This is a genomic window from Streptomyces graminofaciens (assembly GCF_030294945.1).
Classification (GTDB): Bacteria; Actinomycetota; Actinomycetes; order Streptomycetales; family Streptomycetaceae; genus Streptomyces; species Streptomyces graminofaciens.
Genome location: NZ_AP018448.1, coordinates 7,722,501 through 7,837,843, shown reverse-complemented (window position 1 = coordinate 7,837,843; position 115,343 = coordinate 7,722,501). Strand labels below are relative to the sequence as shown.

Below are 115,343 nucleotides of genomic sequence, written 5' to 3'. Positions count from 1 at the left end.
TTCGTTGTACCGAGCGGCGGACCGATCGACCCGGCCAACTTGACCAGGCGCTTCGGCCGACTCCTCGACCGAGCAAGCCTCCGCCGGGTCCGCTTCCACGACCTACGCCACTCCACCGCCACCCTGCTCCTGGAACAAGGCGTCGATCTCGTCGTCATCAAGGAACTCCTCGGCCACGCCCACATCGGCGTCACCGCCGGCGTCTACGCGCACGTTCGGCTCCGTCTCCAACGCCAGGCCATTGACACCCTGGGCAACGTCCTCAGCCCGATCGACGACGACCCCGACGTCCCACCCGCCGCAGCCGTCGTCCGCTGACGTTGCCGTCACCGTTGCCGTCAAACGGCACGAGAGCCCCGCCGGGACGTGCCGGCGGGGCTCCTCATGGACGGCTCTGGCCTGAGCGTCGCAGCGTCTTATTGACGGACGATGGAGGAAACCCAGATCGTCACATCGATTGCGATCCCTGACACGTCGCCGCCGGCAACAACTCGATGCTCACGCGTTTCCGGATTTCGATACTCGACTTCGAGCCGACTATCTGAATCCAGAGTCACAACGACGTACCATCGGTTTTCACCCCCCTGCGGCTCGATCGTAAGAAACGAGTTGTCGGGGTAATTCAGCTCGCCAACCAACTCGAAGAGCAGGTCTTCCGAAATTCCATCAAACGACTCACCGCTCTCTGTTTCCACAGTGTATGGAATTGTCGACATGCCGCCTCCAGCGTTCTCCCAGGCCAAGCACCTAACCGCCATCTCGATCCCTAAAGAACCCGCCGCCAGTAACGTGTCGCAGATCCTGCTCCCAAGACTGCGTGGGCGCTACAGACCCTCTATGCGGCTCAAAGTTCAGCGGCCCGGGGTGCCTCTCCGTCATATAGCGCTCCACATCAAGAGCATCTCGCCTGGAGTCGTAGTTCCTGAGAATCACCATCCGAGTCCCGCCCTCGTAATCCGAGTTCTTGTAGCGACCGACAGGATTCTTCGATATTCCCCATTTGAGCAATTCGCCATTCTTCGGGTTCACTAGCGCGTACAAGGACGTTTGCCCAGCGTCGGGAAGTGGACCACTGATTGGCTTTCCAGTGGCGAAGGACGGACATGATGAGTTGTGAACGAGTACCGGCGTCTCACCCGCCAGCACATAGTACGTGTGCATGCCACTGACGGTGAGGTTGTACGTGATCGCCCGGTCCGCGTACGCCCGGTTTCCTGTGACTATGACCGTGTCGCCGCCATCCGTGCGCAGGGTCATGCCCCGAGAGAGGTCGCCAGCCTCGATCCAGTCGCTCTCTGACGGTGACCAGAACGGGTGCTCGTGCGTCGCCGTCAGTTTTTCGATGCCGTCGTCGGTGGCGATGGACAGTTCGTTGAAGTGCTTGTCGTCCTTGGTGACGATGAGGCGGGTGACCTCGCGGGCGCCGGTTTCGCCGGTTTCCGGGTTGGTGGCCTGGACCGTGTCGCCGAGTTCGATGTCCTCGATGTCCTTGGTCGTGCCGTCGGCCATGAGGACGTCGGTGCCGGCCAGGAAGCACTTACAGCTGCCCCCTGCGCCCCTTGCGCCTCGCGCCCCCTTTCCAGCAGCAGTTCCACGGCCGCCGGTCGCACCGGCCGCCATAACAACCGACGCGAATCCCGAGGCCTCGTCCCTGAATCTGGTCTCCAAATCCTTCGGGCAGGTTTTCATGGCCAGGCAAACGTTATATCCATAATTCGCCAGCCATGCCATACCTCCCTCATTTTCTGGGTCGGCGAAACCACTGAGTATGAGGGAATGGGGGTCACCGTCCGACAAACCGTCCATGAGCGAGTAGAAGCGCTTCGTGAACTCTTCTCGCCCCTTCCAGCCCGTCGGGACCTCGACCCCCGTGAAGACGATCGTCCGGTCCTTGTTCATGTAGAAGCCGGTGTCGCGCCACGCCCCTCCCCCATGCGACTTCTGCGTCGTGAATCGGACCGGGTTGGACTTGGTCGTGCCCGTTCCGCCGATGGGGTAGCCGATGCCGCATACGTCCGGTCGGCACAGGCCGGTCGGGTCGGTGAAGGTCAGGGGGTTGTTGCCCGCGTAGGTGTAGCCGTTGAAGGACTGCGGGTCGGTGGGGGTCATGATCGGGTCGACGCTGATGAAGCGGCCCAGCGACGGGTCGTATTCGCGGGCGCCCAGGTGGATCAGGCCGGTGGACTTGGTGTCGTCGGTGCCGCCCACGAAGGCCTTCGTGCCCGCCCAGTCCGTCGGTGCGCCTCCCCGGAAGCCTCCGAAGGGCAAAGCTCGGCGCTGGTTGAGCTTCTGGGTGGCGCCGTCGATGGAGAGTTGGGCCGTGCCGTGATGGTCGGCGAGGGTGATCGACACGCTGCCGTCGTCCTTCTGGACGGCCTGGTGTCCGCCGCCGAGGTCGATGTAGCGCGTGGCCTTCGGCGTCGTGCCCCCCTTCGCCAGAGTGATCTCGGTGGTTCCGAGGTAAAGCGTGGTCTCCGTGGAGGTCCGGCCGATCAAGCGGCTGCCGTCCGTGTCGTACAGGTATTCCGTGACCTTGTCGCTGCTGCCGGCTATCGGCTTTGTCACCTTGGCGAGGTGGCCCTCGGCGTCCCAGAGGAGAGACTCGGTGTCACCGCCCAGCGTGCGGGTGGTGGTGTTGCCGATCGTGTCGTAGCCGAAGGAGTCCTTGGCAGTGCCGGTGGAGTCGGTCGTGGTGACGGAGGACAGGGTGTGCGGCTGGGTCTTGCCCGCACCCGGGTACTCGTACGTCCGCTTTGTGTCGTTGGCCGTGTTGCCGGTGACGTCGTGGAGCGTTTCTGTCTTGCGGTTGCCCACCACGTCGTACGTGTAGGACTGCCAGTACTTGGCCGGACCGCCCAGCACACTGCCGCTGGGCTCCGTGGCGCAGCTCGTCGTGCCCTGGGTCCAGGCCTCGGTCAGGCGGCGCAGGTAGTCGTAGGTGAAGCACTGGTTGTCTGTGCCGGAACGGGAGACGTCCGACACGGACAGCACGTTGCCCGCCTCGTCGTACCGGTATGTACTGCTCTGGTCGACACCCGCGACGTCCTGGCGATGTACGGAGACGTTGGCCAGGCGTCGGGTGCCCTTCTCGTAGGAATTGTTGACCATGATGTTTTTGCCGCCGGCGGCGGACAACCGGTAGTCCAGGGGCTTGCCGGTCAGGCTGTAACTGGTGGTGGCGTTCAGCCCCTGGCTGCCTGCGATCGCGATCGGACGCAGAGTGGCGTCCTCGTAGGTGTAGTTGACCGTCGCGGCCGGCAGAGATCCGGCCTTCGGGTAGCCGACGCCCTTGATCACGCCCGAGAGATCGTACGAGGTCGTCGACACGTATGTGCCTTGCAGCGCGCCTTCGGAGGACGGGATCGCGACCGACGTGCGCGTCGGCCGGTACAGGCTGTCGTAGGCGACGACCTTGGAGGTGTAGGCGTTGCCGCCGCTGTAGCGGGTGGATTCGGCGAGTTGCCCCTGGGCACCGGTGACCGTGTCGTAAACCCACTTGCTGCGCAGAGTGCCGCTGGACGAGCCCTCCCGTACCTCCGTCCTGCGGCCGAGGTTGTCGTAGCCGTGCCAGAGTGCCGGGCTCGCAGAGTTCGCGCGGGAGTCATCGACCAGGGTCAACTGGTCGCGGTCGTCGTACTCGCTGACCGTGGTGCCCCTGTCCGGGTCGGTGGCCTCGATCTGTCGGCCGAGCAAGTCGTACTTGTATGTCCAGCTGCTCTTGCCCGGGTCCGTCACCGTCTTGAGCTCACCGCTCGGCGTGTAGCCGTATGTGGTCGTGTCATAAGCGGCCGTGGCACTGCGCTCGTGGTGCTGGCGCAATTCGGTGGTCTGGCCGCGGGCATCGATGAGGGTGGTGGTGGCCATGTCGCCGAACGGCGGGATGACAGTCGTGCGGTCGCCGCCGTAGATGGTCTTGGTCGTGGCCAGGACCGCTTCACTGTCGCCGTCGCCGGCACCACGAATCTGTTTGGCCTCGGTCTGACGTCCCAGCCCGTCGTAGGCGTAGTGATTCTGGGTCTCGACGGCCAGTGCCTTGGCGGGTGGGAACAGAACCGTGGACGGAGCATCTGACGCGTAGTAGGTGGCGTACTCCTTGCTGACGAGCCCACGTTCGTCGTAGAAGGCATCGGTCAGGAGGGTCCCGCCGCTCGGTCCGGGGTCCTGGCTCTGGCGTAGCCGGAGGAAGCCGTCGTAGAGAGCGTAGGAAATGCGCTGGGCTCCGCCGTTGCCGATCGTCTTGGTGGCGACCGCGACGATCTTGTCCTCAGCGATGGTGTAACTGAACTCGTAGCTCGGAGTCTGTCCCGTCGCGCGGTCGGGGAGCCACACCTTGGACGTGCGCCCCAGCGCGTCGTAGGCGAAGTTGGTGACCTTGCTGTTGGTGTCGGTCTGGGTCAGTGGCAGACCTCGGCGGATGTCGTGTCTGGTGGACGAGCTCTGTGCCGTGGCGGCCTGACCCGCGGTGGCCGGAGGAGTGGTCACCTTGGTCGTGGTGGGGAAGCCTGTTGCGGGAGTGTGTTCGGTCGTCGTGGTGCGGCCGTCGGTGCGCGCGGTGCGCGTGAGTGTCCCGCCACTGGTGACCTTCACGTCGGCGGTCAGGTCCGTGCTCGTCAGCTGACGGCCGTATGAGTCAAAGGTCACCCCGGACTCGAGGTAGACAGCGGTCGTGCCGTCGTGCTTCTTCAGCCGCGCGATCGCCGTCACATCGCCCTTGCTGGGCGGTTCGCCATAGGGGCCGCCGTCATAGGCGGTGCGGATGTCGGAGATCACGTCCGCGGGGTAGCTGACGGACTTGTCGCACGACTTGGCCACGGTCGCCACGTGGGACGGAAGGGTGACGATGTCCGACGGTGTGGTGCTGAGCTGGTAGTTGATACGAGTGCATTGGTTGTCGTCGGAGGTGGAGTTGTCTCCGAAGTCGTCGATGTGGGTCACTCGACCCGCCACGTCGTCGAACGAGGTGGCGGAGGAGGTGATCCGCCAGGCCGTACCGGCACCGTCGTCGAGGGACGTGAAGGTCTTCGCGTGACCCGTGCCGGTGAAGTTGGCCGTCACCGTGCCCCAGGTGCGTTCCTTCTTGGCAGTCTGCTTGTGCCAGGGTCGGCTGACGCTCTTGGAGAGCACCTTGCCGCCCGGACCCGAGTAGTTGACCGTCTTGTAGGCGAACCCGACCGCCGACTCGTGGTCGCTGATCGGGTCCCCCTCTCCCTCCCCGAGGGTGACGGTCACGGATTTGGTGCCGCCGCCGGCTTCTTGGCGGTCGCCGTCCATGCCGCGCAGGAAGTACGTGTCCTGCTGTGACTGCTTCTCCGAGGAGCTGCCCAGACCACCGGTCTGCACACGGACGTGTCCGTAGCCGCGCCACTGGGACCAGGTCTTGAACTTCTCCTTGGTCAGCCCGTCGTCATCGTCGTAGTGCCAGGCCGCGCCGCCCAGGTAGTCGTACGCCGTGAACTGGTCGGGTGAACCGCCTGTGCGGTCTTTCGCGGTGACCGAGGCAACCACGTATTTGTTGAACCACTGCAACTCGGGGTCGTCCGAGGAACTGCCGCCGATGTACTGGGGAAAGCACCGGGTCGTATTGGTCTTCGGAGTCGGCAGCGAGTCCCAGTCGCAGGATGGCTCCGAGTAGTTGACGACGACCTGTCCGCCGGACTCGTCGGCGACGCCCGAGAGGCGGTCCTTGACGAAGGGGGCGTAGCCGTCGCCGATCTTATCGAGCCTGTTGGCGTGCTGGGAGTAGGTGAAGGTGGTCTTCGGCAGGGTGATCGCCGGGTCGGCGGAGTGCCCTGTCCGCTGGACCGAGTCGAGCAGCAGCTGGTAGTCGATGTCCGACTGACCCCAGCGGTGGCCCAGCTTCCAGGAGTCGACGTTCTTGTAGGCGCTGCCGTCGTAGACCTGGGTCGTGACCTCGGTCAGCCTCTTGCGGGTGAAGAACGACGGAGAGAAACGGCCCTCGTCGCAGTCCGTGCCGCTGTCGCAGTTCAGGTCCCACGGGGTGTCGTACCAGTAGGACGCGTCTGTACCGATGGACGAGCAAGTGGTCGAGGAGTTGGGCAGGCAGCGCTCGCTGTTGGTGAAGTCGACCAGGCCCAGTGCCTTGGTGCTGTATACGGATGTCTTTTTCAGACCGAATTCGGCGCGGTCGAGCGTGCCCCCGCGGGCGTAGCGCGTGTCGTCGCTCGCCTTGAGATTGCGGCCGTAGGAGTTGGTCTCCTTGTCGTAGTAGTAGGCGATGGCGTTGCCGTGAGTGTCGACGACGTAGTCGAGATTCCACCGCCAGCCCTGCTGGCACCACGAGTCGGCGAACGTCGAGGCGTGACACTCGTCCTTTTCGTCATCGCCGAAGACGGGGACGGTCCAGGTGGAGTCGGTCGTCTCCTTGCCGTTCTCCCAACCGGGAAGACGGTTGTAGCCGAAGAAGTACTGCGTGCCGTCAGGTGTGGTGATCTGCCAGTACTCGTCCTTGCGGGCACCGTTGTCGCGCACATCACTGCTGGATCCGTAGATGCGCGTGATCTTGGTGCCGTCGTCGCTCTTCAGCTTCCAGGAGTTCTCGCCGTCGGGGACCAGTTCACCACCCTTGCCGTTGAACGAGATGAACGCGTTGTCGTATGCCCAGCACAGATCGGCCGGCTTGTTGCCGTCCGCGTGTTCCACGCCGTCGTCGGCGCACGGCTTGTAGCGTCGCTCGATATAGCCGGGCCACAGGTCGAAGCCGTCGCCCACCCAGGAAGCCTGATTGTTGGTGTTGCTCGTACGTCCGTCGATACCGCCCGAGGAGTACGACAGCCCGACCTTCGGGGTCAGCCCACCGGGCACATCGGGAACCGGCATGTCGTACGACCAGGCGAAGTCGCCGGTGTTGAGGTTGGTCTTCCACGTCGCCGACGGCGAGAGGGATGTCGCCTTGTAGTCGCCACTTCCGCTGTCCGCCGCCGCCACGGCGGCGAGCACGGTGGGAGCAGCGGCTTTCAACGCAAGGTTCGAGGCAGTGAGCGTCTGCTTCTCAGTGTCGTTGGCCGTCACCACCGGCTCGGTGGTACGGCACTTCCGCTTGGCAGGAGTCGTCAGCGCGCAGGCGGGCAGTTCGACCAGGGTCAGCCTGGAGGCGTAGCCGCCGCCGAAGACTTCGGCGAAGTCGGAGTAGTCGAGGTGGGCTCGTACCCGGCCCGGCTGCCCGTTCTTCGCCGTGTTCTTGGAGCGCAGCGTGAAAAGAAGGCCGTCGGTTCTTGTCTTCTTCGCTGCCGCACGGCTGAGAACGCGCGCCTCGACGGCACCGGTGGCGGGCTTCTTCGCGGCCTTGCCGCGGGTGTCCAGTGTCAGGGGCAGGCCTTTGAGCCGTACGGATGCGGGCGCGCCGCTCTTCGCGGTGGCCGTGGGCAGCTGAACCAGTGCGGTCGCAGCCTTCGGCCATGTCGCTTCGGGCGGTGTCTTCGGTGTACGGGGCTCCTTCATCCGGAGCCTCGGTTTGACCTTGACCTTGGTCTTGGACCGGGGCACCGGCGTCTCGGTCCAGGAACGGTCAGCACTGCCCGTTCTGTCCTTGCGGTCGTCCACAGCCGCAGCCGGTTGTGTCACCGCTTGCAGGAGTGTGCCGACCATGACCGCGGCCGAGGCCAGTGCGATGCGCCGCCGCAATTTCCGGAACCGCTTGCTGGATCTGCCGTTCATCCTGTCCTTCGTCCTTGGCTTGGCGCACCAGCAGCGCGGTCGGCGCCGGCGTGGGGCGGAAGTGGGGGTGCGAAAGGCGGCTGCCTCGGGTGCGCCGGACAGCCGACGCACCCGAAGTCGCTTCCGTCAGAAATCGTTCGGGACCTCGGTGGCCATGCCGGGCTGGCCGATGGCGAGCAGTCCGATCTGCTCCTCGCTCAGCGCGCCTTGGAAGGCCCAGACATCGGATACGGCGCCCGGCCAGTAGCCGCCCCAGGTGGTCGCTCCGGTCTTGGCCCGGCCTAGTTGCAGGGGCCGGGTGGACTTGAAGGACTGCACGTTCTCCGCCCAGGAGAACGTGTCCGCGCAGGTGGGCACGTCCTGCTCACCGTCGCCGTCCGCGTCTTCGCAGGCCACCTCTTCAGGTCTGCCGTTGACGTACAGCGTCAGCTGCTTGGTGAGCCCGTCGTACACGAGTGCCAGGTGCGTCCAGGAGGCGACTGTGGAGAACTGAGCGTTGTCGACCGTTGTGATCCTTGCGTCGGCGGTGTCCGTGGCGGCTGTCGTGATCCGCCAGCGCCCCGGATCGGTTGCCGGGTCGGCCCCCGGCTCGTAGCGCACCGCGAACGCGTCCTTCGTCGCACCGGGCACGCTCAGCAATGCCACGCCCTTCTCCGGAACGGCTGCCGCCTCCGCGAACGCCGTGATGGTGAAGCTGCCGGTGGTGTCGACCGGTGTGGTCGACGTCACCCCGTAGTCGTCGACACCGTCGAGCACGACGCCGCCGTCTACCCATCCAGAGCCGAACTGCGTCACGCCGTGCAGTGTCATGGCGTTGCCCGCCTCCGACGAGTCCGGAGTCACCAGCGGCGACCCCGAGGCCTGCTCGAACGTCCAGCGCCCCTTGACAAGCGGCCGTTGCTTGAGTGCCTGCCGCACTTCCTCGGCGGAGAGCGGGCGGTCGTACAGCCGAACGTCGTCGATCGTGCCCGGGAAGTGGCCCTTCATCTCGCCGTTGTAGGAGCCCGCCCCGATGTACATGGACTGGTCCGCATAGAAGGCGCTGGTCAGCTGCGTCGATCCGGCTTTGACACCGTTGACGTACAGCGTCAGTGTGTTCGCCACGGTGTCGTGCACACCGACCAGATGCACCCACTCGCCCGTGCGCGCTGTGGTGCCGTCGGGCTGCATGGCTCGGATCGGTGTCGCGTCCACCGCGTCGGAGGAGTACTGGTTGAATGCCCAGCGGTCGTAGGTCTTGGAGTAGTACAGCTCGAAGCCCGGGGCGTATTGGCCGGCTTGAGCGGTGATGATCGCCGCTCCGTCCGGCTTCCTGTCGAGCCTGGTCCACGCAGAGACCGTGAAGCTGCGGGAGGAGTTGATGTGTGGTGCCCGCTGCTGGCCGATCCTCGCGTAGCCGTCGGTGCCGTTGAACTTGGCTGCCTTGCCCGCCACTCCGGGAACACCGGTCGTGACACCGCCCGTGTACTTGGCCGGGATGACTCCGCCGTGGGCTTCGATGGTGTCAGCGTCCGCCTTTTCGTCGAGAGAGAAGATGGCGACGGCGGGTCGGCCGGGGTCTCCGACGGTCTGCTTGGCATACAGCTTGTCGACTTCGTCCTGGGCGACCGCCTTGTCGAAGAGCTGCACCTCGTCGACCGTGCCGGGGAAGAAGTCCTTCAGGGCACCGCTGTTCTTTCCTGCCCCGATTTGCAGGCCGCGCCGCGCGTTCCAGGTCATCTCGTGGGTGACCTCGCCCGTGAGTTTGCCATTGACGTACAGCCGCAGTTTCGTGGCCGCCGGGTCGTAGGTGCCCACCAAGTGGGTCCATGCCCCGGCCTCGGCTCCGCCCGCAGTGTTCGCCATGGCGCGCTTGGCCGTGGCTCCCTGCGTATCGGTTGCCAGGGTGCCGAACACCCAGCGGTCGTAGGCGGACGAGTAGAGCAGCTCGAAGCCGGCAGCTTCGTTGCCGATCTGGGTGGCCACCATCGCCCCGTGGTCTGGCTTGGTGTCCAGCTTGGCCCAGGCCGAGACAGAGAAGCCTGTGGTGGTGTCGACGGCCGACAGGTCGGTGGACCCGTAGCCGGTCGTACCGTCGAGGGCCAAGGCGGTACCGAGTGTGCCACTCGCTCCGGGGGTCGCCCCGCCCTCGAGGGCGAGTGTGCGTGCCGGAGTCGAGCCCACGGCCTGAGTCGCGCCCCGATCTTCGTCCAACTGCCAGGTCGCGCGCTCCGGTTGGCCGTTCTTGACCCGAAAACTGTAGCTGGACTCGGCGGAATTGCCAGCGGTGTCGAAGGCCCTGACGAACAACGTGTTGATACCGGCCCGGGGTGGCAGCAGTTTGATCGTCCTGGCGGCACCGCCCGTGGTCGCTACCTCGTTCTTGGACGTGGGGTCGGCGTTGAGGCCGTACCAGTACCTGGTGACGTCGGCCTCGCCGGCCTTCATGTCGAACGTCCCATACCTGCCGATCCCGTCGTACCAGGGATCGTTGGGGTCCTCTGCCTCAAAGGCAGGGTAATCGCCGGACGTGACGGTCGGTGGCTTTGGAGCCGAAGTGTCGTAGACGAAGTAGCAACCCGTGGCGTCACCGGCGTAGGACCACGGTGAGAAGACGCCGTCGTGGCCGTCCAGCCCCTTGTCCTTGACTCGCACGTACCAGTGGATCTGCTTGTTCGTCGGGATGGATTTGGGCAACGAGACAGTGAATCTGGTTCCGGAGTCGTCGAAGGCGCTCAGCCCCGGTTTCCATCGGGCGATCAGCCCCTTGCCGTCCCCGGCGTCCCACTTCGCCTGGATCTCAACGGCCACCTTGTCGCCGTCCGGATCCGTGACGTCGTCGACTGAGATCGTCCCCAGCGAGCGCATCCGCACCACGTTCTCGGGCTTTTTGCACGTACCGCCGTACTGCATCGTCAGTTGCGACATCTTCAGCTGTGGAGGCGGCCGGTTGTAGTACACCCGCAGATACGCGTCGTCCGAGAACCGCTTCCAGCCATACGGGTCATCCTCGTTGGACGCCTGCAGGCCGAATGTGATGCTCGACCACTTTTTGTCCGCGGCCTGCTGAATGACCGACTTCACGTTGAACTCCGCGTCCTTGGCGGAACAACCCTCGAACCCGTGCGCGAACGACTCGGTGGTCAGATGGTCGATCCAGAAGCCGGAACGGTTCTGTGAGTTCCAGGTCGTCGACTTCGAGATGTCGCCGGTCCGCCACAATTGGACGCCTCGCGCATCGCAGGACGCGGACCACGTGTTGCGGACGGTGAACTCGGCGGAGAGGATCTTCTTGCCCACGAACTTCGCGACGGGAACGCGGTAGAAGAGCCGCTTGGTGTCAAACGGCTGGCAGTACCACCAGGCGCAGTAGCCCATCCCCGCGTCGGACTCGCCGTTGAACTTCCACTGGGGCGACGAAGCCCAATACTTCGACGCCATGGTCCACGCTGTCGCCTTGGGCGCGCGCATCTGCGGGTCGATGAACACCGGGTACACGGTGTCCTTGCCCTTGAGGACCTCGGTGTCCGGTTTAAGCACGAGCGCGTCCTGAGTAGCGGGCACGTCCACGCCGACAGGGGCCAGTTTGCCCGACTCGGCGGCGCCGGGCTCGCCAACGGTCGGGCTGGCTTTCACAGCCGTGACCCGCGCCTCAGCGGTTTTCTGGGCGGTGGCCTTCTGGCCAGCCGTACCGGACACGGTGCCGCCCGGGCTGGAGTCCCACATCACCGGTTCCGGCGCTTCGAACACCGCGGTGCCGGCGCCCTTGTCCACAGCTTCCAGGCCACCGCCATTGGTCTCATGGACGTCCAGGCCTCGCGTGTCCATCTGCAGACGCAGCTCGGCCAGTTCCTCACTGGCCGCGGCCTCCGCCGACTTCACGACGAGCAGCTGCGTGTAGCCGTCCCCCTGTGCCCCGAGTCTGAGGTCGACGCCGGGCAGGACATTCGCATAGGTCGCGGTGTCACCGTCCAACTGTGGGGATGGGAGATCGCCCGGCCACGACAGCTCCAGCGTCCGCCCGGCCTTCGTCATCCGCACCATCGGGGCGTCACCGCCGCCGGAGAACTCCAGGCCGATCGTGGCGGCCTTCGGAGCCACCATCCCGTCATCGGCCTTCGCCAGATCGGTGTCGACGGCCTTCCAAACGCCGTCTACGCGCGTCCACACCGGCCGCAGATATTCGCGTGCCTCCAGCTTGCCGTCCGGAGTGGCGAACACCTCGCTGCTCTCACCGCGCTGGGAGACGACCTCCACGGAGCTGTCCGTTCGTTTGGCCTGCGCGAAGGCCTCGGATTCGCTGAGCGCGGGTTGCTCGGCGGTCCGCGTTTCCTGCTTCGTTTGCGCCGGCGTACCTCTGGACGTCGCCGCCAAGACGTCCACTGGCGCCAACGCGCTCAACGTCACCGCGGCGGATAACACCAATCCAGCAGCGCACAACCGTCTACCTGCAGGCATGAAGCACCCTTCCCCCCAGGGACTCCCCAGACCCTGCCTATCCGTGACTGGTCATCCACAAATCGTGAAGGGAGGGTAAAGCCCGCATCAATAACAGATCCAGAGCGTCACAAGCGGACATCGCACCCTCATGCGAACCAAACGCCACATGACAACGAGTGATGTGTGCCACAGGAGGGGCTCATGCGGCCCACAGTATTCCCGATTGCGATGCCCCAGAGGCTCAGCCTCGGCGATATCGCCCGTGCACCAACCATCGGGACAAAAGCCCACCATGTCCGCCGGTGCGAGTACTGAGGACTTCGCTGTGCAACCAAAGTGCAGTCAGCGAGATCTGTAAGGACTACCACCCACACTGCTCGCACCGAACCGACAGGACAGCGACGATGACGAAGAAGTGGTTCTTCCTGCTGTGCGGCGGGCTGTTCCTCGTCGCCGGGGTCGCCGTGGCCGTGTGGTGGATCTGGTTCCGGGCTCCCTACGCCCTCGCCGACTCGCCCGGGATCGATGTGACCGTGCGGGCGGAGAAGTCCAGGTATCCCGATGTCCAGGAGACCGCCGAGGACGTCGACACCCTCGTGCGCGTCTACATCCAGCGGCTCGAGGCCGGGGACTCGGAGGGCCTCGTCGAGCTTGCCGCGCCCGCTTACGACGGCGATCTCAGGGCAGCCGCCGACGAGTTCGTGCGCGAGTACGGCGAGGCGGCCGGTGGGCATGTCGACGTCACCGTGTTGGAGGGGTCCGTCGACTACTTCAATCCGATACGGGTGACATACGACAAGACCGGGCAGCAGCAGGAGCTGCTGCTCCTCAAGGATGAGGGTCACTGGTGGCTCGGCCTGGGGGAGGGCGACCCTGCGGCGGGCAAAGCCGACGAGTAGGCCTGCGGCAGGCGACAGATGGGCTCGGCTTCAGGACCGTTGCGCCTTCCGTAGTCGCTCGATCTGCTCCTCGATGACCTGACGCGGGAAGTTCCCCTTCCTCTCGGATTGCACCTGGCTGAATACGGCGATGGATGTGCCCGTTCTCACGAAGATTTCTTCCCTGCCCCCGAGCGCTTCTTCCGCCTCGCCCGACAGCTTCAACGGAATGACCGTACGGAAGGCGATGGCCTCGTCCCCGATGTCCGGCGCCTTCCCCACCTCGACCTCGGCGTCGTATTCACCCCCATTACTCACACCGGAGTAGGACTTGCACTTCTTGAGCGCTTTCCGCAGCCGCTGGAATGCCCGCTCGGCGCCGTCGTCGGCGTAGGAAGCGAGCGTCGCGGTGCCGGGCCAGATGTTGTCCTTCCAGTTGAAGATGCTGCTCACCGAGGCGGTCGTATCGTCGGCCTCCACGGTGTCGAGCACTGTCCGGCATGACGTGTCGGACACCGGTGGGAACGTGTTCTCGCTCTCGGGAGCGGAATCCTCGATGTTGACGCTCATGGCCTGCGGAACGTCTTCGGTGGTAAGAGCCGAAGATCTGAGTTCTTTGAGAGTGAGCACGCGTTGAGCGGATCTGCCGGGAGAACTCCCCGCTTCCGAGACCCCGCTTCCCTTCGGCTCCTGCTCCCCCGCGCAGCCGGGAACGGCGAGAATCACGACACCGGCCAGAGCTGATATCGACAGCTTTCGGGCGCTCAGCAATTGAACCCACCCCCGTGATGATCAATGTCCAGAGAGTCGGCCAGTAAAGCACAGAAGGTGAACCAGTACACGAGGATTTACGGGGCCGTGACCCCCTGGTCGTCCACTCGGTGAGATCGGGATCTAGCTCCCGTACAACCCTTCGATCTCCTCGGCGAACGCCTCCTCCACCACCTCCCTGCGCAGTTTCATCGAGGGCGTCAGGTGGCCCGCCTCCTCCGTGAAGCCCCCGGGCACCACCGTGAAGCGGCGGATGGACTCCGGGCGGGAGACCAGGCGGTTCGCCTCGTCCACGGCTCGCTGGAGGACCGTCAGGAGCTCCGGGTCGTCCGCGATGAGTTCCGGTGGCACCCCGTGTTTGCCGTTCATCTGGCGCCAGTGCGTGATGCCTTCGGGGTCCAGGGTCAGCAGGGCGGTGACATAGGGGCGGCGGTCGCCGATGACCATCGCGTGGGCGATCAGGGGGTGGGAGCGGAGCCAGTTCTCCAGGGGAGCCGGGGCCACGTTCTTGCCGCTCGCCGTGACCAGGATCTCCTTCTTACGGCCGGTGATGGTCAGGTAGCCGTCCTCGTCCAGCTCGCCTATGTCGCCCGTCGCGAACCAGCCGTCGGGGCCCGCCGGGACCACCCCGCCCCCGTGCGGATCCCAGTAGCCCCGGAAGATCTGGCCGCCGTGCAGCAGCACCTCGCCGTCCGTCGCTATGCGGACCCGCGTGCCGGGGAGCGGCCAGCCGACCGTGCCCAGGCGGGGGCGGATCGGTGGGGTGACCGTCACGGCCGCCGTCGTCTCCGTCATGCCGTAGCCCTCGAAGACCTCGATGCCGGCGCCCGCGTAGAAGGCCGCGAGTCTGCGGCCCAGGGGTGAGCCGCCGCAGATCAGGTAACGGACCCGGCCGCCCAGCGCATTGCGGATGCGCCGGTAGACGAGGGGGTCGTAGAAGGTGCGGGCCGCCTTCAGGAAGCCGGACGGGCCGGGTCCCGTGCCGTGCTGGTCGGCCTCCAGCGCCTCGCCGTAGCGGCGGGCGACCGTCGCCGCGCGGTCGAAGGACGAGGCGCGGCCCATGCGTTCGGCGGAGGCCCGGGCCGTGTTGAAGACCTTCTCCAGGACATAGGGGATGACCAGGAGGAAGGTCGGGCGGAAGGACTTCAGGTCCGCCAGCAGGTCCTCGGTGCGGAAGCTCGGCGAGTGGCCCAGGCGGACCCTCGCCCGCATACAGCCGATCGCCACCATGCGGCCGAAGACATGGGCGAGGGGGAGGAAGAGGAGGGTCGACGCCTCCTCGTCCGTCCTGGCCCGGAAGATCGGGTACAGGAGGTCGATCGCGTTGTCGACCTCCGCGAAGAAGTTGCCGTGGGTCAGCGCGCAGCCCTTCGGGCGGCCCGTCGTGCCCGAGGTGTAGATGAGGGTCGCCAGCGTGTCGGGGCCCAGCACCCCACGCCGTACGGCCACTTCCTGGTCCGGCACGTCACGGCCGCGCTCCGCGAGGCGTTCCACGTGGCCCTTCTCGAAGACCCACATGTGGCGCAGGTCGGGGATGCGATCGCGTTCGGGGCCGAGGGCCGCCGCCTGGCTCGTCGACTCCACCGCCAGCGCGACCGCGCCCGAGTCCTGGAGGATCCAGCGGGTCTGGAAGACGGACGAGGTGGGGTAGACGGGGACCGTCACCAGGCCCGCCGCCCACGCCGCGAAGTCCAGGAGCGTCCACTCGTACGTCGTGCGCGCCATGATCGCGAGACGGTCGCCCGGCATCAGGCCCTCCGCGATCAGGCCCTTCGCCACCGCGAGCACCTCGGCGGCGAAGCCGGCCGCCGTCACGTCCCGCCAACGGCCGTCCCCTTCGCCCTCGTCCGCGTACTTGCGGCTGAGGACCACGGCGTCCGGTTCCTGGGCCGCGTTGTCGAACGGGATCTCGGCGAGCGAGCCGTAGGTGACGGGCGTGGCGAGCGGCGGTACGTATGCCTCCCGCACGACGCCGTCCAGCCGCTTCAGCTCGGGGTCCACGAGCACGGGTTCGGTGCGGTCGAGGCTGGACACGGGCGGCTCCTGGGCCGGAAGAGCTACGGCTGAATAACGACGACGGAAGGACGACGGCGGAAGGACTACGGCGGAAGGACTACGGCGGAACGAGGGCTGAGAACCGGGATCGTACGGGGCGCCTGTGTGAGGTTGGTGTGAGTGTCGAGATGGTCCGGCGGTGGTCCGGGGCCGGGGATGTGCAGTCTCGTGGACCCTCCATGCGCTGCTCACGCGCAGGTCAAGGGCGCGCCAAGTTACCTGAGGGTCGTTCATCTCCCCCCTCCGACCATCACGCCGATCATCACTTACCTCGGGTAACCTGACTCCGGAGTAAGAAGCCGCGCGCACGAGCAAGTCCCGCGAGGAAGGGCGGACCGTTCGATGCACACCCTCACTCTCACCGGCGCCCCCTCACTCGGCCCCCTGCTCGCCCGGGGCGCCCTGCTCTCACCATGCAAGAGCCTCAGGCCGCCCCGCCTCACCGCGCCCTCGGGCCCCCGGCTCGTACTCCCCGGCGTGCGGATCGACCTCGCGCGCCTCGCCGCGTACGAGCGGGTCTGCGGCTTCCCCACCGGGGAGGACGCCGTCCCCGTCACTTACCCACACGTCCTCGGCTTCCCCCTCGCCATGCGGATCATGGCGGCCCGGGACTTCCCGCTGCCCCTCCTCGGGCTCGTCCACACCTCGATCGAGATCACCCGGCGACGACAGTTGGCCGCGACCGGTGAGTACGAACTCACCGTGTACGTCGACGAGTTGGCGCCCCATCGGCGGGGCACCGAGGCCACCGTCGTGACCGAGGTACGGGACGGGGGCGGGGTCGCCTGGGAGTCGCGGAGCACCTATCTCGCCCGGCACCGGACCGACGGCACCCAGGCTGTCGACGCCCGTTCCGACGGCGCCCGTTCCGACGGCGCCCGTTCCGACGGCGCCCGTTCCGACGGCGCCCGTTCCGACGGCGCCCGTTCCGACGGCGCCCGTTCCGGAGGCACCCGGGGCGGCGGCACCCGGGGCGGCGGCGGTGAGCGGTCGCGGGCGGAGCGCAAGCCGCTGCCGCCGGTCGCCGAATGGCGGCTGGGCGAGGATGTCGGGCGGCGGTACGGCACGGTGTCCGGCGACCGCAACCCGATCCATCTGCACCCGCTCGCCGCCCGCCTCTTCGGCTTCCCCCGGGCCATCGCGCACGGCATGTGGACGGTGGCCCGCTGCCTCGCCGAGCACGGCACACCGGCGGCGGTCCTCGTCCGTGCCGAGTTCAGGGCACCGGTACCGCTGCCGAGCACGGTGACGTACGGCGAGGACGGGACGGTCGGCGGCGGCTTCGAACTTCGCGGGGGCCCTCCAGGCGGGCAACGCGTCCATGTGACGGGCCACGTCCACCCGCTGGCCCTCTGAGGGTGGCGCCGGCGCTGCCCAAGCGGGGCGCCGCGTGACCACTCCCCGTTGAACTCAGTCGGCCGGTGTCCAGGGGCGGCCCTCCATGAGGTTGCCCAGGCCCGCCCAGGCGAAGTTCATGAGGGTGGCCGCGGCCTGGCGGGCGGAGACGCCGGGGGTGGTGTTGGCCCAGGCGGCGAGGGACTCGGCGGCGCCGACCAGGGCCTCGGCCAGGCCGGCGACCTCGCGTTCGGGAAGGTGCGGGTCCTGGCGGGCCTCACGGGCGCCGGCCAGGATCAGCTCGGTGACGAAGACCACCATCTCCGCGCGCATCGCGTCGGTCTCGGCGGCGAAGGGCTCGCCGTGCGTACGGGCCTGGAGGTGCAGCACGGACCAGGCGTCCGGGTTCCGCGCGGTGTGCGTGAAGAACGCCTGGAGCCCCTCCCAGAGCTGGCGGTCGGCGGGCAGACTCCGGTCCACACCGGCGTAGACGGCGCTGGTGAGCGCCTTGGCCTCGCGGCGGATGCAGGCGGTGAAGAGGTCTTCCTTGGAGTTCAGGTACAGGTAGACCAACGGCTTGGACACGCCCGCCAGTTCGGCGATCTCGTCCATCGACGCGGCGCGGTAGCCCCGCTGCCCGAAGGTCCGTACGGCCGCGTCCAGCATCTGCTGTTCCCGCACGGCGCGGGGCATCCGTTTGTTCTTCACAGCACCCATGCGGGCAAGCGTACGGTTCGATCGCCGGGGTTCGGTTCGGCGTGCGGGCGGTCGTGGGCGCGGGCTACGGGGTCTTGCCGTCGTGTGCCAGCGCCGCCGCGTCCACCGCGTCGTCCTCCTGGGTGCGGTTGGCCTCCAGGTTGGCCTTGGCGCGGTCGACGCGCTGGACGATCTGGACGGAGGCCTTGTCGCGCTCCTTGCGCAGCGCGACGAAGCTGATCGGCGCGGAGATCACGAGGGCGAGGAAGACCATCCACATGCCGTTGGAGGCACCGAGGCCGCGGGGGGCGAGGCCCGCGTAGACGAGGCCCCAGACGACCCCGAGGCAGCCCACGAAGATACCGAGGCGCATCAGTGTGTAGCGGAGCATCTCAATCCACTCTTCCGTTCCGGACCGGTCCCATAAAACGTTCCCAAAGGGGCACCGTCCAGTGAAGCACGGTCGGGGTGCGATCTTGCACCGGGGTACGGGCCGTCGCGGGACCCTCAGGTGAGCTGCAGCAGCATGACGATGTCGTCGCGGTCGTCGCCGGGCGCGACGCGGATGGCGCCCGGGACGCGGCCGACCTCCTTGTAGCCGCTGGAGGTGTAGAAGTGCTCAAGGCCGAGGCCGCCGCGGCAGGTGAGGCGGATGGCGTCGATGCCGTCGAAGCGGCGGGCGGCCTGTTCGGCCGCGTGCAGGAGGGCGCGGCCGTAGCCCTTGCCCTGGTGGGCGGGGTGGACCATCACCGTGTAGAGCCAGACCCAGTGGGTCATCAGGCGGTGGGTGTTGAAGGAGAAGAAGGCGGTGGCGGCGACCGTGCCGGTTTCGTCGAGGCCGACGAGGAGGCGGATACGGCCGTCCGCCATCGCGGTGACGTGCTTCAGCAGTTCCGGCCGGATCACCTCCGGCGTGACCGGCGGCACGAAGCCGACGGCTCCGCCGGCGTTGGAGACGTCTGCCCAGAGCTCGAGTATGCCGTCGTGGAGGGTGGGGGTGAGGGGCGGGTCGAGCTGGAAGGTAAGGGGCATGGGGGGAGGGTAATTATTACGGGGTGGGGCTTCAAGTGCGGGCGGATTTCCTCGCCCACGCCGCGTTCCCCGCGCCCCTTGAGAGGCGCGGGGAACTGCGCGAGAAACCACGATGAACCCGCGCCCACCGGCCGAACAACCCGCCGGCGGTCAGACGCGCATCGGCTGGGGCGACTCCCGGCGCGCCGGGTCCGGGCCCTCGTACTCGCGGATGATCTCGTAGCGCGTGTTCCGTTCCACCGGGCGGAAGCCGGCGTCGCGGATGAGGTCCAGCAGGTCCTCGCGGGTCAGCTTGTTCGGCGTGCCGTAGTTGTCGGCGTCGTGGGTGATCTTGTACTCCACCACCGAGCCGTCCATGTCGTCCGCCCCGTGCTGCAGCGCCAGCTGCGCGGTCTGGACGCCGTGCATGACCCAGAAGACCTTCACATGCGGGACGTTGTCGAAGAGGAGGCGGGAGACCGCGAAGGTCTTCAGCGCCTCCGCCCCCGTCGCCATCTGCGTACGCGCCTGGAGCCGGTTGCGTACCTTCCCGTCCTTCACGTCCACGAAGTCGTGCTGGTAGCGCAGGGGGATGAAGACCTGGAAGCCGTTCGTCTCGTCCTGGAGCTCACGGAGACGGAGGACGTGGTCGACCCGGTGCCGCGGCTCCTCGATGTGGCCGTAGAGCATCGTGCACGGGGTCTTCAGCCCCTTCTCGTGCGCGAGCCGGTGAATCCGCGACCAGTCCTCCCAGTGCGTCCGGTGGTCGACGATGTGCTGCCGGACCTCCCAGTCGAAGATCTCCGCGCCACCACCCGTCAGCGACTCCAGACCCGCGTCGATCAGCTCGTCCAGGATCTCCGACGCCGACAGACCGCTGATCGTCTCGAAGTGGTGGATCTCCGTCGCCGTGAAGGCCTTCAACGACACGTTCGGAAGGGCGGCCTTCAGCTCGCGCAGCGACCGCGGGTAGTAGCGCCACGGCAGGTTCGGGTGCAGGCCGTTGACGATGTGCAGCTCGGTGAGGTTCTCGCCCTCCATCGCCTTGGCGAGCTTCACCGCCTCCTCGATGCGCATCGTGTACGCGTCCTTCTCGCCCGGCTTGCGCTGGAACGAGCAGTAGGCGCAGGACGCGGTGCACACGTTCGTCATGTTGAGGTGGCGGTTGACGTTGAAGTGCACGACATCGCCGTTCTTGCGCGTGCGCACCTCGTGGGCCAGCCCGCCCAGCCACGCCAAGTCGTCCGACTCGTACAGCGCGATGCCGTCCTCACGGGTCAGCCGCTCACCGGCCCGGACCTTGTCCTCCAGCTCGCGCTTGAGCCCGACGTCCATGCTCACTCCCACCATCTCCGACAGATCCGACCCACCGTACTCCCCCACCCTTCGGGCGGGAGGTGCCCCCATGGGGCGCCGAGCGCCTAACGCTCCTCAGGCAGCTCACCCACCCGGTTCTCCCACTTGGTGGAGAGCACGATCGTCGTACGGGTCCTCGACACGCCCTTCGTGCCCGACAGACGACGGATCGTCTTCTCCAGGCCGTCCACGTCGGACGCGCGGACCTTGAGCATGAACGAGTCGTCGCCGGCGATGAACCAGCAGTCCTCGATCTCGTTCAGATCGCGCAGCCGGTTGGCCACGTCCTCGTGGTCGGCGGCGTCGGAGAGGGAGATGCCGATGAGGGCGGTGACGCCGAGGCCGAGCGAGGCGGCGTTCACCGTGGCGCGGTAGCCGGTGATGACCCCGGCCGCCTCCAGCCGGTTGATGCGGTCGGTGACACTGGGTCCCGACAGACCGACGAGGCGTCCCAGCTCCGCGTAGGAGGCCCGGCCGTTCTCCCTCAGGGCCTGGATGAGCTGCCTGTCCACCGCGTCCATGCGATCGGTTGCCTTCCGGTGAAGAGTTGCGTTGTCGACTGAAGAGATGTCAGAAGAGATGTCTGAAGAGATAGAGGGGGCAGAGGTGTTGGAGGTGCCCGAGGTCGGCGTGATCGGGGCCGCTCAGGCTCCGGTTCCGGCTCCGGTTCCGGTTCCGTTGGTACTGGGCGTGCGCGCGCCGCCGATGTCGCCCTCCCAGCGGCGGTACAGGGTGTGCGGGACGCCCGCCGCGTCCAGCACCCGGCCGGCCACGAAGTCCACCAGGTCCTGGATGTGGCCGGCGCCCGCGTAGAAGGCCGGGGAGGCGGGCAGTACGGTCGCGCCCGCGTCGTCCAGGGCGACGAGGTGGCGCAGGGTCTGCCCGTTCAGCGGGGTCTCGCGTACGGCGACGACCAGGGTGCGGCCCTCCTTCAGGGTCACGCTCGCCGCCCGCTGCAACAGGTCCTTCGACAGACCGAGCGCGACGCCGGCGACGCAGGCCGTGGAGGCGGGGACGATCAGCATGCCCCTGCTCGGGTACGAGCCCGAGGAGGGTCCGGCGGCCAGGTCGCCGGTGGCCCAGTACCGTACGCGGTCGCCGTCGACGTCCACGGCAAAGGTGCCGGGCTTGCCGTCGGCGCCCCTGGCCAGCCATTCCCGCAGGTCGTCGCGCCAGTGGGCGTCGCGGAAGGAGATGCCGGTCTCGTCCAGCAGGGTCAGCCGGGAGGCCCGGGACACCACGAGGTCGACGCTCTCACCGGCGGCGAGGAGGGCGCGCAGGACAGCCGCGGCATATGGGGTGCCGGATGCGCCGGACACCCCTACGATCCAAGGCGTACGCGGCGTCTCTCCTGGCTTGACTGGGTTCACGAGACCGAGCCTATCCGGCGTCGCGGGGCGGGAACCGGCCAAGGGGGCTTGGCCGTTTCCCGGAGGGACGAGTTGACACGGGGGTTGTCATGACGGCGGGTGGCGTAGCGGGCTCGGAGCAGAGATGGACGGGCGGGGACCGAGCGAGGGCCGCGGCCAAGGTGATGGTCGGCTGGGTGGCGTTGCTGTGGGTGCTGGAGGTCGTGGACGTGGTGAGCGGCCACGCCCTGGACGACCTCGGGATCGCTCCGCGTGAGCCGTCCGAGTTGGTGGACATCGTCCCGGCGGCCTTCCTGCACTTCGGCTTTGGCCATGTCGCGGCGAACAGCGTGCCGTTGCTGGTGCTCGGGTTCCTGTCGGCGCTCGGGGGGCTGCGTCGCTTCTTCGCGGTCTGTGCGCTGATCATCGTGGCCGACGGGCTCGGGGTCTGGCTGATATCCCCGTCGAACACGAACACGGCGGGGGCGTCCGGGGTGGTCTTCGGCCTCTTCGGTTTCCTGCTGGTCAGCGGTTTCGTCGAGCGGCGTTTCCTCGGGGTGCTCGTCGGGTTCGGCATCGCGGCGGCCTGGGGTGGCTCGATCCTCGCGGGGCTCGCGCCCACGCAGACGGGGATCAGCTGGCAGGGGCATCTGATCGGGCTGGTGACGGGGGTGGTGGCGGCGTTCGTGTTCCGTCGGAGGGCGGCTGTCGGGTGGGGCTGATTCCTGCCCCGTCGGCCGCCCCGTTGGGCGGACGAGCTCGGGTGGATGAGGTTGTCATCCGGCGGGTGCAGGTGGGTGGGGGCTGATCGCGCGGTTCCCCACGCCCCTGAGGACAACGGCCCGGCCCTCCGGGCCGCCGCGTTGCGCGCCTTGGCTTGCCGGGTTCGCTTGTCGCCTTGGCTTGTCGCCTTTGCTTGTCGGCTTCGCTTGTCGCCTTGGCTTGTCGGCTTCGCTTGCCGGCTTCGCGCTCCTGGGTGAAGACCAGGGCGCAGCCTGGTCTTCTCAAGGGCGCGGAGAACTGCGCGAGCGACCACGACGGACCCGGACCCGCCGATGAGCGACCACCCCCGAGCTCTCAGGCGCGGCGGGGTCGAAGGGGCGGCAGCCCCTGTGGGATGGGACGGGTAGGGGCGGCGGGGGCGAAAAGCGCTGGTCGGCTAGACGGTCAGGCCCCGCACCAGCAGGTCCAGCAGCGCACACACGAACAAGGCGATCCCGATGAACCCGTTGACACTGAAGAACGCCCGGCTCAAGCGGGACAAGTCATGCGGCCGCACGATCGTGTGCTCGTACACGAACGCACCGGCGACGATCAGCAACCCGAGCCACAGGAACGCGCCCGCGTCCGTCGCCACCGCGTACCAGACGAACAGCGCCGTCGTGAGGACGTGACACACCCGCGCCGCCCAGATCGCCGCCGGGATCCCGAAGCGGGCCGGCACCGACAGGACACCCGTCTCCCGGTCGGACTCGACGTCCTGGCAGGCGTAGATCAGATCGAATCCGCCGATCCATATACCGACCGCCAGCCCGAGGATCACCGCGTCCCACGACCACTCCCCCGTGATCGCCAGCCAGCCCCCCACCGGCCCCATCGCCTGCGCCAGCCCCAGGATCGCCTGGGGGTAGTTCGTGAAGCGCTTGCCGTACGGATAGACCACCATCGGGATCACCGCGACGGGAGCCAGGGCCAGGCAGAGGGGGTTCAGGAGGGCCGCCGAGCCGAGGAAGATCACGACCGCGACGAGGGCGCCCGTCCAGGCGTGCTTCACCGACATCGCGCCCGTCACCAGCTCGCGGTGCGCCGTACGCGGGTTACGGGCGTCGATCTCGCGGTCGATGATCCGGTTCACCGCCATGGCGAACGTACGCAGGCCCACCATGCAGACGGTGACGAGGAGGAGACGGCTCCAGTGGATGTTGCCGTCCAGCTGGAACATCGCCGTCAGCGCGGCGATGTAGGCGAAGGGCAGCGCGAAGATCGAGTGTTCGATCATCACCAGGCGGAGGAACGCCTTGGTGCGGCCCGGCTGGGGGATGGCGGCGGAGGCGCTGCTCACAGCCCGTACTCCTTCCAGCGGCGGTCCACGAGGGCCGCCGTGGCCGGGTCCGACTCGACCATGTCCGGCCAGCCACCGTCCCGTGTGTACCCCTCCTCGGGCCACTTCCGCGTCGCGTCGATACCCGCCTTGCCGCCCCAGAACTGCTGGTAGGAGGAGTGGTCCAGATGGTCGACCGGGCCCTCCACCACCGTCAGGTCACGGGCGTAGTCCGTGTTGCCGAGGGCCCGCCACGACACCTCGTGCAGGTCGTGGACGTCGCAGTCGGCGTCGACGACCACGATCAGTTTCGTCAGGGACATCATGTGGGCGCCCCAGATCGCGTGCATGACCTTCTGCGCGTGCTTGGGGTACTTCTTCTCGATCGAGACGATCGCGCAGTTGTGGAAGCCGCCCGACTCGGGGAGGTGGTAGTCCACGATGTCCGGCACGATGATCTTCAGGAGCGGGAGGAAGAAGCGCTCCGTCGCCCGGCCCAGCGGCCCGTCCTCCGTCGGCGGGCGGCCCACCACGATCGACTGGAGCAACGGCCGCTTCCGCATCGTCACGCAGTCGATCTTCAGGGCGGGGAACGGTTCCTGCGGGGTGTAGAACCCGGTGTGGTCGCCGAACGGGCCCTCGGGGAGCATCTCGCCGGGCTCCAGCCAGCCCTCGATCACGACCTCGGCCTGCGCCGGCACCTGCAACGGCACCGTCTTGCAGTCCACCATCTCGATCCGCTTGCCGGAGAGGAACCCGGCGAACAGGTACTCGTCGATGTCACCGGGGAGCGGGGCGGTCGAGGCGTACGTCACGGCGGGCGGGCAGCCGAAGGCGATGGCGACCGGCAGTCGCTCGCCCCGCTTCGCGGCCACCTGGTAGTGGTTGCGGCTGTCCTTGTGGATCTGCCAGTGCATGCCGATGGTGCGCTTGTCGTGGCGCTGGAGGCGGTAGAGGCCGAGGTTGCGGACGCCGGTCTCGGGGTGCTTGGTGTGGGTGAGCCCCAGGTTGAAGAAGGAGCCGCCGTCCTTGGGCCAGGTGAAGAGGGCGGGAAGGTCGTCCAGGTCGACGTCGTCGCCGTACAGCACGACCTCCTGTACGGGGGCGCTGTCGGACTTCACCTTCTTCGGCGGTACGTGCGTCATCGCGCCGAGCTTCCCGAAGGCCTCGCGCACGCCGATGAAACCCTGCGGCAGCTCCGGCTTGAGCAGCCCGCCGATCTTGCCGCTGATCTCCTCGTACGACTTCAGGCCGAGCGCCTTCAGCAGGCGGCGGTCGGTGCCGAAGACGTTCATCGCGAGGGGCATGCTCGACCCCTTCACGTTCTCGAAGAGAAGCGCGGGGCCGCCGGCCTTGTTGACCCGGTCGACGATCTCCCCGACCTCCAGATACGGGTCGACCTCGGCCTTGATCCGCTTGAGATCGCCCTCGCGGTCCAGCGCGCGGAGCAGGGAGCGAAGATCGTCGTAAGCCATGGGGTCAAGTATCCCCGAGGGGCTACCCTGACCCCGTCACGGGGGCCCGGCACGCGGCCCCGGCGTCATTTCCGTCCGGGCCGGCGCGTACGGCCCACCGTCACTTCCGGGGCCGGTACGCGGCCCGCACCACCGTTTCCAGGGGGCTGTTCCATGCTCAGGCTGCTGATGTACCTCGTGCCGCTCGCGCTCACGATCTACGCCTTCATCGACTGCCTGAACACCCCCGAGGACGAGGCGAAGCACCTGCCGAAGATCGCCTGGGTCTTCATCATCCTGCTCTTCTGGATCGTCGGCCCGATCGCCTGGCTGGCGGCGGGCAAGCTGCGCCACGCCCCGGCCGACGGCCGCACCCCCTCCGAGTGGCACCGCAACCGCCGTACGGAGTACGTGGCGCCCGACGACAACCCCGAGTTCCTGAAGTCCCTCACCGAGGGCAACAAGAAGGACGAGTCCCTCCTGAAGAGCTGGGAGGCCGACCTGCGCCGCCGTGAGGAGGAGCTGAAGCGGCGGGAGGAAGGGAAGGGGGAGAAGGGCGAGGGGAACGGGAAGAAGGACGGGGAGGAGTAGGCGGCCGGGGGGCCGTTGCCGGGGGAGGGCGAGTTGGCCGAGGACGACAGGGCGGTCGTACGCAACACCGTGCACGGGGGCGTACACAACAGCACGGTCTTCCAGGCGCAGCAGGTCGACAACCACTGGTACACGTACCTGCTGCCCCGGCGGTGGACGGAGTGGACCGAACTGCTCGCCCAGCAGGTGCTGGATGTCGAACAGGCCGCGTGGCGACGGCTGCTGGGCGACGACAGCAAACGGATCAACCTGCGGTACCGGCAGGTGGCGGAGGACGGCCGGGCGGCGGCGAACACCGCCCACGCGGGCAGGCTGCTCGCCGTCGGCTCCGATCAGCCGGACATCCACACGTACTTCACGTCCCTCGTCCCCCGGCGTCTGGTCATCACCGGACCGGCGGGTTCCGGGAAGACCATGCTGGCCCTGGAGCTACTGCTGGCGCTGATCGAGAAGCGGGCGCCGGGCGATCCGGTTCCGGTACGCGTCCCGCTGGCGGGCTGGGACACCCGGCGACCTCTCGACGAGGTGCTCGAAGACGAGTTGCGCCAGGTGTACCGCTGGTCCCGGCGCCGCGCGCGTGGTCTGGTCGCCCGGCGTCTCGTCCTTCCGGTGCTGGACGGCCTCGACGAGATGGACGAGCCGTCGGGGAGCGGCAGACCCGACCCGGTCGCGCCCCGGGCCAGGGCCCTGCTCGACGCGCTCAACGCGTACCAGGACGGGCGCCTGCCCGGAGCCGTCGTACTGACCGCGCGGGACGAGGCCTACGCCGTTCTCGCGCACGGCCCGGGCCCGGACCGGCGGCACCGGCTGCTGGACGCGGCCCGGGTCGCCGTCGAACCCGTGATCGCCGCCGACGCGCTGGACTACCTCACCGAACGCGCCACGAGCCGCACCCGTTGGAAGCCCCTGCTCGACCATCTCGCCGACCGCCCCGCCGGCCCGCTCGCCCGTCTGCTCTCGACGCCCTGGCGACTGTGCATGGTCGCCACGGTCTACGGCGCCGACGGCGACCCCGGTGAGCTGCTGCCCCGCCGCTCCGCCAAACGCCTGGACCACCTGCTGCTGTCCCGCTATATCCCGGCGGTGACGGCGCTCCACCCCGGCCACGACCCGGACGACGTACACCGGTGGCTGCACCCACTGGCCCGGCACGCGCGCGGTGACGGTGCAGGTGACAGCAACGGTGACGGTGACGGGGCCGAACCGGGTGCCGGTGTGCCCCAGCCGGTGCTCGCCCTGCACCAACTGTGGTTGATGGCGGGGGCGAAGAGGGTCCGGTCGTTCCGGCGGCAGATCCTGCATCTCGGCTTCGCGACGATGCTCGCGCTGTCGTTTGTACTGTCGACGGCCACCGGTGACGGCACCATCCTGGTCTCGACGGGCATGCTCACGTGGGCGATGGGCCTGACGGTCCTGACCGCCGAGCCGACGACCGAAGCCAAGGCCGCCGGACGCTCGGGCTTCATGCAGCTCGTGGACACGACGGACACCGAGCCCCGTACGCTCCGCCACCTCGCTCCCTGGCTGCATCCCTTCCGGTTCACCGCTCTGGCCACCTTGATCACGACTGCGGGATGGGGCCTCAGCACCCTGACCCGTTGGCAGGCCGGGCTCGCCATGTCCGTCGGGGTCGCGCTGCCCGTCCTGCTCGCCTTCCAACTGCACTCGCCCTCGGACGTCGTGCCGCCCCGGCGGATCATGCGTCAGGAGTTCATGTCGACCGGCCTGGGGAGCCTGTGCCTGACCCTCGGCCTGCTCGGCCGGATCGACGGCGACCACGGCCTGTGGGAGTCGGTGGTGCTGGCGGTCCCCTCGGGCCTGTACTGCTACTGCGCAATCGTGGGCGGCGCCACCATGCGCTACCTCGCCTTCCGCCACCTCACCCGCGGCACCCTGCCCCTCCGGCTCGGCGCCTTCCTCGACTGGGCGGCGGAGGCGGGTCTGCTGCGCCGCAGCGGCCTCGGCCACGAGTTCCGTCACCGTGAACTGCTCGACTGGCTCGCGAAGCATCCGGACCCGCCGAAGCCCGACTGAGTTCGACACGATGGGCGTCTCCCCGAGCCTGCAGAAAGCGTCCTGGCAGAACATCGCCGCCATGCGTGACTGGATGGCCGGGGAGCCGCCCCGGTGAAGGCACCGGGGCGGCGGGTCCGTCCGGGCGGTCAGCGGCCGGCCAGCGCCCCGATCCGTCCCCCGCCCGTCCCCGCCGTGTTCAGCGGGCTCGTGCGGGTCGGCCGCAGGAACGCCCCGTGGCGTGGGGTGCCGTCGCGGTGGCGGGCGAAGGACTCCGGCGGGGTGAGTGAGCGGAAGTCGGCGGTCGTCGCGGTGGTCGTGCCGTCGGAGTTCACGGCGTGATCGCCGTCGAAGAGGACGTTCGTGTCGTTCACGTCTCCGGAGAGGAAGTCCCGCACCGGATGGGCGCCCCCGGGGCCGTCCGCCGTGCGGAACGAGAGGTTGTCGCGGTAGACGCCCTGCTGCTCCGCCGTGAAGTACGGGTTGAAGCGGGCGATGTAGTTGAACCGCTTGTTGTCGAAGGACGTGTTGCGGGTCAGCGTCATCCGGCCCGGGTTGAAGTTGTCCGTGAAACCGTCGAGGTTGTTGTCGAAGGCGATGTTCCGACGGACCACGTGGTCGACGGGCAGGCCCTCGCCGCCGAGCTTGAAGCCGCTGCCCCGGTTGCTGTCCTCGTCGTAGCCGTTGCTGAGGCGGCCGTTGGCGTAGGCGATGTTGTCCACGAGGGTGATCGGCAGGTTGGCGCCCTCGTTGGTGCGGTTGTAGAGGTCCCAGCCGTCGTCGATGTTGTGGTGGGCGATGTTGCCCCGGAAGACGTTGCCCGCGCCCACGCCGAGCTTGGCGGCGAAGCCGTCGGCGTTCTCGTCGTCGATGTCCCGGTTGTCGTGGGACTCGTTGCCCTGGACGAGGTTGTACGACGGCCACATCGCCGGGTCCGTGCCGCTGCCGGTGATCTGGAAGCCGGTGTTGCCGTTGTAGTTGAACAGCATCCGCTGGACCTTGTTGTGGCTGCCGCTGACGCGCATGGCGTTGGCCGCCGCGTGCGTGATGTGGAAGCCCTTCACCCGCCAGTGGTCGGCGTCCAGGCGCAGCACCACTTCGAGCGCGTCGCGTCCGTCGACGACGACCTGCTCGTTCCGGTACGGCTTCAGCGTCTTGGGCTTCCCGGGCAGACCGCTGTACGCGGCGCTCACGTTGAGCGTGCCGGTCGGCTGGTACGTCCCGCCGTGCATCAGCACCTTGCCGCCGGGGGCCACGTACTTGAGGGCCGTGGCGAGGTCCACGGGGTCGGCGGCCGTACCGGTGGCGGCGGCCGTGCCGCTGGGCGAGGTGTGGATGACGGAACCGTCGCCGCGCGGGCCGTACGGCTTCCTGGTGACCTTAAGCGACTTGCTCACCGGGGCGCCGCTGCCGGTGCCGTCGTCCGGCGTGAAGGTGAGCTTGAACTCCGCCTCGTCGGAGGCGAGTTGGACGAGGTGGCTGAACACCTTGTTCGCCTTGACCCGCCCCTCGGCGACCCGCTCACCGGCGGCGTCGGCGACAGTGATGACGCCGTCGTGGTTGGGGCGCGCCCGCAGCGTGTAGTCGCGGGTGCTGGTCTCGGCCGGGGAGAGCAGGGCCAGGGCGGGCGCCACGGGGGTCGTCTGGACCGGCGTACGCGGCTGGGTGTGCGCCTCGCTCAGCTCCAGGCGGGCGTTGGCGAAGCTGACCTTGGCGTTGCGGGCGGCGTAGAACCCGACGTACATGTGGTCGGGGTCGATGTCCTGGACCCAGTCGGCGCCGGCCACGCGCTGCTCGAAGGTCGCGGGCTCACCGGCGTGTGTGAAGGTCGCCGACATCACGAACTCGGTGTCGGTGCGCTCCAGCCGCAGGCTGACCGGGGTGCCGGTGGGCAGCGCGTACTTCGAGTCCTTGGTGAAGGGGGTGGCTTTGAGGGCGCCGCCCGGATTGCCGTACGGCTTGACGACACCCGTGCGGCTGAAGCCGCTCACACCCTGCTTCATCATGCCCGCGCCGAAGATGTCGGAGGCGGCGGGCACCTCCTCGAAGCCGAGGACCATCGGGTCCTGGCGGGGTGCGCCGTTCACGTCCCGCACCATGATCCCCGCGCTGTCGGCGGAGTTGACGGCGGCGCCGGTCTCCGGCCCGAACTGCTCGACGGTCATGTCGGCGGTGAGGACGAAGTTGTCCGTCTTCGGGTTGAGGGCGGTCTGGTAGAAGGTGATTCCGTCGTGGCCGGGGGCGAGCTTGCCACCACGGCTCTCCAGCACGATGCGGCCGTCGAGGGTGCCGGGGTGGTCGGGCCTCGCGTAGTTGGTGCCGACCTTCTCGGGCAGCACGTTGGAGGCGAAGTTGAGGTCGGTGGACTGTCCGAAGGTGATGGCCGACCAGGTGAGGTCGGATGCGGCCGTGTTCTCGGCCACGGCCGACGGGGCGGCCACCAGGGTCGCCGTCACGGTCACCGCCGCGGTGGTCAGCGCGACGAGCCGAGCCGTTAACGGCATAGCGATGCGTCTCATGGTCAACTTTCGTTCGGGGGCCGCCGTTCGGCCCTGGATCCCCCCTCCCGAGTCGGCGGTTTTCCCCCTCCCCGCCGATACGAAGATCAGACTAGAGGGTGTGAATGTGGATCGGACAACAGCACGGGCATGGCTGGCCACCGCCCTGGCCGAGGCCCGCGCCGGCCTCGCCGAGGGCGGCATCCCCATCGGCGCCGCCCTCTACGGCCCGGACGGCACACTCCTCGGGCGCGGTCACAACCGCCGCGTCCAGGACGGCGACCCGTCGACGCACGCCGAGACGGCCGCGTTCCGCGCGGCGGGCCGGCAGCGTACGTATCGGGGTACGACGATGGTGACGACGCTGTCTCCCTGCTGGTACTGCTCCGGGCTGGTCCGGCAGTTCGGCATCTCCCGGGTGGTCGTCGGCGAGGCGACCACGTTCCACGGGGGCCACGACTGGCTGGCGGAGCACGGCGTGGAGATCGTGCTGCTGGACGACGTGGAGTGCGTGGCCCTGATGCGCGACTTCATCGAAAAGCACCCGGCCCTATGGAACGAGGACATCGGTGACTGACCCCGTGACGACGCCCGAGACCCCCGCCCCCCGTATCCCGACCATCGACCTGCGCCCCTGGCGCGACGGCGACCCGGGCGCCAGGGCCGCCATCGCCCGCACTGTCGACGACGCCCTCCAGACCGCCGGTTTCCTTCTCGTCACCGGCCACGGCGTCGACCCCACGCTCCGCACCCGCATCCGCGAGGCGGCCCGCGCCTTCTTCCTGCTCTCCGTCCCGGCCAAGCAGGCGTACGAGGTGAAGGTCGGCGGGCGCGGCTGGCTCGGCCCGGGCGCCGAGGCGAACGGCTACTCGGAGGGTACGGAGACCCCGCCCGACCTCAAGGAGTCCCTGACCTTCGCGACGCACGAGCCGTTCGACGATCCGGCGGTGAACGCGGAGTGGTACGCCCCGAACGTCTGGCCGTCCGAGGTCCCCGAACTGCGCACGCTCTGCGAGGAGTACCTGGCGCGCATGGGCGAGCTGGAGAACGAACTCCTCTCCCTCCTCGGCGAGGCGCTCGGCCTGGAACCGGACTTCTTCTCCCGCCACATGAGCCACCCCACCTACGGCTTCAACATCAACTGGTACCCGGGTACCGAGGTCATCGGCGACCCGGTCCCCGGCCAGTTCCGTATCGGCCCGCACACCGACTTCGGCACGGTCACGATCCTCGACCGCCAGGCCGGCAAGGGCGGACTCCAGGTGTTCACGGACGAGGGTGGCTGGGAGGACGCCCCGTACGACCCCGAGGCCTTCACCATCAACATCGGCGACCTGATGTCCCGCTGGACCGGCGCCCGCTGGCGCTCCGGCCGCCACCGCGTCCTCCCGCCCCCGGCCGACGAACCCACCGAGGAGCTGATGTCGCTGGTCTACTTCGGCGAGTGCACCCCGGGCACGGTCGTGGAGTCGGTGCCCGCGCCGGTGGGGCGGGTGGCGTACCCGGCGGTGGACTCGCATGTGTATCTGCGGGAGAAGCTGGACTCGATCACGGTGGGGTGACCGTCCCCGTCGAGCCCGGTTCTTGTCGCATCACGCGGTGCCCGCTCGGACGGGAGGGCCGGACACGCCCGGCCCTCCCGTCCGTCAACAGGCCCTGAACTCAGCAGCCCCCGTCACACCCCGTCAACAGGCCTGGACGGAGGTGACCTTCTCGCCGATGCTCGCGCTGATGGGCCCGGTGTACGAGTCCTGGATGCGGGTCAGCAGGCCCTCGTAGCCCATGTAGTCGTACAGGCACCAGGCGTCGCCGGAGATGTTCTTCACCGAGTGGACGTTGTTGTCGAGCACACCGCCGCCCACGCCTCCGAGGTCGTACACCCCGTCCCGCATCTCGAGGCGGGAGCCGGTCCCGCCCGCGCCCGAGTAGATGCAGAAGGACCACTCGCCGCATTCCCAGGCGGCCGGAGCCCCGGCCTGGGCCGCCACGGTGGAGGAGGCGCTGAAGAGCGAGCAGGCGGTGATCGCCACTGCCGCCAGTGTCCGGGAGAGCTTGGATCGCTTCGACGTCATCACGACTGTTCCTTTCATCCCGTTCCATGCGGTGTTGTTTCCCGCACCAGCAGATTCGCCGGGGACCGGCCTCGATGGGCGGACATGGCGTCAACTCGCCACCGCTTGAACGGACAACAGGACGGCGGCCCGGTCACACCCAGCCCCGCTCCGCCGCGCGCGCTCCCGCCTGGAACCGGTTCACCGCACCGAGCATCCCCAGCAGGTCGGCCACCCTGCGGGTGTACGTGCGGCCCGACAGCCCGAGCCGGGCGGCGGCGACGTCGTCGGTCACACCGGACAGCAGGCACTCCAGAACTCCCGCCAGATACTCCGGCGGCCCGCCCGGTGCCTGCGCGGCCGCACCCTCCCCGACGCTCCACCAGGACCGATGGGCCCGCACCAGGGCCCGTACGACGACGGGGTCCCTGATGATCAGCATCCCGTTTCGATAGACCTCCAGGTCGAGCGGAATGACGGCGACCGTACGGTCCATGACCCCGAGCCGGAACGGGATGCGATCCGAGAGCCTCGTGCTCCCGGCGAACCGGATCACCCCCGGCCTCTCGTCGTACGTCGCCCCCTTCCGCGTCGACAACTGCCGCACCTCGGGCGCCCGGCGGTACGCGCTCTCGGCACACTCGGCCACCTGCACGAGCCTCCGCTCGGACACCCCCTGCACGACACAGCCGGACGGGTCGTCGAACGTGAGTAACTCCCGCCGCACCGACGCCACCAGCCGCGCGACGACCGCGCCCACTCGCTCCGGTCGAACGCACTGCGCGGGCGGCCGGACCCCCTGCCGCGCCAGCCGCGCCGAGCGGTCCAGCACCTCCTTCACCCTGTCCCGCTGCCGCCGAGCATCGCATCTGCCTCGTTCCGCACTCATCGCAACTCCCAGTCGCCCGCCAGAAATCCATACGCAAAGTACGCGATCACATACGGAACGTGACAGTTGCGAAAGTGGCAAAAGGGAGTGAGCGGCGACACCCGTACGGCCGCCGTGCCCCGCGCGACAACCGCGCGCCGACCGAAGCGAGCCTGCTCGGAGGCAGGTTTGGCTTGTATCGAGCGTTTGACACAAGATCCCGCCCAGGGCATCTTGTACCCACACTTGTACCCACTGCTTGATACAAAACTGCTGATGCAAGATCTGGGGGGATCTCCGCATGCTCGACACCGTCCCGCTCCAGGCCCGGTTCCTCGACCACGCCGACCACTACGCCCGTTGGACCGGTCTGGCCGTGGGCGTGATGGCCGCGCAGCATCTGATCGCCATGGACAGCGACGACATCACGATGCCGCTGGTGTTCGCCATCACCGCGTTCGGTCTGTGCGCGGTGGGGGGTGTGCTGCTCGGGGACGCCCTGACCCTGCGTCCCCAGGAAGCGGTACGGACCGCCAGCCTCGCCCCGCGTCTGGTCCGGGACCATGTGCCGCCCCGTATGGCGCCCCTGGTCCTCCTACAGGCGGTGGCCCTCGTCACCCTGCTGCTGATCAGCGCCGTCACAGCCTCCTACGGCACCGACGGCAACGGCATACGCCAGGCAGGGCGGGTCGTCACCATCACCTGTGAGGGCATGCGCACCTCCCTCGGCCCCTGGCCCGGCCCGCACTACAGCGGGCCGATGTTCCTGGCCCTCGCGATCGGCGCCCCCGCCTGCGCCTGGGCCCTGCGCCGCATCGCCCACGGCCCGGGCGAGGACCAGCAGCGCCGCGACCGCGCCTGGGCGATCACCGGCGCATGGGGCCTGCTGGTGTCGAGCCAGGTGATGCTGGTCGTGCTGATGATGTCCGTCGCCCTCACCGAGAACGCGTGCGCCGGCCGACTGGGCGCCCTCGCCCTCCTGGTGGCCTACCCCCTGGGCCTGCTGAGCCTGTTCACCTTCGGCTGGTCCCTGGTCACCGTCGTGGCACCCCGGGCCGTCGACGATGAGTGAACCCGCCGTCCGCGTCGACACCACCAGCCAAGTACCGCCGTACGAGCAGATCCGCGCCCAGCTCGCCGCGCTGATCCTCTCCGGCCGGCTGACCGAGGGCGAACGGCTGCCGACCGTACGCCAGCTCGCCGCCGATCTCGGCCTCGCCCCCGGCACCGTGGCCCGCGCCTACCGCGAGCTGGAGGCCGCCGAGCTGATCCGCACCCGCCGGGGCGCGGGCACCCGGGTCGCGGCGCTCCCCTCCGATCCGAAGGGCCACGACCCGGTCCAACTCGCCACCCTCGCTCGTGACTTCACCTCGGCCGCCCGCGCCCTCGGCGTCGGCACGGAAGCGATCCTGGCCGCCGTCCACGAGGCCCTGGCCCCGGAGGCCCGTCAGCGGGCGACCTCCTCCGGTGGCTCCAGCACCGCGTAGTCCCCGAAGCTCCGGCGGTGACGCACGCGCCCTGTCTCCCGCGTGTGTCTGCGCTGCCACTCCTCCAAGAACCCTGACGGCCCGGTACTGCTCATCAACCGCTCCACCTGGGCCTCTTTCATCACGGGTATCCGATCACTCCCGTAACCAAACAGCCAATCCCCACCCCACTCCGAAGCAACTCCCCCTCCCTCACCGGCTGCTGATAATCACAGCAGCTATGACAACGGCACCCCCACAGACCGAAACCACGCTCGCGGCACTGCTGATACCCACGCACCCCGACGAACTCCCCTTCGTCATGCTGGCGAAGGCGCTGGACGGGGGCGAGGGCGAGGTGCTACGGGAGCTGCGGGCAACGGCGCGACAGGGCCATACCCCGGTGGCGTTGCTCGACGGGTCGGGGCCGGGGTTCCACGAGGCACTGCTGAGCGTCGCCGAGCAGTTCGCGGCACCGGCGCCCGGCGGCACCGGCCGGCTCACCTTCCCGCGCCTGACCTGCGGCCTCCTCGCCGTGGCGTCCGGCGGCTGGAACGGCCGCGATCCGGGGCGCATCCGGTCGGAGACGCAACGCATCCTGCGGCTGAGCGACGCGCGTGCCCGGCCTCCCGGTTCGGCGGGCCGGTGGTGCGGCAGGCTCGCGGCCCGGCTGATGTCGTCGCTGCCGGACTCGGGCCCGGTGGTGGTCGAAGTGCTCGTGGAGGCGTCGCTGGAGGCGTACAGCGAGGGCATGTCGTCGCCGTACCGTCGCCTCCGCAGGGGTGCCGTCTGGTACCGCGACCACCCGAACGCCGACGGCAACCCGAAGCTCGGCCTGATCCATCTCTCCCGGCACTACGGAACACCCGTGTCCGCAGCGGCACGGGCGCACGCCGAGCACCACCTCGTACGGGCACTGCTGGCGGACGTGGCGGACGCGTACTCGGCGTCCTCGGGGGTCGTGCCACGCGCCCACAGGGCCGACCGCCCACTGCTCCTGATCGACAACGCGCGGGCACCGGCCGCCCGACGCCTCCTGCAGTCGGTCCTCCACGACCGCGCCGATCAAACGGACTGAACGGTCACTCGCGCCGGTGGCCGGCGGTTCGGCCCGATGGGGCAGGACCGGTTGCCCCGGGTACTGCCCCGCTCGGTCTGGCGGGGCCGGTCGCGGCGGCGTAGTCATGGTGCGCCGTTGTCGTAGAAGCGTGAGGGCGGGGCTGGACCAGTGCGTGATCACGGGCAGAAGTCGAAGGACGCCACCGAGCCGGGCCTCGGCGCCCTGAGCCACAGATCTCCTGGGGACGACTCCGGCGCGCGTGCCGTGGCGCAGTCGGGTGTACAGGCCGCGCGCGAGGGTCTGACGATGTCCCCCGGAATGGTTCTGGCTCTGCAGCGCAGCATCGGCAACGCCGCCGTCGTCCAGCTGCTGCGTGGGGCCGGGCACCAGGGAACTGGGGAACAACGGCCTGAGCACGCCGCCGGCTGCGGCCATGACCACTCCGAGCCGGCCCCTGTCCAGCGTTCGCCCGTGCTGGACGTCCTGCGCTCCCCCGGCCGCAGACTCGCCCCCGAGCTCCGGGCCACCGTCGAAACCGGCATGAACGCTCCCCGGGGTTCCCTGGATCACGCCGAGGTCATCGACGGCCCCAAGGGCATAGCCGCCGCACGAGCGGTCGGTGCCATCGCGTTCACGTCGCGAAACAAGATCGTCGGCGATATCTCCAACCGTGAAACCGCCATCCACGAAGCCATCCACGTCCTCCAGCAGAGCCACGGGCCCGTCTCCGGCACGGACCGGGGCGACGGGATGGCCGTCAGCGACCCCGGCGACCGCTTCGAACGCGAAGCCGCGACCGAAGCCCGCCGCATCAACAACATGCCGAACCGCCCCACCGCCCCCGAACCCGCCCACGAGCCCGCCGCTCCGACGGCACCACACGCGCACGACCATCACGCGGACGCGATGCCGGTCCAGCGCCAATTCACCCAGAAAGTCGCGCCAGAGGTCGCGACCCCGGCCGAGGCGATCAAAGCCGCTACCGGGGTGCCGAAGAACCAACAGGGACTTCCGGGGCAAAAAAAACACCCGATGGGCAATATTGCCCGCCCGGAACAGGTGAGCGCGCTGATCGAACAGAAAACGATCCGTCAGGACGGGCGGGATAAAAGTGGAATATTGGGCGCAGTCACCGAGATGGCGCGTGCCGAGGAGTGGATTCTCCAGGGCACCGACCTGAAGAAATTCTATGACGGCGGGCACCTGATCGGCGACCAGTTGATCGGGAACGTCAGCGAGGGTTCTTTCCACTACTTCAATGTGGCACCGCAGATCTCACCGTACAACACACCGGAATACAACCAAATCGAAGCCGGGGTGAGGGCCCAGGTCGAGGACAAGGCCAACCCGAAGAAAATGCATATGCAGGTCACGCTCGGCTATCAGCCCGACTACACGGTGACGATCCAGGACCTGCTTGACCGCAGAGTCCTTCCGCCGGACCGGCTATACCCGGACAAGAGTAAAACAATTACCATTCCCCGGCGCGTACCGAATACCTGGGATGTGAAAATCGAGCCTGCCGCATCGGACTCCACATCCAAGCCTTCACCTATATTCGGAGGATGGATCGAGAAGGGCCCTACGCCCAGTACGGAATCTCCCACCCTGGGAAAGCCCTTCACTTTGCAGGTCAACGAGGCTCCGAACAGGGCAATGAAGGAGATCAAAGCCAAGCAGTGGACCCCGTCTCGGGAAATCAAACGAGAGGATCTGCACTCGATCATCACCCAGAATTTCGGCACCCTCAAAAGCGAAGTACAGATCGACGTTTTTCTCCACCAGCAGAATGCGAGGACACGGGTGATCATGGAGGCGGCTATGAATTTGATCCAGAAGCTTGCCGCCGTGACCAACGAAATGACCGGACTCCTGGATCCCACAGTGACACGGAATGAGGTGGGGGCGATGAATGTCGCAGTAACGGAGCACATTGCGAAGGCGGGACAAACAACAACGCCACCCCATGAAGCGATATTTCATTTGATGAACGCCGACGGCTGGATCAGAGAAATAAGCGAACTTATTGAATACACGAAGGGAGAGCAGGGCCGCAAATACCTCTGGCCGCTGAGCACCCGGGCCATATTGGACAACCAGCCCAACGCGCAAAGCGAGTATTCCGAAAAGTACGAAGAGGCTGCGATGAAAGGCTTCGACAGCGACGCAGGGTACAGCAATTTCGTCGACTTCTTCGATTGGGAGACGCACGACCCTGCACATCAGATGCTCGTCATCTCCGCGACGGTCCCACCCGCCCACGTAATGCCCGGACGGTTGTTGCGGATTCTCCCCGACCAGCCCTACATCGTGGTGGTCGACCACGTCACCGAAGACCGCACGCCGGACGGCTCGTCTAGTGGCATCTGGCGGGTTCGGTACAGGGATATCGGTACCAACGGTCTGGGAGGAGCGAGGATGGACCTGCCATATGTCAGAGAGGAGGAGATGGGAGGCGACGCAAGCTCATCCTCTTCTTCTTCCTCTTCGTCGTCCTCTTCGTCGTCCTCGTCGAGCTGGCCCTTCGCTTTCCTCCGGAATGACGTAGGTCGTCACTGACAGCACGCCCCTGGCGCGGGCCAGGGGCGTCCGTCGGCGGGGGAAACCCGCCCCGTTGATCACACGGCTTGTCCGGACCTCAGACCCCGGCGTACGAGTGCTTGCCGCTGACGAAGATGTTGACGCCGTAGTAGTTGAACAGCCAGCAGGCGAAGGCGACGAGTGCGATGTACGCGGCCTTGCGGCCCTTCCAGCCGGCGGTGGCGCGGGCGTGGAGGTAGCAGGCGTAGGCGACCCAGGTGATGAAGGCCCAGGTCTCCTTGGGGTCCCAGCCCCAGTAGCGGCCCCACGCGTCGCCCGCCCAGATCGCGCCCGCGATGATCGTGAACGTCCACAGCGGGAAGACGGCGGCGTTGACGCGGTACGAGAACTTGTCGAGGGAGGCGGACGCGGGCAGCCGCTCCATCACCGAGGTCGCGAACCGGCCGGGCTTGCCGCCGCTCGCCAGCTTGCTCTCGTAGGAGTCCTTGAAGAGGTACAGGATCGTGCCGACCGCGCCCACGTAGAAGACCGCGCCGCAGAGGATCGCCGTCGAGACGTGGATGTACAGCCAGTACGAGTGGAGGGCGGGGACCAACTGGTCGCTGGCGGTGTACAGGACGGTCACGGCGATGCCGAGATCGAGCAGGACCGTCGTGATCAGGAACAGCCCGAGCCAGCGCACGTTCTTCTTCAGCGCGAGCAGCGCGAGGTACACGCCGACGGCGACCGTGGAGAAGGTGATGTTGAACTCGTACATGTTGCCCCACGGCGCCCGCTCCACCGACAGAGCGCGCGTGAGCACACCACCGAACTCGATGGCGAAGGCGAGCACGGTCAGGGACACGGCGATACGGCCGTAGAGGTCGCCCTGCTCGTCGCCACCGTGGGCGCCGGGCCCGTCCGGCACGTCCCGCGCGCCGGCGGCGGCCCGCACGACGACCTCGGGCCGCTCCGGCCGCTCCAGCACGGCGGTGGCACCGCCGGCCTTCTGCACGGTCACGGCGGGCGCCGCCTTCTTGGCCTGGTCGGCGGTGAGCGCGGCGGCCGTCCGGCCCACCTTGCTGCGGCTGCCGAAGAGCCATTCGGCGATGTACGCGAAGAAGGCCAGCGTGTAGACGGCCATCGCGGAGTAGATCAGCGTGTTGCTGAGGTTCGCGAGGTTCTCGTTGGTCGCGGCAGCGAGATTCACGGCGGCGAGAGTCACTTCTTCTCGGCCCCTTCGGTCTGGGAGTCTGCGTCGGCTGCGGCGGGCTCGGACTCGGGCTCGTCGGCGGGTTTCGGATCGGCGGCGGTAGGGGCCTCGTCGTGGATCACCGCGGCCAGGTCGCCCAGCTCCTCCGGCACCTTCGCCGACTCGCTGCGGCCCAGCCCCGCCATCTCCACGACCGTGATGCCGTCGGGCCCGGTGGTCGCGCGGACCCACACGCGGCGGCGCTGGATGAACAGGGAGGCCGCGAGGCCCCCGATCGCGCCGATCGCCCCGCCGAGCGCCCAGCCGCTGCCGGGCTGTTGGGTGACCTGGAAACCGGCCCACTCCTTGACGCCGTCGAAGGTGATCGTGCCTGCGCCGTTCGGCAGCTTCATGGACTCGCCCGGGTTCAGGTTCTCCCGCACCTGCGCGCCCTTGGAGTCCTTGAACGCCTTCAGCTTCGACTTGTCGAGCTGGTACACGCTCTGCGGGAGGCCCGCGTTGACCCGGAGGTCACCGTGGTACGGCGTCAGGTTCAGCACCGGGTTCACCAGCGCCGGGAACTGCGAGACGACGGCCGTGCCCTCACCGCCGTACGTCGGCAGGAAGAAGGCCTGGATGCCGAGCTGGTCCCACTTGCCCTTGGCGTCGCGGTAGCCGTCCATGACCTTGATCGCGCCGGTGGAGGTGACGTTGGAGTCCAGCGGCAGCAGGGGCACGGCGTCCTCGAAGACGACCTTGCCCCGGCCGTCCCTGACGGTGATCACGGGGGCGTAGCCGTGGCTGACGAGATAGACCTTGGAGTCGTCGATCTCCAGCGGCTCGTTCACCTTGACGGTGGTCGACCGCTCCTTGCCGTCGGCGCCGACGGCGTAGGTGAGGGCGGCCTCGAAGGTGCGCGGGGTGCCCTTGTTCGGGCCGCTCGCCTCGTACGTCCCCGTGAAGCTCTTCAGATCGAAGCTGAACGGGTTGAGGTCCTCGGCGGTGAAGAGGCTGCCCGACTTGAAGTCGTCGTACTGGGGCAGGACGTTGGCGAAGCCGTCGCCCTCGACGATCAGCTTGTTGCCCTCGGACCTGAACAACTGGCCCCAGGCGAAGGCGACCAGCATCACGATCAGGGCGATGTGGAAGACGAGGTTGCCGGCCTCCCGTACGTACCCCTTCTCGGCGGCGACCGCGTCCCCGACGACATGGGCGCGGAAGCGGCGTTTCTTCAGCGCCTTCAGGGCGAGTTCGCGGACCTGCTCGGGGTCGGCCTCGGTGCGCCAGGTCGCATACGCGGGCAGCCGGGTCAGACGGCGGGGCGCGCCCGGCGGACGGCCGCGCAACTGCCCGACGAACTGCCAGGTGCGGGGCACGATGCAGCCGATGAGCGAGACGAACAGCAGGATGTAGATCGCCGAGAACCACACCGAGCTGTAGACGTGGAACAGCCCGAGCTTGTCGTAGATCGGCCCCAGCGTGTCGTGCCGCTGCATGAAGTCGACGACCTGGCTCGCGTCCTGGCCGGACTGCGGGATGAGCGAGCCGGGGATCGCCGCGAGCGACAGCATGAAGAGCAGGAGCAGCGCCACGCGCATGGAGGTCAGCTGCCGCCAGAACCAGCGGGCCCAGCCGATCGCGCCCAGCGCGGGCAGATTGGGGGCCTCCTCCTGCGGCGCGGTGGACAACTGCGCCCCGGCGGCCCCGAGGTCACTCTCCTCGGCCGGGCCGGACTTGGTCTCGGTGTCGCTCATGAATCAGATCCCCGGGGAGAAGCTGCTGGACCAGACCTGCATCTCCTGAACGATGCGGGCCCAGGCGCCGGTCAGCATGAGCAGACCGATCGTGATCATCATGCCGCCGCCGATGCGCATCACCCACGCGTAGTGCCGCTTGACCCAGGCGAAGGCGCCGAGCGCCTTGCGGAAGGCCACCGCGGCGAGCACGAAGGGCACGCCCAGTCCCAGACAGTACGCCACCATCAGCAGGGCCCCGCGACCGGCGCTCGCCTCCGACAGGGCCAGGCCGTTGACCGTGGCGAGGGTCGGGCCGATGCAGGGCACCCAGCCGATCCCGAAGAGCGCGCCCAGTATGGGGGCGCCCACGAGACCGGTGGCCGGCTTGGTGTGGAAGCGGAACTCGCGCTGGGTGAGCCAGGGCATCAGCCCCATGAAGAAGAGGCCCATCAGGATCATGAGTACGCCGAGCACCTTGGACAGCGTGTCCTGATGCTCCAGCAGGTTCCGGCCGAAGTACCCGAAGAGCGCCCCGCCGGAGACGAACACGGCGGTGAACCCGAGCACGAAGAGACTGGCCCCGGCGACCATCCGACCCCGCCGGGCGTCGGCCAGGTCCGTGCCGCTCACCCCGGTGACGTACGACAGATAGCCGGGCACGAGCGGCAGTACGCACGGTGAGAAGAAGGAGACGAGTCCGCCGAGGACGGCGATCGGCACCGCGAGCAGCAGGGCCCCGCCGGCGACGGTGTCGGTGAGGTCGGCGGCGGTGGTCAGCACGGCGGTCGTGGCCGGCGCGGTCGTTCCCGGCACGTCACTTCTCCGCGAGGATCGGCTTGATCATCTTGCGCAGCTGTTCCTCGGTGAGCGGCTTCATCATCCGCGCCGCGAGCTTGCCCTCCCGGTCGATGACAAGGGTGGTGGGGACGGCCTGCGGGTTGAGCGTGCCCGCCTCGAAGCGGAGCAGCAGCTTGCCGGTCGGGTCGTAGAGACTCGGGTACGGGATCTTGTACTCGTTCTCGAACTCCTGCGGCAGGCGTGTGCTGCCGTCGCGGGTGTTGATGCCGACGAACTGCACCCCGTCGTCGGCCAGGTCCTCGGAGACCTTCTTGAAGTTGACCGCCTCGGCGCGACACGGCGGGCACCAGGAGCCCCACACGTTGAGGACGACGATCTTGCCCTTGTAGGCGGCGGACACGTCCAGCTGCTTGCCGTCGATGGTCTCGCCGGCGAGCTTCGGGGCGGCGTCACGCTCGCCCTTCTTCACCCTCGCCACACCGTCCGAGCCGCTGACGAAGCCCGTACCGCCTCCGCCTCCTTGGATGCCCCCACCCGCACACGCGGACAGGGAGAGGGCCAGGGCGCCTGCCCCGGCGGCGAGCAAAACGGCACGACTACGGCTCGTACGGACACTCATGTGAAAAGTTTCGCATGCCTGTTCCGGCACTCTCGGGCACCCCCCTCAAAGGGGCAAAACCCCATTTCAGGCGGCGAGGAACTCCTTCCAGCCACCTGTCGGCTGCTGCCCGACGCCCAGGGTGCGGAGCTTCTCCAGCACCTCCGGCTTCTGCACGTCCAGCCAGTCCACGAACTGCCGGAAGGAGACGATCCGTATGTCGGCGTTCTTGTCCTTCTCCTTCTCCGCCGCGATGTGCTTGATGGCGTTCTCGACGGCGTCCATGTAGATCCCGCCGTTCCACTCCTCGAAGTGGTTGCCGATGAACAGGGGCGCCCGGTTCGTCTCGTACGCGCGCTTGAACCCCGCGATGTAGGCCCCCGAGGCCTGCTCGCGCCAGGCCGGGTAGTTGGCGGGCGGCGCCTGGGTGGAGTTCTGCGACTGGTTGAACATGATGTTGTAGTCCATGGAGAGGACCTCGAAGCCGCGGCCCGGGAAGGGTATGGACTGCAGCGGCAGGTCCCACACCTTCTCCTTCTTCTGCGGCCAGACCTGGTTGCCGCCGGGCGAGGAGGCGTCGTAGCGCCAGCCGAGCTCGCGGGCGGTGGGCAGCAGGTTGTCCTGGCCGAGCAGACAGGGCGTACGCCCGCCGATCAGCTCCTTGTCGTAGTCGAACGGCAGCGGCTTCACATCCGTCCAGCCGCTGTTCGTCCTCCACTCCTTCACGAAGGCCTTGGCCTGGTCGATCTCGCTGCGCCACTGCTTGGGCGTCCAGTTGGCGCCCGAGCCGAAGCCCTCGCCGCAGAAGTGCCCGTTGAAGTGGGTGCCTATCTCGTGGCCGTCGAGCCAGGCGGTGCGCACATGGCCGAGGGTCGACTTGATGTGCTCGTCCGTCAGATAACCGATGTCGGAGGCGCCGGGCGCGTTGTTCGGCGGGAGGTAGGTGCGCTTCTTCGACTCGGGGAGGAGGTATATCCCGGAGAGGAAGAAGGTCATGGCGGCGTCGTGGTCGCGGCCGAGCTTCAGGAACCTCTCGAAGAGGCCGTTGCCCACGTCTCCGGCCCCGTCCCAGGAGAACACCACGAACTGCGGCGGGGTCTCGCCGGGCTCCAACGGCTTCGGCTTGTCGGGCTGGTTGGGCTGCTTGCCGGTGTCGGACGTCGACCCGTCGCCGATCAGCTTCGCCTTCGGCTTCGGGGGCTTCTTGTCCCCGCCGGACCCCGAGCCGCCGGAACCTCCGGAGCCGCCGGAGCCGCCCGATCCGCCGAGCGTGCCGCAGCCGGTCAGCCCGAGCGCGGCGGTCGCGCCAGCGCCGACACCGAGCCCGATCATTCCCCTTCGTGACAGTTCGCGCATTACAGCCCCCTACGTCAGATCTCGCATCTCTTGCTGTGAAGACACCGTTTTAGAGGCGCGGAGAAACGCAGGGGTTCCGCCGATCTTGCACATATTCAAGAGACTTTGACTGAATACGCTCGACTGCTCCTACTCCTACGCCTTGTGACGGGGCGTGCGCCCACGGAGCGGGCGTAGGTAATGAGCATGACGAGCGAGCGTACGGCTGTGGAGAGGGGCGTACGGAGGAGACGGTTCCTGTTGATCTAGCGGTGGGTCAAGAAGGGCGCGGGGAACTGCGCGACCAGCCACGGCCGAACACGCAGTTTCCCGACAACCTCAGTGACCCGGCACCAAGCGCAGCGCTCAGGCGCCGAAGGCCTTGTCCTGGCCCTTGACCGGCCTGGCTCCGGCCCGAAGGTGGGCCGGTACGAGATCGATCGCCGGCTCGGCGTACCCGACGGACACGATCTTGTCGCCCTGGTACGTGAACGTCGTCAGCGAGGCGAGCGTGCACTGCCGCCGCCGCGGGTCGTGCCAGAGCCGACGCCGCTCGACGTACGACCGCACGATCCAGATCGGCAGCTGGTGGGAGACGAGCACGGCCTCGTGACCGCGCGCCGCGTCCTTGGCGGCGTCGAGCGCCCCCATCATCCGGACGACCTGGTCGACGTACGGCTCGCCCCAGGACGGCTTGAACGGGTTGACCAGGTGCTTCCAGTTCTCGGGCCGCTTCAGCGCGCCGTCGCCGACGCCGAAGGTCTTGCCCTGGAAGACGTTGTCGGCCTCGATGAGGCGGGCGTCGGTGGCGAGGTCCAGCCCGTGCGCCTTGGCGATCGGGGTCGCCGTCTCCTGCGCCCGCTCCAGCGGGGAGGCCACGACGTGGGTGACGTCGCGGGGGGCGAGGTGATCGGCAACGCGGTCGGCCATGCGCCGCCCGAGCTCGGAGAGGTGGTAGCCGGCGAGGCGGCCGTAGAGGACGCCCGTCGGGTTGGCGACCTCACCGTGCCGCATCAGGTGGACGACCGTGATGTCACTCATGCTGCCGTAGCCTCCGCTGCTGCCCGGGCCGCCGCCGGAAGGGCGTCGGCGATGCGCTGAACCGCCTGCTCGTCGTGTGCCGTCGACACGAACCACGACTCGAAGGACGACGGCGGCAGATAGACGCCCTGCGACAGCATCGAGTGGAAGAAGGCGTTGAAGCGGAACGATTCCTGCTTCTTGGCGTCCTCGTAGTTCCGCACGGGGGTGTCCGTGAAGAACACCGAGAACATGTTGGAGGCGTTCTGCAGCGTGTGCGCGACGCCTTCCTTGGTGAGCGCGTCGGTGACGAGCCCCTGGATCCGGAGGGACACGGCATCGACGACGTCGTACGCCGCGTCGTCGAGCAGCCGCAGCTGCGCGAGCCCGGCGGCCGTGGCGACCGGGTTCCCGGAGAGGGTGCCGGCCTGGTAGACGGGCCCGGCGGGCGCGAGGTGCGCCATGACGTCGGCGCGACCGCCGAACGCGGCGGCGGGGAAGCCACCGCCCATGACCTTGCCGAAGGTGAAGAGATCGGGGACGACGCCGTCGATCCCGAACCAGCCGGCCTTGCTGGTCCTGAAGCCCGTCATGACCTCGTCGGAGATGAACAGCGCGCCGTTGTCGGCGGCGAGGTCCTTCAGCCCCTGGTTGAAGCCGGGCAGCGGCGGGACGACGCCCATGTTGCCGGGCGAGGCCTCGGTGATCACACAGGCGATCTCGCCGGGGTGGGCGGCGAAGGCGGCGCGTACGGCGTCGAGGTCGTTGTAGGGCAGGACGACGGTGTCGCCGGCCTGTGCGCCGGTGACGCCCGGGGTGTCGGGCAGCGCGAAGGTGGCGAGGCCCGACCCGGCGGCGGCGAGCAGCGAGTCGACGTGCCCGTGGTAGCACCCGGCGAACTTGATCACCTTGCTGCGGCCGGTGAAGCCGCGGGCGAGCCGGATGGCCGACATGGTCGCCTCGGTCCCGCTGGACACGAGCCGCACCTGCTCCAGCGGCCCGACCCGGTCGACCATCTCCTCGGCGAGCGCGACCTCGCCCTCACCGGGCGTACCGAAGGAGGTGCCGCGCGAGACGGCGTCCTGAACGGCGGCGATGACCTCGGGACGGGAGTGCCCGAGGATCATGGGCCCCCACGAACACACGAGATCGACGTACTCACGACCGTCGGCGTCGGTGAGATAAGGACCGGTACCGGACACCATGAACCGGGGCGTACCGCCCACGGCGCGGAAGGCGCGCACCGGAGAGTTCACGCCGCCGGGCGTGACGGCCGCCGCGCGCTCGAAAAGAGTCTGCGAAACTGGGGCTTCGTACGGATAGCTCACACAGGCCATGGTGTCAGAGGCTCCGAAGATCCTGCCGACTGGTGTTTCAACGCACGTTTCGGCGGGCGTCCGCAGGGGAGGTCACTGACACGATGATCGGGTTGCGCGGCCGGTGCCACGCGTCCCAGAAATGCGTTCGGGTGGAGATATGCATCGCGGTGGCGGACTGGGCGAGGGGACCGGTGACCTCGGTCCTCGCCGTGCCCGGCGGGGAAGGCACCGACGCGACGCGGAGGAGACGGCGGAGACGACTCGGCAGGAACGGGCAGGTGGGTCCGGGGGGTCGTCGAGCGGATCTGGGTCTGGTGGGTCTGGTTCTGGCGGCTCCGGTGGGTCCGGTGGCCCTGGTGGGTCTGGCGGCCCCGGTGGTGTGAGTGCGGCGGTGTCGGTCGTGCCCGGGGTGAGTGGGCCCGGGCAGAGTGGTCCCGCAGGTCCCGGTGGAGACGCCGACCCCAGTGGTACCGCGGGTCCCGTGGGGCCCGCGGGACCCGTGCGCGGTCTGGGGCCGCTGGGTTCTCTGGGGTCGCTCGGATCGCGGGGCGCGCAGGGACCGCAGTCGCCGGCGGGCTCGGGGTCGGGGGCGGAGCCGCCCGCGGGCGCGCAAGGGTCGTCGGGGTCACAGCCCCCGTACGCTCCGCACGGCCAGCAGGGCGTGTACGGTCCGCAGGGTGCACACGGCACATACGAGACTGAGACCCATGACGGGCAGAGCGCGCCCGGTGGCTCCCGCGGGCGGAACGGTTCGAACGATCCGCAGCAGGAGAGACCGCTGGGTTCGCGCTTCTCGCGTCTCCGACGCGGTTCGCAGAGCGGCGCCGACCGCCTCGAGAGCGGTTCTGGCCGCGCCGAGAGCGGTGCTGACCGTGTCGACGGCGGGCCCGGTCGTGTCGACAGCGGTTCTGGTCGTGTCGACGGCGGGCCCGGTCGTATCGAAGGCGGTCCTGGTCGTATCGATGGCGGTCCCGGTCGCGTCGACAGCGGTTCCGGTCGTATCGATGGCGGTTCCGATCGGCCTGCGAGCGGTTCGGACCGGCCGGGGAACGGTTCCGACCGACCCGGGAACGGCGGTGGTGACCGGATCCAGGGCGACGGCCCTGAGCGGATCGGGCGGCGCAGCCGTATGGAGGGTATGGACCGTATGGATCGCGCCGATCATGTTGATCGTGTCAACCGTGACAATCGTGTGGACGGGTTGGATCAGACGGGCCAGACGGACCGGCCCGACCTCGCGGATCGCGGGAGCCGTGCGGAGCGCAGACGCCGCGCGGACCGCCTCGACCAGGTGGTCAACCGGCTCCATACGGCCGGGAGCAGGAATGGTGGTCGGGTGGGGGTGACATACAAATACTTCGGCGCGCCCGACGGCGCGACCGCGGCCCGCGTCCCGATCTCGATGCGCCCCGAGGAACTCGGCGGCGACGAGCTCGGCATGAACGGCATGTTCACCAAGATCAAGCCGGAGACGATGGCCGCGATGGTGCTGACGGGCATCGAAGGCGTCCCCCTCCACAAGGTGCCCCCGCTCGAACTGGTCGTCCTCCACCCCGACTACGCGGTCGTGAAGCTCCCGATGACCGTCGTCGACCCGCTGCGCGGCATCGGCGAGGAGGCGGTCGGCGCGGCGGCGTTCATCTGGTCCACGGTCCCGGACCGCGGCGGCCCACGCGACGCGTTCAACGTGTACCAACTGCTGCACGAGTGGCAGGACTTCAGCCACAGGTTGCATGAGGCGGGACATCAGCCCTACTGCCTTGTCTGGCCCTGAGCCGGGCGCTCGGGCATGACGAAGGGGCCCGCGCGGCTGCGCGGACCCCTTCAGCACGAGTGGGCGGTTACTGGATGCCGCCGAACGCCTTCTTACCCTTCACCGAGTAGTTGAAGACGATGTAGTAGGAGCCGGCGGGGTACTGCTTGAAGGGGGCGACCTTCTCGCGGTTCAGGTCCTTGTCCTTGACCGTCTGCATCAGGACGTCGTCCTTGCCGCCCTTCTTGCCGACAACCCGGTACGCCTTGGCGGTCCAGGTGTGCTTGCCGCCGCCGTTGATGCCGAAGTGCAGGAAGTGCTTGCCCTTTTTGACCTTCTTGGCAGCCGTGGTCTGCGTCTTGCCCGTGGTCTTCCAGGTGCCGTTCCAGCTGGCCGCCGCCAGCGCCTCACCCGAGGCACCCAGGCCGAGCGCGGCCACCACCGCGGCCACACCGGCAGACTTCGCGATCCGTCCCATGTTCATGCTCAACCCCGTTTCGTCGCAGGTCACCTCGGTGGCAAACCACCACTCGAACGTACCGGTGATCAGTTGGGCGCACATCGTCCAAAAGGGAGGGCACCGTCCCCGGACGGGTCAGTCCGACGGGACGGGGGCCCTCGGGGCGTCGAGACTGGAGGCTGGGCGGCGCCTGTGATCGGAGTTGTGTCATGAGTGGTTGCGCTCGGCCGTGAGTGGTGAATCCGTGCGTATCGCGGTCATCGGGGACTGTCCCGTCTTTCGGCACGGTGTCTCGGAGCTGATCGGCAGCGCTCCCGATCTTCGTCTGGTCGTCACCGCGCCGTCGGTCGCGGGGGCGGACGGTGGGCTGCGGGGCGCGGACGTGGTGTTGATGGACCTGCAGGAGTCCGGCCCTCGGCTCGCCGCCGTCGTGGCGGAGCTGCGGGCACGCGGGCATGCCGTCGTCGTCGTGTCGTCCTCGCCCCGGATCGACGCCGTGCGGGTGATCCGGGCCGGTGCCGGGGGGTATGTGAGCCGGCAGGCCGAGGGGGAGGAGCTGCTCACCGCGATTCGTGTGGTGGGGGCCGGGCGTTGTTATGTGTCCGCGTCCGCCGGCTGTCTGCTGGAGGAGTCCCCGCGTTTCACGGACCGGGAGCAGGACGTTCTGAGGCTGCTCGCGAACGGTGCCACGGACCATGAGATCGCCCATCGCCTGCGTATCAGCAAGCACACGGTCCATTCCCATCTGGACCGGATCGGGGAGAAGGCGGGGACTCGGCGCCGGTTCGATCTCACCCGGCTCGCGATCGAGCACGGGCTCACCGATCGGGCGTAGAGCAGGGCGGTCGTAGCAGGGCCGGGGTAGTTCTACCCCGGTGCTTGTGGGTAACCGTGCCTCTTGATCGAAACGCGTTGAAGTCGGACGTTGGGGTGTGCACGGGACAGCCGACATGCTGAGGAGAAATCATGCGCAAGCGTGTAATTCTCGCCCTCGCGGCGGTGCTACCCCTGACCGGGGCGGCCGCGGTCACGGGAGCGACTCAGGCAGCAGCCGACCCGACGAAGTCGAGGGTGGTGGTCCAGGGCACGGTCGAGGACTGTGAGGACGACACTCCGCCGCTCCAGGTGACGATAGAGACGAAGAACAACGAAAAGGTCGTCGACAGCAGCCCGCGCGTGGAGGACGACTCGAAGTACAAGGTCACTCTCAAGACCGTCCCGAAGAACGGGGTCAAGGCCACCGCCACCGTCGAGTGCGAGGAGGACGAGTACAAGAAGTCCTTCACCGTCAAGCGGCCGCCCGGCACGAAGCTCATCCAGACCTTCAACATCACGCCGTAGGCGGCCCGGGCGGCTCGGACGTCCGATGACCAGGGGGCGTCGGATGGCCAGGGGGCGTCCGACAGCCGGGGGGCGTCCGATGGGGCACTGCCCTTTCGGGCGCTGCCTCGAGAGACAATGTCGGTCAAGTTCCGGTGTTCATAGGGTCGTTGACGCAGCCATCGCATCCGCACGCGTCACGGGAGTCCCCTCATGTTCACCTCCGCAGCCAGCCGTCTCGGCGCCGCCGCCATCGCCACCGTCGCCGGTCTCGCCGTGCTCGCCCCCGCGGCCCAGGCCGCCGAGCGAGCGCCGGCCGACACCGCCGTCAAGCTCACCGCCGCCGGGTACACCAAGTACCTCACCGCGCAGGGGACGCCCGAGGCCAAGCAGGTGCTGAAGAGGTTCCTGGCGCTCGGCAGGGGCCAGCAGACCGTCTTCCTCAAGGATCTCCAGGACCGCCGGATCTACCAGGCCTTCCAGGGGCGGGCCAAGGGCACCCTCGGCAAGTCGGTGTCCGGTGCCGCCTCGTACAACAAGGAGGTGCGCTTCGTCTCCAAGGCGACCTCCGTAGTCACCAAGGACAAGAACCGCACCGCCACCGTCCGGTTCACGGTGACCGAGCAGATCTTCGGCATCCCGGTCACCAGCGGGACCATCACCGTCAGCTACCCCACCGCCGGCCAGGGCCCGAAGAAGCTCACCGCCTCCGCCAAGGTCACCAACCTCAACGCCGCCGTCGCCGTCAAGGGCAGCGGCTTCAGCGCCAAGGGCAACACGGCGCAGAACAGCTGGGTCGCCGTCCCGCAGGTGAAGAGCTTCGGCAAGCCCGTCCAGAAGAAGCAGCAGCTCTCCGTCGACAGGGCCGGTTTCGTCGGCAGCCTCACCACCCTCCGCTGAACCGCGCGCGGGGACCGGGCATCGGCGGGGCCTTCGGGTCCCGCCTTTCCGGTGCTCGGAGGCGTACGGGCACACTGAGCGGCATGAGCGATGTGAGGATCTCGCGGCGTGCCCAGGCCGTCGCCCCGTTCTACGCCATGGAGTTCGGCAAGCACGCCTCCGCCCTGGAGGCCCAGGGGCACCGCGTCGTCAAGCTCAGCCTCGGCGAGCCCGACTTCGGCGCGCCCCCTGCCGTGCGGGACGCCATGCGTCAGGCCATGGACGGGCGGTCCATGGCCTATACGGCGGCGCTCGGGCTGCCCGCCCTGCGGGAGGCGATCGCGCGGTTCTACTGGGAGCGGCACGGTGTCGAGGTCGATCCGGGGCGGGTCGTCGTGACCGCGGGGGCCTCCGCCGCGCTCGTGCTGGCCGCCGCCGCCCTCGTCGACGACGGTGACGAGGTGCTGATCGCGGACCCGTCGTACCCGTGCAACCGGCAGATCATGGAGAGCTTCGGGGCCCGGGTCGGACTCGTGCCCACCACCGCCGCGAGTCGGTTCCAGCTGGACGCCGCCTCCTTGCGGGGGAACTGGAGCGGCGACACGCGTGGCGTCATGGTCGCCACGCCCTCGAATCCCACGGGTACGTCCGTGCCGGGCGACGAGCTGGCCGCGATCTGCGATCTCGCGCGCGAGCGGGGCGCCTGGCGCGTCGTCGACGAGATCTATCTCGACCTCGCCGACCACGACGAGCACGGGCGGCCGCCGGCCGGCGTTCTGTCGTTCGACCCCGACGCATTCGTCATCAACAGCTTCTCGAAGTACTTCGGCATGACCGGGTGGCGGCTCGGCTGGTGTGTCGTCCCGGAGTCGCTCGTCCCGGCCATGGAGCGCCTCGCCGCGAACTACTTCCTGTGCGCCTCCACCCCCGCCCAGCACGCCGCCCTGGCCTGCTTCACCCCCGAGTCCCTCGCGGTCTGCGAGGCCCGCCGCGCCGAGTTCGGCGAGCGGCGCGCGATCGTCCTCGACGGTCTCGAACGGATCGGGCTGCCGGTTCCCGTGCCGCCGGACGGCGCGTTCTACGTCTACTTCGACGTCAGCGGCACCGGGCTCACCTCCTGGGAGTTCTGCGAGCGTGCGCTGCGCGAGGCCCACGTCGGCCTCACGCCGGGGAAGGACTTCGGGTTGCGTACGGCCGACACGCACGTACGGCTCTCCTACGCGGCGTCGGCGGACGACCTGCGGGAGGGGATCGAGCGGCTCGGGACGTTTCTTGCCGGCTTGGGGGCCTGACGGTCGCCGCCACCACCCCCGGATCAGGAGATTGTCAGACCCTTGACGGTCACAGTTTTGACGAATAGCGTCCGGGGTTGTCTCGTGGGAAGGGGCTGTACGTGACCGACCGCTTCGACTCCGATGTGGTGATCGTGGGGCTCGGCCCCGTCGGGGCCACCGCCGCGAATCTCGCCCATGACCTCGGCCTGCGGGCCGTCGCCTTCGACCGGGCCACGGACGTCGAGCCCCGGCCCCGGGCCATCGGGCTGGACCAGGAAGTGATGCGGCTCTTCGGCGGCCTCGGGCTGGCCGACGCGATCGCGGACCACGTCATGCCGTACCGGCCGTCCGAGTACCGCAACGGCGACGGCCAGGTCATCAAGCGCATCGTCACCGCGCCGCCGCCCCATCCTCTCGGCTGGGCGCCCAACTACGTCTTCGATCAGCCGCAGCTGGAGAGCGCCCTGCGGGAGCGGCTCGCTCGGGCGGCCGACGGGGTCGACGTGCGCCTGGGGACCGAGGTGACGGATGTGCGCCTGGACGGCGACGGCGACGGCGACGGCGCCACCGTCGAGGCCGTCGGCCCCGACGGGCGTCGGCACACCCTGCGTACCCGCTATGTGCTCGCCTGCGACGGCGGTGCCAGTCCGCTGCGCAAGAGCATGGGGCTGCGCATGGACGACCTGGAGTTCGATCAGCCGTGGCTGGTGGTGGACCTGCTGCTGCGTCCGGGCGCCGGGGCCGGGCTCCCGCGTACGAACGTGCAGTTCTGTGAGCCCGCGCGGCCGAGCACCTTCATCGTGGGGCCGGGGGACCATCGCCGCTGGGAGTTCATGATCAACCCGGACGAGCGGCCCGAGGACGTCGCCGACCCGGACTTCATCCGCTCCCTGCTGTCGCGGTGGCTGGCCCCCGGTGATTACGAGCTGTGGCGGGCCGCCACCTACCGCTTCCACGCCCTCGTGCTGGAGCAGTGGCAGATGCGGCGGCGGCTGTTCTTCCTCGGCGACTCGGCGCACATGACCCCGCCCTTCCTCGCGCAAGGTATGTGCCAGGGCATCCGTGACGCGTCCAACCTGATGTGGAAACTCGCCCTGCACGCGCGGGGCGGCGCGGGCGACTCCCTCCTCGACACGTACCAGCCGGAGCGCGAGCCCCATGTGCGCCAAGTGACGCTCACCGCCAAGGAGTTCGGGCACGTCATCTGCGAGCGCGACGAGGCAGCCGCCGCGAAGCGCGACAGCGATCTGCTGGCGGAGCTGGCCGCCAGGCCCGAGGGGACCATCCGGCAGTCCCTGATCCCCGGGCTGTCGGCCGGCTTCCTCCCGCCCGACCATGTCCCCGCGCGCGGCGACATCCTCCCGCAGCCGACCGTCACCGACTGGCAGGGGCGGACCGGGCTGCTGGACGAGTTCACCGGGAGCGGCTTCCGGGTCGTCGTACGGCAGGACGCGAGGGCCGGATACGTCGAGACGGCCCTGCGTGCGCACCACGCCGCAGACGGATTCCCGGTCCGTCTCGTACGGCTCACCGAAGGACCGGGCGGGCCGGACGACTACCGCGAAGTACAGCCCGTCCTGGACGACTGGCTGCGCCGGCATGCGTGCGAAGCCGTGCTCGTCCGGCCCGACCACTACGTGTTCGGCGGGGTGCGTACCACGAGCGACATCACTCTTCTGCTCATGTCCGCCCGTCGGCGACTGAACGCCGACGTCAGCGCGCCACCCAGTACGTCCGCGCGTTCGTGAACTCGCGGATTCCCGCGGCGGCCAGTTCGCGGCCGTGGCCGCTGCGTTTCGTGCCGCCGAAGGGGAGACGCGGGTCGGAGGCGACGATCGCGTTGACGAAGGCCGCGCCGGTGGTGACGCGGCGGGCGAGGGCGACGCCACGGGCCGGGTCGGCGGTCCAGACGCTGAGGCCGAGGCCGTAGGGGGTCGCCTCGGCGAGGCGTACGGCATCGTCGTCGTCGCGGGCGACGGCGAGGGCGGCGAGCGGGCCGAAGGTCTCCTCGTCGAAGGCGGGCATGCCCGGGGCGGTGTCGGCGAGGACCGTGGGCCGGAAGAAGCAACCGTCGCCCGGGAGCGGCTCACCACCGGTCAGCAGGCGGGCTCCGGCGGCCACCGACTCCTTCGTCTGGCGCTGGATCGCCGCCCGCAGGTCGTCGCGGGCGAGGGGGCCGATCTCGGTCGTACGGTCCTGGGGCGCGCCGATGCGGAGGCGCTCGACGCGGCGTACGAACGCCGTCGTGAAGGCGTCCGCGACCGGCTCGGCCACGATGAAACGCTTGGCGCAGACGCAGCTCTGGCCGGAGTTGGTGAAGCGGGCCCGTACGGCCGCGGCGGCGGCCTTCTCGATGTCCGCGTCGTCCAGGACCACGAACGCGTCCGAGCCGCCCAGCTCCAGGACCGACTTCTTCGCCGCGCGACCGGCCGCCGCGCCCACGGCGGCGCCCGCACGGTTGCTTCCGGTGAGGGTGACGGCGGCGATCCGGTCGTCCGCGATGAGACGGGCGGTCGTCTCCGGTACGTCGGTGTCGGCGAGCACGAGCGCGGTCACCAGGTGCGCGGGGAAGCCCGCCTCGACGAAAAGGGACTGGAGGGCGAACGCGCTGCCGGTGACGTTCGAGGCGTGTTTGAGCAGGACGCCGTTGCCCGCCGTCAGGGAGGGGATGGCGAAGCGCATGACCTGCCACACCGGGAAGTTCCACGGCATGACGGCGAGGATCAGCCCGGCGGGCTCGTACGCCACCCAGGCCTCGGCGCCGTCCACGTCTCCGTCTCCGTCCACCTCTCCGTCCACGTCTCCGTCCACGGTCACCGGCTCGTCGGCGAGGATCCCGGGGCCGTGCGTGGCGTAGTACTCGGCGGTCAGGGCCGACTTGTCCACCTCGCCCTCCGCCTCCCCGACCGGCTTGCCCATCTCGGTGACGGTCAGGCGGGCGAGGTGGTCCCTGTGGGTGCGCAGGGTGCGGGCCAGGGCGGCGACGCGGGCCGCCCGTTCGGCGACGGGGACGCGGGCCCAGGCGCGGGCGGCGGCGTGGGCCCGTTCCACGGCGGCCTCGACGCGTACGGCGTCCATCGCCTCGTACGTCGCGAGCGGCCGGCCGGTGGCGGGGTCGACGGTCTCGATCGTGGTGCGGCTCATGAGGTGGGTGCCCCGCCCTTGTCGTGCTCGGAGAGGTGGGCGAAGGTCTCGCCGGTGGCGGTGATGGTGCGGGTGACGTCGCGGCCGCCGTAGACCCAGTAGATGCGCATGACGCCCTCGCCCCGGTTGAGGAAGCGGTGCGGGACGCCCGCCGGGACCCAGGTGGCCTGGCCGGCGGTCAGGTCGAAGAACTCGCCGTCGATCTCGGCGGTCGCCTCGCCCTCCAGGATCAGCACCGACTCCTCGACGTTGTGGCTGTGCAGGGGCAGGCCGGTGCCGGGCTGGAAGACGGTCTGGCCGGTGGTGATGACAGCGGTGGCGGAGTTCCACCTGCCGACGTAGGGGAGGGTGGCCACTCCCCCGCCCCGGTCGAAGCGTTCCACGTCGGCGGGGTCGATGAGCAGGTTGGGCGGGGTGGGCTCGGCGCGCATGGGCAGGCTCCTGGGGCTCAGGCGTGGTGGAACAGGCGGCGGGAGAGGGTGTTGACCTGGCTGCCGGGGACCACGTGCTTCGCCGCCGCCTCCCGCCAGACCTTGAAGTGGGGGGCGGCGCGGTGGGCCTCGACGGCCGCCTCGTCGTCGTAGATCTCGTGGAAGACGAAGTGGTGGTCGTCGGCCAGATCGCAGACGACGTCGAAGTAGCGGCAGCCTGGCTCGTCGGTGAAGGTCCGTTCGGCGTTCTCCGCGATGGCGGCGAGGAAGTCGTCGCGGTGGCCGGGGACGACCTGGAGGGACACGGTCAGCGCGATCATGCGGACAGCTCCTGGTGTCGGGGAGGGGTGGTGGGCAGGGGTACGGCGGTGGTGGCGGCGATGCGGGCGAGCGAGGCCCAGGTGTCGTCGGCGAGCGTGATGCCCTCGGTGCGCAGGCGCTCGGCAGTACGGGTCTCCGGCTCGCCGGGGACGAGGATCTCGGGTGTGCCGGGGGCGGTGGGAGTGGACTTCGTCTCCTCGATCAGGGACTCCATCCGGCGGCCGAACTCCGCCGGGTCGGCCATCGCCGCGATGTCGACGCAGATCAGCAGGTGGCCGACGCCGCTGCGGCCGGTGGCCGCGTACGGGCCGACCACCGAGGAGCCGAAGGCACTGCCGGTGAGGACGCCCGCGAGGACGTCGAACATGAAGGAGATGGCGTAGCCCTTGTGGCCGGCCATGGGGAGGATCAGGCCCTCGACGGCGTGGCGCGGGTCGGTGGTCGGCACGCCGTCGGCGTCGGCCGCCCAGCCCTCGGGGATCGGCTCGCCGCGCTCCTCGGCGAGGTAGATCTTGCCGCGTGCCACGGCGGTGTTGGCGATGTCCATCACGACCGTGCCGTGCCGGCCGCCGGGCGCGGCGATCGACCACGGGTTGGTGCCGATCCGCTTCTCCCGGCCGCCCCAGGGAGCCATGGCCGGGCTGGCGTTGGTGGCGAGCAGCGCCACACAGCCCTGCGCGGCGGCCTTGCGGGTGTAGTACGCGGCCGTACCGAAGTGACCGGAGTTGCGGACCGCGACCGCGCTGACGCCGTGGCAGCGGGCGCGCTCCACGCCCGCCGTGACCGCCTGGTCGGTGAGGACCTGGCCGAGGCCGTCGTGGCCGTCGACGACGAGTACGGCGCCGGTGTCGGTCACGACCTCCGGGGCGGCGACGGCGGCCGTGGCCCCGCTCTCGATCCGGTCCAGGTACCAGGGCAGGCGCAGCATCCCGTGGGACGCGTGGCCCCACAGCTCCGCGGTGACCAGGGTGTCCGCGAGCAGCCGGGCGTCCTGGGGCGGGACGTCATGGGTCTCGGTGGTGGCTGCGGCGAAGTCGAGCAGGTCGGGGGCGGGGACTGTGTGGGGCATGGGGGTGGTCCTCGCCTGGGCAGGGTACATGTATTCATTCCTGTATACAGGACGGGGGTCGCGGAGGCCATATGTGTGCGGTGCGGGTGGGTGGGGCTGGTCGCGCACGCGCGGCGGAGCCGCATATCGACGCACCCCCGCCGCGCCCTTGGCGGCAAGGGCGCGGGGTGGTGCGGACGCTCACTGCGCCAGGTCCACCCGGACATCCGCACCGACCGCGAAGTCCTGCCCGACCAGGCTGTCGATGAGCGCCTGAAGGGTCTGGGCCAGATGGTGCCGACCCGCTGCCTCCGCCGCCTCGGCGTCCCCTTGGATGATCGCCTTGAGCATCGCCCGGTGCTCCTCCAGCGAGGTCAGCATGCGGCGCGGGCCGGTGTGCGAGAGGTGCCGCAGCCGTACGGTCTGGCTGCGCAGGTCGGCGATCGTACGGGCGAGGTAGGGGTTGCGGCAGGCGGCGACGACCGCCTGGTCGAAGCCCTCGCTGACCTCGTAGAACCGCTGGTAGGAGCCGGTCTGCGCGGTGGTGTCCAGTGTGCGGAACGTCTCGTCGAACTCCTCCAGTCGCGCGAGCAGTTCACGGAACGGCACGAGGACCCGTTCGTCGGTGGAACCGACCGTGGCGACCGACGCGGCGGCCCTCGGCTCCAGCAGCATGCGGAACTCGTAGAGCGCGCGGACGCCGCCCAGCGAGATCGGGGCCACACGGGCGATCTCGCCGGGCACGAAGTCGACGAGGCCCTCCCGGGCCAGCCGCCGGATCGCCTCGCGCACCGGGGTACGGGAGGCACCCAGCTCCTCGCCCAGCTGGACCTCGCTCAGCTTGGCGCCCGGGCGCAGCCGCAGCGACTCGATGTCGCCCTTCAGCCGCTCGTAGACCGCTTCGCTCTTGCCAGTCGCCCGGGCCATGCCTCTCCCCGCTCCTCATCCGTACGTTCGCACGTCTGTGCGCTCATACCGCCGCACGCGCATTTCTGTATACAGCGTACGGGCGGACGAGCGGGCCGCGTGGGCCGGGCCGAGTTCCGCCGCCGGCTTGTCGAGGGCCACGGCACTGGAGACTCCCGGACGTGGGCGCGGCGGCCCAGCGGGGCCTGCGGGATCACACCCTCCTCAGCGGTGTAACCGATTAAACCGGTTACACGTCGCGTCACGGGGCGTCCCCCGCCCCCGCCCTCGTCGAACCCTGGAAGCGGCGCACCGAGATGTCCTGGAACCCAGGGTCCAGGGTGCACCGCAGCCGTCGGCTCACGCCCTGTCTGGTGTCGGTGAGCTTCACCGTCCGCCCCCGGCCCTCCTGCACCATCCGGCAGTAGTCGCCCTCGTCGTGGAACCGCCAGCGGCAGCCCTCGGACGGGACCGCGCACAGCCAGCCGTCCGAGGAGTCCAGGTAGTGGCCGGCGTACCTGGCCGGGCGGGCGATCCTCAGTACGCCCGACCATGAACCGTCCTCGTGGTCACGGCCGTTCTCGATCAGGAACCGGGCCGGGTCGACGGTGCTCTCGTTCACCAGGTAGACGGTGTGGACCGCCATGTCGTAGGAATTCCAGCCGGTCCGGTACCGGAACCCGGTCCGGTCCTCAGCCAGTTCGAGGCCGACGTAGATCGAGAACTCGCCGGTCGGGAACGTCGCCATGACGTGCCTCCCCCCATCGGGTGCCGTCCTTGCCTCGACCCTGCCCGGCGCCTTCCGTGATCGACCCGCCGACGGAGAAAGACGACGGCGCGCGGCGCGACACGACCCGGCGCATGACGTCGTGCGCCCCGCGCGGGCTTCACCCACCGACACCACGTCGGCCGTTTCGGCCATGACGACCTCCTCCGTTCTCGGAGTCGCGGAGCGACACTCCGCATCACCGGTGAGGGGGGCGCCGGAAAGGACGGCAAAACACCGCGGCGGGCACTGGCTGGTTCGCCGTGCTGCCGGACTGCGACGCGGACCGTGGCGCACGCGTCCGGGCGGCCGTGGCCCGTCGGGCGGTTGGCGACCGCGACCCGGGCGCCGCCGCCGAACGCCGCGACGACTCCCTCTCACCGGAGCATGCTGCTGATGGTCGTGCAGGGGCCGACCGTCGTCATCGGTACGGCGCTCATGTGGGACCGCCGGTCCGAGTTCTCCCATGCCGGCAGGCCGGCCCCGGCCCAGGTCCGGACGCGGGGCGGCGCCGGGCGACAAGTCCTGCCGACCACATATCTTGGCGTCCATGCAGTCCTACACGATCGGTCAGGCCGCGCGGCTGCTCGGGGTCAGCCCCGACACCGCGCGGCGGTGGGCGGACGCGGGCCGGGTGGCGACCCGCCGCGACGAGAGCGGGCGTCGCCTCGTCGACGGCAAGGATCTGGCCGCGTTCTCCGTGGAGCTGGCGGCCGACGCCGCCGGCGAGGACGACGTGCCGTACACGTCGGCGCGCAACGCCTTCGCCGGCATCGTCACCGCCGTGAAGCTTGGCGACGTCGCGGCCCAGGTGGAGATCCAGGCGGGCCCGCACCGGCTGGTCTCCCTGCTCACCCGCGAGGCCGTGGAGGAGCTGGGCCTGGAGGTCGGGATGGAGGCCACCGCCCGGGTGAAGTCGACGAACGTGCACATCGACCGCACCTGAGCGACCTCTGTGCGTGAACGCACATGCCCACTCCACCCGGCTTATGACATGGCTCATGCGATCCAACAGAAGACTTACCCCTCGCATATGCGCCAAGATGGTCACCGCATGTGGTTGTCGCGTGTGCCGGACCAGAGGGAGTAGACAGACTGTGATGATCCGTTCCGCGCTTCGGGCCGCCGGCGTGGGCGCCGTCGTATTGCTGACCGTCAGCGCCTGCTCCTCCTCCGACGACGACGCCTCGCCCTCCTCCTCGGCCTCGGGTTCCGGTTCCGGTTCCGGCTCGGGCGACAAGCTCTCGGGGACGGTCACCGTGTTCGCCGCGGCCTCGCTGAAGGAGAGCTTCACGACGCTGGGCGGGCAGTTCGAGAAGGACCACCCCGGTACGAAGGTGACGTTCAGCTTCGGCGGTAGCGACTCGCTGGCGGCGAGCATCACCGGCGGCGCCCCGGCGGACGTGTTCGCCTCCGCCAGCCCCAAGACGATGGCGATCGTGACGGACGCGGGGGACGCCGTCGGCACGCCCGCCACCTTCGTCCGCAACCAGCTGGAGATCGCCACCCTGCCGGGCAACCCGGAGAAGATCTCCTCCCTCAAGGACCTGACCGGGTCCGGGCTGAAGGTCGTGCTGTGCGACAAGGAGGTGCCGTGCGGCGCCGCCGCGCAGAAGGCCCTGGACGCGAGCAAGCTCAAGCTCACCCCCGTCTCGTACGAGCAGGACGTCAAGGCCGCCCTGACGAAGGTGGAGCTGAAGGAGGCCGACGCGGCGGTCGTCTACAAGACCGATGTGAAGGCCGCGGGTGACAAGGTGGAGGGCGTGGAGTTCCCCGAGTCGGCCGACGCCGTCAACGACTACCCGATCGCCCTGCTCAAGGACGCGGAGAACACCGAGACCGCGAAGGCGTTCATCGAGCTGGTGCGGTCCGCCGAGGGCCAGCAGGTGTTGACCGAGGCCGGGTTCCTGAAGCCGTGACGGCCAAGGCACGAGCACGTGGGGCGCCCGCGCGCCGGACCGGAGCGCGCGGCCCCCGGGGCGTACCGCTGCCCCTTCTCGTGCCCGCGCTCCTCGGCCTCGTCTTCCTGGTGCTGCCGCTGGTCGCCCTGCTGGTCCGCACCCCCTGGCACAGCCTGCCGGACCAGCTGACCAGCCCCGAGGTGTGGCAGGCCCTCCAGCTGTCCCTGCTCTGCGCGACCGCGGCCACGGCGGTGAGCCTGGTGATCGGCGTGCCCCTGGCCTGGCTGCTGGCCCGCGTCGAGTTCCCGGGCCGCGGTCTCGTACGGGCCCTGGTCACGCTCCCCCTGGTCCTGCCCCCGGTGGTCGGCGGTGTGGCGCTGCTGATGGCGCTGGGCCGCAACGGGGTCGTGGGCCGGTGGCTGGACGACTGGTTCGGCCTGACCCTGCCGTTCACGACGGCGGGCGTGGTCGTGGCGGAGGCGTTCGTGGCCATGCCGTTCCTGGTCATCAGTGTGGAGGGCACGCTGCGGGCCGCCGACCCGCGCTACGAGGAGGCGGCCACGACGCTCGGCGCCTCCCGTTTCACGGCGTTCCGCCGGGTGACCCTGCCGCTGATCGCGCCGGGCATCGCGGCGGGCGCGGTCCTCGCCTGGGCCCGTGCGCTGGGCGAGTTCGGGGCGACGATCACCTTCGCGGGCAACTTCCCCGGCCGTACGCAGACGATGCCGCTGGCCGTCTACCTGGCCCTGCAGAGCGACCCGGAGGCGGCGATCGCGCTCAGCCTCGTCCTGCTGACGGTGTCGATCGCGGTGCTGGCGGGGTTGCGCGACCGCTGGATGACGGCGTCATGACGGACACCCGTGTGGGCGAGGCGCTGGAGGGTCTGGACGCCCGGCTGGTGGTCCGGCGCGGCGACTTCCACCTCGATGTGACGCTGACCGCCGCCCCCGGTGACGTGGTCGCGCTGCTCGGCCCGAACGGCGCGGGCAAGACCACGGCACTGCGCGCCCTGGCCGGCCTGACCCCGCTGACGGACGGTCATCTACGCCTGGACGGTGCGTCCTTGGAACGTACGGCACCGGAGCACCGCCCGGTCGGAGTCGTCTTCCAGGACTACCTCCTCTTCCCCCACCTCACGGCCCTCGACAACGTGGCGTTCGGACCCCGCTGCCAGGGCGCGTCCAAGGCGGAGGCGAGGGCACGGGCCGCCGAGTGGCTGGACCGGATGGGCCTCACGGACCACGCGGCCGCCCGGCCCCGCCGCCTCTCCGGCGGCCAGGCCCAGCGCGTCGCCCTGGCCCGCGCGCTGGCGACCCGCCCCCGACTGCTCCTCCTGGACGAGCCGCTGGCGGCCCTGGACGCCCGCACCCGCCTGGAGGTACGGGCCCAACTCCGGCGCCACCTCGCCGAGTTCGAAGCCGTGGCCGTACTGGTCACGCACGACCCGCTGGACGCGATGGTGCTGGCCGACCGGCTGGTGGTGGTCGAGCACGGGCAGGTGGTGCAGGAGGGCACCCCCGGCGACATCGCACGCCACCCGCGCACGGACTACATCGCGCACTTGGTGGGTTTGAACCTCTACCGGGGTACGGCGGAGGGCCACACGGTCCGGACCGCCGAGGGCCCCACGATCACCACCACCGAGGACCTCACGGGCCCGGTGTTCGTGGCCTTCCCCCCGAGCGCGGTCACCCTCCACCGCGACCGCCCCACCGGTTCCAGCGCCCGCAACCTCTGGCGGTGCGAGGTCTCCGGCCTGGAAACCCACGGCGACCAGATCCGCGCGGCCCTCACCGGCGAACTCCCCCTGGCCGCCGACCTGACGACGGTGGCGGCGGCGGAACTGGACCTGCGTCCGGGGGCGCCGGTGTGGGCGACGGTGAAGGCGGCTCAGACCCATGCGTATCCGGCGTGAGCGGAATCGCGTCCGCGAAAGAATCGAATGCCCCAACCTGTAACGCCCTGCGCGGCGACGGACACAGACAGGTCAGGGACGGGGCTGTCGGTGAAGACTCCCTGACAACGCCGTTGGGCGCCGTGTGATGATGGCCGGGCAGGGTCAAGGGGACACGGGGACACACGGGGGCGACATGACCAGTCGGCTGCTGATGGCCAACGGCGTGCAAAGCAGGCGGGACGGTGTGCGCAGACGCGACGCCGCGGACGTGCACGGGTCCACCCGTGCCACCGCGATCCTCGATCACGGGCACCCCCTCGTCTCCGCCATCGCCGCCCGCGTACAGAACGAGGCCACCCCCCGGGAGGCCCTCCGCGCCGCGCACGCCGTCATCGCGCGTGAGGTGCGGCCCGTGTACTCCGTCGAGGATCTGCGGCGCGTCTCGCGGACCCTGCGGCTCGGGCGCGGTTCGTGCAGTCAGCGGATGGCGGCCCTGGAGGCGGTCGCGCGGGCCGTCGGCGTACGGACCCGGGTGCGGGGGCTGATCGTCGACGGGACGTTCTGGTATCCGCGCTTCCCCCGGCTGAAGCCGTTCGTGCCGGAGCAGGTGCTGCTCGCGTGGCCGGAGTTCAGGCTCGACCGGGCGTGGGTGCCGGTCGGGGAGCTGTTCGGCGACACGTACGCCGGCGGCGACGGCCAGTTCGCCAACCGCGGCGGCGAGACCCTCTTCGACGCCGTCGCCCGTACCGGGATCAGTTGGAGCACGGACGCGAGCTGCGGCACCGTCTCCTGCGATCTCTCCGCCCGGCTCCGCACCGACCTCGGCCACTTCGACGACCGCGACGAACTGTTCGCCCGGCACGGCCAGACCCTCTGCTGGACGGCCCGTACGCTCGGCGAGCCGGTCCTCGGGCGGTGGAGCGCCGGGGCGACGCGGGCCACCGCCGCCGCATGACAGGAGGCCCGGCCGAGAGCCTTTGGCCGGACGAGGACGAGTACGTCTCGTACCTCCGTAGCGAGCGGCGCAACTTCGCCTGGGTCATGCGGCGGTACGGCGGCATGAGCCTGCCGGAGTCCTGGGCGGCGGCTCTGGACGCCTATCCCTACGAGCCGGCCGACAAGCCGTACCGCGGACTCGAGTTCCACGATCTCGCGTGGCACTGGGCGATGCTCACCCTGCACGGGACCTTCTACACGAGGGACCACCCCGAGCTGGCCGGACCGCCGGACGAGTACTGGGACCTGCGCTGAGCGTCCCCGGAAGCCGTACGGACCCTCAGTCGACGAAGTCACCGACCACGTCGGGCAGGCCGACGCAGGCCGACGCAGGCGTGCACGAGACCCGCGGACCACGTCCTGCACCCCGTTCCCCACAGCCGTAGCATCGAGATGTGAGGTGATGAAGATGCTCGTAGACGCACCTGTGTACGCGGCGATCCCCGCGGCCGATCTCGATCGGGCCAAGCGTTTCTATCGGGACACCCTCGGTCTTGCCGCGTCGGTGGAGGATGAGGGTGGAGTCCGTTTCGACAGCGGGGGCACGCATTTCTTCGTGTACCCGTCGGCCGAGAGTGCCGGTCGGGCCGCTCATACCCTGGAAAGCTGGATCGTCGACGATCTCGACGCGGAGATGAAAGAACTCCGCGCCCGTGGAATCGCTTTCGAGGAATACGACCTGCCAGGCATCAAGACGGTCGACGGCGTCGCCGAGATGGGCGATGTGCGCGGCGCGTGGTTCAAGGACAGCGAGGGGAACATCCTGGGCGTCACCGAAATGCGCGCCCAGTAGTGATTCATCGCGTCAGCACGAAGGCCGCCAGTCATCGCGTCAGCACGAAGGCCGCCAGTCACCGCGTCAGCACGAAGGCCACCGGTCACCGCGTCAGCACGAAGGCCGCCGGTCACCGCGTCAGCACGAAGGCCGCCATCAGCATGACCACCACGGTCGCCGCGCAGAACGCGAGATGGGAGCGCGGCCAGTCGTAGCTCTCCCGGGTCTCGCCGGCGTTGATCTCGGCCGCCCACCCAGACGTGAGCCGAGCCGGGAGCCCGTTCCGCTCCCGGCACAGGACACCTGTCTCAGCCGACCGGAGCGACCGGGGCGTCTTCCTCGGGTACGAACTCGGTCTCGCCGTCGAGGGCCTTCTTCGCCTTGTCGACGTCGAGCGCGCCCTCCCACTTCGACACCGCGAACGCCGCCACACAGTTGCCCAGCAGATTGGTCGCCACGCGCATCGAGTCCATGATGCGGTCGACGCCGAGGAGCAGGGCGACCGCGCCGGCGGGGATGACCCCGAGCGCGGAGGCCGTCGCCGACAGGGCGAGGAACGCCGAACCCGGCACCCCCGCCATGCCCTTGCTGGTGAGCATCAGCATCAGTACGACCGTGACCTGCTGGCCGAGGCTGAGGTCGACCCCCACCGCCTGGGCGACGAACAGCGTGGCGATGGAGAGGTAGATCGAGGCCCCGTCGAGGTTGAAGGAGTACCCGGTGGGCACGACGAGCCCCACGGCGTCGTCACGGCAGCCCGCGTGGCGCAGCTTCTGCATCATGCGCGGCATCACGGTCTCGCTGGACGCGGTGCCCAGCGCGAGCAGCATCTCCTCGCGGGTGTACCGGACGAACTTCCACAGGCTCAGCCCGGTCATCAGCTTCAGCACCACGCCCAGCAGCAGCAGGAACAGCGCGGCCACCGCGTAGCAGACGGCGATCAGCTTGCCGTACGTCGACATCACGCCCAGCCCGTACTGGCCGACCAGGTGGGCGGTGGCGCCGAAGACCGCCAGCGGGGCGAGTCTCATGACGAACCCGACGATCGCGAAGACGACCTCCTGCACCTGCTCCACGGCGGGGAGGACGGCCGGCACCTTGGTGTGGCCGAGGTGGAGCAGGGCCGCGCCCACCAGGCAGGCCAGGACGAGGACCTGGAGGAGCGCGTTCTCGGCGAACGCCCCCACCGCGCTCTCGGGCAGCGCGTGCAGCAGGAACTCACTGGTCGACGGCAGCGACCCGCCGCCGGTCCTGGTGTCGACCGCGCCCGCGTCCAGCGTGGCGGGGTCGACGTCCATGCCCGCGCCGGGCTGTACGAGGTTGCCCGCGACCAGGCCGATGAGCAGGGCGAACGTGGTCGCCACCTCGAACCAGATCAGCGCCTTGAGGCCGATGCGGCCGAACGCCCGCAGATTCCCGGCCTTGGCTATGCCGGTGACCACCACGCAGAACACCAGCGGCGCGATGACCGCCTTGATGAGCCGTACGAAGCCGTCGCCCAGCGGCTGGACGGCCGTCCCCACGTCGGGCCACAGCCGGCCCACGACGACTCCGAGCACCAGGGCGCCGGCAACCTGGACGAACAACGAGGTACGCAGCAGACGTGCGAGGCGTGACACAGGCAACCTCCGAGCTTCTCTTTCACCATACGGAAAGCAGCTTCCGAAATACGCCCGTAACTATGAATCAAGTCACGACTTCGCAGAAGCCCGCAGACGACCGTGCTCGAAATATTGGATGTTCATCCAAGTCGGGCGCCCTCAGACCCACGCCGGACGCCGGAAGGTATACAAAGGCTCCCGAGGCGCTCCGCCGCCCGTCGCCGAGGCGCTCCACCGCCCCTCACCGAGGCCGCGCCGCCACCCCCGGCTCACCGGCCGCACCACTGCCCCCGGCTCACCGAGGCGCACCGCCGCCCGGGCTCACCGAGGCGCGCCGCTGCCCCCGACACCCCGCACCGTGAACCCGATCACCGACCCGCCGCCCTCCCGCCGGAAGGCGAACGGCGCCCCACCGTGCGCCGCGGCCACCGCCCGCACGATCGACAGCCCGAGCCCGGACCCGGGCAGGCTGCGCGCGTCCGGCGCCCGGTAGAACCGGTCGAAGATGCGGGCCAGATCACCGTCGGCGACCCCGGGTCCCCGGTCCAGGACCTCGACCCGGACCAGCCGCGGCCCCGCTCCCGGCCCCGGCTGCTCGGCGTCTCCGGGCCCACCCGGCCCACCCCGGGCGACCACGACCTCGATCGGCCCCGTCCCCCCGCGATCGAACTTCGTCGCGTTCTCCACCAGGTTGGACACCGCCCGCTGCAGCGCCCCGACACGCCCCTCCACGGTCGTGTCGTCGTCCGCCCGGAGCACGATCTCCCGGCCGGTGCGCCGCCGCGCGGTCGCCGCCACATCCTCCGCGAGGTCCGCGAGCTGCACCCGCTGCACGGGCTCGGTGCTGGACTGACCGGCCGCGAGGTCCACCAGCTCATTGACCAGATCGGTCAGTTCGCGCGCCTCCAGGGCGAGGTCGTCGACCAGCTCCTCCCGCATCCGCGGGGGCAGCTCGTCGATCCGCCGCAGCATCGAGATGTTCGTACGCAACGACGTCAGCGGCGTCCGCAGCTCGTGCCCGGCGTCCTGCACCAGCCGCCGCTGGTCCTCCTCCGACTGGGCCAGCCGCACCAGCATCCGGTCGAACGACCGCCCCAGACGCCCCACTTCGTCACGACCGGCCACCGGCACCTGAATGCCCAGATGCCCGGTCCGGGCCACATCCTCCGCAGCGCCCGCCAGCTGCACGAGCCGTCGCGTCTGGCGCCAGGCCAGCCACCAGCCGAACAGCCCCGCCGAGAGCACCACACCCGACACCAGCAACAGCGTCCGCTGCTGCAACTCGCTCAGCAGATCCTCCGTGTCGCTGAACTCCTGGGCCACCTGTACGGCCCCGCGCCCACCGCCCAGCGCCACGGTCGCCACCCGGTAGCGCCCACCGCCGACCTCGACCTCGCCGTGCTCGACCACGACCCCGGGCACGTCCGCGTTGGCCGTACGCCGGTCGCTGTCGCGGACCGGCAGCCCGGGGCTGCCCTTGTCGACGACCTCGCCGCGCGGCCCCAGCACCTGGACGTCCGTACGGCCGGAGCGGATCAGATCGTCGCGCGGGCCCCCGCTGCCGGAGGGCGCGAAATCCTGGGGCGTCAGCTCGTCCAGCTCCACCAGCTCACGCAGATCCCGTACGACCTCGGCGAACACCGTCTGCTGGTCCACCCGCACCAGCCGTGCGGCCGCGCTGTAGCTGAGGATCCCCACGAGCACGGTGACGACACAGGCCACCGCCACGAACGACACCGTGAACGTCGCCCGCAGCGACGACACCCGACGCGGCCGGATCCGCCACAGAAACCCACGGACGGCGGCCGCGACAGCGGCTCGGAAACCGGTGCGAAGAGCGGGACGGGACGACAACCGGGCGCCCCTCAGTCTTCCCGCAGCGCGTACCCCACGCCCCGCACGGTGTGGATCAGCGCGGGCGCCCCCGGCTCGTCGAGCTTGCGCCGCAGATAACCGACGTACACGGCCAGGTTCTTGGAGCCGGGCCCGAAGTCGTAACCCCAGATACGGTCGTAGATCGTGCCGTGGTCGAGCACGATGCCCACGTTACGGACCAGCAGTTCCAGCAGGTCGAACTCGGTCCGCGTCAGCTCCAGCTCCCGCGCCCCACGCCACGCCCGCCGCGCCTGTACGTCCATGCGCAGCCCGGCGGCCATGAGCACGCCACCCTCCGGGGACAGCGACGACGGCGACGAGGCTGCGGAGGAAGCCACGGCCCCCGTCGCCGACGCCGGCGACGAGGTCACCGGCTCCCCGTCCGAGCCGTTCGACCCACCCGACCCGCTCGACCCGCCCGACCCGCCCGATCCACCCGCCGGATCCGCCCCGCCCGTCCGCCGCAACAGCGCCCGCAGCCGCGCGAAGACCTCCTCCACGTCGAACGGCTTGACGACATAGTCGTCCGCCCCGGCGTCCAGACCGGCGATCCGGTCGGCGGTCTCCACCAGCGCGGTGAGCATCAGGATCGGCGTACGGTCGCCCTCCGCGCGCAGCACACGGCAGACCTGGAGGCCGTCGATGCCCGGCATCATCACGTCCAGGACCAGCACATCGGGCCGACGGCGATGCGCCTGCGCCAGCGCCTCGACGCCGTCGGCGACCGCCGTGACCTCGTAGCCCTCCAGGGTCAGCGCGCGTTCCAGGGCATGGCGAATGGCCCGGTCGTCCTCGGCGAGCAGCACGTTCTGTGGCACTCCCCCAGTCTGCCAAGCCCCCGCGCCACACCACGTCGTCGGCGTGCGCCGGGGCCCGCTTCTTACCCCCCTCTCACGTCGGGCGCGGAAGTGACCTGCGAGACAGATGCAGTAAAAGGGTCACAAACGGGCTCACACACGCCTTGATCCCTCCGTAAGCCGGGAAGGTAGCGCATGCACACCAAGTGGCACACCGAGTGGCAGACCAAGCGCCTGAAGATCGTTTTCCTGCTGCACAACGCGTATGCCATCGGCGGCACCGTCCGTACGACGCTGAACCTCGCATCGGCGCTGGCGGACCACCACGACGTGGAGATCGCCTCGATGTCCCGCCACCGGGACGAACCACGCTTCACCGTGGACCCGAGAGTCACCCTCGTCCCCCTCGTGGACACCCGCCCGACCAGCGAAGATTCCCGGGACCCGGCCTACACCGCACCCGCCGTCGACTTTCCGACCGCAGACAGACGCCACCACCAGTACAGCCGCCTCACCGACCTCCGGGTCCGCGCCTATCTGGCCGGCTGCGGGGCGGACGTCGTCATCGGCACCCGCCCCGGCGTCAACGTCTACGTCGCCCGCCTCGCCCCCCGCCGCGCCCTGCGCATCGGCCAGGAACACCTGCGCCACGACGCCCACAACAAGGCCCTGCGCAAGGTCCTCGCCCGCCACTACCGCGCCCTGGACGCCGTCGTCACGACCACGGCGGCGGACGCGGAGGTGTACCGCGCACGGATGAAACTGCCGGGCGTACGGGTGATGTCGATCCCCAACATCGTTCCCGACACCGGCGTCACCCCGTCGGACGGCACGGCCCCGGTGATCGCGGCCGCCGGCCGCCTGGCCCCCGGCAAACGCTTCGACCTCCTCCTGGAGGCGTTCGCCCGGATCGCGGCCAAGGAACCGGACTGGCGGCTGCGCGTCTACGGCGGCGGCAAGGAGAAGGACCGCCTCCAGTCCCTCATCGACGACCTGGGCCTCACCGACCAGGCGCGCCTGATGGGCCCCCGCACCCCGATCGAGAGGGAGTTCGCGCGGGCCTCGATCGTGGTCAGCGCCTCGGACGCCGAGTCCTTCGGCATGACCCTGGTGGAGGCGATGCGCTGCGGCGTGCCGGTCGTCAGCACCGACTGCCCCCTGGGCCCCGCCGAGATCATCACCGACGGCCTGAACGGTCGCCTGGTCCCGACGGACGACCCCCACGCCCTGGCGGAGGCCATCCACGACCTGATCATCGACGACGCCCTACGCCGCGAAATGGGCCGAGCGGCCCTGGAGAGCGCGCACAGGTACGACCCGGCCCCGATCATCGCGAGATACGAGTCCCTGATCACCGATCTGCGCTCGACCCGGCTGAGCCGCACCTGGACCAAGGAGTACGCAAGGGCGAGAGGATGGCTGGCCGGCAGGGCGCGCCCCTTCAGGGGCAGGGGCGCGAGGCCGTACTGAAACTGCGGCTCCGCCGCGTGGGCGCGGGCCACCACGACGGACCCGCAGCCTGAGCACAACCCGCACAGGCGACGGCGGGACTCAGCCCGCCGCAGCCACCAGGGACCCATGCGTGGGGGCATCCGGCACATCCGCCGGCCGGCCCACCGCGAACTCCTTCCGCAACACCGGCACAACCTCCTCGCCGAGCAGATCGATCTGCTCCAACACGGTCTTCAGCGGCAGCCCCGCATGGTCGATCAGGAACAACTGCCGCTGATAGTCCCCGGCGTACTCACGGAAGGACAGCGTCTTCTCGATCACCTGCTGCGGCGAGCCGACCGTCAGCGGTGTCTGGTCCATGAAGTCCTCCAGCGAGGGCCCGTTGCCGTACACGGGCGCGACGTCGAAGTACGGCCGGAACTCCCGCACCGCGTCCTGCGAGTTCTTCCGCATGAAGACGTGCCCGCCGAGCCCCACGATCGCCTGCTCGGGCGTGCCGTGCCCGTAGTGCGCGTACCGGGTCCGGTACAGCTCGACCATCTGCTTGGTGTGGTCGGCCGGCCAGAAGATGTTGTTGTGGAAGAAGCCGTCGCCGTAGTACGCGGCCTGCTCGGCGATCTCGGGCGAGCGGATGGAGCCGTGCCAGACGAACGGCGGTACGCCGTCCAGCGGGCGGGGCGTGGCGGTGAACCCCTGCAGGGCCGTACGGAACTTGCCCTGCCAGTCGACGACGTCCTCGCGCCACAGACGGCGGAGGAGAGCGTAGTTCTCGACGGCGAGGTTGATGCCCTGCCGGATGTCCTGGCCGAACCACGGATACACCGGGCCCGTGTTGCCGCGCCCCATCATCAGGTCCACCCGGCCGTCGGCCAGGTGCTGGAGCATCGCGAAGTCCTCGGCGATCTTCACCGGGTCGTTGGTGGTGATGAGGGTGGTCGCGGTGGAGAGAATCAGGTTCTCCGTGCGGGCGGCGATCCAGCCCAGCATCGTCGTCGGCGAGGACGGCACGAACGGCGGGTTGTGGTGCTCACCGGTCGCGAAGACGTCGAGCCCGACCTCCTCGGCCTTCAGCGCGATCGCCGTCATGGCCTTGATGCGCTCACGCTCGGTCGGCGTCCGCCCGGTGGTCGGGTCCGGCGTCACATCGCCGACGGTGAAGATCCCGAACTGCATCATCGCTGCCACCCTCCAATTTGTTTACGATTCAACTATACCCGCAAACGAGAGCCCCTCCGCCACTATTCCTCCGGCCGTCTCCGGGCACTGTCAGTGGTGGGTCCTAGCCTTGTTCCATGGCCGCCGCACGCCGTGACACCCGAGGAATCGTCGACGCCGCGGGACTCCTCTCGCACGTGGACTTCCGCCGCCTGCTGCCCACCCCCGCCCTGCGCCCCCACGTCGAGCACTACTGGCTGATCGACTGGGACCTGCCCGAGCCGTACGTCTCACACGTCGTCCCGCACCCGGCGGTCAACATCGTCTTCCAGCGGTTCGAGGGCCAGGAGCCCTTCGTCGAGATCGCGGGCGTCCAGCACGGCCTCTTCAGCCAGAAGCTGGAGGGCCGGGGCCGGGTCTGCGGCATCAAGTTCCGGCCGGGCGGCTTCCGCCCCTTCGCCCCGCACGTCCCGGTCACCCACTGGACCGGCCGACGCGTACGCCACCCCGAACAGCCCGCGGTGCTCCCGCCCACGGACCCGGCGACGATCCTCACCCCCGACGACGAGGACGCCCGCACCGCCGCCCTCGACGCCTTCCTCCTGGGCCCGGGGCGGGAAGCCCCCCGCCCCGACCCCCAGGCCGACCTCGCCATGGCCCTGGTCGACCGCGTCCGCACCGACCGCACGATCCGCCGCGTCACCGACTTCGCCCGCGCCGAAGGCCTCTCCGTACGCCTCCTGCAACGCCTCTTCGCCGGGTACGTCGGCGTCGGCCCCAAGTGGGTCATCCTGCGCTACCGCATCCACGAGGCACTCGAACGCGCCGAGACCGAACGCGCGGTGGACTGGGCCCGCCTGGCCGCCGACCTCGGCTACGCGGACCAGGCCCACCTCGTTCGGGACTTCACGGCGACGGTGGGCGTACCGCCGACGGCGTACGCGGAGGCCGCAGTCCCTACTTCGCGTGCGTGACCGCGTAGATCATCACGAAGGCGACCACGTGGATGCCGAAGAGGAAGTAGCCGAGCGACCACCACACATACCGCTCGTTCTTCTTCTCCTCGGCGAGCCGGCGCTTCTCGACGCTCTCGCCGAGGCCCTCGTCTCGGCCCCCGTCCCCGGGCCCGCCCCCGTGCCCGCCCTCGGCCGACGCCATCACAGCTCCCGGTGGACCTTGGTGTTGGAGGCCTGGGCGCGGGGGCGCAGGACCAACAGGTCGACGTTGACATGGCTGGGCCGGGTCACCGCCCAGGTGATCGTGTCGGCCACGTCGTCCGCCGTCAGCGGCTCGGCGACCCCCGCGTACACACCCGCCGCCCGCTCCGCGTCCCCGCCGAACCGGGTCAGCGCGAACTCGTCCGTCTTCACCATCCCGGGCGCGATCTCGATCACCCGCACCGGCGTACCGACGATCTCCAGCCGCAGCGTCTCCGCGAGGACATGCGTCCCGTGCTTGGCGGCGACATAGCCCCCGCCGCCCTCGTACGTCCCGTGCCCCGCCGTCGACGACACGACGACCACCGTGCCGTCACCGCTCGCGGTCAGCGCCGGCAGCAGGGCCTGGGTGAGGTTGAGCGTGCCGATGACGTTCGTCTCGTACATCTGCCGCCAGTCCGCCGGGTCGCCCGTCGCCACCGGATCGGCACCGAGCGCGCCGCCCGCGTTGTTCACCAGCACACCGATGGTCCTGAACGCGGACGCGAACTCGTCCACGGCCGCGCGATCGGTCACATCCAGCTGGTACGCCGCCGCCGAGTGCCCCGCCGCGTTGATCTCCTCGGCCAGAGCCTCGATACGGTCCTTGCGGCGGGCCGTCAGCACCACGCGATACCCGGCCGCGGCGAGCTGCCGGGCCGTGGCGGCACCGATTCCGCCACTCGCACCGGTGACGACGGCGATGCGGGACGCGGCGGACGGTGCTGCGGTGACCATGGCTGCTCCTGGGACGACGTACTCGAAACCTTGTCCGGCCAGGATAGGCGGCGGGTGGGAACAGACCCCCGGTGGGACAATGAGACCGGTGATCCTCTCGCCTTGGAGGTGGACCATGGGACAGGCACGTGAGGTCATGGACCGGCTCACGGAGACGCTGACCACGCACCCGGATCTGAAGGCCCTCGGCGCGCTGTACGCGGAGGACGCGATCGCCGTCACCCCCGACGGCGGCGAGATCCGCGGGCGCGAGGACATCGTCGAGTACTGGCGCCAGATGACGGAAGCGATCCCCGACGCCACCTACACACCGGTGCACTCGTACGAGATCGGCGACACGGCCATCGACGAGGGCTTCTTCAGCGGTAAGAACACCGGGCCGATCCAGCTGCCCACCGGGGAGACCCTCCCCGCGACCCAGAAGGACGTCAGGATCCGCGGCGTTGACTTCGCCACCGTCAAGGACGGCCGGATCGTCGAGTACCGGCTCTACTTCGACGAGCTGGAGTTCCTGACCCAGCTGGGCCTGCTGCCGGAGGAGCCGCTCGCCTGAGCCGATGCCCCGGCCCACGGCCCGACCGATGCCCCGGCCGCCACCGGAGCGGCGCCCCGCTCACCCGCCCCGCGGCGCGTACATGATCACCGCCATGCCCGCGAGGCAGATCAGCACGCCCATGACGTCCCAGCGGTCGGGCCGGTAGCCGTCCGCGACCATGCCCCAGGCCACCGACCCGGCCACGAAGATCCCCCCGTACGCGGCCAGCACCCGCCCGAAGTGAGCGTCCGGCTGGAACGTCGCCACGAACCCGTACGCCCCCAGCGCGAGCACCCCCGCACCGATCCACACCCACCCCCGGTGCTCCCGCACGCCCTGCCACACCAGCCAGGCCCCACCGATCTCCAGCAACGCGGCGAGCAGGAACAGGGCGGCGGAACGGGCGATCAGCATGACGGCAGCTTCGCACCGTGCGCCGGGTGCTCCGGGCGGGGGTTCCCGACGGCCGGGAGGCCTGAGCCGCGTCTCCGGTGGGATACATCCGGTGACTCACGAACGCGAACGGACGGGGTGTGGTTGTCGTGCGGATGCCCGGAGCACTGGGTGCGGCTCTCGTCGTGACCGTCGCCCCACTCACGCACGCACCGGCATCCGCGCTCGCCCCCGACACCCGCCTCGCCTACCACGGCTCGGTCGCCATGACCGCCGGCATCGTCGACGTCCGCCTCACCCCGCACAACCGCGGCCCCCGGCCCGTCACCGCCGCGACCGTACGACTGCGCTGGTCGGCCCCCCTCACGGACCGCCAGCGCCTCCCCGACGGCTGCGCCCGCGCCGGGGCGCGCACGGTGATCTGCGGGACGGGCCCGCTCGCGGCGGACGCCACCGGCGCCGAGATCGCCCTCCGCGTCCGCCTCCGGGGCGCCCCCGCCGAGGTGCACCTCGACATCGACACGGCCTGGCGCGGCGACGGCCCCACCGACCGCCGCCACCACCACGAGGACCGCCTGCGCGTACTGGCCCTGGACACGGGCGACGCCTACGCGTTCTGACCGCGCCGGGGCCTACTGATCCCCATCGGAGCCGTCGTACCGCTCCCGCGCCTCATGGACCTCCTCGATGTGTGTCTCCGCCCAGTCCTTCACGGCGAGGAGCAGCAGGCTCAGGCTGTGGCCGAGCTGCGTGAGCTCGTAGTCGACGCGCACCGGGACGGACGGGGTGACGGTACGGGCCACGATCCCGTCCCGCTCCAGTGAACGCAGCGTCTGCGTCAGCATCTTGGGACTGACGCCCGCGATCCGGCGCCCCAGATCGCTGTACCGCATGGCCCCGCCGGCAAGGGCGCTCACCACCAGGCTCACCCACTTGTCGCTGAGCCGGTCGAGGAGCTGGTTGGTGGGACAGCCCCTGATGAACGCGTCGTACTCGGCACGGGCCTGTTCCCGCCGCTGCGCCGCCGTCATGGTCGCCATCGGGTCACCTCCGGGTGAGGTACGCACCTTGAGGTGCCTACTTACCAGAAGATAGTACCTATCCCTAGGGTTGCGACTGCGGGACGGAAGCGATGAAAACCCGCACGGATCGCCTCTATCACCCTCTATCACCATCTATCAACCCTGGAGAAGACAATGCGTGCTGCTGTGGTGACGTCCTTCGGCGGCCCCGAGGCCGTGGAGATCGTGGAGACGGAGATCCCGGAGCCCGGCCCCGGACAGATACGGATCAAGGTGACCGCGGCAGCGCTCAACCCCGTGGACGCGGGCGTACGTTCCGGCGCCTTCGGCGGTACGGACGAAGCGATCGCCCTCGGCTGGGACGTGGCGGGCACGATCGACGCGACGGGCGCCGACACGGACACGGGCTGGCGGATCGGCGACGAAGTGGTGGCGATGGCGTACGGCCCGTTCAAGCGCCCCGGCACGGGCGCCCACGCGGAGTACGTGCTCGTCGGGACGGCGGACCTGGCCAAGGCCCCCGAGACCCTGGACGCGCCCCTCGCCGCCACCCTCCCCCTCAACTCCCTCACCGCGGCCCAGGCCCTGGACCTGCTGAACCTCACCCCCGGCCAGACCCTCCTGGTGACCGGCGCGGCGGGCGCGGTGGGCGCCTACGCCGTCCAACTGGCCACCCACCAGGGCATCGAGGTCACCGCCCTGGCCCGCGAAACGGACGAGGCCTACGTACGCGCCCTGGGCGCCGCCCACTTCACGTCGACAACCGTCGCCCCGGCAAGCGTGGACGCGGTACTGGACGCGGCCCTACTCGGCGAGACGGCCCTGCCCTGGGTCCGCGACGCCGGCACCTTCGTAGGCGTGATCCCGGGCGCCCACCCGGCCCCCGTCCGCGGCATCCACACCACCTCGGTCAGCGTCACCCCCGACGCCACCCGCCTGGCAGAACTGGTGACCCTCGCCGACAAGGGCGTCCTGACGACCCGAGTCGCCGAGACCTACCCCCTCACCGAGGCGGCGAAGGCCCACGCCCGCCTGGGGGAGGGCGGCGTGCGGGGGAGGTTGGTTCTCGTCCCCTGAGGCCGCCCATAACTCACAAGGGTGAACCCTCTCGACCACCCACACGATGCCCGAACTCCCGACCTAGGCTCGCGCCACAACATCAATTCGACGGCCCTCGGCTGGGCGGCATCCCAGCCGAGGGCCTGACCGACAAGGAAGCGGGCTTCCCTGTGGCTGATTGCGAGCCTAGCGCTCACCAGTTCATGGACCTCACGGTCCCGGCGTACGCGTACATGTTCGGGTTCTTGCAGGCGGATGGGCACCTCAAGCAAGGGCCGGGCAGGAAGGGCCGGTTGAGTGTCGAGATCAGCGCGCGGGACATTGATCTACTGCGCGAGTTCCAGAAGCTGACGCCGTACTACAGCAGCGTTACCGAGCGCACCCGATCAACGAACTTCGCCGAGAGCGCGCACTCGGCGGTCTGGAGCCTGTGCTCCCTCGAAGCCAGGACCAAGGTGAACGAACTCGGCCTGCCTTACGGCCACAAGTCGAAGACGATCGCCCCGCCCGGCATCGAGTTCTCCGCCCGTGACTATCTCCGAGGTCTCATCGACGCAGACGGGTCAATCGGTTTCACCGGCAAGGGATTCCCTTTCGTCTCCCTCACCACGGCCAGCACAGCCATCGCTTCTCACCTGGGCGAATACGCCAGGGAGGTGACAGGAGCCGAGCGCGTCATCAGTCGCAACACCCGGGACGACATCTACAACGTCTTCTATTCGATGGAAGTAGCCCAGCGCCTTGCAGCCGACCTCTACTACTCCGGCTGCCTGTCCCTGGAACGCAAGCGCACAGCCGCCGACTCTTTCGCCGCCTGGGCACGCCCCATTGGCATGCGTGCCGCATACACGAGGCGCCGCTGGAGTGAACAGGAAGACCGGATCCTGCTGGAACTCAACAGCCCAACAGCAGCTGCCGAGGAGCTTGGCCGCACCGTCCAAAGCTGCAATCTCCGCCTCTGGCGCCTACGCAACGGCCAGGTCCCCATGCCAAATGACCGCTGAGTGAGCAAGGCCCCGGCTCCTGCCGGGGCCTTCCGCGTCAACCCTTCACACAGATGAACTGCTTCAGCTTCGCCACGACCTCAACGAGATCGCGCTGCTGATCCATTACTTGCTCGATCGGCTTGTACGCCCCCGGAATCTCATCCACGACGCCTGAGTCCTTACGGCACTCCACACCCCGCGTCTGCTCCTCCAGATCCTTCGTCGAGAAGCGCCGCTTCGCCGCGTTGCGGCTCATGCGCCGCCCCGCGCCGTGCGAAGCCGAGTTGAACGCCTTCTCGTTGCCGAGCCCCTTAACGATGTACGTGGCCGTACCCATCGATCCCGGGATGATTCCGAGGTCGCCCGCACCCGCCCTGATCGCACCCTTGCGGGTCACTAGCAGGTCCATCCCCTCGTAGCGTTCCTCCGCTACGTAATTGTGATGGCAGCTGACCTCCATTTCGAAGGTCGGCTTCGCCTTCTTGAACTCCTTGCGGATCACGTCCTTGAGGAGCGCCATCATGATCGAGCGGTTGTACTTCGCGTACTCCTGCGCCCAGTAGAGGTCATTCCGGTACTCAGCCATCTGCGGGTTGTCCGAGACGAAGACGGCAAGGTCGCGGTCGACCAAGCCCTGGTTGTGCGGAAGCTTCTGGGCCACGCCGATGTGGTGCTCGGCCAGTTCCTTGCCGATGTTCCGGGAACCGGAGTGGAGCGTGAGCCACACCACCCCCTCGGTATCGAGGGAAACCTCCAGGTAGTGATTTCCACTGCCGAGCGTCCCCATCTGCAAAGCCGCCCGCTCCCGCCGGAACTTCACCGCATCGGCAACCCCGTCAAACCGCCCCCAGAAGTCCTCCCACCCAGCGGTCCCGAACCCGTGCAGCCGCCCCGGATCCACGGGATCGTCATGCATCCCCCGCCCCACCGGAATGGCCTGCTCGATCTTCGACCGAAGCCGCGACAGGTCTCCCGGCAGGTCGTTGGCCGTGAGCGACGTCCGTACCGCCGACATCCCGCACCCGATGTCGACCCCCACCGCCGCAGGACACACCGCGCCCTGCATCGCGATGACCGAGCCGACCGTCGCGCCCTTGCCGTAGTGGACGTCCGGCATGACGGCCAGCCCCTTGATCCACGGCAGCGTCGCGACATTCCGCAGCTGCTGGAGCGCCACGTCCTCGACCGACGCCGGGTCGGTCCACATGCGGATGGGGACCTTCGCGCCCGGTATCTCCACGTATGACATATCGCCCTCATTCCCCCGCGAAACAGATAAAAGTCTCAGAACGCAAAACCGGCGCCAAGGTCGCTGATAAGGGATCTCGGACCGGCGTCCACGGCAGTGCGTGCGATACACATGGTGCCCGGGGGTCACCCCCGTGCGGCAAGTGAATAACCACAGGACAGGAACGCGAGAGGCGTCCCCAGGGACCCCGTCGAGAGGAGCCCCACCGTGCAGCGGAAGGCGTACGTACCCGGCGTCGCCGTGCTCCTCGCGGCACTGCTGACCGCGTGCACGAGCTCGGACGACGGCGATGCGACCGACGACTCCCGCCCGGGCGACGCCGCCGCGACGGCCTCCCCCGCCCAGCCCGGCCGTTACGACACGCTCCCGGTGGCCTGCGGCTCGGTCGGCCAGGAGACCCTCGACTCCCTCCTCCCCGGCATCGAGCAACTGACGGACGCCGACCAGCGCAAGGAGGCGTACAAGGGCGAGGCGACGCAGACGTACGACACCGACCGCAAGGCCGGCTGCCGTTGGAAGGCGGAGTCGACGGACGCCACCGACCGCCTCTTCGTCGACTTCGAGCGCGTGATGTCGTACGAGAACCCGGTCAGCGACGACAGCAAGGCCGAGGAGGTCTACGGCACCAAGGAGGAGGCCGCGGATCTGCCCCAGCCGACGGCCACCGACTCCGCGGCCGAGGAGCAGAGCACGGCGGCCGGCGAGGGCGACGCCAGTCCGTCCAAGTCCTCCGCCAAGTCCTCGTCCGGCTCCGCGTCGGGCAGCCCGTCCTCCTCGCCCTCCGCCTCCGCGACCCCGGCCTCCCTCCAGCCCCGCATCCTCGACGATCTCGGCGACGAGGCGTTCCTTGACGACGTGCTCGGAACGAGCGGGCAGCGCACGGTGACTGTGGTGTTCCGCACGTCGAACGTGATCGTGACGGTGGAGTACGAGGAGCAGCCGGCGACCACGACGGCCGTGCCGGACAGTGAGGAAATGCAGGACAGGGCGCGGAATCTGGCCGAGCGGCTGGCGGAGTCGTTCGAGGGCTGAGCCGCGTTCGGGGCGGGCGGGGGCGGTACGGCGAACCCCCTGAACCACGACCGGACTTCTTCCTCACCGCGTACCGTGGCCCCTCGGACCGATTGATGACCGTCTTGAACGTCATGAGTGAAGGAACCATGCAACGAGCCGCAGAGTCAGATCAGCGTCAGCCGCGAGCAGCCGCACGTACCGGGCGTCTCGGCCGGGTTCTCGTGGGCGCAGCAGTCGTCCCGATGATGCTCTTGGCGGTCGGCTGTTCCTCGGACTCGGACTCCGACAGCGCCTCCGGTGACGACCAGCCGGCGGGCGCGAGCGCGCAGCCGGGGGAGACCAGTGAGGCGCCTCAGGTGGCGCAGGCGGCGTACGCGAAGCTGCCGGACGCGTGTGAGGTGTTCGCGCGGAAGTCGCTGACGTCGCTGGTGCCGAAGGGTGTGAAGTCGGGCAAGGCGATCAACGCCCCGGAGGCGGATGTCACCGGTGACTGCCGTTGGACGAGCCTGGACGACAACGGTGTGAAGGGTTCGCAGTACCGCTGGCTGAGTGTGTCGCTGCATCTGCTGGAGTCGGACGCGACCAACGGCCCCGGCGAGGACCGGGCGCACGAGGCGTTCGAGGACAAGGTGACGGCGGCCAAGGCCACGGACGGCGCGAAGAACGTCAAGACGGAGACGGCGACGGGCCTCGGCGACGAGGCGACGGTGGTCCGCTACGAGCTGAAGAAGAAGGGCGACACCTTCAAGCAGCAGACGGTCGTGGTGCGCACGGAGAACGTGGTCGTCACCCTCGACTACAACGGCGCGGGTCTGGCGGGCGAGAAGACGCCGGACGCGGCCGCTCTGGTGAAGTCCGCGAAGTCCGCGGCGAAGGAGGTCGTGGCCTCGGTGGCCGACGCCAACGACCCGGACGGCGGCAAGGCGAGCGCGTCCCCGTCGAAGAGCGCGAGCAAGACGCCTTCGAAGACCCCGTCCAAGACTCCGTCGAAGGGCGCCACGAAGGCGTCGTCGTCAGGTGGCTCGGGTTCGGACCTCAGCTCGGGCTCGGACGACGATTCGGACAGCTCCTCGTCGAGCGGCTCGTCCTCGTCCACCCGCAAGAAGACGTCGAGGTAGTCCTCGACTCGCCGCCCCACCTGGCCTTTTACCGGAGCCCGGCCCCTTGTGGGACCGGGCTCCGCACATACCGGCAATCTGTCCGCCGCACAGATGTGCCACCCTGTTGCGCGCAACAACATGCAAGGGGAGGGGAGTACCGGTGGCCGCGCCAATGCAGCTGACTCGGATGCACCGCGTTCTCATCGGCGTGGTCGTGACCGGCGCGGTGATCATCGCCGGTATCGGCTTCGCGGGTTCGTACGCGGCCGTCCGCGAACTGGCCATCAAGAAGGGCTTCGGGAACTTCTCCTACGTCTTCCCGATCGGCATCGACGCGGGTATCTGCGTCCTGCTGGCCATGGACCTGCTCCTGACGTGGATCCGCATCCCCTTCCCGCTGTTGCGCCAGACGGCGTGGCTGCTGACGGCGGCGACGATCGCGTTCAACGGCGCGGCGGCCTGGCCGGACCCGCTGGGTGTGGGTATGCACGCGGTGATCCCGGTGCTGTTCGTGGTGGCGGTGGAGGCGGCCCGCCACGCGATCGGCCGTATCGCGGACATCACGGCGGACAAGCACATGGAGGGCGTCCGCATGACGCGCTGGCTGCTCTCCCCCGTCCCCACCTTCCTGCTCTGGCGCCGGATGAAGCTGTGGGAGCTGCGCTCCTACGACCAGGTCATCAAGCTGGAGCAGGAACGTCTCGTCTACCAGGCCCGCCTCCGCTCCCGCTTCGGCCGGGCCTGGCGCCGCAAGGCCCCGGTGGAGTCCTTGATGCCGCTGAGACTGGCGAAGTACGGGGTGCCCCTGGCGGAGACGGCCCCGTCGGGCTTGGCGGCGGCGGGAATCGAACCGGCGGTGCTGCCCCCGGCGGCTCCCCTGGTCGCGGACGATCGTGCCGTTGGGGCGGCGCCCGTCCCGCAGAGAACGGCACCTCCCGGTGAGCAGCGCCCCCAGCTGGAGAGCGCTCCAGCCGCCGAGCGGCCTGAATACGCCGGGCAACCGCAACAGGCGCAGCAACCCGGGTACGTGCAGCGACCGGAACCGGCCGGGGCCCCCGCCCCGGACGAAAGCCCCTGGCTGCACGCCCGCCACCCCCAAGAGGTTCCCTATCAGGGCGGCTACGACCCCACGTACGACCCGACCTACGACCCCTCCTACGACGCCCAGTACGTCCCGGAGGAGCAGTACGAGGACTGGTACGAGGACCAGGAGCCGGACCAGTACCAGCAGCCCTCCATGGAGGAGACGGGCAGCTTCCCGATCCCGGCGGGCCCCGGCCGCACGCGCCAGCTCGGCGAAGGCGCGACTCAACAACCGCAGCAGCCCCAGCCCACTCCGCAGGACCCCGCCTCGGAACAGCTCCCCATCCCCACCCCCCGTGAGGAAGCGAGTCCTCTCTCCGACGAGAAGGCCCAGGAGGAGGCGTACTACCAGGTGTTCCGTCAGTCGATAGACGGCAGTTACCCCACGCCCCGCGTCCTCGGCGACAACATCCAGGCGACGTACGGCACGACGCTGAGCGCCAGTGCCCTGAAGACCCTCGCGGAGCGCTTCCAGAACCGCCACACCGCGGAACTGGAAGAGGACCACATCGCGTAACGCACGCGTCCGCACACGACGGAGGGGGTGCCCGGCGAACACCGGGCACCCCCTCCTCGTACGCGTACGACCGGGGCCTACTCCCCGAGCAGGGCCCGCACCCGGTCCTGCCCCACCGCGAGCAGCAGCGTGGGCAGGCGCGGGCCGGTGTCACGGCCGACGAGCAGGTGGTACAGCAGGGCGAAGAAGGACCGCTGGGCGGTCTTGATCTCCGCCGGCAGCTCCTTGGGCGTGGCGTCGGCGGGGAACCCGGCCTGGACCTTGGGCACGCCGTAGACGAGGTGGGTGAGCCCGTCGAGGGACCAGTGCTCGGCGAGCCCGTCGAGCAGGAGCCGCAGCGAGCCCTGGCCCTGCTCGTCGAGGGACTTCAGCAGCTCGGCGTCGGGCTCGTCGCGCACGATGGTCCGCTGGTCGGCGGGGACGTGCGTGTTGATCCAGGCCTCGGCCTTGTCGAGCCGCGGCCGTACCTCGTCGAGGGAGGACAGCGGGTCGGTGGGGTCGAGTTCGCCGAGGATGCGGAGGGTCTGGTCCTCGGCGCCGGCGGTGATGTCGGCGACGGAGGCGAGGGTCCGGTACGGCAGGGGCTTCGCCGTCTTCGGCAGCTCACCGGCGGCCGTGCGCACGGCACGCGCGTGGGCGGCGACGTCGCCGGGGAGGGCGGAGCCGTCGGCCACCTTCGCGTCGAGCTTGTCCCACTCGTCGTAGAGGCGCTGGATCTCCTGGTCGAAGGCGATCTTGAAGGACTGGTTGGGCCGGCGGCGGGCGTAGAGCCAGCGCAGGAGCTGCGGCTCCATGATCTTCAGCGCGTCGCCGGGCGTCGGAACGCCACCGCGGGACGAGGACATCTTGGCCATGCCGCTGATGCCCACGAAGGCGTACATGGGCCCGATCGGCTGCTTCCCGCCGAAGATCCCGACGATCTGCCCACCGACCTGGAACGACGAACCCGGGGACGAGTGGTCGACACCGCTCGGCTCGAAGACGACGCCCTCGTACGCCCACCGCATGGGCCAGTCGACCTTCCAGACGAGCTTGCCGCGGTTGAACTCGTTCAGCGCGACGGTCTCGCCGAAACCGCAGGCGTCGCACACGTACGACAGCTCGGTGGTGTCGTCGTCGTAGGAGGTGACGGTGGTGAAGTCCTTCTCGCAGTCACCGCAGTAGGGCTTGTACGGGAAGTACCCGGCGGAGCCGGAGGAACCGTCGTCCTCCTCGGCCGCGCCGGAACCCTCGGCGGCCTCCAGCTCGGCCTCGTCGAGGGGCTTCTGCTGCTGCTTGGCGGCGGGCTTGGGCTTGGTGCGGTACTGGGCGAGGACGGCGTCGATGTCCCCGCGGTGCTTCATGGCGTGCAGGACCTGCTCGCGGTACACCCCGGAGGTGTACTGGGCCATCTGGCTGATGCCGTCGAACTCGACGCCCAGCTCGGCGAGGGAGTCGACCATGGCGGCCTTGAAGTGCTCGGCCCAGGTCGGGTGCGGGGAGCCCTTGGGGGCCGGGACGGAGGTCAGCGGCTTGCCGATGTGCTCGGCCCAGGTCTCGTCGACGCCGGGGACCCCGTTCGGCACCTTGCGATACCGGTCGTAGTCGTCCCAGGAGATCAGATGGCGTACCTGACGTCCCCGCCGACGGATCTCGTCGGCGACGAGGTGCGGGGTCATGACCTCGCGCAGGTTCCCGAGGTGGATGGGGCCGGACGGGGAGAGCCCGGAGGCGACGACGACCGGTTTGCCCGGGGCCCGACGCTCCGACTCCTCGATGACCTCATCCGCGAAACGGGAGACCCAGTCGGTGGTCTCGGTGCTCTGAGCCACGATCGGCACGTCCTCTTTTTCTGTAGGTTCTCCATGGCCGCCGGTACGGTCACCCGGCCGACCGCCCCATTCTCCCAGACTCGCGCCCCGTCAGGGGCGCGGGGAACCGCGTGAGCGACCACAGACGAACCCGCGCCCGCCGACAGACCCTGATCATCCGAGCTCCAGGGCGCGTCCACCCCGCCCCTCGCCCGAGAAAACCCCTTTACCCCCCGTGGGATACTGACCGCATCCACCCGTATCCCGAGGAGAACGGCTCCCACCCCATGGCCCCGGTCACGTCCCTCACCGCCTCCGTCCACCAGCGCCTCGCGACGGCCCTCTCGGCAGCCCTGCCGGAGGCCGGTTCCGTCGACCCGCTGCTGCGACGAAGCGACCGGGCGGACTTCCAGGCCAACGGCATCCTGGCCCTGGCGAAGAAGGCGAAGGCCAACCCCCGGGAGCTGGCGACCCAGGTCGTCGCGAAGGTCGAGTCGGGTGACCTGCTGAAGGAGATCGAGGTCTCCGGCCCCGGCTTCCTCAACATCACGCTCACCGACGGCGCGATCACGCGGAACCTCGCGGCGCGGTACGCGGACGCGGACCGCCTCGGCGTGGCCACGGCCGACGACCCGGGCACGACGGTCATCGACTACGCGCAGCCGAACGTGGCGAAGGAGATGCACGTAGGCCACCTCCGCTCCGCCGTGATCGGCGACGCGGTCGTCCAGATCCTGGAGTTCACGGGCGAGACGGTGGTCCGCAGGCACCACATCGGTGACTGGGGCACCCAGTTCGGCATGCTCATCCAGTACCTCCTGGAGCACCCGCACGAGCTGGACCACAAGTCCGACACCGAGGACACGGCGGCCTCCGGCGAGGAGGCGATGTCGAACCTGAACCGCCTCTACAAGGCCTCGCGCGCGCTGTTCGACTCGGACGAGGAGTTCAAGACGCGGGCCCGCCGCAGGGTGGTCGACCTCCAGGCGGGCGACCCGGAGACGCTCGCCCTGTGGCAGCGTTTCGTCGACGAGTCGAAGATCTACTTCTACTCGGTCTTCGAGAAGCTCGACATGGAGGTCCGGGACCCGGACATCGTCGGCGAGTCGGGTTACAACGACATGCTGGACGAGACCTGCCGCCTCCTGGAGGAGTCCGGCGTCGCGGTCCGCAGCGAGGGCGCGCTCTGTGTCTTCTTCGACGACGTCAAGGGCCCGGACGGCAACCCGGTCCCGCTGATCGTCCAGAAGTCCGACGGCGGCTACGGCTACGCGGCGACGGACCTGTCCGCGATCCGCGACCGCGTCTTCAACCTGAAGGCGAACACGCTGGTCTACGTCGTGGACGCCCGCCAGTCGCTGCACTTCAAGATGGTCTTCGAGACGGCCCGCCGGGCGGGCTGGCTGAACGACGAGGACGTCACGGCGTACCAGCTGGCGTTCGGCACGGTGCTGGGCAAGGACGGCAAGCCGTTCAAGACGCGTGAGGGCGAGACGGTCCGGCTGCAGGACCTCCTCGACGAGGCGATCGACCGGGCGACGACCGTCGTCCGGGAGAAGGCCGAGAAGGTGGGCCTGTCCGAGCGGGAGATCGTGGAGAACGGCCGGTACGTCGGCGTCGGCGCGGTGAAGTACGCCGACCTGTCGACGTCGGCGGTGCGGGACTACAAGTTCGACCTGGACCAGATGGTCTCGCTGAACGGCGACACGTCCGTCTACCTCCAGTACGCGTACGCCCGTATCCAGTCCATCCTCCGCAAGGCGGGCGAGGCGCGCCCGGCGGCCCACGCGGAGCTGGAGCTGGCCCCGGCGGAGCGGGCGCTCGGTCTGCACCTGGACCAGTTCGGGGAGTCGCTGGCGGAGGTGGCGACGTCGTACGAGCCGCACAAGCTGGCGGCGTACCTGTACAAGCTGGCGACGCTGCTGACGACGTTCTACGACCAGTGCCAGGTGCTGAGCGACGACAACCCGACGGAGGTCGTCGAGAACCGCCTGTTCCTGGTGGATTTGACGGCCCGCACGCTGCACCGGGGCATGGGCCTGCTGGGCATCAGGACGCCCGAGCGGCTCTGAGCCCCGGCGAGTACAGCGCGTTCAGCGGATACAGCGGTTACAGCGGATAAAGGGAGTGGGGGCACCGGCCGGTGCCCCCACTCCCCTTTTCCCCCGTTGCGGATCAGCGGTTGCCGATCCAGGCGTTGAACTTCACGTTCACGGTGGAGGTGACCTGCCGCTTGGTGATCGTGGCGGTACCGGCGGACTTGTAGAGCGGGGCGGCGTTCCAGGCCGCGGTCGCGGAGATGTTGTCGCCCGTCACGACGACGGTGGCGTTCTTCGCCGGGGTGACGGCGAAGGCGCCGTTGAGGTTGGTGACGGAGCGCGTGAACTTCTGCGCCTTGACGCCGCCCTTGAGCTGGTAGGACAGGACGGTCTTCTGGGTGATGACCGGGACGCCGTAGATGCGCTCGGTGGCGGTGAAGGTCAGGGTGATGTGCCGTGCGCCGCCCGCGACCTTCTGGACGCCCTTGACGTCGGCGACGAAGCGGACGTCCTTGTTGAAGGCCTCCTCGTTGTGTCCGCCCCGGTTCACATAGCCGCCGGCGCGCACGGCGTACGCCTTCTGGACGGCCGGGCTCTGGAGGTAGTCGACGAACTTCTGCTGCTTGGCCTTGGGCAGCTTGTCGAACGCCTTGAGCGTCTTGACGTCCTTGGTCTTCAGAAAGGCCCGGTAACCGGCCACGGTCAGCTTGTCCTTGGGGGCCTGCGGGGCGGCCACGGCGGTGCCCTGGGCGGCGACGCCGGTGAACAGCAGGGCTCCGGCGACGGCGGCGAGGGTGGCGGTGCGGGCGGTGGTGGCGAGTGTGCGCATGGTGAAGGTGCCTTCCGAGCGGGTCGGGATCGGAGCATGACGGCGGGGCCGGATGCGCAACGAGCCTATTTTTCTTCGGAATTGACAGAAATCGTCTCTTCGGGCAGTGCCCTTTGGTGCAGTACGGGGCCCACGGGACAGGTGGTTGTCAGTGCCCGCCCCTACAGTCACCGGCATGACGAAGTCCCCTCATCCGCCGCTGTCGTACGCGGACACGACGACCGCCGTGCCCGGCGACTGGGCGCGGCGGACGGCTGGGCCGCGTCCGCTGATCGTGAAGACGGGAGGCGACGCCCACGAGAGCGGGCCGGAGCAGTGGCGTCTGGACCCCGGGCGCGTGTCACGGCCCGGGGATCACGACGCCGAGGAGGTCCTCGCCGGCTTCTGGCCCGACGAGGACGAGGTGGCCGAGGACCCCGAGTGGTACGCCGAGGTGCTCGCCCCCTTCGGGCCGGGCTGGCCGGGGCTCGCCCCGGCCGGAGTCCTCGACGCCGATCCGGACGCCCGCGCCGCCGAGGTCGCCGACTCCCTGCTGGCCGACGGCCACTGGCGGACCTGGCTGAAGGACCCGCGCCTGGCCCTCGTCCCGACGGGCCGCAGCGCGGACGTCCCGGCGGCGATCGGCTGGACGGGCCCGGTGCACCACGAGAGAGACGTGGCCCGCCTCTGCGCGGTCCTGCGCTCCTGGGAGGACCGCTTCGGCATACGGGTCGTCGCCCTCTCCTACGACATGCTCGTCGTCTCCGTGGCCGCCCCGCCCCGCACCCGGGCGCAGGCGGAGGCGATCGCGGTCGAGCACTACGCCTTCTGCCCGGGCGTCGTGCAGGGCGGCGAATCACTCGGCGGGTACGCGGAGGAGGAACTGCTCGGCAAGTCGATCTGGGCGTTCTGGTGGGACTGAGCAGGCCCTCTCCCGTCTAGGGCCTGTCGTCAGGTTCCCGTCTGCCGGCTCAGCCCTTGGCGAGTACGGCGGTGAACTTCTCGGTGGCGCCGTGGGAGCCGGTGATGGTCTGCCGCTTGGCGACGGCGCCGCTGCCGGCGGACTTGTACAGCGGGGTGGTGTTCCAGGTGAGGCCGGCGACGACGGTCTTCTTGCCCTTGACGACGGCGGTGCCGTTCGACGCGCCGACGGCGAAGGCGGCGTTGAGGTTGGTGACCGAGCTCTTGACCTTCGGCTTGCCGGTGATCTGGGGCTGGGGACGGAAGTCCTCGAACCGGTAGGAGAGCGTGGTCCTCTGGGTGACGACCGGGATGTTGTAGATCCGCTCGGTGGCGGTGAAGTTCACGGTGATGTCGTGGATGCCGTGATCGCCCTCGGGGTACGTGGTCCTGACGTCTCCCACGAAGCGGATGTCGGGGTTGTACGCCACCTCCTTGTGCCCGCTCTTGCCCAGCGTGCCGCCGACGGTGACGGCGAACGCCTTGGTGACGGCCCGGTTCTGCAGATAGCCGACGAACTTCTGCTGCTTGACCTTGGGCAGCTTGTCGAACGCCTTGAGCGTTTTGACGTCCTTGCTCTTCAGAAAGGCCCGGTAACCGGCCACGGTCAGCTTGTCCTTGGGGGCCTGCGGAGCGGCCACGGCGGTGCCCTGGGCGGCGACACCGGTGAACAGCACCGCACCGGCGACGGCGGCGAGGGTGGCGGTGCGGGCGGCGGTGAGTGTGCGCATGGTGAAGGTGCCTTCCGAGTGATCATGGAGTGGGGCGGGTGCGCAACGAGCCTATTTTTCATGGGAGTTGACGGACATTGTCTCTTCGGGCAGTGCCCGGTGAGGCAATGTGGGCGCTCGGCTGTCAGTACCACCCCCTACAGTCACCGGCATGGCGACACTTCCCAATCCGCTGCCCGGGCTGGCGGACGACCCGAGCGGCCGCACCCTCGGCCTGGACCTCCCGCTGCCGGCCGGGCGGCTGGTGGACACGACGGACGAGGGCCGGTGGCCCGAGCCGCTGCTGTGGCACGCCGACGAGCCGGCCGCGCCCGGTGCCTGGTCGGCCGTCCTGCCCGCGCGGCGCACGGCGGGGCTGCTCCCGGTCCTGGTGGACCTCGGCAGCCAGGGCGGCCCGGAGGGCTGGGAGCTGATGCCGGACGAGGCGTCGTATCCGGGTGACCACGACGCCGAGGAGGTGCTCGCCGAGTCCTGGACCGAGTGCGCGGAGGAGCCCGACTGGCCGGGCCTCGCGGACTCCCCGGAGCCCACGGCCGACCCGGACGCCCTGGCCGCCGAGACCGCCGACACCCTGGCGGCCGACTCCGCCCGGCTGAAGGAGCCCCGGCTCGCCCTGGTCCCGGCCCGCCGCAGCGCGGACATCCCGGCGGCCATCGGCTGGACGGGCCCGATGAACCACGAGAACGACGTGGCCCGCCTCTGCGCGGTCCTGCGCTCCTGGGAGGACCGCTTCGGCATACGGGTCGTCTCGCTCACCTTCGACCAACTGACCGTCTCGGTGGCGGCCCCGCCCACCACCGACTCGGAGGCGGAGTCGGTGGCCGCCGAACACTTCGCGTTCTGCCCCGACAACATCTGGCAGGGCACGGAAGACGGCTCCCTGGCGGCATACGCCAAGACCCTGCCCGGCGCACGCACCTGGTCCTTCTGGTGGGACTGACCGCGCCCCCCGTAAGGGGCGCGGGGCTGTGTCGATATGCGGCTCCGCCGCGTGGGCGCGAGCAACCACAACGACCCCGCACCCGCCGACGAACCCGGACCCCCCGAGCTCTCGAGCGCAGCATGCGGAGTCGAAGGGGCGACAGCCCCTGAAGGACGGGACGGGTAGGGGCGGCGGGGGCGAAACCCCCCGATCAGACCACCCCGTCCCCCAACCCCTTCCCCAACCGACGCAGCCCCTCCCGGATCTCCCCCGGCGACTGAGTGACAAAGCACAGCCGCAACGCCGACCGCTCCGGCTCCCCCGCGTAGAAGGGCGCCCCCGGCACATACGCCACACCCTGCTCGACCACGCGCGGCAGCAACCCCGTGGTGTCGTACGACGACGGCAGCCGAACCCAGAGAAACATGCCACCCTCGGGCCGGCTCCAGACGGACCCGGCGGGAAGGGCGTCAGCCAGGCCGGCGAGCATGGCGTCCCGTCGCTCGCGGTACACCGCAGCGACCCGGCCCACATGCGCATCGAGATCACGGTCGGCCAAGTACCGCGCCGCGGCGAGCTGGTTGACGGTCGGCGTATGCAGATCGGCCGCCTGCTTGGCGACCACACACGCCCGACGCAACGCGGCCGGCGCCCGCAGCCAGCCCAGCCGCAGCCCGGGTGCCATCACCTTGGAGAAGGAGCCCAGCAGGACGGTCCGGTCCTCGGCGCCGGGGCAGGAGGCGATCCACGGCACCCGCTCACCCTCGAAGCGGAGTTCGCCGTACGGGTCGTCCTCGACGATCCACAGTCCGTGCCGGGCCGCGACGGAGGCGACGGCGGCGCGGCGCCCGACCGGCAGGGTGCGCCCGGTCGGGTTCTGGAAGGTGGGCACGGTGTAGAGGAACTTGGGCCGCAGCCGTACGACCAGTTCCTCCAGCACGGCCGGGTTTAGCCCGTCCGCGTCGCCGGGCACGGCCACCACTTGCGCCCCCGCGAAGCGGAACGCCTGGAGTGCCGCCAGATAGCAGGGGTCCTCGACCAGCACGACGTCCCCGGGCTCCAGCAGAGCCGTGGCGAGCAGCGACAGCGCCTGCTGTGAACCGGTGGTGACGAGCAGATCGTCCGCGCCGGTCGGCAGCCCCCGCGCCGCGTATCGCGCCGCGAGCGCCTCGCGGAGCACCGGTTCGCCCTCCGTGGTCGCGTACTGCAGCGCCCGCCCTGCCGAGTCGGCGAGCACATCGCGGAACGCGGCCGCGACGCCCTCGGCGTCGAACAGCTCGGGAGCGGGCAACCCACCCGCGAAGTTGACGACTTCGGGCCGCGCGGTGACGGCGAGGATGTCCCGAACGGGGGAACCTCCGACGGCGGCGACGCGCCCTGCGAGGGCCGGCGGCTCCACGATTTCCGGGGCGCCCACACCCGCCACAGCTCCCTGGGCCCCCTCCGGAACACCGTCCGCCACCCCCTCCCCGGCCTCCGCCCGAACCCCCTGGGAAGCCCCGACCCCCGCGCCCATCTCGGCTTCTGTCCCGGCACCCGCCCCGGCCTCGGCCACATCCACGCCGTTCATCACACCGCTCCTTCGACGCTCATGGACGGCACGCCCCCGCCCCGACTCGGACTCACCACCCCACCCTAGAGAGATACGTGCCCCCTACACCCTCCCTTTCCGCGATGCGGACCCGCTCCCGTACCCCCTAGGCTGCGCGCATGCTGCCCAGCGTGGACACGAACGACGAATTGGAAGAAGTCGTCGGAGACGAGGCGCTACTGAGGCCGGCTGCCCAGGATCTCTGCGGTCAGCTCGGACTGGAAGGTGCGCGAATCGTGCGTTTTCCCGAGGGCTCGCTGCCGGTGTACGCCGTCGGTGACGCCCTCGTACTGAAGCTCTATCCGGGTTTCGAGGCGGCCGAGGCCGTCCGTGAGGCCCGGCTGTTGTCCCACCTGTGGGACAGACTCCCCGTCCCCACACCCAGGTTGCACGCCGCCGACCAGTACAAGAACGGCTGGCGGTATGTGCTGATGTCCAAACTCCCCGGCGAGGGCCTGGAGGAGGCCTGGCCCCGAATCCCGGGGGCGGTCCGGGACCGGATCGTCGAGGAGGCGGCCGAGACCCTCGCCGAGCTGCACGCCCTGGACCCGGGGCCGGTGGCCGGCTTCGTCGGCCCGCCGAACTGGAACCGGTTCATGGCCGCACAGCGCTCGGCCGCGGTCGAACAGCAGCAGATCGGCGGCCTCACATCGCCCTGGCTGGAACAGATCCCGGACTTCCTGCGCTCCGTCCCGCTCCCCGTCGAGCCCCGCCGACCCGTGCTGCTGCACACGGAGTTCATGCGTGAGCACCTCACCGTCGACCCGCACGACGAGTGGCGCCTGACCGGCCTGTTCGACTTCGAGCCGGCGATGATCGGCGACCCGGCGTACGACTTCGTGAGCGTCGGCCTGTTCCTGACCCGCGCCGACCCCCGACTGCTCAAACGGTTCTACGAGGCGTACGGCCAGGCCCCGTTCGCGCCGCGCGAGCTGATGGCGTACACGCTGTTGCACGTCTACAGCGACCTGCACTGGTATCTGCGCAGCCTGCCCGCCCCGCCACGCCACGACCTCGACACACTCGCCGAGACCTGGTTCGGGACGGGGTGAGCGGCTTCAGGGGCCTCAGACCTTGCGGCCGGTGGCCGTGTACACGTTGATGTCGGCGTCCGTCACGTCGTTGATGTCGCGGTAGCGCACCTTCTCGATGTCGTCGAGCGCCTCGAACCGCTCGGTCTCGATGCCCTCGGGCGCGGGCGCGCCCTCCTCGAACCGCCAGTGGTGGGCGGGTACGACACCCGGCTCGTCCACCACGAGGTCGCTCTGCTCGAAGAACCGGGCGACCTCGTCCTTGGAGCGCAGCACGAAGGTGAAGCCCCGCTTGGTGTAGGTCTCCTGGACCGCGCGGATCTTCGCCGGGTTGAGGTCCTCGGTGAGATGGCTGAGCACGAGCCGACTGCCGGCGGGCAGCGCGTCGATGAGCTCCTTCACCACCGGGTAGGCCCGCTCGTCCTCGATGAAGTGCAGGACGGCCACGAGGCACAGCGCGATCGGCTGGTCGAAGTCCAGGGTCTTGGCGGCCTCTTCGAGGATCTGCGCCGGTGCCGTCAGGTCGGCGTCGATGTAGTCGATGACACCCTCGGGCCCGCTGGTGAGCAGGGCGCGCGCATGGGCGAGCACCACCGGGTCGTTGTCGACGTAGACGACCCGGGAGTCCGGGGTGATGCGCTGGGCGATCTGGTGCACGTTCTCTGCCGTGGGCAGTCCGGTGCCGATGTCCAGGAACTGGCGGATGCCGTCGCGGGTCAGGGTCGTCACCGCGCGCCGCATGAAGTCCCGGTTGTGCCGGACGTCGAGATAGCCGCGCGGATTGGCCGCGAGCCCGGCGGCCGCGGTCTCCCGGTCCACCGGGTAGTTGTCCTTGCCGCCGAGGAAGACGTCGTAGACGCGTGCCGGGTGCGCCTTGGTGGTGTCGATCCTGTTCCGCAGCACGGCGGGGTCCTGGCTGAGCGCGTCACCGGCCATAAAGCCTCTCCCTGGAGAGTCACATCCTTCAATTGACAACAACCTAACTCCTGGCGGGAGTTGATGACGCCCGGTTGCTGCCGGGGACACCGGCGGCCCCGCACGCCTCCACCGCTGGTTGCTCTGTGTTGCAGGTACCCACACACAGTGCGACGGTGTTCGAGGCGCCGCACCCAGTCGGTGACGGCGCCACGCGTCGACGCGAAGTCCACTGACCCTCGGGGGAAGCACAGAGAAAGCAGGAAATTCAATGGCGAACGGACCCATGGACAGGCGTGCCTACGGCGAGCAGCCCGACCGGCCCAGTGGCCCCCTCACGGGTCAAAACTCGGAGTACACCGGTCGGTACGTGGTCCTGCTCGACCCGAGCAACCAGGAGAGCGGCCTGAACGCACTGCGTGCCAACGCCGACATCGCGTCTGTCGAACGTGTCCGCGGTACCGACATCGAGAACATCACCGAACTCCTGGAGCGCCCTGACGTATCGGTGCTCTTCGAGGACCTCGCCGCCGCCGTCGTCGAGGTGCGGCCCGACCAGCGCCACGCGCTGGTGACCACGGCCGAGGCGGAGTCCTCGATCATCGCCGCCGAGCCGGAGCGCATGGTCTACGCCATGCCGATCACCGCCCCGCACCAGGCGCCCACCGAGTTCTTCCCGTCCTACCGCAGCGACGAGGACGTGGTCAGCCGCCACACCGAGGCCGAGATCGCCATCGGCCAGGGCCCCGCCTGGCACGAGAAGGCCTGGACCTGGGGCCTCCAGGCGATTCGGGCCAACCTGTCCGCCCTGACCGGCAAGGGTGTGAAGATCGCTGTCCTCGACACCGGCGTGGACACCAGTCACGCGGACTTCGCCGGACGGATCACGGCGACGGCCTCCTTCGTACCGGGCGAGGCTGTCCAGGACGGCAACGGCCACGGCACGCACTGCATCGGCACCGCCGCCGGTTCGGCCAAGCCCAGGCAGGGCCCTCGCTACGGTGTGGCGCCCGAAGCGCAGATCCTCGCGGCCAAGGTGCTCAACAACGCGGGCAGCGGCAGCGACGGCCAGATCCTGGCGGGCATGGCCTGGGCCATCGCCAGCGGCGCGAAGGTGATCTCCATGTCGCTCGGCGCCCGGGTCCGGCCGGGTGAGCTCTTCCCGCAGACGTACGAGAACCTGGCCAAGCGCGCGCTTCAGCTCGGGACGGTGATCGTCGCCGCCGCGGGCAACGACAGCATGCGCCCGGGCTCCGTCGTCCCGGTCAGCCGACCCGCGAACTGCCCCTCCATCCTCGCGGTGGCGTCGCTGGACAAGGCGCTCAACCCGTCGTTCTTCTCCAACGGCGGCATCAACGACCAGGGCGGCGAGATCAACATCGCCGCGCCCGGCAGGGACGTGCACTCGGCCGCCCCCGGCAACGGGTACCGCGTCCTGAGCGGCACCAGCATGGCCACCCCGCACGTCGCGGGTGTCATCGCACTGCTCGCCCAGGCGAACCCGAGCGCCACCGCTGCCCAGCTCATGGCCACGCTGAAGGCCAGTGCGTTCCCGATGACACAGCCGGTCAGGGACGTCGGCGCGGGCATCCTCCAGGCCCCGTGAGCGAGTCATCCGCATCCGAGCCGGTCGGGGTCATCCTCTCGGTCGACCCCGACCGGTTCGCGGAAGTCGTAGAGGCACTGCGCAGGGCCGGGCTGGAGGTCACGGCCGAACAGCCGATCGTAGGAACACTCTCGGGAACAGTCGCCGAGGACCGGATCCCGACCCTCCAGGCGATCGACGGCGTCGACTCCGTCGACCGGGACCGCACCATCCAACTCCCCCCGCCCGACTCACCGATCCAGTGAGCCGGGTCCCACGCCGCTCCCGACCGTCCCGTACCGTCCACACCTGGGACGCCGTTTGCGCAGGTCAACACCCATCCCACCGCATCGGCGTCCCACATCCCCCGAGATCCATGGCGTACGGGACCACTCACCGCCCAAGCTGTGGCCAACGATCCGCCCCAACGGCATCGAAAGGCCACCCATGCCCACCCGCCTCATCTCGGCCGTCCTCATCGCCCTGACGGCACTCACCCTCACGGCATGCAGAAACGGAGAGGGCCTGCGCGACGAGGGCCCGTCGTCGAAGTCGACGACGATCTCGCCCTCGCCGCGGCAGGCGCCCCGCTAGGTGGGGTTGGTCGGGTGGGCCCGGCCGGCCGGCCTCAGCGCACCATCCGCGCGGCCTCGACGGCCCAGTACGTGAGGATGTTCCGCGCCCCGGCCCGCTTGATGCCGGTCAGCGTCTCCAGGATCGCCCGCTCCCGGTCGATCCACCCCTTCTCGGCGGCGGCCTCGACCATCGAGTACTCACCGGAGATCTGGTACGCGGCGACGGGCACGTCCACCGAGTCGGCGACCCGCGCCAGGATGTCGAGGTAGGGACCGGCGGGCTTGACCATCACCATGTCGGCGCCCTCCGCCAGATCGAGGGCGAGCTCGCGCAGGGACTCCCGGACGTTGGCCGGGTCCTGCTGATAGGTCTTCCGGTCCCCCTCGAGCGACGAGGCGACAGCCTCACGGAAAGGCCCGTAGAAGGCGGAGGCGTACTTGGCGGTGTAGGCGAGGATGGCCACGTCCTCGCGCCCGATCTGATCGAGCGCGTCCCGGACGACCCCGATCTGCCCGTCCATCATCCCGCTGGGCCCGACTACATGCGCACCGGCGTCGGCCTGCACCTGAGCCATCTCGGCATACCGCTCCAGGGTCGCGTCATTGTCCACACGCCCCTGCTCGTCGAGCACCCCGCAATGCCCATGATCGGTGGTCTCGTCGAGACAGAGGTCGGACATGACGAGCAGCTCGTCCCCGACCTCGGCGCGCACATCCCGAAGGGCGACCTGCAGAATCCCGTCCGGATCGGTACCCGGCGTCCCGAGAGCGTCCTTCTTGGCCTCCTCCGGCACCCCGAACAGCATGATCCCGGACACCCCGGCCTCGACGGCCTCCACGGCGGCCTTCTTGAGACTGTCCCGGGTGTGCTGCACCACGCCCGGCATGGCGGCGATCGGCACCGGCTCACTCACTCCCTCCCGCACGAACGCGGGCAGGATGAAGTCGGCCGGGTGCAGCCGGGTCTCGGCGACCATGCGCCGCATAGCAGGAGAGACACGCAGCCGCCGCGGCCGCGTACCGGGGAAGGATCCGTACGTCGACATACACCTAAGCTACGCCCGCGCCAGGGGCCCCTTTACCGACGCGGCGTCGGACGAGTCCCGCAAGGAGCGCGGGGAACCGCGCGATCGACCACGACGAGAGAGCCCGCAACGTCCCGCCGGTCGGCCCCGTACGAAAAACGGCGCGAGGTGTCACGAACACCTCACGCCGTTCTCCCACTTACCCCATGCGGGCCCTCAGGTCGTGGACCGCCTCCTACGCGCCCCCGGCCTCCGCTCGCTCGGCCGAGTAACCGGATCCCCGGCCTCCACCGCAGCCGCCCGCCGCCGCAGCCCGAAGTCCGCCAGCGCCTCGGCCAGCTTGTGCACGGACGGCTCGGGAGCCATCACATCCACCCGCAGCCCATGCTCCTCCGCGGTCTTCGCCGTAGCGGGCCCGATACAGGCGATCACCGTCACGTTGTGCGGCTTGCCGGCGATACCCACCAGATTCCGCACGGTGGAAGACGACGTGAACAGAACAGCGTCGAACCCACCGCCCTTGATCGCCTCCCGGGTCTCCGCCGGCGGCGGCGACGCCCGCACGGTCCGGTACGCCGTGACGTCGTCGACCTCCCACCCGAGCTCGATCAGCCCGGCGACCAGCGTCTCGGTGGCGATGTCGGCCCGAGGCAGGAACACCCGGTCGATCGGGTCGAAGACGGGGTCGTAGGGCGGCCAGTCCTCCAGCAGCCCAGCCGCCGACTGCTCACCGCTCGGCACCAGATCCGGCTTCACACCGAACGCGACCAGCGCCTTCGCCGTCTGCTCCCCCACCGCCGCGACCTTGATCCCGGCGAACGCACGGGCATCGAGCCCGTACTCCTCGAACTTCTCCCGCACGGCCTTGACCGCGTTCACCGACGTGAAGGCGATCCACTCGTACCGCCCGGTCACCAGCCCCTTGACCGCCCGCTCCATCTGCTGCGGCGTCCGCGGCGGCTCGACGGCGATGGTCGGCACCTCGTGCGGCACGGCTCCGTAGGACCGCAGTTGGTCGGAGAGCGAGGCCGCCTGCTCCTTCGTGCGCGGCACCAGCACACGCCACCCGAAGAGCGGCTTGTTCTCGAACCACGAGAGCTGCTCACGCTGAGCGGCGGCGGAACGCTCACCGACCACGGCTATCACCGGCCGCCCGCCCTCCGGCGAGGGCAGCACCTTGGCCTGCTTCAGGGTCTGCGCGATCGTGCCGAGCGTCGCGGCCCAGGTCCGCTGCCGCGTCGTCGTACCGCCGACCGTCACGGTCATCGGCGTATCGGGCTTACGGCCGGCGGCCACCAGCTCCCCGGCCGCTGCGGCCACGGTCTCCAGCGTCGCCGAGACCACGACGGTCCCGTCCGACACGCCGACCTCGGTCCAGCAACGGTCGGACGCCGTGCGCGCGTCGACGAACCGTACGTCGGCGCCCTGCGCGTCCCGCAGCGGCACACCGGCGTACGCGGGGACGCCCACGGCCGTCGCGACACCGGGCACGACTTCGAAGGGCACGCCCGCGGCGGCGCACGCCAACATCTCCTCGGTGGCGTAAGTGTCGAGGCCAGGGTCCCCGGACACCGCACGGACGACCCGCTTGCCGCCCCGCGCGGCCTCCATGACAAGATGTGCGGCATCGTGCACAGCGGGTGCACCACCGGTCGTTGACGCCCCGTCAACAACCGTTAGCTGAGGTGCGCCCGCACCCGAGAACGTATCCACAGAAGAAGACGCGGACGTGGATGTCGTCGAGGCGGAAGCCAGGGGCGACGGAGGCGACAGGTCGTGCTCGCGATCCGTGCCCAGTACGGCGACCCCGGCGCGGGCATGCGTACGCACCACGTCGAGCACATCGTGCTCGGCGACGAGGACGTCCGCGTTCGCCAGCGCCTCCACGGCGCGCAGTGTCAGCAGTCCCGGATCCCCGGGTCCGGCACCGAGGAAGGTGACGTGACCGTGGTCCGGACCGGCGGGAAGGGTGGTGGGGCTCAATGTGCTCGCTCCCCCATCAGACCGGCCGCGCCCTTAGCGAGCATCTCGGCGGCGAGTTCACGGCCGAGCGCCATTGCTTGGTCGTACGTCTCGGGCACGGGACCGGTGGTGGACAGCTGTACCAGCGTCGAGCCGTCGGTGGTGCCGACGACGCCGCGCAGGCGCATTTCCTTGACAATCTGCCCGTCGGCCAGCAGGTCGGCGTACGCACCCACAGGTGCGCTGCAGCCGGCCTCCAGGGCGGCGAGAAGGGACCGCTCGGCGGTCACGGCGGCCCGGGTGTACGGGTCGTCGAGCTCGGCGAGCGCGGCGATCAACGCAGTGTCCTGGGCAGTGTGCCCCGCCCTGCATTCGATCGCCAGTGCCCCCTGGCCGGGGGCGGGCAGAACGGTGTCGACCGAAAGGAAATCGGTCACTTCTTCACTGCGCCCGATCCGGTTCAGTCCGGCGGCGGCCAGAACGACGGCGTCCAGCTCACCCTTCCGCACATATCCGATCCGGGTGTCCACGTTCCCGCGGATCGGGACCGTCTCGACGGTCAGCCCGTGGCAGCGCGCGTACGCGTTCAGCTGGGCCATCCGCCGCGGCGAGCCCGTGCCGACGCGGGCGCCGTCGGGCAGCTGCTCGAAGGTCAGCCCGTCCCGGGCCACCAGCACGTCCCGCGCGTCCTCGCGCGGCGGTACGGCCGCCAGCGCCAGGTCGTCGGGCTGCGCGGTCGGCAGGTCCTTGAGCGAGTGCACGGCGAAGTCGACCTCGCCGCGCAGCAGCGCCTCGCGCAGCGCGGTCACGAAGACACCCGTGCCGCCGATCTGGGCCAGATGCTCGCGGGAGACATCGCCGTACGTCGTGATCTCCACGAGTTCGACGGCCCGTCCGGTCACTTGGCGGACGGCGTCCGCCACCTGTCCGGACTGGGCCATGGCGAGTTTGCTACGCCTTGTCCCGAGCCTCAGTGGTTGCTCACTCATGATCGCCCTCGGTTCTCGGCGTTCTGCAGGGTCTCGTTGCTGTCCTCGGCCCGGGAGACGGCGGCCACCGTCTCCGGGTCCAGGTCGAACAGGGTCCGCAGCGCGTCCGCGTACCCGGCGCCGCCGGGCTCGGCCGCGAGCTGCTTGACCCGTACGGTCGGCGCGTGCAACAGCTTGTCGACGACGCGCCGCACGGTCTGGGTGATCTCGCCCCGGTGCTTGTCGTCGAGGCCGGGCAGCCGCCCTTCGAGCCTCGCGATCTCGCTCGCGACGACATCGGCGGCCATGGTCCGCAGCGCCACGACGGTCGGCGTGATGTGCGCGGCCCGCTGAGCAGCGCCGAAGGCGGCCACCTCGTCGGAGACGATCCGCCGCACCATGTCCACATCGGCCGCCATCGGCGCGTCCGCGGAAGCCTCGGCCAGCGACTCGATGTCGACCAGCCGCACGCCGGCCAGCCGGTGCACGGCCGCGTCGACGTCCCGGGGCATCGCCAGGTCCAGCAGCGCCAGCACGGGCTCCGGCCGGGGCAGCTCGACGGCGGGCTCCGGCCTGCGCAGTTCGGTGATCCGCCCGGTGACGGCCACGGTCGCGGCGAGCAGGGCGATCAGCTCGGCATCGGTGGCGGGAGTGCGCCGCCTGTCACGGATGTCGACCGTGGCGTTGTCGACCCAGGCCGCGTGCTGCTCCAGCGTGGCCGCGTCCATCCCGGCCACCGCGGCCTCCCCGAGCACGGAGAAGCCCCCGCCCTGTACGGCGGGGAGGTCGAGCGGACAGTTCTCGTCGGTGCCGACGCCGGAGGTGGACGACAGGGCCGTACGCACATCCGTACGACCTTCCTGTACGGCCGCGCCCTCGGGCACCCGGCCCTCGACCGCCGCCGCGACCGTCTCGGCGGTCAGCACCAGGCCCGTCGCGCCGGTACAGGAGATGGCGACATCGGCACGTGCCAGCTCGGAGGGCACCGATTCCATCGGTACCGCGCGGGCCAGCACGTCCGTCCCGTCCTGCTCGGTGAGGATCTGCGCGAGACGCTCGGCACGGTCGTACGTCCGGTTGGCGATGACGATCTCGGCGACACCGGCCCGCGCGAGCGTGGCGGCGGCCAGCGACGACATCGACCCGGCGCCGAGCACCACGGCCCGTCTGCCCCGGGCCCAGCTCTCGACCTCGCGCCCGGCGGTGAACTGCTCGAGCCCGAAGGTCACCAGCGACTGCCCGGCCCGGTCGATCCCGGTCTCGGAGTGGGCACGCTTGCCGACCCGCAGCCCCTGCTGGAACAGGTCGTTCAGCAGCCGCCCGGCGGTGTGCAGCTCCTGCGCCCGGGCCAGCGAGTCCTTGATCTGCCCGAGGATCTGCCCCTCGCCGACGACCATGGAGTCGAGCCCGCAGGCCACCGAGAAGAGGTGGTGGACGGCCCGGTCCTCGTAGTGCACGTACAGATACGGCGTCAGCTCGTCGAGCCCGACCCCGCTGTGCTGGGCGAGCAGGATGGACAGCTCGGCGACACCGGCGTGGAACTTGTCCACGTCCGCGTAGAGCTCGATGCGGTTGCAGGTGGCGAGGACGGCGGCCTCGGTGGCCGGCTCGGCGGCGACCGTGTCCTGGAGCAACTTGACCTGCGCGTCCAGGGACAGCGCGGCCCGCTCCAGCACGCTCACCGGAGCGCTGCGGTGGCTCAGCCCGACGACGAGGAGACTCATGCCGGCATCACGGCGGGGACATCCCCGTCGGGCCCTTTCTCGGACTCCTTGGGAGCCCTCAGCACGGCCGCGGACTCGGCTGCGGCCTCCTCGCCGGCCTTGCGCTGCTCGTGGAAGGCGAGGATCTGCAGCTCGATCGAGAGATCCACCTTGCGTACGTCGACACCGTCCGGCACGGAGAGAACGGTGGGCGCGAAGTTCAGAATGGACGTGACCCCGGCGGCCACCAGCCGATCACAGACGGGCTGGGCGGCACCGGCGGGGGTGGCGATCACGCCGATCGATACGCCGTTGTCCTCAATGATCTTTTCCAGCTCGTCACTGTGCTGCACCGGAATACCCGCGACCGGCTTCCCGGCCATCGCCGGATCGGCGTCGATCAAGGCGGCGACCCGGAATCCACGGGAGGCGAACCCGCCGTAATTGGCGAGCGCGGCGCCGAGGTTACCGATTCCGACGATCACGACCGGCCAGTCCTGGGTGAGGCCCAGCTCACGCGAGATCTGATAGACGAGATACTCGACGTCGTAGCCGACTCCGCGCGTTCCGTAAGAACCCAGGTACGAGAAGTCCTTGCGCAGCTTCGCGGAGTTGACCCCCGCGGCGGCCGCCAGTTCCTCGGACGAGACCGTGGGCACCGAGCGCTCCGACAACCCGGTCAGCGCACGGAGGTACAACGGAAGCCTGGCGACGGTGGCCTCGGGAATCCCTCGGCTGCGGGTCGCCGGTCGGTGAGTTCGGCCAGTTGCCACGGTGCTCCTGCGGGTAGAGCGGGGCTGCGGGCGGTCATGCGTCCCCAGACCGCCCCGTCGACAGCAGGCTATGTCTTTGTGAACGCGTGCACAAAGATGGTGTCCGATTTGCCCGGCGAACGTGACCGGGGTCACGCACTCCCGGCGCGCGTGAATGGAACTGGCACTCACGTACCTTCGTTCCTCACTGAACGCCTTGCTCGACGGGGGCAAAACCGCACACTCTCCTCACGAATCCCGCCCCCGAGACCACTAGCCCATCGATCCTAAGCGACTTTCGGGATCACTTGGACTGGTCGGTCAGCGCTTTAATCCAAAGCATTGCCGTCAGGGCTTTGCTGAGAGGGCTTTGCGCAGCCGTTCCTCGTTCACCCGCCAGAAGGTGTGCTGGGCGCCGTCCACCAGCACGACCGGGATCTGTTCCCAGTACAGCCGGTGGAGTTCCTCGTCCTGGGTGATGTCCTTCTTCTCCCAGGAAACCCCGAGATCGCCACACACCTTCTCGATCACCTCCTGTGCGTCATCACACAGATGACAACCGGGCTTCCCGATCAGTGTGACAAGCCGTTCGTGAGAACTCCCGGACGACGACTCGGGCGTACGACGATCACCGCGACGAAAGAGGGGACTCATGCGGGCCATTCTCCTACGCCGCCACACGCCCGGGAGCGGCCGTTTAACGGCCCGGTCGTGGAGAGTTCACACCCTTCGAACCTCTCGGCTCCGGAAGTACCGAACAGACTGGCTATGCTCACGTCATGGCCGCACTCGGATGGCTCACTCCCCGTAGGCGCTCCGCCACGGCGCGGAGCGTGTTGGCAGGCGAGGCCTCTGCGGAGGCAGCGCGCAAGTCGTCGCAGGAGATCGAGGAAGAGATCTCCGGCGCCGAAGAGGAACCGCAGTTCCCGGTGTTGGGCGACGACAAGGCAGCCGCCTTCTTCGACCTCGACAACACCGTGATGCAAGGCGCTGCCCTCTTCCACTTCGGCCGGGGCCTGTACAAGCGGAAGTTCTTCGAGACCCGCGACCTCGCCAGGTTCGCCTGGCAGCAGGCGTGGTTCCGCCTGGCCGGCATCGAGGACCCCGAGCACATGCAGGACGCGAGGGACTCCGCGCTCTCGATCGTCAAGGGCCACCGCGTGGCCGAACTGATGTCGATCGGCGAGGAGATCTACGACGAGTACATGGCCGAGCGCATCTGGCCGGGCACCCGCGCCCTGGCCCAGGCGCACCTGGACGCGGGCCAGAAGGTGTGGCTGGTCACCGCCGCCCCGGTGGAGATCGCCCAGGTGATCGCCCGCCGCCTGGGCCTGACCGGCGCACTGGGCACGGTCGCCGAGTCGGTGGACGGCGTCTACACCGGCAAGCTGGTCGGCGAGCCCCTCCACGGCCCGGCGAAGGCGGAGGCGGTACGGGCCCTGGCCGTCGCCGAGTCCCTGGACCTCTCCCGCTGCGCGGCCTACAGCGACTCGCACAACGACATCCCCATGCTCTCGCTGGTGGGCCACCCCTACGCGATCAATCCCGACACCAAACTCCGCAAACACGCCCGCGACATGGACTGGCGCCTGCGCGACTACCGCACGGCCCGCAAGGCGGCCAAGGTCGGCCTCCCCGCGGCGGCGGGCGTCGGCGCGGTGGCGGGCGGCACCGCGGCGGCGATCGCGCTGCACCGCCGCAGACGCTGACGCCGGCACCTCACCGAACAGACGAACAGCAGACGAACGGGGACTCCGACCGGAGTCCCCGTTCTCGTCATGCCCGCAGCGCGCGCACCCCCGCCCACCCGCATTCCAGCCCCCTTACCCCCACATCACCCCCGCCAGTCCCCTCACACGCACCCGGCCACAACACGCCCCCCACCCAGACGGAACACGAACCCATTCGATCAACATCCGGTCACGCAACGGCACTTGAGCGGGCGTCAATCGGTAACAGAAGCGACGTAATCGATGATTTGAGCAACTGGGTGTAGCAGTGCCTGCACGAAGCGTTATTCTCCTCAAACGCAAACCGGTACCCCTCCGTCGCTACGACGGGTGAAAGGTCCCGCACTGCACGTGATGGAAGCTCTGCCTCTGGGAGTCCCGTGTACCCACACGTCGGGGTTGACGCCTCGGGCCTGGCTACGCTGCGCGCAACGGTCAACGACCTATTGCGCGGCTTCGTCCCCACCGCGTACGCCGTATCCGCCCTCGCCGCCTCCGCCGTTCCGGCCGGCCCGTGCTACGCACTGGCCGACGGGATCGAGCGGGGATCGGCCCGGAGCGCTGTCGTCGGGGGGCGGAGGTCGGGCGACGGCCGGGAGACCGGAAGACGCAGCCGCTCCGGCACCACCGGCACGACCGGCTCCACCAACCCGACCGGCTCGACCGGTTCCACCGCCACGACCACCCGCCGCCCCGCCGCGGACAGCGACAGCGCCCGCATGATGGACCTGGTCGAGCGCGCCCAGGCCGGCGAGGCCGACGCGTTCGGCCGCCTGTACGACCAGTACAGCGACACCGTCTACCGCTACATCTACTACCGCGTGGGCGGCAAGGCGACCGCCGAGGACCTCACCAGTGAGACGTTCCTGCGCGCCCTGCGCCGCATCGGCACGTTCACCTGGCAGGGCCGCGACTTCGGCGCCTGGCTGGTCACGATCGCCCGCAACCTGGTCGCCGACCACTTCAAGTCCAGCCGCTTCCGCCTCGAGGTCACCACCGGCGAGATGCTCGACGCCAACGAGGTCGAGCGCTCCCCCGAGGACTCCGTCCTGGAGTCCCTCTCCAACGCCGCGCTCCTGGAAGCCGTACGACGGCTCAACCCCCAGCAGCAGGAGTGCGTGACCCTCCGCTTCCTCCAGGGCCTCTCCGTCGCCGAGACCGCCCGCGTCATGGGCAAGAACGAGGGCGCGATCAAGACCCTCCAGTACCGAGCCGTGCGCACCCTCGCCCGCCTCCTGCCGGACGACGCCCGCTGATCCGCACCCGCCGCACGGGCCGCGCGGGCCTGACGAGCCACATCGGGCCGCCCCGAGCCGCGCACACCCAACGCCTACGCTCGGCAACCCCAACTAACCCTCCGTGCAAGTCGGTTGACTTCACGGTCGGATCATCCGCCGTCCGTAACCCAAGTGCCGCGCCGCTCGTTGTGCGGGATACAGGCTCCCTGTGGTCGCACCCCGGCCAACACCGATCACTCGATCGTGTGGACCCGCCTAGGGTGTGCAACCCTCAGGACCCCCTGGGGAGTCGACCGTCATGACGAGAGGAGGTGCCGCCAGTGATCGCGAACGTATCGGCGCACCGGCGGGCGAACGCCTTCGCCCAGGCCCTGGAGGAGCTGTCCGACCGGAGCACGGCGGCCGAGCAGCCCGAAGGATCGGCACCGCCCCCGACAGCCGTCGAACAGACCGAGCGAGGGCGCCTGTTGACCCTCGCCTCCGGTCTCGGCGAGCTGCCGAAGCCGGAGCTCGACCCCGAGGTCAAGGTCGTGCAGCGCGCCCAGCTGGTGGCCGCGATGGAGGCCATGCTGCAAGAGGGCGCGTTCGCGAGAGGCGAGGCTGCGAGCCCTTCGGTGCCCGAACAGCGATCCCGGTCGCGCGGCGCGCACCGGGCGGGCCCATTGGGCAAGTTGCGGCCGCGGTCACGACTGACGAAGGGACTCGCCGCGGGCGGGCTCAGCGTCGGGGTGGCCGCGGGCGCGTTCGGCGGTGTGGCAGCCGCCAGCTCGGACGCCCTGCCGGGTGACTCGCTCTACGGCCTCAAGCGCGGCATCGAGGACGTCAAGCTCACCCTGGCCGACGACAACGGCGACCGCGGGCAGCTCTATCTGGACCAGGCATCCACCCGGCTCAGCGAGGCCCGCCGCCTCATGGAGCGCGACCGCGGCGGCCACCTCGACCACGAGTCCGTGGGCGAGATCCGCCGAGCCCTCACGGGCATGCGGCACGACGCGGCCGAAGGCCACCGTCTACTGCACGAGGCCTATGAGCGGGACCCGGATTCCCTCGGCCCCATCCAGGCCCTCGACGCCTTCTCCCGGTCCCACCGCGAGGCCTGGGGCGCCCTGCGCGAGCGGCTGCCCGTGCAGCTCGGGGACGTGAGCGCGGAGGTCTCCTCGGTCTTCGCCGCCATAGACGAAGAGGTCGCCCCGCTCCAGTCGCTGCTGCCACAACCCCCCACCAAGGGAGGCACCGGCAAGCACCGCGCCCCTGGCTCCGGCTCCCCCGGCACCACGGACACCGACCGCCCGGCCCCCAGCGCCACCGGCGACGGCTCCGGCAGCGGTCGGCACAGCAGCGGCAAGCCCAAGCCGTCCACCTCGGACAGCGAAGGCGAAGGCCTGGTCGGCGGCACCACCGGCCTGCTCGACCCACCCGAGGACGACACGAGCACCACCTCCCCGTCCGCCGGCACCAACACCCCATCCGAAGAGCCCGACGTCACCCTGCCCCCGATTTTCCCGGGCCTCCTCCCCGGCCTGGGCATCGACAGCGAGGACGCGAACTAGACCTGTACGACAGTGGGGGCGCCCTTCTTCGGGAAGGGCGCCCCCACTGTCGTATCGCGTGGTCTGTGGTCTGTGGCCAGCAGCTGGTCTGTGGCCAGCAGCTAGAAGAACACCGACCGCCGCTGCACCAACAACTTGTACAACGTGTGCTGGATCTGCTCCCGTACCTGGTCCGTCAGGTTGAACATCAGCATCGGGTCTTCGGCCGCCTCCGGCGGGTAGCCGTCCGTCGGGATGGGCTCGCCGAACTGGATGGTCCACTTCGTGGGGAGCGGGACCGCGCCGAGCGGGCCGAGCCACGGGAAGGTCGGGGTGATCGGGAAGTACGGGAAGCCCAGCAGCCGGGCCAGCGTCTTCGAGTTGCCGATCATCGGGTAGATCTCCTCCGCGCCCACGATCGAGCACGGAATGATCGGCGTACCGGCACGCAGAGCCGTCGAGACGAAGCCACCGCGACCGAAGCGCTGCAGCTTGTAGCGGTCACCGAAAGGCTTGCCGAGGCCCTTGAAGCCCTCCGGCATCACCCCGACCAGCTCGCCCTGGTGCAGCAGCCGCGACGCGTCCTCCGCGCACGCGAGCGTGTGCCCGAGCTTGCGCGCCAGCTCGTTGACCACCGGCAGCATGAAGACCAGGTCCGCCGCCAGCAGCCGCAGATGGCGCCCGGCGGGATGGTTGTCGTGGACGGCGACCTGCATCATCAGCCCATCCATCGGCAGCGTCCCGGAGTGGTTGGCGACGATCAGGGCGCCACCGTCCGCCGGGATGTTCTCGATGCCCTTCACCTCGACCCGGAAGTACTTCTCGTACACCGGCCGCAGCAGCGACATCAGCACCTGGTCGGTGAGCTCGGCGTCGTAGCCGAAGTCGTCGACCTCGTAGTCACCCGTGAGCCGTTTGCGCAGGAACGCGAGGCCACCTGCGATCCGCTGCTCGAGGCCGCCGTCCTGTGCCTCGGCGGCCCCTTGGGGCGGCTCCGGCTTCTCCCGTGTCACAGGGACATCATCCGCGCCACCGGCCCGTCCGGGGAGGGCCTGGACCTCGCCGGATTCACGGGACTGATGACCATCCCGTACGACCGCGCTCTCGCCCTTGCGTCGACTGCCCGCACCCCGTCGGCGCGGAGAGCGCTGCACGGCACCCCCGCGCGTCCGGTCGTCGTCGAACGGAATGACCTTGGCATCCGCCATCGTTGATGCGCTCCTCGGTTGCGCTAGTCGGCGCTCTGCGTCAGGGGGTGTGGCTCGGGGTGTGGCCACCGCCCGGAGCGGCCCCGGGCAGGGTGGGCACGGGCAGTGCGGCGAGCCGGTCGATGGCCCCCGCGACGGCCTCCGGGGGCAGCAGACCCGGCCCCCGGCTGCGCGCGAAGTCCTCGAAGGTCTCGGCGGTCGTGTACTTGGCCCGGTATCCCAGCGTGTCGCGCATCTGGTTGGTCGCCACGACCCGCCCGTGGGTCAGCAGCCGCAGCTGCTCGGGCGAGAAGTCGGTGACGCCCAGCGTACGGACCATCGAGCCGACCCAGCTGACCGCCGGCATCAGCAGCGGCACGGTCGGCCGGCCGAGCCGCCGCGCGCACTGCGAGAGCAGCAGCACACCGTCGCCCGCGACATTGAACGTGCCGCTGTTGAGCGTGCCACGCTCGGGATCGTGCGAGGCGATCCGCAGCACCTCGATCACATCGTCCTCGTGCACGAACTGCAGCCGCGGGTCGTAGCCCAGCACGGTCGGCAGCACCGGCATCGAGAAGTACGAGGCAAGCGGCGAATCGGCGCTCGGCCCGAGGATGTTGGCGAACCGCAGCACGCACACGGCCACATCGGGCCGCCGCCGGGCGAACCCGCGGACGTACCCCTCGACCTCCACCGCGTCCTTGGCGAAGCCACCGCTGGGCAGCGACTTGGGCGGCGTGGTCTCGGTGAACACGGCCGGGTCGCGCGGCGCGGACCCGTACACGTTCGTGCTGGACTTCACCACCAGCCGCTTGACCGCCGGGGATTTCTGGCAGGCACCGAGCAGCTGCATGGTGCCGATGACGTTGGTCTCCTTCACCGAGGCCCGGCTGCCACTGCCGAGCGGGGTGCCGGTGACGTCCATGTGGACCACGGTGTCGACGTTGTACTCGGCCAGCACACGGGCGATGGCGGGCTGGCGGATGTCGGCCTGGACGAAGTCCGCGCCACCCAGATGGTGCCCCGGTGGCACCGCGTCCACGGCGATCACACGGTCGACCTGCGGGTCACGCTGGATCCGTCGTACGAATCGGCCCCCCAGCTGCCGGGCCACCCCGGTCACGAGCACGACCTTGCCCAAGATCAGCGCCTTCCTTCCAGCTGTCGGCACATGTCCGCGTACCTACGCGTACCTACGCGTGACTTCTGCTCGTACTCTGCCGTGTTCCCCGTGTGCGGCCACGTTAGCGGGTCGATGTTGCACTGTGATGACCGCCCGACGGACGAAATCACCGACCGGCGAAAATACTGTGGCCCCCCACCGGTCCAGGTGGGGGGCCACAGCACACGCTCAACAGCTCACGCACAAGAAAGCAAGACGTACGACCTCCGTACGCGACGGAGGCCGGGCCCCTCGGAAAAGGGGCCGAAACGCCTTACTTCTTGTTGCGACGCTGAACGCGGGTGCGCTTGAGCAGCTTGCGGTGCTTCTTCTTAGCCATCCGCTTGCGCCGCTTCTTGATAACAGAGCCCACGACTACCCTCGCTCACTTCTCATCACTCGGTGTTTGGGCGCCATGGGCCCATACGACCTACGAGGGGCCAGCCTACCCGCCCGAGCGCTGAGGTCGTAATCGAGGTGAACCCGGGAGTCCCGGAGACGCCCCGAGAGGCGTCTCCGGGGTCCCGTCAGGCTGTCTCCACCCCCACATAGCTCTCGCGGAGGTACTCGTGCACCGCTTGCTCCGGCACCCGGAAGGACCTGCCCACCCTGATCGCCGGCAGATGACCGCTGTGCACCAACCGGTACACGGTCATCTTCGACACTCGCATCACCGAGGCTACTTCCGCCACGGTAAGGAACTGAACCTCGTTCAGAGGCCTCTGATCAGCAGCCATGACACACCTGAACCTTCCGCACTCGACGGCCACCGGCTTCCCCTTCCGGTGACTCTTCGTCGTTGCGTGCTCACTCCCCAATGTAGGGGCGGGTGATGCGAGTGGGGAAGAGGGGAAGGCATCGGCACCCTACTGGGACAGACACGCTCGATTGAGTACGTAGCGGGTAAGTGGTCGGTAGTAACCAGACCGCACAGCGTCATCAAGTGGAACGACGACGGACACCCGCCCCTCTGCCTCCCCGACGAAGGGCGCGGGATCGTCCGTGTCCGCCAGCCCGATCGCCTCGAACCCCAGCTGACCTGCCCCGCAGACCCAGCCGTGGTCCCCGATCACGAGTTCCGGGAGCGGTCCACCACCCTCCGCGGCGGCCGCCAGAGCGAGCCGAACGGGGAGGGGTGAATGGGTGTGCACGCCGGTCGCACAACCGGGGCGTGACCCGGTCGCCTCCCGGACGACGGCGACACCTCGTGCGTAGTCGAGGTTGTACGTGCGTAGACCGAACCGGGTCGTTATGTCGACACGTCTACCCATCGCAGGGGTGAGAACCTCACATCCCGCCGCCGACAAGGCGTCTGCCAGGGCACCGTAGAAGCCGATCAGCCGATGGGGGTGCCCGGTACCGAGAAGCACGGCTCCGCGACGCCGAGCGACCGCCTCGACCCGCTCCGCGAACCGGTCCAGCGCGGCCACGGTCAACCCAGGATCGATTACATCCTGCCCGGACGTACACCCTGGGTCGGCCGAGACCCCGCACTTCGCCGCCATCAAATCGATCAAGTCCCGCTGTCGCCACGCCCGCTCCGGATCAATGCCGATCAAGAATCGAGGATCCCGAGCAGCGAACAGCCGATAACTCCGCAGACTCCGCTCCCGAGTGGTGGCGACCACCCCCGCCAGCCCACTCCCCACGAGATGCTCCCGCAGCCCCACCACACTCACCACGAGTCGATGCTGACGGACAAGGCGACACCCTCCGGAAAAACAGAAGGAAGACCACACGGTCGGCGTAGCGAGCCCCGCGAGCTCTCAGGCGCAGCGGGCGGGGTCGAAGGGACAACGCCCCTTGGGGATGGGACGGGGTAGGGCTGCGGGGGCGAAAACCCCTACGCCAACATCCCCCGCAACGGAAACACCGCCCGCCGCGCAGCCAGCACCGCCTGATCCACCCGATCCGCAGGGTCGTACCCGGCATCCCACGAGGCCCACCCCACAGGCCACCGCCCATCAGTCATCCGCGCCGGCGCCAACTGCCGCGTACGGGCGAAGACCTCCTGCCGCCACTCCTCCGGAATCACACTGTCCGGCGCGATCTCCCGCCCCGCCGCGATCGCCACCAGATGCGTCCAGGACCGCGGCACGACATCCACCACCGCGTACCCGCCCCCACCCAGCGCGACCCACCGCCCATCGGCGTACTCATGCGCCAAGTCGTGCAGAGCGACCTGCACGGCCCGCTGCGCATCCAGCGACACCGCCAAATGCGCCAACGGATCCTCGAAATGCGTATCGGCCCCGTGCTGAGTCACCAACACCTGGGGCCGAAAATCGGCGATCACCTCGGGCACCACCGCGTGGAACGCCCGCAACCACCCCGCGTCCCCGGTCCCCGCGGGCAACGCCACATTCACGGCCGACCCCTCGGCCCCCTCCGCCCCGGTCTCCTCCGGCCACCCGGTCTGCGGAAACAGCGTCCGAGGATGCTCGTGCAGCGAGACCGTCAGCACCCGCGGATCCTCCCAGAACGCGGCCTGCACCCCGTCCCCGTGATGTACGTCCACATCCACGTACGCGACCCGCTCGGCCCCCAACTCCAACAGCCGGGCGATGGCGATGGAGGCGTCGTTGTAAATACAGAACCCCGACGCACCCCCGGGCATCGCATGATGCAGCCCACCCGCGAAGTTCACCGCATGCAGCGCGTCCCCCCGCCAGACGGCCTCGGCGGCCCCCACGGACTGCCCGGCGATCAGAGCGGAGACCTCATGCATCCCAGCGAAAGCCGGATCGTCGACGGTCCCCAGCCCGTACTCCCCGGCCGCACCCTTGGGATCCGCGGACGCGGCCTTCACCGCCGCCACATAGTCCTGGCGGTGCACCAGCCGCAGCGTGGACTCCCCGGCCGGCTTCGCCGAGACGACGTCGACCTCCCGGTCGAGCCCGAAGGCACTCACCAGGCTCCGGGTCAGCTTCAGCCGGACCGGATCCATCGGATGGTCCGGCCCGAAGTCATAGCCCGTTACTGCCTCGTCCCACATCAGCTGTGCGCGGCCGCTCATGCCCGACACCGTATCGGTCCGGTTGAGCATCGAACGACCGGGCGTACACAAGCGTCACCAGCACCAACACCATCGGCACAAGCATCGCCCCGCGATAACTCCAGGCGTCCCCCAACGCCCCCACCAACGGGGAACCGATCAAAAAGCCCACATAGTTGAAGATGTTCAAGCGCGCGACAGCCGCATCCGAAGCCCCGGGAAAGAGCCGCCCTGCCGCCGCGAAGGTCTGCGGCACCAGCACACAGAGCCCGAGCCCGAGCAGCGTGAACCCGACCATCCCCACCCAGGCCCCGGGCGCACCCGCCACCACGGCGAACCCGAGCGCCGCCACCACCGCCCCCAGCCGTACGACTGCCGCGGCCCCGAACCTCCGTACCCCGTAGTCCCCGATGGACCGCCCGAGCAGCGTGGTGACCATGTAGACGTTGTACGGCACGGTCGCGAGCTCGTCCGAGCTCCCGAGCACGTCCTCCAGGTACTTCGCACTCCAGTTGGAGACGGTCGAGTCCCCGATGTACGCGAAGCACATCACCAGGCACAGCGGCAGCAACAGCTTGAAGGCGATTCCCCCGCCCGGCACCTGCCCGGCGACGGCGTCAACCTTCTCCTCATCGTCACCGGCGTCGACATACCACCAGCTCCCCAGGAACACGGTCGGCAGCAGCACGACCACGACCGGCAGATACAACACGAACAGCGCCAGATCCCAGTGCGCCCCCACCCACGCGAGTGAGGCCCCCGCGATCCCCCCGAGGCTGTACACGGCGTGGAACCCGAGCATGATGCTCCGCCCGTACGACCGCTGCAGGCTCACCCCGAGCATGTTCATGGACGCGTCGAGCGCCCCGACGGCCAGCCCGAAAGCGGCGAGCGAGACCCCGAGCACCACCAACTGGTCCCCGGCCCCCACCCCCAACAGCGCCAGGAGCACGACGGGCTGGGCCCACCGCAGCACCCGGCTCGGCGGTATCCGCTTGACCACGTGCTCGGTGCAGACGCTTCCGACCCCCGCGAGGACCGGTACGGCGGCGAGAAAGACCGGGAGCATCCCGTCGGAGACCCCGTACCGGTCCTGAATGGCCGGAATCCGCGTCACGAGCAACGCGAACGCGACACCCTGAGCGAAGAAGCTGAACGCCAACGCGGCCCGGCCACGCCGCAGTACATCTGTCATGGCGGCACAGCGTAGGGCTCAAACCTACTCCTGGGTAGAGGAAGCTGAATATTACTCAGCTAAGCAGGCTGACCAGCTCTCGCATGCCCTCGAAGTGCCCACTCGCCTTACCGAGTTTGGCTGCCGGCGTCATGGCCGTGAACCCGTACACATCCATCCCAGCGGCGACAGCGGCCTGCACGCCCAGCGGGCTGTCCTCGACCACCACACACCGCTCGGCAGCCACTCCCATCCGCTCGGCGGCGTACAGAAACAAGTCAGGCGCCGGCTTCCCTCGCCCCACATCCTCCGCGCTGAAGACGCGCCCCTCGTCGAACCACCGGTCGAGCCCGGTCGTCCGATGCCCCACCCGGATCCGCTCATGACTCCCGGATGAGGCCACGCAGTACGGCACCCCGTCCGCGGCGAGCTTCTGCAGTACGTCCACGACACCGTCGACGGGTTCCAACTCCCGCTCGAACGCGGCGAACACTCGCCCGTGAAAGACATCGTCGAACTTCTCGGGCAACCGCCGCCCCGTGCGCTCGAGCACCAGCTCATGAACCCGGTGCATGGCCGACCCCATGTAGTCCCGGATGGACTCCTCGTACGAGGTGGGATGCCCGAGCTCGGTCAGATAGCCGGCCAGGAGCCGGTTGGAGATCGACTCACTGTCGACGAGAACACCGTCGTTGTCGAAGATGACAAGGTCATAGCGCATGACGTGACCCTAAACGCAGAAAACCCCCGCCGGTTTCCCGGCAGGGGTTCTCTCGCAATATTTGTTCGGCGGCGTCCTACTCTCCCACAGGGTCCCCCCTGCAGTACCATCGGCGCTGTAAGGCTTAGCTTCCGGGTTCGGAATGTAACCGGGCGTTTCCCTCACGCTATGACCACCGAAACACTATGAAACACTCAACCGCACCACACCGTGACCATGGCATGGGGTTGTTCGTGGTTTCAGAACCAACACAGTGGACGCGAGCAACTGAGGACAAGCCCTCGGCCTATTAGTACCAGTCAACTCCACCCATTACTGGGCTTCCATATCTGGCCTATCAACCCAGTCGTCTACTGGGAGCCTTACCCCATCAAGTGGGTGGGAATACTCATCTCGAAGCAGGCTTCCCGCTTAGATGCTTTCAGCGGTTATCCCTCCCGAACGTAGCCAACCAGCCATGCCCTTGGCAGAACAACTGGCACACCAGAGGTTCGTCCGTCCCGGTCCTCTCGTACTAGGGACAGCCCTTCTCAATATTCCTGCGCGCGCAGCGGATAGGGACCGAACTGTCTCACGACGTTCTAAACCCAGCTCGCGTACCGCTTTAATGGGCGAACAGCCCAACCCTTGGGACCGACTCCAGCCCCAGGATGCGACGAGCCGACATCGAGGTGCCAAACCATCCCGTCGATATGGACTCTTGGGGAAGATCAGCCTGTTATCCCCGGGGTACCTTTTATCCGTTGAGCGACGGCGCTTCCACAAGCCACCGCCGGATCACTAGTCCCGACTTTCGTCCCTGCTCGACCCGTCGGTCTCACAGTCAAGCTCCCTTGTGCACTTACACTCACCACCTGATTGCCAACCAGGCTGAGGGAACCTTTGGGCGCCTCCGTTACCCTTTGGGAGGCAACCGCCCCAGTTAAACTACCCATCAGACACTGTCCCCGATCCGGATCACGGACCCGGGTTAGACATCCAGCACGACCAGACTGGTATTTCAACGACGACTCCACCTGAACTGGCGTCCAAGCTTCACAGTCTCCCAGCTATCCTACACAAGCCGAACCGAACACCAATATCAAACTGTAGTAAAGGTCCCGGGGTCTTTCCGTCCTGCTGCGCGAAACGAGCATCTTTACTCGTAGTGCAATTTCACCGGGCCTATGGTTGAGACAGTCGAGAAGTCGTTACGCCATTCGTGCAGGTCGGAACTTACCCGACAAGGAATTTCGCTACCTTAGGATGGTTATAGTTACCACCGCCGTTTACTGGCGCTTAAGTTCTCAGCTTCGCCACACCGAAATGTGACTAACCGGTCCCCTTAACGTTCCAGCACCGGGCAGGCGTCAGTCCGTATACATCGCCTTACGGCTTCGCACGGACCTGTGTTTTTAGTAAACAGTCGCTTCTCGCTGGTCTCTGCGGCCACCCCCAGCTCGAGGAGCAAGTCCTCTCACCAGTGATGGCCCCCCTTCTCCCGAAGTTACGGGGGCATTTTGCCGAGTTCCTTAACCATAGTTCACCCGAACGCCTCGGTATTCTCTACCAGACCACCTGAGTCGGTTTAGGGTACGGGCCGCCATGAAACTCGCTAGAGGCTTTTCTCGACAGCATAGGATCATCCACTTCACCACAATCGGCTCGGCATCAGGTCTCAGACTACGTGTCAGGCGGATTTGCCTACCTGACGTCCTACACCCTTACCCCGGGACAACCACCGCCCGGGATGGACTACCTTCCTGCGTCACCCCATCACTCACCTACTGCAAGTCTGGTCCGTCGGCTCCACCACTCCCCTTTGCCCGAAGGCTCCAGGGCGGCTTCACGGACTTAGCATCGCCTGGTTCAATGTTTGACGCTTCACAGCGGGTACCGGAATATCAACCGGTTATCCATCGACTACGCCTGTCGGCCTCGCCTTAGGTCCCGACTTACCCTGGGCAGATCAGCTTGACCCAGGAACCCTTGGTCAATCGGCGCAAACGTTTCTCACGTTTGTATCGCTACTCATGCCTGCATTCTCACTCGTGAACCGTCCACAACTCGCTTCCGCGGCTGCTTCACCCGGCACACGACGCTCCCCTACCCATCACGATCCCCGTTGGGGGTATATATCGCAATGACACGACTTCGGCGGTACGCTTGAGCCCCGCTACATTGTCGGCGCGGAATCACTAGACCAGTGAGCTATTACGCACTCTTTCAAGGGTGGCTGCTTCTAAGCCAACCTCCTGGTTGTCTGTGCGACTCCACATCCTTTCCCACTTAGCGTACGCTTAGGGGCCTTAGTCGATGCTCTGGGCTGTTTCCCTCTCGACCATGGAGCTTATCCCCCACAGTCTCACTGCCGTGCTCTCACTTACCGGCATTCGGAGTTTGGCTAAGGTCAGTAACCCGGTAGGGCCCATCGCCTATCCAGTGCTCTACCTCCGGCAAGAAACACACGACGCTGCACCTAAATGCATTTCGGGGAGAACCAGCTATCACGGAGTTTGATTGG

104 protein-coding genes and 2 rRNA genes (2 of these 106 cut by a window edge) are annotated in these 115,343 nt (G+C 69.1%); 46 read left to right on the top strand and 60 right to left on the bottom strand.

Translation table 11 applies throughout. The features are described from left to right. A protein-coding gene (locus tag SGFS_RS34390) for a tyrosine-type recombinase/integrase (RefSeq protein ID WP_286256080.1) crosses the window boundary here: on the top strand, positions 1-318 show its 3' end. The gene continues 948 nt to the left of window position 1, outside the view; 318 of the gene's 1,266 nt are visible here — the last part of the coding sequence; its start codon lies beyond the left edge, outside the window; it ends in the stop codon at positions 316-318. 98 nt (positions 319-416) lie between these two features. Here SGFS_RS34390 and SGFS_RS34385 read toward each other — a convergent pair whose 3' ends face one another. From SGFS_RS34385 to SGFS_RS34375, 3 genes are all read right to left on the bottom strand, one after another. Continuing rightward, complete coding sequence (locus tag SGFS_RS34385) at positions 417-695, bottom strand: hypothetical protein (protein WP_286256079.1); 279 nt, start codon at positions 693-695, stop codon at positions 417-419. A 52-nt stretch (positions 696-747) separates the two neighbouring features. Next, positions 748-7,674 (bottom strand): polymorphic toxin-type HINT domain-containing protein, encoded by a 6,927-nt coding sequence (locus tag SGFS_RS34380; protein ID WP_286256078.1) that lies wholly within the window; start codon positions 7,672-7,674, stop codon positions 748-750. Between the two features lie 126 nt (positions 7,675-7,800). Then, the gene (locus tag SGFS_RS34375; RefSeq protein ID WP_286256077.1) at positions 7,801-12,111 is read right to left on the bottom strand and encodes a LamG domain-containing protein; all 4,311 of its coding nucleotides are present in this window, start codon (positions 12,109-12,111) and stop codon (positions 7,801-7,803) included. 386 nt (positions 12,112-12,497) lie between these two features. Between SGFS_RS34375 and SGFS_RS34370 the strand changes: the two genes are divergently transcribed. After that, positions 12,498-12,992, top strand: coding sequence for a hypothetical protein (locus SGFS_RS34370; RefSeq protein WP_286256076.1), 495 nt, complete (start codon positions 12,498-12,500; stop codon positions 12,990-12,992). Positions 12,993-13,022: 30 nt separating this feature from the next. Here SGFS_RS34370 and SGFS_RS34365 read toward each other — a convergent pair whose 3' ends face one another. Further along, positions 13,023-13,601 (bottom strand): hypothetical protein, encoded by a 579-nt coding sequence (locus SGFS_RS34365; protein ID WP_286256075.1) that lies wholly within the window; start codon positions 13,599-13,601, stop codon positions 13,023-13,025. Positions 13,602-13,865: 264 nt separating this feature from the next. Then, a complete protein-coding gene (locus SGFS_RS34360; protein ID WP_286256074.1) occupies positions 13,866-15,776 on the bottom strand; it encodes an AMP-dependent synthetase/ligase in 1,911 nt (636 codons plus the stop codon). Between the two features lie 363 nt (positions 15,777-16,139). Here SGFS_RS34360 and SGFS_RS34355 point away from each other — a divergent pair, with 363 nt between their 5' ends. After that, entirely contained in the window at positions 16,140-17,153 is a 1,014-nt protein-coding gene (locus SGFS_RS34355; protein ID WP_286256073.1) for a MaoC family dehydratase, read from the top strand. A 54-nt stretch (positions 17,154-17,207) separates the two neighbouring features. Here the strand turns inward: SGFS_RS34355 and SGFS_RS34350 are convergent, their stop codons facing one another. The 6 genes from SGFS_RS34350 to SGFS_RS34325 all read right to left on the bottom strand — a co-directional run bounded on the left by SGFS_RS34350 (position 17,208) and on the right by SGFS_RS34325 (position 21,565). After that, complete coding sequence (locus tag SGFS_RS34350; protein ID WP_286256072.1) at positions 17,208-17,849, bottom strand: TetR/AcrR family transcriptional regulator; 642 nt, start codon at positions 17,847-17,849, stop codon at positions 17,208-17,210. Between the two features lie 64 nt (positions 17,850-17,913). Next, positions 17,914-18,219: a DUF4229 domain-containing protein gene (locus tag SGFS_RS34345; protein WP_286256071.1), complete on the bottom strand. Its 306-nt coding sequence runs from the start codon at positions 18,217-18,219 to the stop codon at positions 17,914-17,916. Positions 18,220-18,335: 116 nt separating this feature from the next. Further along, positions 18,336-18,860 carry a GNAT family N-acetyltransferase gene (locus SGFS_RS34340; RefSeq protein ID WP_286256070.1) on the bottom strand — a complete coding sequence of 175 codons (525 nt, stop codon included), beginning with the start codon at positions 18,858-18,860 and terminating at the stop codon, positions 18,336-18,338. Positions 18,861-19,010: 150 nt separating this feature from the next. Beyond that, complete coding sequence (gene mqnE / locus SGFS_RS34335; RefSeq protein ID WP_286256069.1) at positions 19,011-20,174, bottom strand: aminofutalosine synthase MqnE; 1,164 nt, start codon at positions 20,172-20,174, stop codon at positions 19,011-19,013. A gap of 86 nt (positions 20,175-20,260) precedes the next feature. Then, positions 20,261-20,716 (bottom strand): Lrp/AsnC family transcriptional regulator, encoded by a 456-nt coding sequence (locus tag SGFS_RS34330; protein ID WP_286256068.1) that lies wholly within the window; start codon positions 20,714-20,716, stop codon positions 20,261-20,263. Between the two features lie 123 nt (positions 20,717-20,839). After that, positions 20,840-21,565: a UbiX family flavin prenyltransferase gene (locus tag SGFS_RS34325; protein WP_286256067.1), complete on the bottom strand. Its 726-nt coding sequence runs from the start codon at positions 21,563-21,565 to the stop codon at positions 20,840-20,842. An 89-nt stretch (positions 21,566-21,654) separates the two neighbouring features. Between SGFS_RS34325 and SGFS_RS34320 the strand changes: the two genes are divergently transcribed. Next, a complete protein-coding gene (locus SGFS_RS34320; RefSeq protein ID WP_286256066.1) occupies positions 21,655-22,266 on the top strand; it encodes a rhomboid family intramembrane serine protease in 612 nt (203 codons plus the stop codon). Positions 22,267-22,703: 437 nt separating this feature from the next. On the opposite strand, the gene mqnP is transcribed toward SGFS_RS34320, so the two are convergent. Together mqnP and SGFS_RS34310 are read right to left on the bottom strand one after the other, a co-directional pair. Next, on the bottom strand, positions 22,704-23,606 hold the full coding sequence (gene mqnP, locus SGFS_RS34315) for a menaquinone biosynthesis prenyltransferase MqnP (RefSeq protein ID WP_286256065.1): 903 nt from the start codon (positions 23,604-23,606) through the stop codon (positions 22,704-22,706). Then, positions 23,603-25,060 carry a menaquinone biosynthesis decarboxylase gene (locus SGFS_RS34310; RefSeq protein WP_286256064.1) on the bottom strand — a complete coding sequence of 486 codons (1,458 nt, stop codon included), beginning with the start codon at positions 25,058-25,060 and terminating at the stop codon, positions 23,603-23,605. Before SGFS_RS34310 ends, mqnP begins: the two co-directional genes overlap by 4 nt. A 153-nt stretch (positions 25,061-25,213) precedes the next feature. On the opposite strand from SGFS_RS34310, the gene SGFS_RS34305 reads away from it, so the two are divergent. Next, positions 25,214-25,630, top strand: coding sequence for a PLD nuclease N-terminal domain-containing protein (locus SGFS_RS34305; protein ID WP_286256063.1), 417 nt, complete (start codon positions 25,214-25,216; stop codon positions 25,628-25,630). Between the two features lie 33 nt (positions 25,631-25,663). Beyond that, complete coding sequence (locus SGFS_RS34300) at positions 25,664-27,664, top strand: NACHT domain-containing protein (protein WP_286256062.1); 2,001 nt, start codon at positions 25,664-25,666, stop codon at positions 27,662-27,664. A gap of 128 nt (positions 27,665-27,792) precedes the next feature. On the opposite strand, the gene SGFS_RS34295 is transcribed toward SGFS_RS34300, so the two are convergent. Beyond that, complete coding sequence (locus SGFS_RS34295; RefSeq protein WP_286256061.1) at positions 27,793-30,162, bottom strand: right-handed parallel beta-helix repeat-containing protein; 2,370 nt, start codon at positions 30,160-30,162, stop codon at positions 27,793-27,795. A gap of 106 nt (positions 30,163-30,268) precedes the next feature. Here SGFS_RS34295 and SGFS_RS34290 point away from each other — a divergent pair, with 106 nt between their 5' ends. Then, positions 30,269-30,718, top strand: a complete 450-nt coding sequence (locus tag SGFS_RS34290; RefSeq protein ID WP_286256060.1) for a nucleoside deaminase — start codon at positions 30,269-30,271, stop codon at positions 30,716-30,718. Next, the gene (locus SGFS_RS34285) at positions 30,711-31,703 is read left to right on the top strand and encodes an isopenicillin N synthase family dioxygenase (RefSeq protein ID WP_286256059.1); all 993 of its coding nucleotides are present in this window, start codon (positions 30,711-30,713) and stop codon (positions 31,701-31,703) included. Before SGFS_RS34290 ends, SGFS_RS34285 begins: the two co-directional genes overlap by 8 nt. 123 nt (positions 31,704-31,826) lie before the next feature. Here the strand turns inward: SGFS_RS34285 and SGFS_RS34280 are convergent, their stop codons facing one another. Together SGFS_RS34280 and SGFS_RS34275 are read right to left on the bottom strand one after the other, a co-directional pair. Further along, positions 31,827-32,213, bottom strand: a complete 387-nt coding sequence (locus SGFS_RS34280; RefSeq protein ID WP_286256058.1) for a peptidase inhibitor family I36 protein — start codon at positions 32,211-32,213, stop codon at positions 31,827-31,829. Between the two features lie 133 nt (positions 32,214-32,346). After that, on the bottom strand, positions 32,347-33,081 hold the full coding sequence (locus SGFS_RS34275) for a helix-turn-helix domain-containing protein (RefSeq protein WP_286256057.1): 735 nt from the start codon (positions 33,079-33,081) through the stop codon (positions 32,347-32,349). Between the two features lie 280 nt (positions 33,082-33,361). Here SGFS_RS34275 and SGFS_RS34270 point away from each other — a divergent pair, with 280 nt between their 5' ends. The 5 genes from SGFS_RS34270 (at position 33,362) to SGFS_RS34255 (ending at position 38,145) form a co-directional block, all read left to right on the top strand. After that, positions 33,362-34,132, top strand: a complete 771-nt coding sequence (locus SGFS_RS34270) for a hypothetical protein (protein ID WP_286256056.1) — start codon at positions 33,362-33,364, stop codon at positions 34,130-34,132. Continuing rightward, positions 34,125-34,547: a GntR family transcriptional regulator gene (locus SGFS_RS34265; RefSeq protein WP_286256055.1), complete on the top strand. Its 423-nt coding sequence runs from the start codon at positions 34,125-34,127 to the stop codon at positions 34,545-34,547. The genes SGFS_RS34270 and SGFS_RS34265 overlap by 8 nt, the downstream gene beginning before the upstream one ends. Before the next feature lie 42 nt (positions 34,548-34,589). Next, entirely contained in the window at positions 34,590-34,694 is a 105-nt protein-coding gene (locus tag SGFS_RS51525) for a DUF397 domain-containing protein (RefSeq protein ID WP_350284039.1), read from the top strand. Between the two features lie 73 nt (positions 34,695-34,767). After that, positions 34,768-35,604: a hypothetical protein gene (locus tag SGFS_RS34260; protein WP_286256054.1), complete on the top strand. Its 837-nt coding sequence runs from the start codon at positions 34,768-34,770 to the stop codon at positions 35,602-35,604. Positions 35,605-35,754: 150 nt separating this feature from the next. Further along, positions 35,755-38,145 carry a DNA/RNA non-specific endonuclease gene (locus SGFS_RS34255; protein ID WP_286256052.1) on the top strand — a complete coding sequence of 797 codons (2,391 nt, stop codon included), beginning with the start codon at positions 35,755-35,757 and terminating at the stop codon, positions 38,143-38,145. Between the two features lie 79 nt (positions 38,146-38,224). On the opposite strand, the gene ccsB is transcribed toward SGFS_RS34255, so the two are convergent. The 7 genes from ccsB to hemL all read right to left on the bottom strand — a co-directional run bounded on the left by ccsB (position 38,225) and on the right by hemL (position 46,122). Then, the gene (ccsB, locus tag SGFS_RS34250; protein WP_286256050.1) at positions 38,225-39,316 is read right to left on the bottom strand and encodes a c-type cytochrome biogenesis protein CcsB; all 1,092 of its coding nucleotides are present in this window, start codon (positions 39,314-39,316) and stop codon (positions 38,225-38,227) included. 11 nt (positions 39,317-39,327) lie between these two features. Beyond that, entirely contained in the window at positions 39,328-41,052 is a 1,725-nt protein-coding gene (resB, locus tag SGFS_RS34245) for a cytochrome c biogenesis protein ResB (protein ID WP_286256049.1), read from the bottom strand. A 3-nt stretch (positions 41,053-41,055) separates the two neighbouring features. After that, positions 41,056-41,814: a cytochrome c biogenesis CcdA family protein gene (locus SGFS_RS34240; protein WP_434028227.1), complete on the bottom strand. Its 759-nt coding sequence runs from the start codon at positions 41,812-41,814 to the stop codon at positions 41,056-41,058. A 34-nt stretch (positions 41,815-41,848) separates the two neighbouring features. Beyond that, the gene (locus tag SGFS_RS34235) at positions 41,849-42,451 is read right to left on the bottom strand and encodes a TlpA family protein disulfide reductase (protein WP_286256045.1); all 603 of its coding nucleotides are present in this window, start codon (positions 42,449-42,451) and stop codon (positions 41,849-41,851) included. 66 nt (positions 42,452-42,517) lie between these two features. Beyond that, positions 42,518-43,786: a polysaccharide deacetylase family protein gene (locus SGFS_RS34230; protein ID WP_286256044.1), complete on the bottom strand. Its 1,269-nt coding sequence runs from the start codon at positions 43,784-43,786 to the stop codon at positions 42,518-42,520. Positions 43,787-44,131: 345 nt separating this feature from the next. Then, positions 44,132-44,806, bottom strand: coding sequence for a histidine phosphatase family protein (locus tag SGFS_RS34225; RefSeq protein ID WP_286256042.1), 675 nt, complete (start codon positions 44,804-44,806; stop codon positions 44,132-44,134). Then, positions 44,803-46,122, bottom strand: a complete 1,320-nt coding sequence (gene hemL, locus SGFS_RS34220; protein ID WP_286256041.1) for a glutamate-1-semialdehyde 2,1-aminomutase — start codon at positions 46,120-46,122, stop codon at positions 44,803-44,805. The genes SGFS_RS34225 and hemL overlap by 4 nt, the downstream gene beginning before the upstream one ends. Positions 46,123-47,440: 1,318 nt before the next feature. Between hemL and SGFS_RS34215 the strand changes: the two genes are divergently transcribed. Then, positions 47,441-47,878 (top strand): hypothetical protein, encoded by a 438-nt coding sequence (locus tag SGFS_RS34215; RefSeq protein WP_003974483.1) that lies wholly within the window; start codon positions 47,441-47,443, stop codon positions 47,876-47,878. 67 nt (positions 47,879-47,945) lie between these two features. Here SGFS_RS34215 and SGFS_RS34210 read toward each other — a convergent pair whose 3' ends face one another. Beyond that, positions 47,946-48,419, bottom strand: a complete 474-nt coding sequence (locus SGFS_RS34210; RefSeq protein ID WP_286256027.1) for a hypothetical protein — start codon at positions 48,417-48,419, stop codon at positions 47,946-47,948. A gap of 142 nt (positions 48,420-48,561) precedes the next feature. On the opposite strand from SGFS_RS34210, the gene SGFS_RS34205 reads away from it, so the two are divergent. The 5 genes from SGFS_RS34205 to SGFS_RS34185 all read left to right on the top strand — a co-directional run bounded on the left by SGFS_RS34205 (position 48,562) and on the right by SGFS_RS34185 (position 53,538). Then, entirely contained in the window at positions 48,562-49,152 is a 591-nt protein-coding gene (locus SGFS_RS34205; RefSeq protein WP_286256026.1) for a LuxR C-terminal-related transcriptional regulator, read from the top strand. Between the two features lie 131 nt (positions 49,153-49,283). After that, positions 49,284-49,658: a hypothetical protein gene (locus tag SGFS_RS34200; RefSeq protein ID WP_286256024.1), complete on the top strand. Its 375-nt coding sequence runs from the start codon at positions 49,284-49,286 to the stop codon at positions 49,656-49,658. Positions 49,659-49,850: 192 nt separating this feature from the next. Further along, positions 49,851-50,537 (top strand): hypothetical protein, encoded by a 687-nt coding sequence (locus SGFS_RS34195; protein WP_286256023.1) that lies wholly within the window; start codon positions 49,851-49,853, stop codon positions 50,535-50,537. 92 nt (positions 50,538-50,629) lie between these two features. Further along, positions 50,630-51,808, top strand: a complete 1,179-nt coding sequence (locus tag SGFS_RS34190; protein ID WP_286260213.1) for a pyridoxal phosphate-dependent aminotransferase — start codon at positions 50,630-50,632, stop codon at positions 51,806-51,808. Positions 51,809-51,909: 101 nt separating this feature from the next. Further along, a complete protein-coding gene (locus SGFS_RS34185; protein WP_286256022.1) occupies positions 51,910-53,538 on the top strand; it encodes a bifunctional 3-(3-hydroxy-phenyl)propionate/3-hydroxycinnamic acid hydroxylase in 1,629 nt (542 codons plus the stop codon). Here SGFS_RS34185 and SGFS_RS34180 read toward each other — a convergent pair. From SGFS_RS34180 to SGFS_RS34155, 6 genes are all read right to left on the bottom strand, one after another. After that, on the bottom strand, positions 53,504-54,934 hold the full coding sequence (locus SGFS_RS34180) for an aldehyde dehydrogenase family protein (RefSeq protein WP_286256020.1): 1,431 nt from the start codon (positions 54,932-54,934) through the stop codon (positions 53,504-53,506). The genes SGFS_RS34185 and SGFS_RS34180 overlap by 35 nt on opposite strands. Beyond that, the gene (locus SGFS_RS34175; RefSeq protein WP_286256018.1) at positions 54,931-55,365 is read right to left on the bottom strand and encodes a cupin domain-containing protein; all 435 of its coding nucleotides are present in this window, start codon (positions 55,363-55,365) and stop codon (positions 54,931-54,933) included. Before SGFS_RS34175 ends, SGFS_RS34180 begins: the two co-directional genes overlap by 4 nt. 17 nt (positions 55,366-55,382) lie before the next feature. Then, positions 55,383-55,685, bottom strand: a complete 303-nt coding sequence (locus SGFS_RS34170; RefSeq protein ID WP_286256017.1) for a putative quinol monooxygenase — start codon at positions 55,683-55,685, stop codon at positions 55,383-55,385. Beyond that, positions 55,682-56,755 (bottom strand): Ldh family oxidoreductase, encoded by a 1,074-nt coding sequence (locus SGFS_RS34165; RefSeq protein ID WP_286256016.1) that lies wholly within the window; start codon positions 56,753-56,755, stop codon positions 55,682-55,684. The genes SGFS_RS34170 and SGFS_RS34165 overlap by 4 nt, the downstream gene beginning before the upstream one ends. A gap of 180 nt (positions 56,756-56,935) precedes the next feature. After that, a complete protein-coding gene (locus SGFS_RS34160; RefSeq protein ID WP_286256015.1) occupies positions 56,936-57,661 on the bottom strand; it encodes a GntR family transcriptional regulator in 726 nt (241 codons plus the stop codon). 241 nt (positions 57,662-57,902) lie between these two features. After that, on the bottom strand, positions 57,903-58,388 hold the full coding sequence (locus SGFS_RS34155) for a hypothetical protein (protein WP_286256014.1): 486 nt from the start codon (positions 58,386-58,388) through the stop codon (positions 57,903-57,905). 568 nt (positions 58,389-58,956) lie between these two features. Here SGFS_RS34155 and SGFS_RS34150 point away from each other — a divergent pair. The 8 genes from SGFS_RS34150 to SGFS_RS34115 all read left to right on the top strand — a co-directional run bounded on the left by SGFS_RS34150 (position 58,957) and on the right by SGFS_RS34115 (position 64,190). Next, the gene (locus tag SGFS_RS34150; protein ID WP_286256013.1) at positions 58,957-59,352 is read left to right on the top strand and encodes a TOBE domain-containing protein; all 396 of its coding nucleotides are present in this window, start codon (positions 58,957-58,959) and stop codon (positions 59,350-59,352) included. Positions 59,353-59,506: 154 nt separating this feature from the next. Then, positions 59,507-60,325 (top strand): molybdate ABC transporter substrate-binding protein, encoded by an 819-nt coding sequence (gene modA / locus SGFS_RS34145; protein ID WP_286256012.1) that lies wholly within the window; start codon positions 59,507-59,509, stop codon positions 60,323-60,325. After that, entirely contained in the window at positions 60,322-61,158 is an 837-nt protein-coding gene (locus tag SGFS_RS34140; RefSeq protein ID WP_286256011.1) for an ABC transporter permease, read from the top strand. Before modA ends, SGFS_RS34140 begins: the two co-directional genes overlap by 4 nt. Beyond that, on the top strand, positions 61,155-62,222 hold the full coding sequence (locus SGFS_RS34135; protein WP_286256010.1) for an ABC transporter ATP-binding protein: 1,068 nt from the start codon (positions 61,155-61,157) through the stop codon (positions 62,220-62,222). Before SGFS_RS34140 ends, SGFS_RS34135 begins: the two co-directional genes overlap by 4 nt. Positions 62,223-62,397: 175 nt before the next feature. Further along, the gene (locus SGFS_RS34130; protein WP_286256009.1) at positions 62,398-63,159 is read left to right on the top strand and encodes a transglutaminase domain-containing protein; all 762 of its coding nucleotides are present in this window, start codon (positions 62,398-62,400) and stop codon (positions 63,157-63,159) included. Then, positions 63,156-63,455 carry a hypothetical protein gene (locus tag SGFS_RS34125; protein WP_286256006.1) on the top strand — a complete coding sequence of 100 codons (300 nt, stop codon included), beginning with the start codon at positions 63,156-63,158 and terminating at the stop codon, positions 63,453-63,455. The genes SGFS_RS34130 and SGFS_RS34125 overlap by 4 nt, the downstream gene beginning before the upstream one ends. A gap of 148 nt (positions 63,456-63,603) precedes the next feature. Then, positions 63,604-63,993, top strand: a complete 390-nt coding sequence (locus SGFS_RS34120; protein WP_286256004.1) for a VOC family protein — start codon at positions 63,604-63,606, stop codon at positions 63,991-63,993. Beyond that, entirely contained in the window at positions 63,993-64,190 is a 198-nt protein-coding gene (locus SGFS_RS34115) for a hypothetical protein (RefSeq protein ID WP_286256002.1), read from the top strand. Before SGFS_RS34120 ends, SGFS_RS34115 begins: the two co-directional genes overlap by 1 nt. Positions 64,191-64,283: 93 nt before the next feature. Here the strand turns inward: SGFS_RS34115 and SGFS_RS34110 are convergent, their stop codons facing one another. From SGFS_RS34110 to SGFS_RS34100, 3 genes are all read right to left on the bottom strand, one after another. Further along, complete coding sequence (locus SGFS_RS34110) at positions 64,284-65,576, bottom strand: cation:dicarboxylate symporter family transporter (protein WP_286260211.1); 1,293 nt, start codon at positions 65,574-65,576, stop codon at positions 64,284-64,286. A gap of 321 nt (positions 65,577-65,897) precedes the next feature. Then, the gene (locus SGFS_RS34105; protein ID WP_286260210.1) at positions 65,898-67,364 is read right to left on the bottom strand and encodes a sensor histidine kinase; all 1,467 of its coding nucleotides are present in this window, start codon (positions 67,362-67,364) and stop codon (positions 65,898-65,900) included. A 77-nt stretch (positions 67,365-67,441) separates the two neighbouring features. After that, positions 67,442-68,269 carry a response regulator transcription factor gene (locus SGFS_RS34100; protein ID WP_286255999.1) on the bottom strand — a complete coding sequence of 276 codons (828 nt, stop codon included), beginning with the start codon at positions 68,267-68,269 and terminating at the stop codon, positions 67,442-67,444. 213 nt (positions 68,270-68,482) lie between these two features. On the opposite strand from SGFS_RS34100, the gene SGFS_RS34095 reads away from it, so the two are divergent. Then, on the top strand, positions 68,483-69,718 hold the full coding sequence (locus SGFS_RS34095) for a glycosyltransferase family 4 protein (RefSeq protein ID WP_434028226.1): 1,236 nt from the start codon (positions 68,483-68,485) through the stop codon (positions 69,716-69,718). 81 nt (positions 69,719-69,799) lie between these two features. On the opposite strand, the gene SGFS_RS34090 is transcribed toward SGFS_RS34095, so the two are convergent. Further along, positions 69,800-70,873, bottom strand: a complete 1,074-nt coding sequence (locus tag SGFS_RS34090; RefSeq protein WP_286260209.1) for an LLM class flavin-dependent oxidoreductase — start codon at positions 70,871-70,873, stop codon at positions 69,800-69,802. 119 nt (positions 70,874-70,992) lie between these two features. On the opposite strand from SGFS_RS34090, the gene SGFS_RS34085 reads away from it, so the two are divergent. Continuing rightward, positions 70,993-71,829: a helix-turn-helix domain-containing protein gene (locus SGFS_RS34085; RefSeq protein ID WP_286255995.1), complete on the top strand. Its 837-nt coding sequence runs from the start codon at positions 70,993-70,995 to the stop codon at positions 71,827-71,829. Here the strand turns inward: SGFS_RS34085 and SGFS_RS34080 are convergent. Both SGFS_RS34080 and SGFS_RS34075 read right to left on the bottom strand, forming a co-directional pair. After that, the gene (locus SGFS_RS34080; RefSeq protein ID WP_434028100.1) at positions 71,813-72,016 is read right to left on the bottom strand and encodes a hypothetical protein; all 204 of its coding nucleotides are present in this window, start codon (positions 72,014-72,016) and stop codon (positions 71,813-71,815) included. The two genes, SGFS_RS34085 and SGFS_RS34080, sit on opposite strands and share 17 nt — an antisense overlap. Next, the gene (locus tag SGFS_RS34075; protein WP_286255992.1) at positions 72,013-72,789 is read right to left on the bottom strand and encodes an SDR family NAD(P)-dependent oxidoreductase; all 777 of its coding nucleotides are present in this window, start codon (positions 72,787-72,789) and stop codon (positions 72,013-72,015) included. Before SGFS_RS34075 ends, SGFS_RS34080 begins: the two co-directional genes overlap by 4 nt. 115 nt (positions 72,790-72,904) lie before the next feature. On the opposite strand from SGFS_RS34075, the gene SGFS_RS34070 reads away from it, so the two are divergent. Further along, complete coding sequence (locus SGFS_RS34070; RefSeq protein WP_286255990.1) at positions 72,905-73,342, top strand: ester cyclase; 438 nt, start codon at positions 72,905-72,907, stop codon at positions 73,340-73,342. A gap of 60 nt (positions 73,343-73,402) precedes the next feature. Here SGFS_RS34070 and SGFS_RS34065 read toward each other — a convergent pair whose 3' ends face one another. Further along, positions 73,403-73,738 (bottom strand): YnfA family protein, encoded by a 336-nt coding sequence (locus tag SGFS_RS34065; protein WP_286255988.1) that lies wholly within the window; start codon positions 73,736-73,738, stop codon positions 73,403-73,405. 134 nt (positions 73,739-73,872) lie between these two features. Here SGFS_RS34065 and SGFS_RS34060 point away from each other — a divergent pair, with 134 nt between their 5' ends. After that, positions 73,873-74,337, top strand: a complete 465-nt coding sequence (locus SGFS_RS34060) for a hypothetical protein (protein WP_286260207.1) — start codon at positions 73,873-73,875, stop codon at positions 74,335-74,337. 12 nt (positions 74,338-74,349) lie between these two features. On the opposite strand, the gene SGFS_RS34055 is transcribed toward SGFS_RS34060, so the two are convergent. After that, positions 74,350-74,757 (bottom strand): winged helix-turn-helix transcriptional regulator, encoded by a 408-nt coding sequence (locus SGFS_RS34055; RefSeq protein ID WP_286255987.1) that lies wholly within the window; start codon positions 74,755-74,757, stop codon positions 74,350-74,352. Positions 74,758-74,913: 156 nt separating this feature from the next. Here SGFS_RS34055 and SGFS_RS34050 point away from each other — a divergent pair, with 156 nt between their 5' ends. Together SGFS_RS34050 and SGFS_RS34045 are read left to right on the top strand one after the other, a co-directional pair. Then, positions 74,914-75,816, top strand: a complete 903-nt coding sequence (locus SGFS_RS34050; protein ID WP_286255985.1) for an NADP-dependent oxidoreductase — start codon at positions 74,914-74,916, stop codon at positions 75,814-75,816. A 185-nt stretch (positions 75,817-76,001) separates the two neighbouring features. Then, positions 76,002-76,802, top strand: coding sequence for an LAGLIDADG family homing endonuclease (locus tag SGFS_RS34045; RefSeq protein ID WP_350284038.1), 801 nt, complete (start codon positions 76,002-76,004; stop codon positions 76,800-76,802). 37 nt (positions 76,803-76,839) lie between these two features. Here the strand turns inward: SGFS_RS34045 and SGFS_RS34040 are convergent, their stop codons facing one another. Beyond that, entirely contained in the window at positions 76,840-78,033 is a 1,194-nt protein-coding gene (locus tag SGFS_RS34040; RefSeq protein WP_286260205.1) for an RtcB family protein, read from the bottom strand. Positions 78,034-78,240: 207 nt separating this feature from the next. Between SGFS_RS34040 and SGFS_RS34035 the strand changes: the two genes are divergently transcribed. From SGFS_RS34035 to SGFS_RS34025, 3 genes are all read left to right on the top strand, one after another. After that, positions 78,241-79,065 (top strand): DUF3558 domain-containing protein, encoded by an 825-nt coding sequence (locus tag SGFS_RS34035; protein ID WP_286255981.1) that lies wholly within the window; start codon positions 78,241-78,243, stop codon positions 79,063-79,065. A gap of 128 nt (positions 79,066-79,193) precedes the next feature. Next, positions 79,194-80,165: a hypothetical protein gene (locus SGFS_RS34030; RefSeq protein ID WP_434028099.1), complete on the top strand. Its 972-nt coding sequence runs from the start codon at positions 79,194-79,196 to the stop codon at positions 80,163-80,165. Between the two features lie 169 nt (positions 80,166-80,334). Beyond that, positions 80,335-81,747, top strand: a complete 1,413-nt coding sequence (locus tag SGFS_RS34025; RefSeq protein ID WP_286255978.1) for a DUF2637 domain-containing protein — start codon at positions 80,335-80,337, stop codon at positions 81,745-81,747. Between the two features lie 77 nt (positions 81,748-81,824). On the opposite strand, the gene lysS is transcribed toward SGFS_RS34025, so the two are convergent. Beyond that, positions 81,825-83,567 (bottom strand): lysine--tRNA ligase, encoded by a 1,743-nt coding sequence (gene lysS / locus SGFS_RS34020; protein ID WP_286255976.1) that lies wholly within the window; start codon positions 83,565-83,567, stop codon positions 81,825-81,827. Between the two features lie 257 nt (positions 83,568-83,824). Between lysS and argS the strand changes: the two genes are divergently transcribed. Further along, on the top strand, positions 83,825-85,609 hold the full coding sequence (gene argS, locus SGFS_RS34015) for an arginine--tRNA ligase (RefSeq protein WP_286255974.1): 1,785 nt from the start codon (positions 83,825-83,827) through the stop codon (positions 85,607-85,609). Positions 85,610-85,712: 103 nt separating this feature from the next. Here argS and SGFS_RS34010 read toward each other — a convergent pair whose 3' ends face one another. Then, a complete protein-coding gene (locus SGFS_RS34010; protein ID WP_286255972.1) occupies positions 85,713-86,405 on the bottom strand; it encodes a hypothetical protein in 693 nt (230 codons plus the stop codon). 175 nt (positions 86,406-86,580) lie between these two features. Between SGFS_RS34010 and SGFS_RS34005 the strand changes: the two genes are divergently transcribed. Beyond that, positions 86,581-87,306, top strand: coding sequence for a DUF4253 domain-containing protein (locus tag SGFS_RS34005; RefSeq protein ID WP_286255970.1), 726 nt, complete (start codon positions 86,581-86,583; stop codon positions 87,304-87,306). A gap of 49 nt (positions 87,307-87,355) precedes the next feature. Here the strand turns inward: SGFS_RS34005 and SGFS_RS34000 are convergent, their stop codons facing one another. Further along, the gene (locus SGFS_RS34000) at positions 87,356-88,075 is read right to left on the bottom strand and encodes a hypothetical protein (RefSeq protein WP_286255969.1); all 720 of its coding nucleotides are present in this window, start codon (positions 88,073-88,075) and stop codon (positions 87,356-87,358) included. Positions 88,076-88,226: 151 nt separating this feature from the next. On the opposite strand from SGFS_RS34000, the gene SGFS_RS33995 reads away from it, so the two are divergent. Next, positions 88,227-89,015, top strand: coding sequence for a DUF4253 domain-containing protein (locus SGFS_RS33995; protein WP_286255967.1), 789 nt, complete (start codon positions 88,227-88,229; stop codon positions 89,013-89,015). A gap of 193 nt (positions 89,016-89,208) precedes the next feature. On the opposite strand, the gene SGFS_RS33990 is transcribed toward SGFS_RS33995, so the two are convergent. Further along, positions 89,209-90,567, bottom strand: a complete 1,359-nt coding sequence (locus SGFS_RS33990; protein ID WP_286255964.1) for an aminotransferase-like domain-containing protein — start codon at positions 90,565-90,567, stop codon at positions 89,209-89,211. A gap of 140 nt (positions 90,568-90,707) precedes the next feature. Here SGFS_RS33990 and SGFS_RS33985 point away from each other — a divergent pair, with 140 nt between their 5' ends. Further along, positions 90,708-91,640, top strand: a complete 933-nt coding sequence (locus tag SGFS_RS33985; protein WP_286255962.1) for a phosphotransferase family protein — start codon at positions 90,708-90,710, stop codon at positions 91,638-91,640. A gap of 15 nt (positions 91,641-91,655) precedes the next feature. On the opposite strand, the gene SGFS_RS33980 is transcribed toward SGFS_RS33985, so the two are convergent. After that, positions 91,656-92,555, bottom strand: a complete 900-nt coding sequence (locus SGFS_RS33980; RefSeq protein WP_286255960.1) for an SAM-dependent methyltransferase — start codon at positions 92,553-92,555, stop codon at positions 91,656-91,658. Between the two features lie 250 nt (positions 92,556-92,805). On the opposite strand from SGFS_RS33980, the gene SGFS_RS33975 reads away from it, so the two are divergent. From SGFS_RS33975 to SGFS_RS33965, 3 genes are all read left to right on the top strand, one after another. Then, positions 92,806-94,140: a S8 family peptidase gene (locus SGFS_RS33975; protein WP_286255959.1), complete on the top strand. Its 1,335-nt coding sequence runs from the start codon at positions 92,806-92,808 to the stop codon at positions 94,138-94,140. Beyond that, positions 94,137-94,385 (top strand): hypothetical protein, encoded by a 249-nt coding sequence (locus tag SGFS_RS33970; protein WP_286255957.1) that lies wholly within the window; start codon positions 94,137-94,139, stop codon positions 94,383-94,385. The genes SGFS_RS33975 and SGFS_RS33970 overlap by 4 nt, the downstream gene beginning before the upstream one ends. A 181-nt stretch (positions 94,386-94,566) precedes the next feature. Then, positions 94,567-94,713, top strand: a complete 147-nt coding sequence (locus SGFS_RS33965) for a hypothetical protein (protein ID WP_286255956.1) — start codon at positions 94,567-94,569, stop codon at positions 94,711-94,713. Positions 94,714-94,747: 34 nt separating this feature from the next. On the opposite strand, the gene hemB is transcribed toward SGFS_RS33965, so the two are convergent. From hemB to SGFS_RS33935, 6 genes are all read right to left on the bottom strand, one after another. Beyond that, entirely contained in the window at positions 94,748-95,740 is a 993-nt protein-coding gene (gene hemB / locus SGFS_RS33960) for a porphobilinogen synthase (RefSeq protein WP_286255954.1), read from the bottom strand. A gap of 195 nt (positions 95,741-95,935) precedes the next feature. Then, positions 95,936-97,702 (bottom strand): bifunctional uroporphyrinogen-III C-methyltransferase/uroporphyrinogen-III synthase, encoded by a 1,767-nt coding sequence (locus tag SGFS_RS33955; RefSeq protein ID WP_286255951.1) that lies wholly within the window; start codon positions 97,700-97,702, stop codon positions 95,936-95,938. Then, on the bottom strand, positions 97,699-98,670 hold the full coding sequence (hemC, locus tag SGFS_RS33950; RefSeq protein ID WP_286255949.1) for a hydroxymethylbilane synthase: 972 nt from the start codon (positions 98,668-98,670) through the stop codon (positions 97,699-97,701). The genes SGFS_RS33955 and hemC overlap by 4 nt, the downstream gene beginning before the upstream one ends. After that, positions 98,667-100,373: a glutamyl-tRNA reductase gene (locus tag SGFS_RS33945; RefSeq protein WP_286255946.1), complete on the bottom strand. Its 1,707-nt coding sequence runs from the start codon at positions 100,371-100,373 to the stop codon at positions 98,667-98,669. Before SGFS_RS33945 ends, hemC begins: the two co-directional genes overlap by 4 nt. Beyond that, a complete protein-coding gene (locus SGFS_RS33940) occupies positions 100,370-101,125 on the bottom strand; it encodes a redox-sensing transcriptional repressor Rex (RefSeq protein WP_286255945.1) in 756 nt (251 codons plus the stop codon). The genes SGFS_RS33945 and SGFS_RS33940 overlap by 4 nt, the downstream gene beginning before the upstream one ends. A gap of 327 nt (positions 101,126-101,452) precedes the next feature. Continuing rightward, complete coding sequence (locus SGFS_RS33935; protein WP_286255944.1) at positions 101,453-101,767, bottom strand: glutaredoxin family protein; 315 nt, start codon at positions 101,765-101,767, stop codon at positions 101,453-101,455. Positions 101,768-101,883: 116 nt separating this feature from the next. Between SGFS_RS33935 and SGFS_RS33930 the strand changes: the two genes are divergently transcribed. From SGFS_RS33930 to SGFS_RS33920, 3 genes are all read left to right on the top strand, one after another. After that, positions 101,884-102,813 carry an HAD family hydrolase gene (locus SGFS_RS33930; RefSeq protein WP_286255942.1) on the top strand — a complete coding sequence of 310 codons (930 nt, stop codon included), beginning with the start codon at positions 101,884-101,886 and terminating at the stop codon, positions 102,811-102,813. A gap of 401 nt (positions 102,814-103,214) precedes the next feature. After that, positions 103,215-104,090 carry an ECF subfamily RNA polymerase sigma factor, BldN family gene (locus tag SGFS_RS33925; protein ID WP_286255941.1) on the top strand — a complete coding sequence of 292 codons (876 nt, stop codon included), beginning with the start codon at positions 103,215-103,217 and terminating at the stop codon, positions 104,088-104,090. A gap of 302 nt (positions 104,091-104,392) precedes the next feature. Next, positions 104,393-105,622, top strand: a complete 1,230-nt coding sequence (locus tag SGFS_RS33920; protein ID WP_286255940.1) for a DUF5667 domain-containing protein — start codon at positions 104,393-104,395, stop codon at positions 105,620-105,622. A 101-nt stretch (positions 105,623-105,723) separates the two neighbouring features. Here SGFS_RS33920 and SGFS_RS33915 read toward each other — a convergent pair whose 3' ends face one another. From SGFS_RS33915 to SGFS_RS33870, 10 genes are all read right to left on the bottom strand, one after another. After that, a complete protein-coding gene (locus SGFS_RS33915) occupies positions 105,724-106,809 on the bottom strand; it encodes a lysophospholipid acyltransferase family protein (RefSeq protein ID WP_286255939.1) in 1,086 nt (361 codons plus the stop codon). A 40-nt stretch (positions 106,810-106,849) separates the two neighbouring features. Beyond that, positions 106,850-107,929: an NAD-dependent epimerase/dehydratase family protein gene (locus tag SGFS_RS33910; RefSeq protein WP_286255937.1), complete on the bottom strand. Its 1,080-nt coding sequence runs from the start codon at positions 107,927-107,929 to the stop codon at positions 106,850-106,852. A gap of 295 nt (positions 107,930-108,224) precedes the next feature. Continuing rightward, positions 108,225-108,323, bottom strand: a complete 99-nt coding sequence (locus tag SGFS_RS33905; protein WP_003948845.1) for a 30S ribosomal protein bS22 — start codon at positions 108,321-108,323, stop codon at positions 108,225-108,227. Between the two features lie 154 nt (positions 108,324-108,477). Next, positions 108,478-108,687, bottom strand: coding sequence for a helix-turn-helix domain-containing protein (locus tag SGFS_RS33900; protein WP_286255936.1), 210 nt, complete (start codon positions 108,685-108,687; stop codon positions 108,478-108,480). 129 nt (positions 108,688-108,816) lie between these two features. Further along, positions 108,817-109,632, bottom strand: a complete 816-nt coding sequence (locus SGFS_RS33895) for a phosphatase (RefSeq protein ID WP_286255935.1) — start codon at positions 109,630-109,632, stop codon at positions 108,817-108,819. 161 nt (positions 109,633-109,793) lie between these two features. Further along, on the bottom strand, positions 109,794-110,966 hold the full coding sequence (locus SGFS_RS33890; protein ID WP_286260202.1) for an acetoin utilization protein AcuC: 1,173 nt from the start codon (positions 110,964-110,966) through the stop codon (positions 109,794-109,796). After that, positions 110,917-112,140, bottom strand: a complete 1,224-nt coding sequence (locus tag SGFS_RS33885) for an MFS transporter (RefSeq protein ID WP_286255934.1) — start codon at positions 112,138-112,140, stop codon at positions 110,917-110,919. The genes SGFS_RS33890 and SGFS_RS33885 overlap by 50 nt, the downstream gene beginning before the upstream one ends. 55 nt (positions 112,141-112,195) lie before the next feature. Beyond that, complete coding sequence (locus SGFS_RS33880) at positions 112,196-112,840, bottom strand: HAD family hydrolase (RefSeq protein ID WP_286255932.1); 645 nt, start codon at positions 112,838-112,840, stop codon at positions 112,196-112,198. Between the two features lie 63 nt (positions 112,841-112,903). Next, positions 112,904-113,020: ribosomal RNA gene (rrf, locus tag SGFS_RS33875) — 5S ribosomal RNA — on the bottom strand. An 89-nt stretch (positions 113,021-113,109) separates the two neighbouring features. Then, positions 113,110-115,343: ribosomal RNA gene (locus SGFS_RS33870) — 23S ribosomal RNA — on the bottom strand (it continues 890 nt past the right edge of the window).

Coding starts and splice junctions, on each gene's coding strand:
- SGFS_RS34380 (WP_286256078.1), bottom strand. CDS start 7,674: ATGAACGGCAGATCCAGCAAGCGGTTCCGGAAATTGCGGCGGCGCATC.
- SGFS_RS34375 (WP_286256077.1), bottom strand. CDS start 12,111: ATGCCTGCAGGTAGACGGTTGTGCGCTGCTGGATTGGTGTTATCCGCC.
- SGFS_RS34370 (WP_286256076.1), top strand. CDS start 12,498: ATGACGAAGAAGTGGTTCTTCCTGCTGTGCGGCGGGCTGTTCCTCGTC.
- SGFS_RS34355 (WP_286256073.1), top strand. CDS start 16,140: ATGCACACCCTCACTCTCACCGGCGCCCCCTCACTCGGCCCCCTGCTC.
- SGFS_RS34350 (WP_286256072.1), bottom strand. CDS start 17,849: ATGGGTGCTGTGAAGAACAAACGGATGCCCCGCGCCGTGCGGGAACAG.
- SGFS_RS34345 (WP_286256071.1), bottom strand. CDS start 18,219: ATGCTCCGCTACACACTGATGCGCCTCGGTATCTTCGTGGGCTGCCTC.
- SGFS_RS34340 (WP_286256070.1), bottom strand. CDS start 18,860: ATGCCCCTTACCTTCCAGCTCGACCCGCCCCTCACCCCCACCCTCCAC.
- mqnE (WP_286256069.1), bottom strand. CDS start 20,174: ATGGACGTCGGGCTCAAGCGCGAGCTGGAGGACAAGGTCCGGGCCGGT.
- SGFS_RS34330 (WP_286256068.1), bottom strand. CDS start 20,716: ATGGACGCGGTGGACAGGCAGCTCATCCAGGCCCTGAGGGAGAACGGC.
- SGFS_RS34320 (WP_286256066.1), top strand. CDS start 21,655: ATGACGGCGGGTGGCGTAGCGGGCTCGGAGCAGAGATGGACGGGCGGG.
- SGFS_RS34310 (WP_286256064.1), bottom strand. CDS start 25,060: ATGGCTTACGACGATCTTCGCTCCCTGCTCCGCGCGCTGGACCGCGAG.
- SGFS_RS34305 (WP_286256063.1), top strand. CDS start 25,214: ATGCTCAGGCTGCTGATGTACCTCGTGCCGCTCGCGCTCACGATCTAC.
- SGFS_RS34295 (WP_286256061.1), bottom strand. CDS start 30,162: ATGAGACGCATCGCTATGCCGTTAACGGCTCGGCTCGTCGCGCTGACC.
- SGFS_RS34280 (WP_286256058.1), bottom strand. CDS start 32,213: ATGACGTCGAAGCGATCCAAGCTCTCCCGGACACTGGCGGCAGTGGCG.
- SGFS_RS34275 (WP_286256057.1), bottom strand. CDS start 33,081: ATGAGTGCGGAACGAGGCAGATGCGATGCTCGGCGGCAGCGGGACAGG.
- SGFS_RS34270 (WP_286256056.1), top strand. CDS start 33,362: ATGCTCGACACCGTCCCGCTCCAGGCCCGGTTCCTCGACCACGCCGAC.
- SGFS_RS34265 (WP_286256055.1), top strand. CDS start 34,125: ATGAGTGAACCCGCCGTCCGCGTCGACACCACCAGCCAAGTACCGCCG.
- SGFS_RS34260 (WP_286256054.1), top strand. CDS start 34,768: ATGACAACGGCACCCCCACAGACCGAAACCACGCTCGCGGCACTGCTG.
- resB (WP_286256049.1), bottom strand. CDS start 41,052: ATGAGCGACACCGAGACCAAGTCCGGCCCGGCCGAGGAGAGTGACCTC.
- SGFS_RS34235 (WP_286256045.1), bottom strand. CDS start 42,451: ATGAGTGTCCGTACGAGCCGTAGTCGTGCCGTTTTGCTCGCCGCCGGG.
- SGFS_RS34230 (WP_286256044.1), bottom strand. CDS start 43,786: ATGCGCGAACTGTCACGAAGGGGAATGATCGGGCTCGGTGTCGGCGCT.
- SGFS_RS34225 (WP_286256042.1), bottom strand. CDS start 44,806: ATGAGTGACATCACGGTCGTCCACCTGATGCGGCACGGTGAGGTCGCC.
- hemL (WP_286256041.1), bottom strand. CDS start 46,122: ATGGCCTGTGTGAGCTATCCGTACGAAGCCCCAGTTTCGCAGACTCTT.
- SGFS_RS34210 (WP_286256027.1), bottom strand. CDS start 48,419: ATGTGCGCCCAACTGATCACCGGTACGTTCGAGTGGTGGTTTGCCACC.
- SGFS_RS34200 (WP_286256024.1), top strand. CDS start 49,284: ATGCGCAAGCGTGTAATTCTCGCCCTCGCGGCGGTGCTACCCCTGACC.
- SGFS_RS34195 (WP_286256023.1), top strand. CDS start 49,851: ATGTTCACCTCCGCAGCCAGCCGTCTCGGCGCCGCCGCCATCGCCACC.
- SGFS_RS34180 (WP_286256020.1), bottom strand. CDS start 54,934: ATGAGCCGCACCACGATCGAGACCGTCGACCCCGCCACCGGCCGGCCG.
- SGFS_RS34175 (WP_286256018.1), bottom strand. CDS start 55,365: ATGCGCGCCGAGCCCACCCCGCCCAACCTGCTCATCGACCCCGCCGAC.
- SGFS_RS34170 (WP_286256017.1), bottom strand. CDS start 55,685: ATGATCGCGCTGACCGTGTCCCTCCAGGTCGTCCCCGGCCACCGCGAC.
- SGFS_RS34165 (WP_286256016.1), bottom strand. CDS start 56,755: ATGCCCCACACAGTCCCCGCCCCCGACCTGCTCGACTTCGCCGCAGCC.
- SGFS_RS34160 (WP_286256015.1), bottom strand. CDS start 57,661: ATGGCCCGGGCGACTGGCAAGAGCGAAGCGGTCTACGAGCGGCTGAAG.
- SGFS_RS34155 (WP_286256014.1), bottom strand. CDS start 58,388: ATGGCGACGTTCCCGACCGGCGAGTTCTCGATCTACGTCGGCCTCGAA.
- SGFS_RS34150 (WP_286256013.1), top strand. CDS start 58,957: ATGCAGTCCTACACGATCGGTCAGGCCGCGCGGCTGCTCGGGGTCAGC.
- modA (WP_286256012.1), top strand. CDS start 59,507: ATGATCCGTTCCGCGCTTCGGGCCGCCGGCGTGGGCGCCGTCGTATTG.
- SGFS_RS34135 (WP_286256010.1), top strand. CDS start 61,155: ATGACGGACACCCGTGTGGGCGAGGCGCTGGAGGGTCTGGACGCCCGG.
- SGFS_RS34130 (WP_286256009.1), top strand. CDS start 62,398: ATGACCAGTCGGCTGCTGATGGCCAACGGCGTGCAAAGCAGGCGGGAC.
- SGFS_RS34125 (WP_286256006.1), top strand. CDS start 63,156: ATGACAGGAGGCCCGGCCGAGAGCCTTTGGCCGGACGAGGACGAGTAC.
- SGFS_RS34120 (WP_286256004.1), top strand. CDS start 63,604: ATGAAGATGCTCGTAGACGCACCTGTGTACGCGGCGATCCCCGCGGCC.
- SGFS_RS34090 (WP_286260209.1), bottom strand. CDS start 70,873: ATGCAGTTCGGGATCTTCACCGTCGGCGATGTGACGCCGGACCCGACC.
- SGFS_RS34085 (WP_286255995.1), top strand. CDS start 70,993: ATGGCCGCCGCACGCCGTGACACCCGAGGAATCGTCGACGCCGCGGGA.
- SGFS_RS34075 (WP_286255992.1), bottom strand. CDS start 72,789: ATGGTCACCGCAGCACCGTCCGCCGCGTCCCGCATCGCCGTCGTCACC.
- SGFS_RS34070 (WP_286255990.1), top strand. CDS start 72,905: ATGGGACAGGCACGTGAGGTCATGGACCGGCTCACGGAGACGCTGACC.
- SGFS_RS34065 (WP_286255988.1), bottom strand. CDS start 73,738: ATGCTGATCGCCCGTTCCGCCGCCCTGTTCCTGCTCGCCGCGTTGCTG.
- SGFS_RS34060 (WP_286260207.1), top strand. CDS start 73,873: ATGCCCGGAGCACTGGGTGCGGCTCTCGTCGTGACCGTCGCCCCACTC.
- SGFS_RS34055 (WP_286255987.1), bottom strand. CDS start 74,757: ATGGCGACCATGACGGCGGCGCAGCGGCGGGAACAGGCCCGTGCCGAG.
- SGFS_RS34050 (WP_286255985.1), top strand. CDS start 74,914: ATGCGTGCTGCTGTGGTGACGTCCTTCGGCGGCCCCGAGGCCGTGGAG.
- SGFS_RS34045 (WP_350284038.1), top strand. CDS start 76,002: ATGGACCTCACGGTCCCGGCGTACGCGTACATGTTCGGGTTCTTGCAG.
- SGFS_RS34040 (WP_286260205.1), bottom strand. CDS start 78,033: ATGTCATACGTGGAGATACCGGGCGCGAAGGTCCCCATCCGCATGTGG.
- SGFS_RS34030 (WP_434028099.1), top strand. CDS start 79,194: ATGCAACGAGCCGCAGAGTCAGATCAGCGTCAGCCGCGAGCAGCCGCA.
- SGFS_RS34025 (WP_286255978.1), top strand. CDS start 80,335: ATGCACCGCGTTCTCATCGGCGTGGTCGTGACCGGCGCGGTGATCATC.
- argS (WP_286255974.1), top strand. CDS start 83,825: ATGGCCCCGGTCACGTCCCTCACCGCCTCCGTCCACCAGCGCCTCGCG.
- SGFS_RS34010 (WP_286255972.1), bottom strand. CDS start 86,405: ATGCGCACACTCGCCACCACCGCCCGCACCGCCACCCTCGCCGCCGTC.
- SGFS_RS34005 (WP_286255970.1), top strand. CDS start 86,581: ATGACGAAGTCCCCTCATCCGCCGCTGTCGTACGCGGACACGACGACC.
- SGFS_RS34000 (WP_286255969.1), bottom strand. CDS start 88,075: ATGCGCACACTCACCGCCGCCCGCACCGCCACCCTCGCCGCCGTCGCC.
- SGFS_RS33995 (WP_286255967.1), top strand. CDS start 88,227: ATGGCGACACTTCCCAATCCGCTGCCCGGGCTGGCGGACGACCCGAGC.
- SGFS_RS33990 (WP_286255964.1), bottom strand. CDS start 90,567: ATGAACGGCGTGGATGTGGCCGAGGCCGGGGCGGGTGCCGGGACAGAA.
- SGFS_RS33985 (WP_286255962.1), top strand. CDS start 90,708: ATGCTGCCCAGCGTGGACACGAACGACGAATTGGAAGAAGTCGTCGGA.
- SGFS_RS33980 (WP_286255960.1), bottom strand. CDS start 92,555: ATGGCCGGTGACGCGCTCAGCCAGGACCCCGCCGTGCTGCGGAACAGG.
- SGFS_RS33975 (WP_286255959.1), top strand. CDS start 92,806: ATGGCGAACGGACCCATGGACAGGCGTGCCTACGGCGAGCAGCCCGAC.
- SGFS_RS33965 (WP_286255956.1), top strand. CDS start 94,567: ATGCCCACCCGCCTCATCTCGGCCGTCCTCATCGCCCTGACGGCACTC.
- hemB (WP_286255954.1), bottom strand. CDS start 95,740: ATGTCGACGTACGGATCCTTCCCCGGTACGCGGCCGCGGCGGCTGCGT.
- hemC (WP_286255949.1), bottom strand. CDS start 98,670: ATGAGTGAGCAACCACTGAGGCTCGGGACAAGGCGTAGCAAACTCGCC.
- SGFS_RS33945 (WP_286255946.1), bottom strand. CDS start 100,373: ATGAGTCTCCTCGTCGTCGGGCTGAGCCACCGCAGCGCTCCGGTGAGC.
- SGFS_RS33935 (WP_286255944.1), bottom strand. CDS start 101,767: ATGGCCCGCATGAGTCCCCTCTTTCGTCGCGGTGATCGTCGTACGCCC.
- SGFS_RS33930 (WP_286255942.1), top strand. CDS start 101,884: ATGGCCGCACTCGGATGGCTCACTCCCCGTAGGCGCTCCGCCACGGCG.
- SGFS_RS33915 (WP_286255939.1), bottom strand. CDS start 106,809: ATGGCGGATGCCAAGGTCATTCCGTTCGACGACGACCGGACGCGCGGG.
- SGFS_RS33900 (WP_286255936.1), bottom strand. CDS start 108,687: ATGGCTGCTGATCAGAGGCCTCTGAACGAGGTTCAGTTCCTTACCGTG.
- SGFS_RS33890 (WP_286260202.1), bottom strand. CDS start 110,966: ATGAGCGGCCGCGCACAGCTGATGTGGGACGAGGCAGTAACGGGCTAT.
- SGFS_RS33885 (WP_286255934.1), bottom strand. CDS start 112,140: ATGACAGATGTACTGCGGCGTGGCCGGGCCGCGTTGGCGTTCAGCTTC.
- SGFS_RS33880 (WP_286255932.1), bottom strand. CDS start 112,840: ATGCGCTATGACCTTGTCATCTTCGACAACGACGGTGTTCTCGTCGAC.